Source organism: Streptomyces sp. NPDC047130 (assembly GCF_040643475.1).
Lineage (GTDB): Bacteria > Actinomycetota > Actinomycetes > Streptomycetales > Streptomycetaceae > Streptomyces.
In genome coordinates this window covers 1-114,342 of sequence record NZ_JBEYUK010000009.1, presented here as the reverse complement: position 1 = coordinate 114,342, position 114,342 = coordinate 1, and the positions used below count along the sequence as shown (strand labels likewise).

Annotated in this window: 102 protein-coding genes, 2 tRNA genes, 3 pseudogenes and 1 riboswitch; of the genes and pseudogenes, 90 read left to right on the top strand and 17 right to left on the bottom strand. The window is 73.2% G+C overall.

All coding sequences use genetic code 11. The features are described 5' to 3' along the window. Positions 1 to 38: 38 nt before the first annotated feature. From ABZ836_RS14115 to ABZ836_RS14105, 3 genes are read left to right on the top strand one after another with little or no spacing between them, the layout of a single operon-like run. On the top strand, positions 39 to 1,091 hold the full coding sequence (locus ABZ836_RS14115) for a chorismate-binding protein (RefSeq protein ID WP_361142000.1): 1,053 nt from the start codon (positions 39 to 41) through the stop codon (positions 1,089 to 1,091). After that, positions 1,088 to 1,912 carry an aminodeoxychorismate lyase gene (locus tag ABZ836_RS14110; protein ID WP_356133938.1) on the top strand — a complete coding sequence of 275 codons (825 nt, stop codon included), beginning with the start codon at positions 1,088 to 1,090 and terminating at the stop codon, positions 1,910 to 1,912. Before ABZ836_RS14115 ends, ABZ836_RS14110 begins: the two co-directional genes overlap by 4 nt. Positions 1,913 to 1,944: 32 nt before the next feature. Then, positions 1,945 to 2,775 carry a GNAT family N-acetyltransferase gene (locus tag ABZ836_RS14105; protein ID WP_361141998.1) on the top strand — a complete coding sequence of 277 codons (831 nt, stop codon included), beginning with the start codon at positions 1,945 to 1,947 and terminating at the stop codon, positions 2,773 to 2,775. A 42-nt stretch (positions 2,776 to 2,817) separates the two neighbouring features. Here ABZ836_RS14105 and ABZ836_RS14100 read toward each other — a convergent pair whose 3' ends face one another. After that, complete coding sequence (locus ABZ836_RS14100; protein WP_356133942.1) at positions 2,818 to 3,336, bottom strand: DsbA family protein; 519 nt, start codon at positions 3,334 to 3,336, stop codon at positions 2,818 to 2,820. A gap of 192 nt (positions 3,337 to 3,528) precedes the next feature. On the opposite strand from ABZ836_RS14100, the gene ABZ836_RS14095 reads away from it, so the two are divergent. Continuing rightward, the gene (locus tag ABZ836_RS14095; RefSeq protein WP_356133944.1) at positions 3,529 to 3,957 is read left to right on the top strand and encodes a hypothetical protein; all 429 of its coding nucleotides are present in this window, start codon (positions 3,529 to 3,531) and stop codon (positions 3,955 to 3,957) included. 268 nt (positions 3,958 to 4,225) lie between these two features. Continuing rightward, positions 4,226 to 4,390 (top strand): hypothetical protein, encoded by a 165-nt coding sequence (locus ABZ836_RS14090; protein WP_356133946.1) that lies wholly within the window; start codon positions 4,226 to 4,228, stop codon positions 4,388 to 4,390. A 69-nt stretch (positions 4,391 to 4,459) separates the two neighbouring features. Here ABZ836_RS14090 and ABZ836_RS14085 read toward each other — a convergent pair whose 3' ends face one another. Both ABZ836_RS14085 and ABZ836_RS14080 read right to left on the bottom strand, forming a co-directional pair. Then, a complete protein-coding gene (locus tag ABZ836_RS14085; protein WP_356133948.1) occupies positions 4,460 to 5,017 on the bottom strand; it encodes a CGNR zinc finger domain-containing protein in 558 nt (185 codons plus the stop codon). Positions 5,018 to 5,303: 286 nt separating this feature from the next. After that, positions 5,304 to 5,717, bottom strand: coding sequence for an SsgA family sporulation/cell division regulator (locus ABZ836_RS14080; RefSeq protein ID WP_004002642.1), 414 nt, complete (start codon positions 5,715 to 5,717; stop codon positions 5,304 to 5,306). A gap of 330 nt (positions 5,718 to 6,047) precedes the next feature. Here ABZ836_RS14080 and ABZ836_RS14075 point away from each other — a divergent pair, with 330 nt between their 5' ends. The 4 genes from ABZ836_RS14075 (at position 6,048) to ABZ836_RS14060 (ending at position 7,536) form a co-directional block, all read left to right on the top strand. Then, complete coding sequence (locus ABZ836_RS14075) at positions 6,048 to 6,476, top strand: TIGR02611 family protein (RefSeq protein ID WP_356134152.1); 429 nt, start codon at positions 6,048 to 6,050, stop codon at positions 6,474 to 6,476. 54 nt (positions 6,477 to 6,530) lie between these two features. After that, positions 6,531 to 6,602, top strand: a tRNA-Val gene (locus tag ABZ836_RS14070). A gap of 355 nt (positions 6,603 to 6,957) precedes the next feature. Beyond that, positions 6,958 to 7,425: an SRPBCC family protein gene (locus ABZ836_RS14065; protein WP_361141995.1), complete on the top strand. Its 468-nt coding sequence runs from the start codon at positions 6,958 to 6,960 to the stop codon at positions 7,423 to 7,425. Between the two features lie 39 nt (positions 7,426 to 7,464). After that, positions 7,465 to 7,536: transfer RNA gene (locus tag ABZ836_RS14060), tRNA-Val, on the top strand. 100 nt (positions 7,537 to 7,636) lie between these two features. Here ABZ836_RS14060 and ABZ836_RS14055 read toward each other — a convergent pair. After that, positions 7,637 to 8,362 (bottom strand): exonuclease domain-containing protein, encoded by a 726-nt coding sequence (locus ABZ836_RS14055; RefSeq protein WP_361141993.1) that lies wholly within the window; start codon positions 8,360 to 8,362, stop codon positions 7,637 to 7,639. Positions 8,363 to 8,540: 178 nt separating this feature from the next. Here ABZ836_RS14055 and ABZ836_RS14050 point away from each other — a divergent pair, with 178 nt between their 5' ends. The 3 genes from ABZ836_RS14050 to thrS all read left to right on the top strand — a co-directional run bounded on the left by ABZ836_RS14050 (position 8,541) and on the right by thrS (position 12,465). Next, a complete protein-coding gene (locus ABZ836_RS14050; RefSeq protein ID WP_356133954.1) occupies positions 8,541 to 9,107 on the top strand; it encodes a DUF4365 domain-containing protein in 567 nt (188 codons plus the stop codon). A gap of 50 nt (positions 9,108 to 9,157) precedes the next feature. Further along, positions 9,158 to 10,381: a hypothetical protein gene (locus tag ABZ836_RS14045; protein ID WP_361142120.1), complete on the top strand. Its 1,224-nt coding sequence runs from the start codon at positions 9,158 to 9,160 to the stop codon at positions 10,379 to 10,381. A gap of 107 nt (positions 10,382 to 10,488) precedes the next feature. Then, positions 10,489 to 12,465, top strand: coding sequence for a threonine--tRNA ligase (gene thrS, locus ABZ836_RS14040; protein WP_356133956.1), 1,977 nt, complete (start codon positions 10,489 to 10,491; stop codon positions 12,463 to 12,465). A gap of 26 nt (positions 12,466 to 12,491) precedes the next feature. Here thrS and ABZ836_RS14035 read toward each other — a convergent pair whose 3' ends face one another. Continuing rightward, positions 12,492 to 13,142: a potassium channel family protein gene (locus ABZ836_RS14035; RefSeq protein WP_356133958.1), complete on the bottom strand. Its 651-nt coding sequence runs from the start codon at positions 13,140 to 13,142 to the stop codon at positions 12,492 to 12,494. 66 nt (positions 13,143 to 13,208) lie between these two features. Here ABZ836_RS14035 and ABZ836_RS14030 point away from each other — a divergent pair, with 66 nt between their 5' ends. Then, a complete protein-coding gene (locus ABZ836_RS14030; protein WP_356133960.1) occupies positions 13,209 to 13,769 on the top strand; it encodes an HIT domain-containing protein in 561 nt (186 codons plus the stop codon). A 6-nt stretch (positions 13,770 to 13,775) separates the two neighbouring features. Here ABZ836_RS14030 and ABZ836_RS14025 read toward each other — a convergent pair whose 3' ends face one another. Both ABZ836_RS14025 and ABZ836_RS14020 read right to left on the bottom strand, forming a co-directional pair. Next, positions 13,776 to 15,395, bottom strand: coding sequence for a hypothetical protein (locus ABZ836_RS14025; protein WP_356134155.1), 1,620 nt, complete (start codon positions 15,393 to 15,395; stop codon positions 13,776 to 13,778). 249 nt (positions 15,396 to 15,644) lie between these two features. After that, a complete protein-coding gene (locus ABZ836_RS14020; protein WP_361141990.1) occupies positions 15,645 to 17,843 on the bottom strand; it encodes an elongation factor G-like protein EF-G2 in 2,199 nt (732 codons plus the stop codon). 292 nt (positions 17,844 to 18,135) lie between these two features. Between ABZ836_RS14020 and pgsA the strand changes: the two genes are divergently transcribed. From pgsA to ABZ836_RS13945, 15 genes and pseudogenes are all read left to right on the top strand, one after another. Then, a complete protein-coding gene (pgsA, locus tag ABZ836_RS14015; protein ID WP_356133964.1) occupies positions 18,136 to 18,780 on the top strand; it encodes a phosphatidylinositol phosphate synthase in 645 nt (214 codons plus the stop codon). Further along, positions 18,777 to 19,697: a phosphatidylinositol mannoside acyltransferase gene (locus tag ABZ836_RS14010; RefSeq protein ID WP_356133966.1), complete on the top strand. Its 921-nt coding sequence runs from the start codon at positions 18,777 to 18,779 to the stop codon at positions 19,695 to 19,697. The genes pgsA and ABZ836_RS14010 overlap by 4 nt, the downstream gene beginning before the upstream one ends. Beyond that, entirely contained in the window at positions 19,694 to 20,857 is a 1,164-nt protein-coding gene (locus ABZ836_RS14005) for a glycosyltransferase family 4 protein (RefSeq protein ID WP_361141987.1), read from the top strand. Before ABZ836_RS14010 ends, ABZ836_RS14005 begins: the two co-directional genes overlap by 4 nt. A 112-nt stretch (positions 20,858 to 20,969) precedes the next feature. Then, entirely contained in the window at positions 20,970 to 21,512 is a 543-nt protein-coding gene (locus ABZ836_RS14000; RefSeq protein WP_356133970.1) for a hypothetical protein, read from the top strand. A gap of 116 nt (positions 21,513 to 21,628) precedes the next feature. Next, the gene (gene pdxS / locus ABZ836_RS13995; RefSeq protein ID WP_361142118.1) at positions 21,629 to 22,540 is read left to right on the top strand and encodes a pyridoxal 5'-phosphate synthase lyase subunit PdxS; all 912 of its coding nucleotides are present in this window, start codon (positions 21,629 to 21,631) and stop codon (positions 22,538 to 22,540) included. 8 nt (positions 22,541 to 22,548) lie between these two features. Continuing rightward, positions 22,549 to 23,163 carry a pyridoxal 5'-phosphate synthase glutaminase subunit PdxT gene (pdxT, locus tag ABZ836_RS13990; protein WP_356133972.1) on the top strand — a complete coding sequence of 205 codons (615 nt, stop codon included), beginning with the start codon at positions 22,549 to 22,551 and terminating at the stop codon, positions 23,161 to 23,163. Between the two features lie 48 nt (positions 23,164 to 23,211). Beyond that, a complete protein-coding gene (locus tag ABZ836_RS13985; protein WP_356133974.1) occupies positions 23,212 to 23,964 on the top strand; it encodes a YebC/PmpR family DNA-binding transcriptional regulator in 753 nt (250 codons plus the stop codon). Positions 23,965 to 24,106: 142 nt separating this feature from the next. Continuing rightward, a pseudogene (gene ruvC / locus ABZ836_RS13980) lies at positions 24,107 to 24,604 on the top strand (crossover junction endodeoxyribonuclease RuvC); the annotation flags it as partial. A 359-nt stretch (positions 24,605 to 24,963) separates the two neighbouring features. Then, complete coding sequence (gene ruvA, locus ABZ836_RS13975) at positions 24,964 to 25,578, top strand: Holliday junction branch migration protein RuvA (RefSeq protein ID WP_356133976.1); 615 nt, start codon at positions 24,964 to 24,966, stop codon at positions 25,576 to 25,578. 9 nt (positions 25,579 to 25,587) lie between these two features. Then, the gene (ruvB, locus tag ABZ836_RS13970; RefSeq protein WP_356133978.1) at positions 25,588 to 26,694 is read left to right on the top strand and encodes a Holliday junction branch migration DNA helicase RuvB; all 1,107 of its coding nucleotides are present in this window, start codon (positions 25,588 to 25,590) and stop codon (positions 26,692 to 26,694) included. 179 nt (positions 26,695 to 26,873) lie between these two features. Continuing rightward, positions 26,874 to 27,308, top strand: coding sequence for a preprotein translocase subunit YajC (yajC, locus tag ABZ836_RS13965; protein WP_356133979.1), 435 nt, complete (start codon positions 26,874 to 26,876; stop codon positions 27,306 to 27,308). Positions 27,309 to 27,451: 143 nt separating this feature from the next. Next, positions 27,452 to 29,224, top strand: coding sequence for a protein translocase subunit SecD (gene secD / locus ABZ836_RS13960; protein WP_356133980.1), 1,773 nt, complete (start codon positions 27,452 to 27,454; stop codon positions 29,222 to 29,224). A 1-nt stretch (position 29,225) separates the two neighbouring features. Beyond that, positions 29,226 to 30,320 carry a protein translocase subunit SecF gene (gene secF / locus ABZ836_RS13955; protein ID WP_356133982.1) on the top strand — a complete coding sequence of 365 codons (1,095 nt, stop codon included), beginning with the start codon at positions 29,226 to 29,228 and terminating at the stop codon, positions 30,318 to 30,320. Between the two features lie 4 nt (positions 30,321 to 30,324). Then, positions 30,325 to 30,864 (top strand): adenine phosphoribosyltransferase, encoded by a 540-nt coding sequence (locus ABZ836_RS13950; protein ID WP_356133984.1) that lies wholly within the window; start codon positions 30,325 to 30,327, stop codon positions 30,862 to 30,864. A 240-nt stretch (positions 30,865 to 31,104) separates the two neighbouring features. Beyond that, on the top strand, positions 31,105 to 33,633 hold the full coding sequence (locus ABZ836_RS13945) for a bifunctional (p)ppGpp synthetase/guanosine-3',5'-bis(diphosphate) 3'-pyrophosphohydrolase (RefSeq protein ID WP_361141983.1): 2,529 nt from the start codon (positions 31,105 to 31,107) through the stop codon (positions 33,631 to 33,633). 118 nt (positions 33,634 to 33,751) lie between these two features. Here ABZ836_RS13945 and ABZ836_RS13940 read toward each other — a convergent pair whose 3' ends face one another. Both ABZ836_RS13940 and ABZ836_RS13935 read right to left on the bottom strand, forming a co-directional pair. Continuing rightward, positions 33,752 to 34,981, bottom strand: a complete 1,230-nt coding sequence (locus ABZ836_RS13940; RefSeq protein ID WP_361141981.1) for a DUF349 domain-containing protein — start codon at positions 34,979 to 34,981, stop codon at positions 33,752 to 33,754. Positions 34,982 to 35,127: 146 nt separating this feature from the next. Further along, positions 35,128 to 35,946 carry a peptidylprolyl isomerase gene (locus ABZ836_RS13935; protein ID WP_361141979.1) on the bottom strand — a complete coding sequence of 273 codons (819 nt, stop codon included), beginning with the start codon at positions 35,944 to 35,946 and terminating at the stop codon, positions 35,128 to 35,130. 179 nt (positions 35,947 to 36,125) lie between these two features. Between ABZ836_RS13935 and ABZ836_RS13930 the strand changes: the two genes are divergently transcribed. From ABZ836_RS13930 to nusB, 18 genes are all read left to right on the top strand, one after another. Further along, a complete protein-coding gene (locus tag ABZ836_RS13930; protein WP_361141977.1) occupies positions 36,126 to 36,833 on the top strand; it encodes an MBL fold metallo-hydrolase in 708 nt (235 codons plus the stop codon). Between the two features lie 13 nt (positions 36,834 to 36,846). After that, the gene (hisS, locus tag ABZ836_RS13925) at positions 36,847 to 38,109 is read left to right on the top strand and encodes a histidine--tRNA ligase (protein ID WP_356133994.1); all 1,263 of its coding nucleotides are present in this window, start codon (positions 36,847 to 36,849) and stop codon (positions 38,107 to 38,109) included. 216 nt (positions 38,110 to 38,325) lie between these two features. Further along, a complete protein-coding gene (locus ABZ836_RS13920; protein WP_361141975.1) occupies positions 38,326 to 38,964 on the top strand; it encodes a vitamin K epoxide reductase family protein in 639 nt (212 codons plus the stop codon). Positions 38,965 to 39,007: 43 nt separating this feature from the next. Next, positions 39,008 to 40,363, top strand: a complete 1,356-nt coding sequence (locus ABZ836_RS13915; RefSeq protein ID WP_356133998.1) for a replication-associated recombination protein A — start codon at positions 39,008 to 39,010, stop codon at positions 40,361 to 40,363. 359 nt (positions 40,364 to 40,722) lie between these two features. Then, a complete protein-coding gene (rpsD, locus tag ABZ836_RS13910; protein WP_066996810.1) occupies positions 40,723 to 41,337 on the top strand; it encodes a 30S ribosomal protein S4 in 615 nt (204 codons plus the stop codon). 325 nt (positions 41,338 to 41,662) lie between these two features. Further along, positions 41,663 to 42,109 carry a DUF948 domain-containing protein gene (locus tag ABZ836_RS13905; protein ID WP_356134000.1) on the top strand — a complete coding sequence of 149 codons (447 nt, stop codon included), beginning with the start codon at positions 41,663 to 41,665 and terminating at the stop codon, positions 42,107 to 42,109. A gap of 7 nt (positions 42,110 to 42,116) precedes the next feature. Further along, positions 42,117 to 42,476 carry a hypothetical protein gene (locus ABZ836_RS13900; RefSeq protein ID WP_356134002.1) on the top strand — a complete coding sequence of 120 codons (360 nt, stop codon included), beginning with the start codon at positions 42,117 to 42,119 and terminating at the stop codon, positions 42,474 to 42,476. Next, the gene (gene alaS, locus ABZ836_RS13895) at positions 42,476 to 45,148 is read left to right on the top strand and encodes an alanine--tRNA ligase (protein WP_361141972.1); all 2,673 of its coding nucleotides are present in this window, start codon (positions 42,476 to 42,478) and stop codon (positions 45,146 to 45,148) included. Before ABZ836_RS13900 ends, alaS begins: the two co-directional genes overlap by 1 nt. A 10-nt stretch (positions 45,149 to 45,158) precedes the next feature. Continuing rightward, entirely contained in the window at positions 45,159 to 45,623 is a 465-nt protein-coding gene (ruvX, locus tag ABZ836_RS13890; RefSeq protein ID WP_356134006.1) for a Holliday junction resolvase RuvX, read from the top strand. A 121-nt stretch (positions 45,624 to 45,744) separates the two neighbouring features. Continuing rightward, positions 45,745 to 47,421, top strand: coding sequence for an endolytic transglycosylase MltG (mltG, locus tag ABZ836_RS13885; protein ID WP_361141970.1), 1,677 nt, complete (start codon positions 45,745 to 45,747; stop codon positions 47,419 to 47,421). Beyond that, positions 47,418 to 48,245 carry a shikimate dehydrogenase gene (locus ABZ836_RS13880; RefSeq protein WP_361141968.1) on the top strand — a complete coding sequence of 276 codons (828 nt, stop codon included), beginning with the start codon at positions 47,418 to 47,420 and terminating at the stop codon, positions 48,243 to 48,245. The genes mltG and ABZ836_RS13880 overlap by 4 nt, the downstream gene beginning before the upstream one ends. A gap of 237 nt (positions 48,246 to 48,482) precedes the next feature. After that, positions 48,483 to 49,667, top strand: a complete 1,185-nt coding sequence (gene aroC, locus ABZ836_RS13875; RefSeq protein ID WP_356134012.1) for a chorismate synthase — start codon at positions 48,483 to 48,485, stop codon at positions 49,665 to 49,667. Further along, on the top strand, positions 49,664 to 50,182 hold the full coding sequence (locus ABZ836_RS13870) for a shikimate kinase (RefSeq protein WP_356134014.1): 519 nt from the start codon (positions 49,664 to 49,666) through the stop codon (positions 50,180 to 50,182). Before aroC ends, ABZ836_RS13870 begins: the two co-directional genes overlap by 4 nt. Then, positions 50,179 to 51,276, top strand: coding sequence for a 3-dehydroquinate synthase (gene aroB, locus ABZ836_RS13865; RefSeq protein WP_356134016.1), 1,098 nt, complete (start codon positions 50,179 to 50,181; stop codon positions 51,274 to 51,276). The genes ABZ836_RS13870 and aroB overlap by 4 nt, the downstream gene beginning before the upstream one ends. 117 nt (positions 51,277 to 51,393) lie before the next feature. Continuing rightward, positions 51,394 to 52,137, top strand: a complete 744-nt coding sequence (locus tag ABZ836_RS13860; protein WP_356134018.1) for an AAA family ATPase — start codon at positions 51,394 to 51,396, stop codon at positions 52,135 to 52,137. A 141-nt stretch (positions 52,138 to 52,278) separates the two neighbouring features. After that, positions 52,279 to 53,424 (top strand): aminopeptidase P family protein, encoded by a 1,146-nt coding sequence (locus tag ABZ836_RS13855; protein ID WP_356134020.1) that lies wholly within the window; start codon positions 52,279 to 52,281, stop codon positions 53,422 to 53,424. A 65-nt stretch (positions 53,425 to 53,489) separates the two neighbouring features. Further along, positions 53,490 to 54,056, top strand: coding sequence for an elongation factor P (gene efp / locus ABZ836_RS13850; RefSeq protein WP_356134022.1), 567 nt, complete (start codon positions 53,490 to 53,492; stop codon positions 54,054 to 54,056). Between the two features lie 2 nt (positions 54,057 to 54,058). Beyond that, the gene (nusB, locus tag ABZ836_RS13845; protein WP_356134024.1) at positions 54,059 to 54,493 is read left to right on the top strand and encodes a transcription antitermination factor NusB; all 435 of its coding nucleotides are present in this window, start codon (positions 54,059 to 54,061) and stop codon (positions 54,491 to 54,493) included. A gap of 78 nt (positions 54,494 to 54,571) precedes the next feature. Here the strand turns inward: nusB and bldD are convergent, their stop codons facing one another. Then, entirely contained in the window at positions 54,572 to 55,072 is a 501-nt protein-coding gene (bldD, locus tag ABZ836_RS13840; protein ID WP_108957078.1) for a transcriptional regulator BldD, read from the bottom strand. Positions 55,073 to 55,402: 330 nt separating this feature from the next. On the opposite strand from bldD, the gene pyrR reads away from it, so the two are divergent. From pyrR to ABZ836_RS13760, 16 genes and pseudogenes are all read left to right on the top strand, one after another. Then, the gene (gene pyrR, locus ABZ836_RS13835) at positions 55,403 to 55,996 is read left to right on the top strand and encodes a bifunctional pyr operon transcriptional regulator/uracil phosphoribosyltransferase PyrR (RefSeq protein ID WP_356134026.1); all 594 of its coding nucleotides are present in this window, start codon (positions 55,403 to 55,405) and stop codon (positions 55,994 to 55,996) included. A gap of 90 nt (positions 55,997 to 56,086) precedes the next feature. Then, on the top strand, positions 56,087 to 57,052 hold the full coding sequence (locus ABZ836_RS13830) for an aspartate carbamoyltransferase catalytic subunit (protein WP_361141963.1): 966 nt from the start codon (positions 56,087 to 56,089) through the stop codon (positions 57,050 to 57,052). A gap of 26 nt (positions 57,053 to 57,078) precedes the next feature. After that, a complete protein-coding gene (locus ABZ836_RS13825) occupies positions 57,079 to 58,368 on the top strand; it encodes a dihydroorotase (protein ID WP_361141961.1) in 1,290 nt (429 codons plus the stop codon). Continuing rightward, positions 58,365 to 58,952: a hypothetical protein gene (locus tag ABZ836_RS13820; protein ID WP_356134032.1), complete on the top strand. Its 588-nt coding sequence runs from the start codon at positions 58,365 to 58,367 to the stop codon at positions 58,950 to 58,952. The genes ABZ836_RS13825 and ABZ836_RS13820 overlap by 4 nt, the downstream gene beginning before the upstream one ends. Next, positions 58,949 to 60,088, top strand: coding sequence for a glutamine-hydrolyzing carbamoyl-phosphate synthase small subunit (gene carA / locus ABZ836_RS13815; protein ID WP_361141959.1), 1,140 nt, complete (start codon positions 58,949 to 58,951; stop codon positions 60,086 to 60,088). Before ABZ836_RS13820 ends, carA begins: the two co-directional genes overlap by 4 nt. Beyond that, positions 60,081 to 63,392 (top strand): carbamoyl-phosphate synthase large subunit, encoded by a 3,312-nt coding sequence (gene carB / locus ABZ836_RS13810; protein ID WP_356134036.1) that lies wholly within the window; start codon positions 60,081 to 60,083, stop codon positions 63,390 to 63,392. The genes carA and carB overlap by 8 nt, the downstream gene beginning before the upstream one ends. A gap of 53 nt (positions 63,393 to 63,445) precedes the next feature. Further along, positions 63,446 to 64,549: pseudogene (locus tag ABZ836_RS13805) on the top strand (quinone-dependent dihydroorotate dehydrogenase); the annotation flags it as partial. A gap of 107 nt (positions 64,550 to 64,656) precedes the next feature. Further along, on the top strand, positions 64,657 to 65,499 hold the full coding sequence (gene pyrF, locus ABZ836_RS13800; protein ID WP_356134038.1) for an orotidine-5'-phosphate decarboxylase: 843 nt from the start codon (positions 64,657 to 64,659) through the stop codon (positions 65,497 to 65,499). A 301-nt stretch (positions 65,500 to 65,800) separates the two neighbouring features. Then, a complete protein-coding gene (locus tag ABZ836_RS13795) occupies positions 65,801 to 66,124 on the top strand; it encodes an integration host factor (protein ID WP_108957087.1) in 324 nt (107 codons plus the stop codon). Positions 66,125 to 66,161: 37 nt separating this feature from the next. Next, positions 66,162 to 66,758, top strand: a complete 597-nt coding sequence (gene gmk, locus ABZ836_RS13790) for a guanylate kinase (RefSeq protein WP_356134040.1) — start codon at positions 66,162 to 66,164, stop codon at positions 66,756 to 66,758. A 253-nt stretch (positions 66,759 to 67,011) separates the two neighbouring features. Then, the gene (gene rpoZ / locus ABZ836_RS13785) at positions 67,012 to 67,296 is read left to right on the top strand and encodes a DNA-directed RNA polymerase subunit omega (RefSeq protein ID WP_108957089.1); all 285 of its coding nucleotides are present in this window, start codon (positions 67,012 to 67,014) and stop codon (positions 67,294 to 67,296) included. A 221-nt stretch (positions 67,297 to 67,517) separates the two neighbouring features. Next, complete coding sequence (coaBC, locus tag ABZ836_RS13780) at positions 67,518 to 68,747, top strand: bifunctional phosphopantothenoylcysteine decarboxylase/phosphopantothenate--cysteine ligase CoaBC (protein WP_361141956.1); 1,230 nt, start codon at positions 67,518 to 67,520, stop codon at positions 68,745 to 68,747. 194 nt (positions 68,748 to 68,941) lie between these two features. Next, the gene (metK, locus tag ABZ836_RS13775; RefSeq protein WP_356134045.1) at positions 68,942 to 70,150 is read left to right on the top strand and encodes a methionine adenosyltransferase; all 1,209 of its coding nucleotides are present in this window, start codon (positions 68,942 to 68,944) and stop codon (positions 70,148 to 70,150) included. Between the two features lie 177 nt (positions 70,151 to 70,327). Further along, complete coding sequence (locus ABZ836_RS13770; protein WP_361141954.1) at positions 70,328 to 72,481, top strand: primosomal protein N'; 2,154 nt, start codon at positions 70,328 to 70,330, stop codon at positions 72,479 to 72,481. A gap of 168 nt (positions 72,482 to 72,649) precedes the next feature. Continuing rightward, positions 72,650 to 73,009 carry a PadR family transcriptional regulator gene (locus ABZ836_RS13765; RefSeq protein ID WP_361141952.1) on the top strand — a complete coding sequence of 120 codons (360 nt, stop codon included), beginning with the start codon at positions 72,650 to 72,652 and terminating at the stop codon, positions 73,007 to 73,009. Further along, positions 72,931 to 73,767 carry a hypothetical protein gene (locus tag ABZ836_RS13760; protein ID WP_361141950.1) on the top strand — a complete coding sequence of 279 codons (837 nt, stop codon included), beginning with the start codon at positions 72,931 to 72,933 and terminating at the stop codon, positions 73,765 to 73,767. The genes ABZ836_RS13765 and ABZ836_RS13760 overlap by 79 nt, the downstream gene beginning before the upstream one ends. Positions 73,768 to 73,844: 77 nt before the next feature. Here the strand turns inward: ABZ836_RS13760 and ABZ836_RS13755 are convergent, their stop codons facing one another. Next, the gene (locus ABZ836_RS13755; protein ID WP_361141948.1) at positions 73,845 to 74,333 is read right to left on the bottom strand and encodes a hypothetical protein; all 489 of its coding nucleotides are present in this window, start codon (positions 74,331 to 74,333) and stop codon (positions 73,845 to 73,847) included. A gap of 226 nt (positions 74,334 to 74,559) precedes the next feature. Here ABZ836_RS13755 and fmt point away from each other — a divergent pair, with 226 nt between their 5' ends. The 11 genes and pseudogenes from fmt (at position 74,560) to ABZ836_RS13700 (ending at position 89,395) form a co-directional block, all read left to right on the top strand. Continuing rightward, complete coding sequence (fmt, locus tag ABZ836_RS13750; RefSeq protein WP_361141946.1) at positions 74,560 to 75,492, top strand: methionyl-tRNA formyltransferase; 933 nt, start codon at positions 74,560 to 74,562, stop codon at positions 75,490 to 75,492. A 182-nt stretch (positions 75,493 to 75,674) separates the two neighbouring features. Beyond that, positions 75,675 to 77,105, top strand: a complete 1,431-nt coding sequence (locus ABZ836_RS13745; protein ID WP_361141944.1) for a transcription antitermination factor NusB — start codon at positions 75,675 to 75,677, stop codon at positions 77,103 to 77,105. Positions 77,106 to 77,248: 143 nt separating this feature from the next. Beyond that, a complete protein-coding gene (gene rpe, locus ABZ836_RS13740) occupies positions 77,249 to 77,935 on the top strand; it encodes a ribulose-phosphate 3-epimerase (protein ID WP_361141942.1) in 687 nt (228 codons plus the stop codon). Positions 77,936 to 78,052: 117 nt separating this feature from the next. Next, a complete protein-coding gene (locus ABZ836_RS13735; protein ID WP_356134060.1) occupies positions 78,053 to 79,096 on the top strand; it encodes a sugar-binding domain-containing protein in 1,044 nt (347 codons plus the stop codon). A gap of 326 nt (positions 79,097 to 79,422) precedes the next feature. Continuing rightward, positions 79,423 to 82,899 carry a S8 family serine peptidase gene (locus ABZ836_RS13730; RefSeq protein ID WP_361141940.1) on the top strand — a complete coding sequence of 1,159 codons (3,477 nt, stop codon included), beginning with the start codon at positions 79,423 to 79,425 and terminating at the stop codon, positions 82,897 to 82,899. Positions 82,900 to 83,019: 120 nt separating this feature from the next. Continuing rightward, a pseudogene (locus ABZ836_RS13725) lies at positions 83,020 to 83,259 on the top strand (helix-turn-helix domain-containing protein); the annotation flags it as partial. Between the two features lie 125 nt (positions 83,260 to 83,384). Further along, on the top strand, positions 83,385 to 84,827 hold the full coding sequence (locus ABZ836_RS13720; protein ID WP_361141938.1) for a GuaB1 family IMP dehydrogenase-related protein: 1,443 nt from the start codon (positions 83,385 to 83,387) through the stop codon (positions 84,825 to 84,827). Between the two features lie 47 nt (positions 84,828 to 84,874). After that, positions 84,875 to 85,339 carry an Lrp/AsnC family transcriptional regulator gene (locus ABZ836_RS13715; protein WP_361141936.1) on the top strand — a complete coding sequence of 155 codons (465 nt, stop codon included), beginning with the start codon at positions 84,875 to 84,877 and terminating at the stop codon, positions 85,337 to 85,339. 92 nt (positions 85,340 to 85,431) lie between these two features. After that, positions 85,432 to 86,601, top strand: coding sequence for an MFS transporter (locus ABZ836_RS13710; protein WP_361141934.1), 1,170 nt, complete (start codon positions 85,432 to 85,434; stop codon positions 86,599 to 86,601). Positions 86,602 to 86,798: 197 nt separating this feature from the next. Beyond that, on the top strand, positions 86,799 to 87,632 hold the full coding sequence (locus ABZ836_RS13705; RefSeq protein WP_361141932.1) for a carbon-nitrogen hydrolase family protein: 834 nt from the start codon (positions 86,799 to 86,801) through the stop codon (positions 87,630 to 87,632). A gap of 65 nt (positions 87,633 to 87,697) precedes the next feature. Continuing rightward, entirely contained in the window at positions 87,698 to 89,395 is a 1,698-nt protein-coding gene (locus ABZ836_RS13700; protein ID WP_356134071.1) for an FAD-dependent oxidoreductase, read from the top strand. Positions 89,396 to 89,479: 84 nt separating this feature from the next. Here ABZ836_RS13700 and ABZ836_RS13695 read toward each other — a convergent pair whose 3' ends face one another. Then, positions 89,480 to 90,115, bottom strand: a complete 636-nt coding sequence (locus tag ABZ836_RS13695; RefSeq protein WP_356134159.1) for a DUF5995 family protein — start codon at positions 90,113 to 90,115, stop codon at positions 89,480 to 89,482. A gap of 210 nt (positions 90,116 to 90,325) precedes the next feature. Here ABZ836_RS13695 and ABZ836_RS13690 point away from each other — a divergent pair, with 210 nt between their 5' ends. Then, positions 90,326 to 91,492, top strand: a complete 1,167-nt coding sequence (locus tag ABZ836_RS13690; protein ID WP_356134072.1) for a glycoside hydrolase family 6 protein — start codon at positions 90,326 to 90,328, stop codon at positions 91,490 to 91,492. Here ABZ836_RS13690 and ABZ836_RS13685 read toward each other — a convergent pair. Both ABZ836_RS13685 and ABZ836_RS13680 read right to left on the bottom strand, forming a co-directional pair. Next, positions 91,474 to 92,910 carry a solute carrier family 23 protein gene (locus ABZ836_RS13685; RefSeq protein ID WP_356134074.1) on the bottom strand — a complete coding sequence of 479 codons (1,437 nt, stop codon included), beginning with the start codon at positions 92,908 to 92,910 and terminating at the stop codon, positions 91,474 to 91,476. The genes ABZ836_RS13690 and ABZ836_RS13685 overlap by 19 nt on opposite strands. A 100-nt stretch (positions 92,911 to 93,010) precedes the next feature. Then, entirely contained in the window at positions 93,011 to 94,330 is a 1,320-nt protein-coding gene (locus ABZ836_RS13680; protein WP_361141930.1) for an MFS transporter, read from the bottom strand. 149 nt (positions 94,331 to 94,479) lie between these two features. Then, positions 94,480 to 94,610: riboswitch (FMN riboswitch) on the top strand. A 213-nt stretch (positions 94,611 to 94,823) separates the two neighbouring features. Between ABZ836_RS13680 and ABZ836_RS13675 the strand changes: the two genes are divergently transcribed. From ABZ836_RS13675 to ABZ836_RS13635, 9 genes are all read left to right on the top strand, one after another. Further along, positions 94,824 to 95,432 (top strand): riboflavin synthase, encoded by a 609-nt coding sequence (locus ABZ836_RS13675; protein WP_356134078.1) that lies wholly within the window; start codon positions 94,824 to 94,826, stop codon positions 95,430 to 95,432. Then, complete coding sequence (locus tag ABZ836_RS13670) at positions 95,429 to 96,073, top strand: nicotinamide mononucleotide transporter family protein (protein ID WP_356134080.1); 645 nt, start codon at positions 95,429 to 95,431, stop codon at positions 96,071 to 96,073. Before ABZ836_RS13675 ends, ABZ836_RS13670 begins: the two co-directional genes overlap by 4 nt. Positions 96,074 to 96,126: 53 nt before the next feature. After that, a complete protein-coding gene (locus ABZ836_RS13665; RefSeq protein ID WP_361142116.1) occupies positions 96,127 to 97,383 on the top strand; it encodes a bifunctional 3,4-dihydroxy-2-butanone-4-phosphate synthase/GTP cyclohydrolase II in 1,257 nt (418 codons plus the stop codon). A gap of 61 nt (positions 97,384 to 97,444) precedes the next feature. After that, entirely contained in the window at positions 97,445 to 97,930 is a 486-nt protein-coding gene (gene ribH / locus ABZ836_RS13660; protein ID WP_356134082.1) for a 6,7-dimethyl-8-ribityllumazine synthase, read from the top strand. Between the two features lie 32 nt (positions 97,931 to 97,962). Continuing rightward, on the top strand, positions 97,963 to 98,235 hold the full coding sequence (locus tag ABZ836_RS13655; RefSeq protein WP_356134084.1) for a phosphoribosyl-ATP diphosphatase: 273 nt from the start codon (positions 97,963 to 97,965) through the stop codon (positions 98,233 to 98,235). A 106-nt stretch (positions 98,236 to 98,341) separates the two neighbouring features. Continuing rightward, positions 98,342 to 99,190 carry an ATP phosphoribosyltransferase gene (gene hisG, locus ABZ836_RS13650; protein ID WP_356134086.1) on the top strand — a complete coding sequence of 283 codons (849 nt, stop codon included), beginning with the start codon at positions 98,342 to 98,344 and terminating at the stop codon, positions 99,188 to 99,190. A 34-nt stretch (positions 99,191 to 99,224) separates the two neighbouring features. Further along, positions 99,225 to 99,674 carry a PH domain-containing protein gene (locus tag ABZ836_RS13645; protein ID WP_356134088.1) on the top strand — a complete coding sequence of 150 codons (450 nt, stop codon included), beginning with the start codon at positions 99,225 to 99,227 and terminating at the stop codon, positions 99,672 to 99,674. Between the two features lie 279 nt (positions 99,675 to 99,953). Then, a complete protein-coding gene (locus ABZ836_RS13640; protein ID WP_361141927.1) occupies positions 99,954 to 101,396 on the top strand; it encodes a hemolysin family protein in 1,443 nt (480 codons plus the stop codon). Next, complete coding sequence (locus ABZ836_RS13635) at positions 101,393 to 102,427, top strand: hemolysin family protein (protein WP_361141925.1); 1,035 nt, start codon at positions 101,393 to 101,395, stop codon at positions 102,425 to 102,427. Before ABZ836_RS13640 ends, ABZ836_RS13635 begins: the two co-directional genes overlap by 4 nt. A gap of 193 nt (positions 102,428 to 102,620) precedes the next feature. Here ABZ836_RS13635 and ABZ836_RS13630 read toward each other — a convergent pair whose 3' ends face one another. Both ABZ836_RS13630 and ABZ836_RS13625 read right to left on the bottom strand, forming a co-directional pair. Beyond that, entirely contained in the window at positions 102,621 to 104,492 is a 1,872-nt protein-coding gene (locus ABZ836_RS13630; protein ID WP_356134094.1) for an AAA family ATPase, read from the bottom strand. Between the two features lie 396 nt (positions 104,493 to 104,888). After that, positions 104,889 to 105,551, bottom strand: a complete 663-nt coding sequence (locus tag ABZ836_RS13625; protein ID WP_356134096.1) for a hypothetical protein — start codon at positions 105,549 to 105,551, stop codon at positions 104,889 to 104,891. Between the two features lie 301 nt (positions 105,552 to 105,852). On the opposite strand from ABZ836_RS13625, the gene ABZ836_RS13620 reads away from it, so the two are divergent. The 3 genes from ABZ836_RS13620 to ABZ836_RS13610 all read left to right on the top strand — a co-directional run bounded on the left by ABZ836_RS13620 (position 105,853) and on the right by ABZ836_RS13610 (position 109,055). Next, positions 105,853 to 107,235, top strand: a complete 1,383-nt coding sequence (locus tag ABZ836_RS13620) for a peptidase C39 family protein (RefSeq protein ID WP_361141922.1) — start codon at positions 105,853 to 105,855, stop codon at positions 107,233 to 107,235. Positions 107,236 to 107,428: 193 nt separating this feature from the next. Then, positions 107,429 to 107,572 (top strand): SCO1431 family membrane protein, encoded by a 144-nt coding sequence (locus tag ABZ836_RS13615; protein ID WP_356134100.1) that lies wholly within the window; start codon positions 107,429 to 107,431, stop codon positions 107,570 to 107,572. Positions 107,573 to 107,873: 301 nt separating this feature from the next. Further along, on the top strand, positions 107,874 to 109,055 hold the full coding sequence (locus ABZ836_RS13610) for an acyl-CoA dehydrogenase family protein (protein WP_361141920.1): 1,182 nt from the start codon (positions 107,874 to 107,876) through the stop codon (positions 109,053 to 109,055). 278 nt (positions 109,056 to 109,333) lie between these two features. On the opposite strand, the gene ABZ836_RS13605 is transcribed toward ABZ836_RS13610, so the two are convergent. Continuing rightward, positions 109,334 to 109,774 carry a hypothetical protein gene (locus ABZ836_RS13605; RefSeq protein WP_356134103.1) on the bottom strand — a complete coding sequence of 147 codons (441 nt, stop codon included), beginning with the start codon at positions 109,772 to 109,774 and terminating at the stop codon, positions 109,334 to 109,336. A gap of 232 nt (positions 109,775 to 110,006) precedes the next feature. On the opposite strand from ABZ836_RS13605, the gene ABZ836_RS13600 reads away from it, so the two are divergent. The 4 genes from ABZ836_RS13600 to fxsA all read left to right on the top strand — a co-directional run bounded on the left by ABZ836_RS13600 (position 110,007) and on the right by fxsA (position 114,193). Next, a complete protein-coding gene (locus ABZ836_RS13600; RefSeq protein ID WP_356134105.1) occupies positions 110,007 to 110,447 on the top strand; it encodes an Lrp/AsnC family transcriptional regulator in 441 nt (146 codons plus the stop codon). 63 nt (positions 110,448 to 110,510) lie between these two features. Next, positions 110,511 to 112,130: an amidohydrolase gene (locus ABZ836_RS13595; protein ID WP_361141917.1), complete on the top strand. Its 1,620-nt coding sequence runs from the start codon at positions 110,511 to 110,513 to the stop codon at positions 112,128 to 112,130. A gap of 630 nt (positions 112,131 to 112,760) precedes the next feature. Continuing rightward, positions 112,761 to 113,555, top strand: a complete 795-nt coding sequence (locus ABZ836_RS13590) for a polyprenol monophosphomannose synthase (RefSeq protein WP_356134109.1) — start codon at positions 112,761 to 112,763, stop codon at positions 113,553 to 113,555. A 26-nt stretch (positions 113,556 to 113,581) separates the two neighbouring features. After that, the gene (gene fxsA, locus ABZ836_RS13585) at positions 113,582 to 114,193 is read left to right on the top strand and encodes an FxsA family membrane protein (protein WP_361141915.1); all 612 of its coding nucleotides are present in this window, start codon (positions 113,582 to 113,584) and stop codon (positions 114,191 to 114,193) included. Positions 114,194 to 114,342 lie beyond the last annotated feature (149 nt).

The following is a 114,342-nucleotide window of genomic DNA, read 5'->3' as shown; positions in this document are numbered from 1 at the left end:
CCGGAGGGCCGCCCCGGCGCCGACCTACACTCGGCGGAGTGCAGCACCTCCCACCCCTCGCCCGGTTCGGCGACCTGGTCGCCACCGGTCTGCTAGACGTCACCGACGACCCCGCCGCGCTCGACTCCAGCGGCTTCTGGGCCGTGGCCGCGGACTACGAGGGCCGGCTGACCTGCGCGCGCTTCGCCGACGTCCGCCGCGAGCCGGTCCCCGCGCCCGTCCCCGGCCGCTGGCCCGCCCCCGCCACGGACGACTGGACGTCCTCGCTGGACCGCGCCGCGTACACCGCGGGCGTACGGCGGATCCACCGGCGCATCGCGGCCGGCGAGGTCTACCAGGCCAACCTCTGCCGCGTCCTCACCGCCCCGGTCGCCCCGCACGCCGACGTGGACGACCTCACGGCCCTGCTGGCCCGCGGCAACCCGGCGCCCTATGCCGGAACGATTCGCCTCCCCGGACACGGGGTGGAGATCGCCACCGCCTCCCCGGAGCTCTTCCTCGGCCGCCACGGGAGCGTGGTCGAGTCCGGCCCGATCAAGGGCACCGGCCGGACCGAGGCCGACCTGCTGCCCAAGGACACCGCCGAGAACGTGATGATCGTCGACCTGGTCCGCAACGACCTGGGCCGCGTCTGCCGCACCGGCAGCGTCACCGTTCCCGACCTGTGCGCGGTGGAGAAGCACCCCGGCCTGGTCCACCTGGTCTCCACGGTCCGCGGCGAGCTGCTGCCGGGGGCCGGCTGGCCCGAGCTGCTGGCCGCCGCCTTCCCGCCCGGCTCGGTCACCGGCACCCCCAAGGAGAGCGCGCTGACCGTCCTGGCCGCCCTGGAGACGGCGCCGCGCGGCCCCTACTGCGGCGGCGTGGGCTGGGTGGACGCCGACCGGGGCCGGGGCGAGCTGGCGGTCGGCATCCGCACCTTCTGGATCGACCGCGAGCCTCCCGGGTCCGCCGTGCTCCGCTTCGGCACCGGCGCCGGGATCACCTGGGACTCCGACCCCGAGCGCGAGTGGGCGGAGACCGAGCTCAAGGCGTCCCGGCTGCTCGCGGTAGCGTCGGGGACGTACGACACCAGTGGAGGGACCCTTTCGTGAAGATATGGCTCGACGGCGGGCTGAAGGACATCGAGTCCGCCCGCGTCTCCGTCCTGGACCACGGCCTGACCGTGGGGGACGGCATCTTCGAGACGGTGAAGACGGTCGAGGGGAAGCCCTTCGCGCTCACCCGCCACCTGGACCGGCTCGCCCGTTCCGCCCGGGGCCTCGGCCTGCCCGCCCCGGACGCCGACGAGGTCCGCCGCGCCTGCGCCGCGGTCATCGAGGCCAACCCCGGCGTCCCGCTCGGCCGGCTGCGGATCACCCTGACCGGCGGCCAGGGCCCGCTCGGGTCCGACCGCGGACACCAGGGCACCACCCTGGTGGTGGCGCTCGGCGAGGCCCGGCCCCGCCCGGACTCCACGGCCGTGGTCACCGTGCCCTGGACCCGCAACGAACGCAGCGCGGTCACCGGCCTGAAGACCACCTCCTACGCGGAGAACGTGGTCGCGCTGGCCCGCGCCCACGAACACGGCGCCTCCGAGGCCCTGTTCGGCAACACCGCCGGGCAGCTGTGCGAGGGCACCGGCTCCAACGTCTTCGTCGTGGTGGACGGCGAGATCCTCACCCCGCCGCTCGCCTCCGGCTGCCTGGCCGGCATCACCCGCGAGCTGGTCGTCGAGTGGACCGGCGCACGGGAGACCGACCTGCCGCTGGACGTCCTGCGCCGCGCCGAGGAGGTCTTCCTGACCTCCTCGCTCCGCGACGTGCAGGCGGTGCACCGCGTCGACGACCGTGAACTCCCCGGCGTGGAGGGCCCGTCGACGGCCAAGGTCATGCGGATCTTCGCCGAGCGCTCCGGCGACGACCTCGACCCGTAGTCGCGGGCGCCCGGGTGGGGTAGAACGACCGCATGACCACCACCCTGCGGCCCATCGAGCCGTTGCAGCAGGAGGCCGACGGGACCGTCTCACGCCGCTTCCAGGTGTGCGTGAACAGCCGTCCCGTCGGCGCCGTGCACCTGGGCACGTCGGAGGTGTTCGGCGCGGCGGTGGCGCGGGTGCTGGACCTCCGGATCGACGAGGCGGACCGCCGGCGGGGCCGCGGCACGGTGGCCGCGCTCGCCGCCGAGGAGGTCGCCCGGGTCTGGGGCTGCCGGCGGATCGAGGTGACCGTGCCGGCCGGCGCGGAGGCCGCGCTGCGGCTGGCGCAGGCGCTCGGCTACACCCCGCGCAGCCGGATCATGGAGAAGCGGCTCGACACGACCGCCCCCGCGCTGCCCGCCGGGAGCAGCGCGCGGCCCATGACCGCCGAGGAGTTCGCGGACTGGCGCGTGGCCGAGGTGGAGGCCTTCGCCCGCGAGTGGATCGACCGCGGCGTGCCCGAGGAGGAGGCGCTGGCCGCCTCACGCTGGGGCCAGGTGCGGCTCCTGCCCGACGGCCTCGACACCGCGGGCATGGAGTTCCACGTCCTGGAGCACGAGGGCGAGCGGGCCGGCATGCTCTGGCTCCGGCTGGGCGGGGACCCGGAGCCGCCCTACGTCTACAAGGTGGAGACGGAGGAGTCCCGGCGCGGACAGGGGCACGGCCGCACCCTGATGCTGCTGGCCGAGGCCAGGGCCCTCGCCGCCGGACGGCGCGCCCTCGGCCTCAACGTCTTCGCCGGCAACACCCCGGCGGAGCGCCTCTACGCCTCCCTGGGCTACCGGCCGACCCTGCACCACCTGGGAAAACCGCTGCTCTGACCCGCCCTGCGGGCCCCGCGGGCCCGCAGGCCGGCCCGGGGGTCAGTCCTGGCCGAGGAGGCGGTCGGCCACCGCCTCGATCCGGGCGCGCAGGCCCTCCTGGCTCCTGCCGCCGTCGAACCGCTCACCGTCGATCACATAGGTGGGCGTCCCGGTGACCCCGATGGCCTTGCCCTCGGCCTGGTCGGCGTCGACGATCAGGATGTGCCGGCCGTCCACCAGTGCCGTGTCGAACTCCTCGGCGTCCAGGCCCAGTTCGCGGGCCGCCTCGACCAGCAGCGGCTCGCCGCGCCGGTCCAGCTCCTCGACCCGCCCGAGCACCGCCTCGACGTACTCCCAGCCCTTGCCCTGCTCCAGCGCCTCCTCGGCGGCCTGCGCGGCGGCGAAGGCGTGCTTGTGCTTCTCCAGCGGGAAGTGCCGCAGCCGCACCTCCAGCCGGTCGCCGTAGCGGGCGCGCAGCGCGCGGACGTCGTCCAGGGCGGTGCGGCAGTCGGGGCACTGCAGCTCGCACCAGACGTCGAGCACGAGGGGGGCGGGGGTGCTGGAGGAGGTGTCGCTCATGGCACCAGTCTCCCAGCCGCGCCGGGTCCGCCGCCCCCAGGGGGGAGATCCCGGACCCCAGGGGGAGATCCCGGAGATCTCCCTGATTCCCGCCTCGCGTCGTGGCGCCGCCGCGTCCGGCGGGGGCACGATGGAGGGGGAGCGCGTACCCGAGCGGCACCCGGCCGCCGGCCCGTCCGTCTGGAGGACCTGATGCTCGCCGAGACCATCTGCAGCGCGGTGTCCGTGGCCGGCCTGGGCATCGCCGCGATCACGGCGTTCCGGCGCCGCTACCTGACCGCCGCCCGGATCGCCGCCTACGCCCTGATCCCGGTCGGTCTCGTGATGATCGGCGCCGTCGCCTGGGTGGCGGAGACCGCCTTCAGCCCGACGGCCTGGGCGGGCTTCGGCCTGCTGGGCGCGGCCTGGCTGCTGTTCCTGCTCACCCGCTTCGTCGAGCGCCGCCGCCTGCGCCGGTCCGGGGCGGCCCCGGCCGAGGGGCGCCCGGCCGCCACCGGTGCCGCACAGCCCCGGGCGGTCGGCACGGCCCCGCAGCAGGCCCGCGGCAGGCCCGCGGCCGGCTCCGGCGACCAGGACGACTTCAGCGACATCGAGGCGATCCTGAAGAAGCACGGCATCTGAACCGCCGCACCGCCGCACCGCCCAACCGCTGCACCGCCGGGGCCGGTGCCCGGCGTGGCCCGCCGGGAGCGGCAACCGGGAGCTCCCCGCGTCGCCGGTGGTGGGCGGCATGATGATCCGACTGTTTTCGCCGATGATCCCGGTGGGCCCCCGGACCGGTCCGATCCGGTCGGGAAGCGCGCCGGTCGGCATACGGTGGGCGCACTACCGTGCAGGGCGGGCCGCTTGATCGACTCCGGCTCGCGCGCTGCCCCATGATGGCCGCGAGATGCTGGACACGACTCGGAGCGGGGCCGAAGCACCTCCGGAGGGAGACGAGCCCGAGCCCCGCGGGTGCCTCTTCGCCCTCTCCCAGCCACCGCTGATGATCTTCCTGGCGGTGATCGGGACCCTGTTCCTCATGGCAGCGCTGCACGACCTGCTGCTGCTGTGAGCCGGCCGCGCGCGTCCCCGGCGACACCCGTCGGGGGCGGCGCTCTCAGGCCCTCCGCGCCGGGTGTGCTCAGCCCGCCGCCTCCTTGCGCCGGGCCCGGTAGGCCGCTACGTGGAGCCGGTTCCCGCAGGTGCGGCTGTCGCAGTACCGCCGTGAACGGTTCCGCGACAGGTCCACGAAGGCCCGCCTGCAGTCCGGGGCGTCGCAGCGCCGCAGCCGCTCCCGTTCCCCGGCGACCACGAAGAAGGCCAGCGCCATCCCGCAGTCCGCCGCCAGGTGGTCCGCGACCGAGGCCCCCGGGGCGAAGTAGTGGACGTGCCAGTCGTAGCCGTCGTGGTCGGTCAGCCGCGGAGTGGTGCCCGCCGCCGCGACCAGCTCGTTGATCAGACCCGCCGCGATGCGGCCGTCCGGGGCGGCGAAGACCGCCGCGAAGCGGCCGCGCAGCCGCCGGACCGCCGAGAGGTCCAGCTCGGTCAGCGTTCCGACGTCGCTGATCCGGTGTCGCGCGACGAACGCCTCGAGCGCGCCGAGGTCCGCCAACCCGTCCGCCACGCCGTCCTCCGGCGAGGTGTTCACCAGGTCCACGACGGCGTCGAGGGCACACCTGGTGTCATGGGTGATCAGCACGTATCGCTCCCTGCCTGGGCATCCGCGGGCCGCCCGCCGATGGTGGCCGATCGTAATGGCTTTTCGGCCGGGGGGAAGGGCCGAGCGCCCGTCGGAACACGGCGGCCGGAACGCGACGGCGCCGTCGCCGCGGACGAATCCGCGGCGACGGCGCCGCTGCGTGCGTATGAGGTTGTGCCGGCCCGTATGAGGTTGTGCCGACCCCGGCCGTCTCCCCGAGTGGACGGCCGAGGCTCTTCGAGCTGCGGTGCGGCCGGGGCCGGAGGCGCCCCGGGGGTCTTCCGCCCTAGCTCTCCGCCAGGATGTGCGAGAGTTCCTGGTCGAGATCGAAGTGCCGGTGCTCCGTGCCGGGTGGCACGGCCGCGTCCGTACGCTTCAGGAAGGACTCCAGGGCCCGCGCCGGGGCCTCGAGCAGGGCCTCGCCCTCGGGTGAGCTCAGGGCGATGCAGACGACCCCCTGACCGTGACTGCGGGACGGCCAGACACGGACGTCGCCCGTGCCGGTGGGCCGGTGCAGCCCCTCGGCGAGGAGATCACGGGCGAACACCCACTCGACCGTCTCCTCGGCTCCGGTGTGGAAGGTGGCGTGCACGGCGTAGGGGTCGGCCGTGTCGTACCGCAGGCCTGCGGGGACAGGCAGTGAGGACTCGCTCGATACAACGAGGCGCAGGTGCAGCTCGCAGCTGACCGTGGTGTTCATAAGCGCCAGGGCCTTTCGCTCAGTGTGCGCTCGGGGATTCGCACGTCGGCGAAATCGACATGCCACACACGATGCCGTTGTAAACCCCTCTGAGGGTTTTGCGTGCGTTTATGTACCTCTTCTGGCCGAGGGTACTTCCTGTGAGGCGACCATTCCGGTGATCACTTTCCCTCGGGTAGGGTTTCTCGTGTGAATACGGGGAGTGACGAACCTGGGGGGACACGGGGGATGCGCACGACAGCGGGCGAGGTGGAGACCGACGTGACACAGGACGATCGTGGAACCCCGGCCGACGCCAAGGAAGGCGGCGCGCCGGGCGCCGGTGCCACCATGAGCGAGGTGGCGGACACGGAGGCCGCCGGACCGGCGGGCGGGAGGCACGAGCGGGCCCTGGGCTCGCGGGCGCCGGGCTTCATCCGGCGGAGCCGGGCGCTCCACCTGAGCTGGCAGGTCGGCGTCTTCCTGGTCGGCCTCGCGGTGATCGCGGCCGGCGTGGTGATGCTGGTCGTGCCCGGCCCCGGCTGGGTGGTGATCTTCGCCGGCATGGCGATCTGGGCCACCGAGTTCGTGTGGGCCCAGCTGGTGCTGCGCTGGACGAAGCGCAAGGTCACCGAGGCGGCGCAGAAGGCCCTGGACCCCAAGGTGCGGCGGCGCAACCTGATCCTGACGTCGATCGCCCTGGTGATCGCCGCCGCCCTGTGCGGCTTCTACCTGTGGAAGTTCGGGCTGGTGCTGCCCTGGAACATCGCGTCCCGGTGACCGGGGGGTGGTGCGGAGCACCCCGTGACATGGGGTAATGTTCTTCCTGCGCCCGGGCGATTAGCTCAGCGGGAGAGCGCTTCGTTCACACCGAAGAGGTCACTGGTTCGAACCCAGTATCGCCCACCGACGAGGAGGGCCCGGCTCCGCGGGAACGCGGTGGCGGGCCCTCCTTCCGTTGCCCCCTCAGGGGGCGCGTGGCGCCCGTCCCGGCCGCGCCGGCGTAATTCGATCCGGAATTCGCCGGATTGTTTTCGATGGAACACCGCGTATTTCTCCGCGCGTTCGCGGACCCTCTTCCTCCGTTTATCCGGCGGGTCGTCAAGTCGCACCCGTGAGCCGGTAATTCGGTGTTCCCGCGCGAATGTGGAAATAGGAGCGGGTTCCTCCGCGGAGCTCATCCGGCAACTCCCCGCGACCCCCGGCGGGTTCGCCGCCCGCCCGGCGGGCCCGGGCCGAACGGGTCGTGGACACTGGGCCCATGAGACCGCACGAACTCGCCCGCTACCGCTTCTCGGGGCGCTGGACCCTCTCCGCCCCCTGCGGAGCCGTCTACCGCGCGCTGGAGCGCGTCGACGACTACCCCCGCTGGTGGCCCGAGGTGAGGGAGGCCCGGCGGACCGGGGAGGCCTCCGGCCGGGTGCTCGTGCGCTCCTTCCTCCCGTACGACCTGCGCATGGAGATCCGCGCGGTCCGGCGTGAGCCGGAGACCGGCGTGCTGGAGGCCGCGCTCTCCGGGGACCTCGAGGGCTGGATGCGGTGGACCGTCCGCCCGGCCGGCCGCGGAACCCTGGTGCTCCACGAGCAGGAGACCGACCTCACCAAGCCGCTGCTGCGCCTGCTGGGCGTGCCCGGCAGGCCGCTGCTGCGGGCCAACCACGCCCTGATGATGTGCGGAGGGCGCCGCGGGCTCGAGACCTTCCTGGCGGGCGGCGGGGAAGCGGTTTGAACCGAGGGCCGTCGGACCTGTATGGTTCAGTGCGTTCCCGGGCGATTAGCTCAGCGGGAGAGCGCTTCGTTCACACCGAAGAGGTCACTGGTTCGAACCCAGTATCGCCCACAGCACCGGAGGCGATCCGAGACCGCGACACAGCGGCCGGGTCGCCTCCGTCGTTCTGTCCTGCTGTCCTGCTGTCCTGCCGTTCGGGCGGCCGGTCGCCTCAGGCCGCGGCCGTCAGGCCCGGACGCAGCGGCCAGGAGCGGTCCACCGTCTCCGGCGTCCCGCTGCGCGCGAACCACGCCTCCAGGCCCTTCGCCTGCGCCGCGTGCCAGGTCTGCTGCAGTGTGTGCAGCTCCGCGGGGGACAGGCGCTCCAGTCGGGACGCGAACCGCCGCCCGACCGCCCGCGTGACCTCCAGGGCCGCCAGCGCGTCCGCCCCCGCGTCGTGCGCCTCGGCCAGCTCCACGCCGTAGAAGTGGGCCAGGTCGGCCAGGGTCCGGCGCCCCTTGCGGTAGCGGTCGAAGTGCTTGTCCAGCACCCGCGGGTCGATCACCCGCAGCGGCGCCGAACGGAACCAGCGGTCCAGCGACGACGCCCGGTGCCGGCGCAGCTCCCGGTCCAGCAGCGTCAGGTCGAACGGCGCGTTCATCACCACCAGCGGCCGCCCCGCCGCGGCCTGCTCGCCCAGCGTCCGGCCTATCTCGTACATCACCGGGGCGGGCCACCGGCCGTTGCGCTCCAGGTGATCCTGCGTCAGCCCGTGCACCGCGGTCGCCTCGGCCGGCACCGGGACCCCCGGGTTCACCAGCCAGCGGGTCGTCCGCGGCCTGGTCCCCGGCGCGTCCTGCACCACCAGGGCGGCCGACACGATGCGGTCGTTCTCCACGTCAACACCGGTCGTCTCCGTGTCGAAGGCGGCCAGTGGGCCCTCGTACCAGCACGTCATGTCTCCGCAACCCCTCGCTCAACTCCCCGCACACGCAAGGCGGCAGACGGAACGTCCGCCGTGCACCGGTGATACCCGGGCCGTTTGCGCCGTACGCCGGGAGGAGACAACAGAGATACGGGTCGGCGCAGTTCAGCGGCCCGTTCCTCGACTCGTCCGGCCGGAGAGGCTGTTGGGCATGGCTACGGCGCAGCCCGAGCGCGGCGGGCTGCTGCCCGACGCCGCGGCGCACCCGCGCGGCACACTCGCCACCACCGCCTGCATGGAGACGCTCCAGGTGGGATACCTGCACGCCGTGGCGGCCGCCGCGGGCTGCTCGCTGTCCCAGCCGTTCCCCGACAACGGGATCGACTGGCACATCAGTCACAGCTCACCCGGCCACACGGTGGACGACGAGGTCACCATCAAGGTCCAGCTGAAGAGCACCTACCAGATACCGCCCCGCCCGCCGGGACGGCACTTCTCCTTCACGCTGGACAACGGCCACCTGGCCAAGCTGGCCCGCACCCCCGTCACCGTCCACAAGATCCTCGTGGTGATGCTGGTGCCCCGGGCCCGCGACCAGTGGCTGACCGCGGGGCACGACCGGCTCGACCTGAGGCACTGCTGCTACTGGGTCAACCTCGCCGGCCACCCGGTCACCGGCCGCACCCGCACCACCGTGCGGGTGCCGACCTCGCGCATCTTCGACGACCGGGCGCTCTGCGACATCATGAACCGGGTCGGAAGGGGAGGCATACCGTGACGCACCGCCCGATCGACGACCCCGGCCGCGCGGGGGAGACCGTGCGTCCCCTGACGCCGCGCCGGCACGGGCCGCGGCGCGGCGAGGGGCCGCGGCCCGAGGAGGCCCTGCCCGACCCCGGACCGGTCGACCCCGCCGTGCTCGCCGCCCTGCTCGCCCGGCACGGCTGGCGGCGGCGCGGCGGAGCCCCCGGCCGCTACGGCCGCTGGACGCCGCCCGGACCGCGCGGCGAGCGGACCAGCCTGCTGGTGCCGGAGCACCGCGGCTTCCCCGACAGCGCCGACCTGCTCGGCGAGGCCCTGGACGCCCTCGCCCGCCTGGGCGACCCCGCCGCCCGGGAGATCCTCCTCGCCCTCACCGTGCCCAGCGACGAGATCCGCTGGCGGCGCGACGTCCCCGCCGGTCACGGCGCGGGGCCCGCCGCCGCGCCCTGGACCGCGGAGGAGGGCCTGCGGCAGGCCGCCCGCCACACCCTGCTCGCCGCCGCGCTGGCCGGGCGTGCCCGCACCGGCTACCACGGCGCCCGCCACCGCCGCGCCGCCGCGGCCGCGCTGGACGACGTGCTGCTGCTCGGGGCCGCCTCCGGCGGACGCGTGCTCACCGCCTTCGCCCCGGTCGCCGCCGCCCGCCCGCTGGCCGTCCGGCTGCACCACGCGCTGCACGCCACGCGGGAGGCGATCGACCACCGGCGGGCCACCGGGGGCATGGACGCCTTCGACGCGGCCGTCGCCGCGGGCGTCAGCCGCGAGCTCACCGAGGCGCTGATCGCCCTGGTGCGCGGCACCGAGGGAGCCGGCGTAGCCGTCGCCTGGGCCCCCGCGGCCGGGATCCCCGAGGGCTGCGGCCCCGACGCGGAACCGGTCGAGTTCTCGCCCGGCGACCTGCCCGCCCTCCGCGAGGCCGGCGCCCGCTACCGGCGCGCCGAGCCCTCCGTCTCCGTGCGGCTCACCGGCACCGTGGACCGGCTGCGCCGCACCGGGGCGGACCGCGGCGGCACGGTGCGGCTGCGGGTGCTCGCCGGGGCGGAGGTGCCGCACGTACGGATCCCGCTCGACGAGGAGTCGTACCGCATCGTCGGCCAGGCCCACCTGGTCGGCCTGCCGGTCCGCGTCGACGGCCGCCTCGACAGCCGGGCCGGATTCCGCCGCCTCGTGGGCGCCTGCGGCGTCACCCCCGTCGCCGTCGACGAGGCGGAACGCGACCGGCTGATGAAGTCCCTCCAGGAGAACCTCGACTTCTTCGACGAGGCCTGCGGCGGCGACTGCGAGGGTTAACCGCTTCGCGCCCGGCCTGCGCGGCTCGGTAGGATTCGCGTGTCACGTCGCCTGTGACGTGTCGAGACTTCCTCAGTCTCAGCGAGGCCTTCAGTCAGGAGAGACCGGTGTCAGACGTCCGTGTGATCATCCAACGCGATTCCGAGCGGGAAGAACGCGTGGTGACGACGGGCACTACGGCCGCCGACCTCTTCGCCGGTGAGCGCTCGGTCATCGCCGCCCGTGTCGGGGGCGAGCTCAAGGACCTCTCCTACGAGCCGCAGGACGGCGAGACCGTCGAGGCCGTGGAGATCTCCTCCGAGGACGGGCTCGACATCCTGCGGCACTCCACCGCGCACGTCATGGCCCAGGCCGTCCAGGAGCTCTTCCCGGAGGCCAAGCTGGGCATCGGCCCGCCGGTCAAGGACGGCTTCTACTACGACTTCGACGTCGAGAAGCCGTTCACCCCCGAGGATCTCAAGGCCATCGAGAAGAAGATGCAGGAGATCCAGAAGCGCGGGCAGAAGTTCGCCCGCCGTGTGGTGACCGACGAGGCCGCCCGCGAGGAGCTGGCCGACGAGCCGTACAAGCTGGAGCTGATCGGCCTCAAGGGCTCCGCGTCCTCGGACGACGGCGCGGACGTCGAGGTGGGCGCCGGCGAGCTGACCATCTACGACAACCTGGACGCCAAGACCGGCGAGCTGTGCTGGAAGGACCTCTGCCGCGGTCCCCACCTGCCCTCCACCCGGCTGATCCCCGCGTTCAAGCTGATGCGCAACGCCGCCGCGTACTGGCGGGGCAGCGAGAAGAACCCCATGCTGCAGCGCATCTACGGCACCGCCTGGCCGTCCAAGGACGAGCTGAAGCAGTACCTGGACTTCCTCGCCGAGGCAGAGAAGCGCGACCACCGCAAGCTGGGCAACGAGCTCGACCTGTTCTCCGTCCCGGAGCAGATCGGGTCCGGCCTCGCCGTCTTCCACCCCAAGGGCGGCATCGTCCGCCGGGTCATGGAGGACTACTCGCGCCGCCGCCACGAGGAGGAGGGCTACGAGTTCGTCTACACCCCGCACGCGACGAAGGGGAAGCTCTTCGAGACCTCTGGCCACCTGGACTGGTACGCCGACGGCATGTACCCGCCCATGCAGCTCGACGAGGGCGTGGACTACTACCTCAAGCCCATGAACTGCCCGATGCACAACCTGATCTTCGACGCGCGCGGCCGGTCCTACCGCGAACTGCCGCTGCGTCTCTTCGAGTTCGGGACGGTGTACCGGTACGAGAAGTCCGGCGTGGTGCACGGCCTGACCCGCGCCCGCGGCTTCACCCAGGACGACGCGCACATCTACTGCACCAAGGAGCAGATGGCGGAGGAGCTCGACAAGACGCTCACCTTCGTGCTGAACCTGCTGCGCGACTACGGCCTCACCGACTTCTACCTGGAGCTCTCCACCAAGGACCCGGAGAAGTTCGTCGGCTCCGACGAGGTGTGGGAGGAGGCCACTGAGACGCTGCGGCAGGTGGCCGAGAAGCAGGGCCTGCCCCTCGTCCCCGACCCGGGCGGCGCCGCGTTCTACGGCCCGAAGATCTCCGTCCAGGCCAAGGACGCGATCGGCCGGACCTGGCAGATGTCGACCGTCCAGCTCGACTTCAACCTGCCCGAGCGGTTCAACCTCGAGTACACCGCCGCCGACGGCACCAAGCAGCGGCCGGTGATGATCCACCGCGCCCTGTTCGGCTCCATCGAGCGGTTCTTCGCGGTGCTGCTGGAGCACTACGCGGGCGCCTTCCCGGCCTGGCTCGCGCCGGTGCAGGCCGTCGGCATCCCGGTCGGCGACGCCCATGTGGAGTACCTGCAGGACTTCGCCGCCGAGGCGAGGAAGAAGGGCCTGCGGGTGGAGGTCGACGCCTCCTCCGACCGGATGCAGAAGAAGATCCGCAACGCGCAGAAGCAGAAGGTGCCGTTCATGATCATCGTCGGGGACGACGACATGAACGCCGGCACGGTCTCCTTCCGCCACCGCGACGGTTCCCAGGAGAACGGCATCCCGCGCGACGAGGCCATCGCCAAGCTGGTCGACGTGGTGCAGCGCCGCGCCGAGGTGTGACGTCCTGACGGAAGGCCCCCGGGAGCTCAGGCCCCCGGGGGCCTTCCGCGTTCCTCCTCCGTGGCGAAGACGGTCATCAGCCAGGAGGCGAAGGAGCCCGTGACCGCGCCGAGGAGGGCGAGGCCGCAGGCCATCAGCCCGGCCGCGATCACCCGGCCGAGCGGCGTCACCGGGGCGACGTCGCCGTAGCCGACGGTGGCCAGGGTGGCGCACGCCCACCACACCGAGTCCCCGAAGGTGCGGATGGTGGCGCCGGGCGCGCCCCGTTCCTGCTGGTAGACGGCGAGCGCCCCGGCCAGGCCGAGCAGCGTCACGGAGACCCCCGCGTAGGCCATCACCCGCGCCTGCAGCGACAGCCTCGGGCGGCCCCGGCGGCGCAGCACCGCCTCGTAGAACCGCACGATCCGCAGCGGGCGGAGCAGGGGGAGCAGCAGCACCAGGGTGTCCAGCCAGTGGGTGCGCACGAACCGCGGGCCCTGGCCGCTGCGGCGCCAGCGGGCCGCGTAGTCCAGGGCCAGGACGAGCCAGGCCCCGGCGATCACCGCGAGGGCCAGGCGCCGCCACCCGGCGGGCAGCCCGTGGCCCAGGACCAGGAGGGCGTAGGCGGCGAGGAAGAGCAGGGAGGCGACGGCGAGCGGGATCTCCGCACGGTCTTCGCGGGGGTCGCGGGTGTCCATGCGGTCAGCCTGTCGGCCCGGGCGGGCGGCCGCACCCGGCGACACGTTCCGTACGGGCGACGCCATATGCTGCGTGGTATGACGAGTGAGCCGGAGCTGCAGATCGGGGTGGGTTCGCCGGACGCCTTCCAGCGGCTGTGGACCCCCCACCGGATGGCGTACGTCCAGGGCGAGAACAAGCCCACCGGCCCGGAGGCCGGCGAGGGGTGCCCGTTCTGCTCGATCCCCGGCAAGTCGGACGAGGACGGGCTGGTCGTCCGGCGCGGTGCGCACGTGTACGGGGTGCTGAACCTGTACCCGTACACCGGTGGACACCTGATGGTGGTGCCCTACCGGCACGTCGCGGACTACACGGAGCTGACCGCCGAGGAGACGGCGGAGCTGGGGGAGCTCACCAAGCAGGCGATGGTCGCGCTGCGCCGCTGCTCGGGGGCGCACGGCTTCAACATCGGCATGAACCAGGGCACGGTCGCGGGGGCCGGCATCGCCGCCCACCTGCACCAGCACGTGGTGCCCCGCTGGGGCGGGGACACCAACTTCATGCCGGTGGTGGGCCACACCAGGATCCTCCCGCAGCTCCTGGCCGACACCCGGGCGATGATCGCCGCCGCCTGGCCCTCCGGCTGACGGGCCCTAGGCGTCGTAGGTGTCGGCCTTGCGCGGGGTGGGGTCCTGGACGGCACCGCTGACGGCGGAGGAGCGGGCGCCGAACTTGTCGGTGGCGACGCCGTGCTCGTCCAGCAGGCCGATGACCGCCTGGTGGACGGCGCGCAGCACCGGCGTGGCCACGCGCATGGCGTCGTCGGCCATGAAGCGGTGCCGCCAGGGCTGCTCGGCCCAGGAGTGGCGCAGGCCGAACGGTTCGGGCAGGGTCAGGCTGCCGCCCAGCCAGTTGAGCGGCTTGTGGAACCAGGTCAGCGGGGCGCGGGCGGCGAGGCGGACCACCTCGTCGGGGTCGACCAGCGGCAGGGCGACGGTCCGCTTCTCCCAGGGCTTGAAGGCCTTCTCGACGGACTTCTCCTTGGCGGCGGGCTTGGAGTTGAACAGCCCGTGCACGGGGCCGAGCGCGTGCCCGGTGACCTCGATGCGCAGCGTCTGGTAGAGCACGGTGACCGTGACCAGCATGGTGAGGACCAACTGGCCCTCCCACAGCACCCACTGGACGCCCAGGTAGTGGCGGTCGCCGCTGCCGAACTGCTGCCGGTTGCAGATCTGCTGTATGGCGTGCGGCTTGTAGCGGAAGGCGTCGACGTCGGCGCCCTCCGGCCGGGCGACGGAGTCCGCGCCCTCCGGGACGGGGGAGACGATCCAGTGCTCGACGGAGGGCTTGGGGATGCCCTCGGTGGGGACGGGGGTGCGCTCCATCAGGGAGAGCTTGGCGTGGATGGCGCGGACCACGTCCCAGCTGCGGAAGGCGTAGATCTCCTTGCCCTCCTCCGCCGGCACCAGGTCCTCGGCCATCTGCCAGCTGCCCCAGCGGGTGCCCATGCCGAGGATGCCCTTGGGGCCCGCGTAGAAGACGACGTTGGACTGCTGCTCCGCGCCGAGGCGGTTGAGCGACTGGCGGAGCCGTTCGGCGGACTCGTCGGGGTTGGAGGGGACGGCCTCGGGGACCTTGGCGCCGATGCTGCTGCCGGAGAGCAGGCTGGCCCACCGGTCGCGCAGGTCCCGGGCGGTGGACTCGCAGATCCGCTTGGCGACGATCCAGCCGATCACCGGGGCGATCACGGCGCCGCGCGAGTACCAGGCCCAGATGCCGCCGAAGGGCATCTGGACGAAGAACACCACCGCGAGCAGGCCGAAGGCGGCCAGCAGCAGGGTGCCCATCCCGGAGGTGCGGCGGTTCTCCGCCTTGGCGAGGGTGGCGCGGATGGTGAAGACCAGCAGCCAGGCCAGCAGGCCGGGCAGGAAGACGACGCCGCACAGCAGCATCACGGCGGTGAGCCGCAGGTCACGGGTGCGGCGCAGGCCGTTGGCGGCCAGGCAGTGGACGACCACGGTCTGCGGGTCCATGCCGAAGGACTGGACGACGGGCTTGCGGCCGGGGTCGGCCAGCCGGTCGATCACCGCGCGGGAGAAGGCCTCGCCGAGGTTGGGGCGGAAGATCCTGGCCCAGGACTTGCCGGGGTTGACCTTCGACCGGTGCCACTCGTTGTCGGCGTCGAGAATCTTCTCGACCGGGTCGTCCCGGTACGCCGCGGAGGCCAGCGCGAAGGTGGCCTTCTGCCCCTCGCCGCCGGCCGCCGGCACCATCGGCCCGAATGCGTCGCTCGACACGGTTGTTTCCGCCCCCCTGCCGCGGTGTTCCGCGGCGGTGTGTCCTGGCCTGCCCGCACGACCGTCGATCGGTTCGTCAGCCTATCGGCCCGGTGTCGGGCCGGGTGGCCCCAGGCGGAATCGTCCGCCCGGGACCGGCCCGTCCGGCTCCGGTCGCGCACTACACAGACTGCCCAGGACGGGGGCCGGGTCAACCCCCGTTCCCGGGCGCACTGTTGCGGGAGGTCAGGCGGGCGCGGCCGCCTTCTCGCGCAGCCGCCGCACCGCGTGCTCCGGGACCGGCTCGTGCCGCAGGTAGCGGCGGTGGAAATCGGCGGTGCCGTGGGAGAGGGAGCGCAGTTCCACGGCGTAGCGGTCGATCTCCAGCTCGGGGATCTCGGCGCGGACCAGGACGCGGCCGCCCTCGGTCTGCTCGGTGCCCAGCACCCGGCCGCGGCGGGAGGACAGGTCGCTCAGCACGGCGCCCACGTAGGCGTCGCCGATCAGCACGGTCACCTCGGCCACCGGCTCCAGGACGTGCAGCCGGGCCTCGGCGGCGGCCTCGCGCAGGGCGAGTGCCCCGGCGGTCTGGAAGGCGGCGTCGGAGGAGTCCACCGAGTGGGCCTTGCCGTCGAGCAGGGTGACCCGGACGTCGGTGAGCGGGTGCCCGGAGCCGAGACCCCTGGCGGCCTGGGCGCGGATGCCCTTCTCCACGGAGGGGACGAACTGGCGCGGGACCGCCCCGCCCACCACCTCGTCGGCGAACTCGACGCCGGAGCCGGCCGGCAGCGGCTCCACCCGGATCTCGCAGATGGCGAACTGCCCGTGCCCTCCGGACTGCTTGACGTGCCGGCCGCGTCCGGGGGCCGGCTCCGCGAAGGTCTCGCGCAACGCCACCCGGTGCGGGACGACGTCGACCCGCACGCCGTAGCGGGTGCGCAGGCGCTCCAGGGCGACCTCGGCGTGGGCCTCGCCGAGGCACCACAGGACGACCTGGTGGGTGTCGCGGTTGTGCTCCAGCCGCATGGTGGGGTCCTCGGCGGCCAGGCGGGACAGGCCCTCGGAGAGCCGGTCCTCGTCGGCCTTGGAGTGCGCCTCGACGGCGAGCGGGAGCAGCGGGTCGGGCAGGGCCCAGGGCCGCATCAGCAGCGGATCCTCGCGGGCGGAGAGGGTGTCGCCGGTCTCCGCGCGGGAGAGCTTGGCGACGCATACCAGGTCGCCGGCCACGGCGTGGGTGACCGGGTGCTGCTGCTTGCCGAACGGGCTGGTCAGCGCGGAGATCCGTTCGTCGACGTCGTGGTCCTCGTGCCCCCGGTCGGTGAGTCCGTGGCCGGCGACGTGGACGACGGTGTCGGGGCGCAGGGTGCCGGAGAAGACGCGGACCAGCGACATCCGGCCCACGTACGGGTCGGAGGCGGTCTTCACCACCTCGGCGAGCAGCGGTCCGCCGGGGTCACCGAGCCGCACCTCGCGGGGGGTGCCGTCGAGGGTGGTGACGGCGGGCGCGTGGCGTTCGGGCGGGGTGGGGCAGCCGCGGGTGATCAGGTCGAGGAGTTCGACGGTGCCCAGCCCCTGGCGGGCGCCGGGCGGCGCGGGGGCGGCGCACAGGACGGGGTGGAAGGAGCCGCGGGAGACGGCCTTCTCCAGGTCCTCGATCAGCGTGGCGGTGTCGACGTCCTCGCCGCCGACGTAGCGGTCCATGAGGGTCTCGTCCTCGCTCCCGGCGATGATCCCCTCGATGAGCCGGGTGCGGGCCTCCTCGATCAGCGGGACGCGGTCGGCGTCGGGCTCGTGCTCGGCGCGTTCGCCGCCGGAGTAGTCGAGGAGCTTCTTGGTGAGCAGGCCGACCAGCCCGGTCACCGGGGCCTGCCCGTCGGGGCCGGCGGGGCCGCGCAGCGGCAGGCAGGGGGGGAGGACGGCGTCGGGGTCGTCTCCGCCGAAGGCCTCGGCGCACAGCCGGGTCATCTCCTCGACGCCGGTGCGGGCGGACTCGAGGTGGGTGACCACGATGGCGCGGGGCATGTCGACCGCCGCGCACTCGTCCCAGAGGGCGCGGGTCGCGCCGTCCACCCCGTCCGAGGCGGAGACGACGAAGAGGGCCGCGTCCGCGGCGCGCAGACCGGCCCTGAGCTCGCCGAGGAAGTCGGCGTAGCCGGGGGTGTCCAGCAGGTTGATCTTGAAGCCGTCCCAGGCGACGGGCACCAGCGAGAGCTGCACCGAGCGGTGCCGGCGCTGCTCGATCTCGTCGTGGTCGGAGACGGTGCCGCCGTCCTCGACCCGGCCCGCCCGGTTGACCGCTCCGGCGGTCCGGGCGAGCGCCTCGACCAACGTGGTCTTGCCCGACCCGGTGGGGCCGACCAGCACCACGTTCCGGATGGAGGCGGGCCGGTCGGCCGCCCGCGCCCCTCCGGCGGCCCCGGGGTGGTCCTTGTTCCTGTCGCCCATGGTCCTGCCCTCCCGTGCACGGTGAGGTGGCTGTCGCCGGACGGAGCCGGCGCGGGACGGGCGGTGCGGGGGCCGCTGCGGCGGCTCCCGGCGCGCCCGCGGTTCCCTTCGAGCTTCGCACCGTCGCCGGGACTCGTCCATACGAGCGACGGCCGCCCTCCGCGGGGAGGCCGTGTCCGGGCCGTGACCCGGCGCGGTGGGTGCCCCGACCTCGGCGCCCCGGCCGCGTGGCTACGATGGGCCGGGCCGGTGGCCAGCAGGGGCGCCGGCCGCCACGACCCTCGGGAAGGCCATGCTGAACAAGTACGCGCGTGCTTTCTTCACGCGTGTTCTCACACCGTTCGCCGCGTTTCTCATCCGCCGGGGCGTCAGCCCCGACACGGTCACCGTGCTGGGGACCGCCGGAGTGGTCGTTGGTGCGCTGGCCCTCTTCCCGCTGGGGGAGTTCTTCTGGGGCACGATCGTCATCACCCTGTTCGTGTTCTCGGACCTGGTCGACGGCAACATGGCCCGCCAGCTCGGCCGCTCCAGCCGGTGGGGCGCCTTCCTGGACTCCACGCTCGACCGGGTCGCGGACGGCGCGGTCTTCGGGGGCATCGCCCTGTGGTACGCGGGCGGCGGGGACAGCGTGACGCTGTGCGCGGTGGCGATCTTCTGCCTGGCCAGCGGTCAGGTGGTGTCCTACACCAAGGCGCGCGGCGAGTCGATCGGACTGCCGGTGGCGGTCAACGGGCTGGTGGAGCGGGCCGAGCGGCTGGTGATCACGCTGGTGGCGGCCGGCCTCGCCGGACTGCACGCGTTCGGCGTCCCGGGCGTCGACGTGCTGCTGCCCGTCGCGCTGTGGGTCGTCGCCGTGGGCAGCCTGGTCACGCTGGCCCAGCGGGTGGTCACGGTGCGCCGGGAGGCCGCCGAGGCCGACGCCGGGGCCGCCTCGTGAGCGGCCTGAAGCACCGCCTCGCCGACTCGCTGTACGGGCTCGGCTGGGCCACCGTGAAGAAGCTGCCCGAGCCGGTGGCCGCCGGACTGGGCCGGAGGATCGCCGACACCGCCTGGCGCCGGCGCGGCGCGGGGGTGCTGCGGCTGGAGCGGAACCTGGCGAGGGTGGTGCCCGACGCGACGCCCGAACGGCTCGCGGAGCTGTCCCGCGCGGGCATGCGCTCCTACCTGCGGTACTGGATGGAGTCGTTCCGGCTGCCCGCCTGGAGCAGGGAGCGCATCGCCTCCTCGGTGGAGGTCGAGGACCTCCACCTGCTCACCGACGCCCTGGCCGGCGACCGCGGCGTGATCATCGCGCTGCCGCACATGGCCAACTGGGACCTGGCCGGCGCCTGGGTCACCACCCACCTGGGCACCCCGTTCACCACCGTCGCCGAACGCCTCAGGCCCGAGACGCTCTACGACCGGTTCGTCGCCTACCGCGAGGGGCTGGGCATGGAGGTGCTGCCGCACACCGGCGGTTCCGCCTTCGGCGCCCTGGCCCGGCGGCTGCGCAAGGGCGGCCTGGTCTGCCTGGTCGCCGACCGCGACCTGTCCGCCTCCGGCGTCGAGGTCGACTTCTTCGGCGAGAAGGCCCGCATGCCGGCAGGTCCGGCGATACTCGCCCAGCAGACCGGGGCGCTGCTGTTCCCGGTCACCCTCTGGTACGACGGCACGCCGGTGATGAAGGGGCGCATCCACCGGCCGGTGGAGGTGCCGGAGAGCGGGACGCGCGCCGAGAGGTCGGCCGTGATGACGCAGGACCTCGCCGACGCCTTCGCGTCCGGCATCGCCGGGCACCCGCAGGACTGGCACATGCTCCAGCGGCTGTGGACCGGCGACCTCGACGAGCGGCCCGGCACGGGGGAGAACGCATGAGGATCGGCATCGTCTGCCCGTACTCCTGGGACGTCCCCGGCGGCGTCCAGTTCCACATCCGGGACCTGGCCGAGTACTTCGTCCGGCAGGGCCACGAGGTGTCCGTCCTGGCCCCCGCCGACGACGACACCCCGCTGCCGCCCTACGTGGTCTCCGCGGGACGCGCGGTGCCGGTGCCGTACAACGGCTCGGTGGCCCGGCTCAACTTCGGCTTCCTGTCCGCGGCGCGGGTCCGGCGCTGGCTGCACGACGGGGAGTTCGACGTCATCCACATCCACGAGCCGGCCTCGCCCTCGCTCGGCCTGCTCGCCTGCTGGGCGGCGTCGGGGCCGATCGTGGCGACCTTCCACACCTCCAACCCGCGCTCGCGGGCGATGATCGCCGCGTACTCCATCCTCCAGGCCGCCCTGGAGAAGATCAGCGCGCGGATCGCGGTCAGCGAGTACGCGCGGCGCACGCTGGTCGAGCACCTGGGCGGCGACGCGGTGGTCATCCCCAACGGCGTCGACGTCGACTTCTTCGCCGAGGCCGAGCCGAACCCCGAGTGGCAGGGCGGCACCATCGGCTTCATAGGCCGGATCGACGAGCCGCGCAAGGGACTGCCGGTCCTGATGCGGGCGCTGCCGCGGATCCTCGCGGCGCGGCCGGAGACCCGGCTGCTGGTCGCCGGACGCGGCGACGAGGAGGAGGCGGTGGCCTCGCTCCCCGCGGAGCTGCGGTCCCGGGTCGAGTTCCTCGGCATGGTCAGCGACGAGGACAAGGCGCGGCTCCTGCGGTCGGTCGACGTGTACGTGGCGCCCAACACGGGCGGGGAGAGCTTCGGGATCATCCTGGTCGAGGCGCTCTCGGCGGGGGCGCCGGTGCTGGCCTCCGACCTGGACGCCTTCGCGCAGGTCCTCAACCAAGGGGCGGCGGGGGAGCTGTTCGCCAACGAGGACGCGGACGCGCTGGCGGACGCGGCGGTCCGGCTGCTCGGGGACCCCGCGCGGCGGGAGGAGCTGCGGGAGCGGGGGCTGGCGCACGTCCGGCGGTTCGACTGGTCGACGGTCGGGGCGGACATCATGTCGGTCTACGAGACGGTCACGGCGGGGGCCGCGGCGGTCGCCGCGGACGACCGGGCCACGGGGCTGCGGGCGCGGTGGGGCCTCGCCCGCGACTGATCCCTCCCGCGCGGTGCCGTGCAGCCCCCCGGCAGGGGGCCGGAACCGCGGAGGGACCTCGTAGGCACGCCGCGGCTGCGAGGGTCACCGCGGCGGCGGATACCCTGCCGCGGTGACCGCAACGCTGATCTGGATCCTCGTCGCCCTCGTCGCGATCGGGCTGTACCTGAGCTGGACCGCCGGCCGCCTCGACCGCCTGCACGCCCGGATCGACGCCGCCCGCGCCGCCCTGGACGCCCAGTTGCTGCGCCGCGCCTCCGTCGCCCAGGAGCTGGCGACCGCCGGCGTCCTCGACCCCGCCGCCTCCATCGTCCTGTACGAGGCCGCGCACGAGGCCCGCCAGGCCGAGGAGGAGCACCGTGAGATCGCGGAGAGCGAGCTGAGCCAGGCCCTGCGCGCCGTCTTCGCCGAGGCGCAGCAGGTCGAGGGCGTCCGCGAGGCCCTCGGCGGCGAGGAGGCGGTGCGCGAACTCGCCGAGGCGGTGCGCCGCGTCCCGATGGCCCGCCGGTTCCACAACGACGCCGTCCGCGCCGCCCGCGCCCTGCGCCGGCACCGCAAGGTGCGCTGGTTCCGGCTGGCCGGCCACGCCCCGTTCCCGATGGCGTTCGAGATGGACGACGAGGCCCCCGCCGCCCTCGTCGAGCGCGTGAACTGACCCACGGCCCGCGTTCGGGGCAGGCCACGACCTGCGCATTGGCTCTTGTCCCAGCCCCGCCGCGCGGCGTTTCCTCACAGGGACAACACTCCTCCGCACCCTTGTGAGGCATGCCCATGTCCACCCTCAACGGCACCGAGTCCGCCCCCGTCACCGGCACCGCCCGCGTCAAGCGCGGCATGGCCGAGCAGCTCAAGGGCGGCGTGATCATGGACGTGGTGACCCCGGAGCAGGCGAAGATCGCCGAGGACGCCGGCGCGGTCGCCGTGATGGCGCTGGAGCGGGTGCCCGCCGACATCCGCAAGGACGGCGGCGTGGCCCGGATGTCCGACCCGGACATGATCGAGGGCATCATCGGCGCGGTCTCCATCCCGGTGATGGCCAAGTCCCGCATCGGCCACTTCGTCGAGGCGCAGGTCCTCCAGGCCCTCGGCGTCGACTACATCGACGAGTCCGAGGTGCTCACCCCGGCCGACGAGGTCAACCACTCCGACAAGTGGGGCTTCACCACCCCGTTCGTGTGCGGCGCCACCAACCTGGGCGAGGCGCTGCGCCGGATCTCCGAGGGCGCGGCGATGATCCGCTCCAAGGGCGAGGCGGGCACCGGCAACGTCGTCGAGGCGGTCCGTCACCTGCGGCAGATCAAGGGCGACATCGCGCGCCTGCGCGGCCTGGACGAGCACGAGCTGTACGCCGCCGCCAAGGAACTGCGCGCCCCCTACGAGCTGGTCCGCGAGGTCGCCGAGCTCGGCAAGCTGCCCGTGGTGCTGTTCTCGGCGGGCGGCGTCGCCACCCCGGCCGACGCCGCGCTGATGCGGCAGCTCGGCGCGGAGGGCGTCTTCGTCGGCTCCGGCATCTTCAAGTCCGGCGACCCGGCCAAGCGCGCCGCCGCCATCGTCAAGGCCACCACCTTCTACGACGACCCCAAGGTGATCGCGGACGCCTCCCGCAACCTCGGCGAGGCCATGGTCGGCATCAACTGCGACGCGCTTCCGGAGTCGGAGCGCTACGCCAACCGCGGCTGGTGACGAGGGAGATGACGGAGCAGCACCGGCCCGTGATCGGCGTCCTGGCCCTCCAGGGCGACGTCCGGGAGCACCTGACGGCGCTGGACCGGGCCGGTGCCACGCCGGTCACGGTCCGCCGCCCCGAGGAACTCGACGCCGTGGACGGACTGGTCCTGCCGGGCGGCGAGTCGACCGTGATCTCCAAGCTGGCCGAGACCTTCGGGCTCCTCGCCCCGCTGCGGGAGCGGGTGCGGGCCGGGATGCCGGTCTACGGGACCTGCGCGGGGATGATCCTGCTCGCCGACCGGATCGCCGACCCGCGCTCGGGCCAGCAGAGCGTCGGCGGCATCGACATGACCGTGCGCCGCAACGCCTTCGGGCGGCAGAACGAGTCCTTCGAGGCCGTGCTCGACGTCGCGGGCGTGCCGGGCGATCCTGTGGTGGGGGTGTTCATCCGCGCGCCCCTGGCCGAGTCGGTAGGGGAGGGCGTGGAGGTCCTCGCCCGGCACGAGGGCGCGGTGGTCGCCGTGCGCCAGGGGAACGCCCTGGCCACCGCCTTCCACCCGGAACTCACCGGCGACTGCCGGGTGCACGCGCTGTTCACCGGGATGGTGCGGGCGAAGCGGACAGCGGGAGCCTTGTAGGATCTCTGGCGTTCGTACGGAGATGGGTAACGCGAAGGAGACAGGCAGATGTCCGGCCACTCTAAATGGGCTACGACGAAGCACAAGAAGGCCGTGATCGACGCCAAGCGCGGCAAGCTCTTCGCGAAGCTGATCAAGAACATCGAGGTCGCTGCGCGGACCGGCGGCGCCGACCCGGACGGCAACCCGACGCTCTACGACGCCATCCAGAAGGCGAAGAAGTCGTCGGTTCCCAACAAGAACATCGACTCGGCCGTCAAGCGCGGCGGCGGCCTCGAGGCCGGCGGCGTCGACTACGAGACGATCATGTACGAGGGTTACGGCCCGAACGGCGTCGCGGTGCTCATCGAGTGCCTCACCGACAACCGCAACCGCGCCGCCTCGGACGTCCGGGTCGCGATGACCCGTAACGGCGGCTCGATGGCCGACCCCGGCTCGGTGTCGTACCTGTTCAACCGCAAGGGCGTGGTGATCGTCCCCAAGGGCGAGCTGACCGAGGACGACGTCCTGGCGGCCGTCCTGGACGCGGGCGCCGAGGAGGTCAACGACCTCGGCGAGACCTTCGAGGTCCTGAGCGAGGCCACCGACCTGGTCGCGGTCCGCACCGCGCTCCAGGACGCCGGCATCGACTACGACTCGGCCGACGCCAACTTCGTCCCGACCATGCAGGTCGAGCTGGACGAGGAGGGCGCGCGCAAGATCTTCAAGCTGATCGACGCGCTCGAGGACAGCGACGACGTGCAGAACGTCTACGCGAACTTCGACGTCTCCGACGAGGTCATGGAGAAGGTCGACGCCTGATCGCGCGTGCGGCGGGCCGGCGGGACGGACACGTTCCGCCGGCCCGCCGTCTGCTTCGGGGGTCCTGTCGGTGCGGCGCGATAGCCTTCCTGCCTGCGGGAACACGTGAACGAACGCGGAACGAGGCCGGGAGGCGAACGCGGTGCGGGTACTGGGGGTGGACCCGGGGCTGACCCGGTGCGGCGTCGGTGTGGTCGAGGGCGTGGCCGGACGGCCGCTGACCATGCGCGGCGTCGGCGTGGTCCGCACGCCGACGGACGCCGAGCCCGCGCTGCGCCTGGTCGCCCTGGAGGAAGGGCTGGAGCGGTGGCTCGACGAGTACCGCCCGGAGTTCGTCGCCGTCGAGCGGGTCTTCGCCCAGCACAACGTCCGCACGGTGATGGGCACCGCCCAGGCCAGCGCCGTCGCCATGGTGTGCGCCGCCCGTCGCGGCATCCCCGTCGCGCTGCACACCCCCAGTGAGGTCAAGGCCGCCGTCACCGGCAGCGGCCGGGCGGACAAGGCGCAGGTCGGCGCCATGGTCACGCGCCTGCTGCGGCTGGACGCCCCGCCGAAGCCGGCCGACGCGGCGGACGCGCTGGCCCTGGCCATCTGCCACATCTGGCGGGCCCCGGCGCAGAACCGCCTGCGGCTCGCGGTGGACCGGCAGGCGCTGAGGAACCAGCACACCGCGCGCACCCTCGGCAGCCCCCGCCCGGCCCGCGCCAGGCCCCCGCAGGCCGCGCCCGCCACCGGATCCACGCCGCCGGAAGCGCCTCGTCCCGGTGCCGCGCCCGCGCCTGATCCCGGTGCCGCGCCTGATCCCGGTCCCGGTGCCGCTCCCGACTCCGGAAGCCCCGCGCCCGGCCCCGGCCTCCGCGGGACCGGCGCCACCGGGCCGGAAGCCCCCGGCGCCCCCGCCGGCGCCTCCGCCCCCGCACCGGGGACCACCCCGGCCGCCGCGGACCCGCGGACCGCCCCCGCACCAGCCACCACCGCGCAACCGAAAGGCCGCCCCGCATGATCGCCTTCGTGAGCGGCCCCGTCGCCGCCCTCGCCCCGGACTCCGCCGTGGTCGAGGTGGGCGGCATCGGCATCGCCGTCCAGTGCACCCCCGGCACCCTCGCCGCCCTCCGTCAGGGGGAGAACGCCCGGCTGGCCACCTCCCTGGTGGTCCGCGAGGACTCGCTGACCCTCTACGGCTTCGCCGACGACGACGAACGCCAGGTTTTCGAACTGCTGCAGACCGCCAGCGGCGTCGGACCCCGGCTCGCCCAGGCCATGCTCGCCGTGCACAGCCCCGACGCGCTGCGCCGGGCGGTGGCCGCCGGGGACGAGAAGGCGCTGACCGCCGTCCCCGGCATCGGCAAGAAGGGCGCGCAGAAGCTGCTGCTGGAGCTCAAGGACCGCCTCGGCGCGCCCGTCGGCTCCGCCCCCCGCCCCGGCACCGCCGTCGCCGCCGGACCGGCCGGCTGGCGCGACCAGCTGCACGCCGCCCTGGTCGGCCTCGGCTACGCGGCCCGGGAGGCGGACGACGCCGTCGAGGCGGTGGCCCCCCAGGCAGAGGCGGAGACCGACCCGCAGATCGGACGCCTGCTGAAGGCGGCGCTGCAGACCCTCAACCGAGCCCGCTAGGAGACCGCGGTGAACTGGGACGACACGCCCGACGACACGGCCGGCGCCACCGGCCCCGCCTCCGAGCGGCTGGTCGGCGCGTCCGCGGACGGCGACGACCAGGCCGTCGAGGCCGCGCTGCGCCCCAAGGACCTGGACGAGTTCATCGGCCAGGAGAAGGTCCGCGAACAGCTCGACCTGGTGCTGCGGGCCGCCCGCGCCCGCGGCGCCACCGCCGACCACGTCCTGCTCTCCGGCGCGCCCGGCCTGGGCAAGACCACCCTCTCGATGATCATCGCCGCCGAGATGGGCGCCCCCATCCGCATCACCAGCGGTCCCGCCATCCAGCACGCCGGCGACCTCGCCGCGATCCTCTCCTCCCTCCAGGAGGGCGAGGTCCTCTTCCTCGACGAGATCCACCGCATGTCGCGGCCCGCCGAGGAGATGCTGTACATGGCGATGGAGGACTTCCGGGTCGACGTGGTCGTCGGCAAGGGGCCCGGCGCCACGGCCATCCCGCTCGAGCTGCCCCCGTTCACCCTGGTCGGCGCCACCACCCGGGCCGGTCTGCTGCCCCCGCCGCTGCGGGACCGCTTCGGCTTCACCGCCCACATGGAGTTCTACTCCCCCCACGAGCTGGAGCGGGTCATCCACCGCTCGGCCCGGCTGCTCGACGTGGAGATCGACGCCGAGGGCGCCGCCGAGATCGCCGGACGCTCCCGCGGCACGCCCCGCATCGCCAACCGGCTGCTCCGCCGGGTCCGCGACTACGCCCAGGTCAAGGCGGACGGCGTGATCACCCGTGAGGTGGCATCCGCGGCGCTCCAGGTTTACGAGGTCGACTCCCGCGGACTGGACCGGCTGGACCGGGGGGTGCTGGAGGCGCTGCTCAAGCTGTTCGGCGGCGGCCCGGTGGGCCTGTCCACGCTGGCCGTGGCGGTGGGGGAGGAGCGCGAGACGGTCGAGGAGGTGGCCGAGCCGTTCCTGGTCCGCGAAGGACTGCTCGCCCGCACGCCCCGGGGCCGGATCGCCACGCCCGCCGCGTGGGCCCACCTCGGGCTGACTCCGCCGCAGGCCTCCGCGCCCGGCGCGGGGCGGGCCAGCCAAGCGGGACAAGGCGACCTGTTCGGGGCGTGACGACGTGTGACGGCAGGTAAAGCTCGCTACGGAAGGAACCCCGGTGACATGCTGGGCGTTGTTCCATCTGCGCGGGCTCGCTTAGACTCCGCCGATGCCGCCCCTGTGGGGCGGCGCTCACCAAGCCCCCGTCAACAGGCCGCTCACCATCGCGGTCGTGCGAAGGAAATCTCCGTCCCGTGGATATCTTGACCCTTTTCCCGTTCATCATTCTTATCGGGGCCATGTTCCTGATGACCCGCTCGGCCAAGAAGAAGCAGCAGCAGGCGGCCGAGATGCGGAATCAGATGCAGCCCGGCACCGGCATCCGGACGATCGGGGGCATGTACGCCACGGTCAAGGAGGTCAGCGACGAGACCGTGCTGCTCGACGCCGGCCCGGGCGTCGAACTGCTCTTCGCGAAGAACGCCATCGCCGCGGTGCTCCCCGACGACGAGTACAACCGGATCGTGCACGGCATCGAGGCCGACCTGAAGGACGACGTCGTTCCCGACGACGCCTCCTCCCTCACCGAGGCGGACGCCGACACCGACGCCGGCGACAAGCCCGTCGACCTCGGCAAGAAGGCGGAGGACGAGCCGAAGAAGACCGACGGCGAGTCCGACGCCAAGTAGGCACGCTCCTGCGTGGGGGGTGACTGGTCGCGCCCCGCGCACCCCGGGGGGGAACGCCCGCGTTCCGTACGGGGTCCGAACTTGTCATGGCCGCCCGCCGGCCCCTCAGGGGCGCGCGGCGGCCCGAGAGGGAGTACGAGAAGGTGGCAGCACCTAAGAAGGGCCGCAGCGCGAACGCGCCGAGCAAGCCGGGACGCGCCCTCGCCCTGATCCTGATCGCCATGGTGGCGCTCACCGGCGGCATGTTCGCCTCCGGTCACACCACCCCGCGTCTCGGCATCGACCTGGCCGGCGGCACCAGCATCACGCTTCGCGCGGTGGCCGAGCAGGGCCAGGAATCGGCGATCAACCCGACGAACATGGCCACGGCGGTCGACATCATGGAGCGCCGGGTCAACGGCCTGGGCGTCTCCGAGGCCGAGGTCCAGACCCAGGGCGACCGCAACATCATCGTCAACATCCCCAAGGGCACGAACTCGCAGCAGGCCCGGGACCAGGTCGGCACCACCGCCAAGCTGTACTTCCGCCCCGTGCTGCAGACCGAGGTCTCCGGGGCCCAGCCCGTCCCGACGCCGGGCGCCACCGACGGGGCCTCCCCGTCGGCAGAGCCCTCCGGGAAGCCCAGCGGGAAGGCGAGCGACTCGCCCTCCGCGCCCGCCGCCTCGGACCCGTCCGCGGACGCCTCGCCGCAGGGCCGTGCGCTGACCGAGGGCCTCAAGGCCGCCACCGCCTCCCCCTCGCCGGACGCCTCCGGCGCCTCCGAGGCCCCGGCCGAGACCCCCGCCCCCGCGGCCACCACGCCCGTGGACGACAAGGTCCAGGCCCAGTACGCCACGCTCGACTGCACCGACGCCAAGCAGCGCTCCGAGGCCGGCGAGGGCAGCAAGCCCTCCGACTCCATGGTCGCCTGCGGCCAGAACGCCCAGGGCCAGTGGCAGAAGTACGTGCTCGGCCCCGCCGCGGTCGACGGCACCGACGTCGACGACGCCCAGGCGGTCTACAACACGCAGACCGGTGCCGGCTGGACCGTCACCATGGAGTTCACGGACAAGGGCGCCGACAAGTTCGCCGACATCACCGGCAAGCTGGCCACCCAGCCCAGCCCGCAGAACCAGTTCGCCATCGTCCTCGACAACGAGGTCATCTCCGACCCGTACGTGAGCCAGGCGCTGACCGGCGGCAACGCCGAGATCTCCGGCAGCTTCGGGCAGGAGGAGGCGCAGTCGCTGGCCAACATGCTGTCCTACGGCGCCCTGCCGCTCTCCTTCGAGGAGGACAGCGTCACCACGGTCACCCCGGCGCTCGGCAGCGAGCAGCTCGAGGGCGGCCTGATCGCCGGCGCCATCGGCCTCGCGCTGGTCGTGATCTACCTGCTGACCTACTACCGCGGTCTCGGCTTCGTCGCGCTCCTGTCGCTGGGCGTCTCCGCGGTGCTGACCTACACGATCATGTCGCTGCTCGGCCCGGCCATCGGCTTCGCGCTGAACCTGCCGGCCGTCTGCGGCGCCATCGTCGCCATCGGCATCACGGCGGACTCGTTCATCGTGTACTTCGAACGCATCCGCGACGAGATCCGTGACGGACGCACGCTGCGTCCCGCCGTCGAGCGGGCCTGGCCGCGTGCGCGGCGCACGGTCCTGGTCTCCGACTTCGTGTCGTTCCTCGCCGCCGCCGTCCTCTTCGTGGTGACCGTCGGCAAGGTGCAGGGCTTCGCGTTCACCCTCGGTCTGACCACCCTGCTCGACGTGGTCGTGGTGTTCTTCTTCACCAAGCCGCTGATGACGCTGCTGGCCCGCACCAAGTTCTTCTCCAGCGGCCACCCGTGGTCCGGCCTGGACCCGAAGCGTCTGGGTGTGCAGCCGCCGCTGCGCCGCACCCGTCGTTCCTCCGCCCTCGTCGAACCGAAGGAGGCCTGAGATGTCGAAACTCGGCAACCTCGGCGCCCGGCTCCACCGCGGCGAGGTCGGCTACGACTTCGTCGGCAAGCGCTTCGTCTGGTACGGCGTCTCGATCGCGATCACGGTCGTCGCCATCCTCGGCCTGACCTTCAAGGGTCTCCACATGGGCATCGAGTTCCAGGGCGGCGCCGTCTTCACCACCCCGAAGACCAGCCTCTCGGTCACCCAGACCGAGGAGATCGCGGAGGAGGCGTCCGGCCAGGACGCCATCGTCCAGGGCCTCGGCACCGGCGGCATGCGCGTCCAGGTCGCCGGCATCGACACCGACAAGTCCGACGTCATCAAGGCCGAACTCGCCGAGCGGCTCGACGTCGACCCCGAGCAGATCAACGCCGAGCTGGTCGGCCCCAGCTGGGGCGAGCAGATCGCCGACAAGGCCTGGCAGGGCCTGGCGATCTTCATGGTCCTGGTCGTGATCTACCTGGCCATCGCCTTCGAATGGCGCATGGCGGTGGCCGCCCTGGTGGCCCTGATCCACGACATCACCATCACCGTCGGCATCTACGCCCTGGTGGGCTTCGAGGTCACGCCGGGCACGGTGATCGGTCTGCTGACCATCCTCGGTTACTCCCTCTACGACACGGTCGTCGTCTTCGACAGCCTCAAGGAGGGCACGCAGGGGATCACCAAGCAGACCCGCTGGACCTACCGGGACGTCGCCAACCGCTCCATCAACGGCACGCTCGTCCGGTCCATCAACACCACCGTGGTGGCGCTGCTGCCGGTGGCGGGCCTGCTGTTCATCGGCGGTGGCGTCCTGGGCGCCGGCATGCTGAACGACATCTCCCTGTCGATCTTCGTGGGCCTCGCGGCCGGCGCCTACTCGTCGATCTTCATCGCCACCCCGCTCGTCGCCGACCTCAAGGAGCGCGAGCCGGAGATGAAGGCCCTGCGCAAGCGGGTGCTCGCCAAGCGCGCGCAGGCCGGTGAGGGCGCCACGGCCGTGGCCGACGGGGACGCCGCCGAGACGGACGCGGACGCGCAGGAGACCGGGCCCGCCGTGGTGGGCCCGCGCACCGGTCGCAGCGGCCGGGCCTCCGGAAGGAGGCGGTGACGCCGTGACGGACATCCAGGAGCTGCTGCTCAGCCGCATCCGCGAGGTCGCGGACTACCCCGAGCCCGGCGTGAAGTTCAAGGACATCACGCCGCTGCTGGCCGACCCGGCGGCGTTCGCGGCGCTCACCGACGCGCTCGCCGACATCGCGGTGCACACCGGGGCGACGAAGATCGTGGGCCTGGAGGCCCGCGGCTTCATCCTGGGCGCGCCCGCGGCAGTGCGGGCCGGGATCGGGTTCGTCCCCGTCCGCAAGGCCGGCAAGCTGCCGGGGGCCACGCTGAGCCAGGCCTACGACCTGGAGTACGGATCGGCCGAGATCGAGGTGCACGCGGAGGACCTGTCCGCCGAGGACCGGATCCTGGTCGTCGACGACGTCCTCGCCACCGGCGGCACGGCGGAGGCGTCCCTCCAGCTCGTCCGCCGGGCGGGCGCCGAGGTCGCGGGCCTCGCCGTGCTGATGGAGCTCGGCTTCCTCGGCGGACGCGCCCGCCTGGAGCCCGCCCTCGCCGGCGCGCCCCTGGCGGCCCTGCTGGTCGTCTGACCCTTCCTCGCCCCACCGTGCCGGGCCCGGCGGATCCCCGCCGGGCCCGATGCCGTCTCCGCCCGCCGCCTCCGCCTCCGCCTCGGTCCCCGCTTCGATCTCCGGTCCGCTCTCCGCCTCGGTCCCGGCCCCGGAAAACGGGCCCCTCGTCAGGCTGACGGGCGTCGGACGGGGAACGCTCGCTACCATGGGATCTCCGGGGCCCGACCGGGTGACCCGGAACGCGCCCGAGGAGTCCTCTTGCCAGACGAGGCCCAGTCACTGACCGCCGCCCAGCCCGAGCGGGCGAGGGGCGACGCGGCGAGCCCCGCGCCGGACACGGACGCCCAGGACATCCGCGAGGAGCCCGCGGTCCGGGAGCGCGCGCAGGACCGGGCCGCCGCTCCCGCCGAGGAGGCCCGCCCGAGGCCCTCGTCCCGCACCACCGGCCCCGCCGGCGCCAGCGGCACGGGCGTGGCCCCCCGCTCCGGCTCCTCCAGCCGTGTCCGGGCCCGCCTCGCCCGCCTCGGCGTGCAGCGCTCCAGCGCGTACAACCCCGTCCTGGAGCCCCTGCTGCGGATAGTGCGCGGCAACGACCCCAAGATCGAGACCGCCACGCTCCGCCAGATCGAGAAGGCCTACCAGGTCGCCGAACGCTGGCACCGCGGGCAGAAGCGCAAGAGCGGCGACCCGTACATCACCCACCCGCTCGCGGTCACCACCATCCTCGCCGAGCTCGGCATGGACCCGGCGACGCTGATGGCCGGCCTGCTCCACGACACCGTCGAGGACACCGAGTACGGCCTCGAGCAGCTCCGCCAGGACTTCGGGGACACGGTGGCCCTGCTGGTCGACGGCGTGACCAAGCTGGACAAGGTCAAGTTCGGCGAGGCCGCGCAGGCCGAGACCGTGCGCAAGATGGTCGTCGCCATGGCCAAGGACCCGCGGGTCCTGGTGATCAAGCTGGCGGACCGCCTGCACAACATGCGCACCATGCGCTACCTCAAGCGGGAGAAGCAGGAGAAGAAGGCCCGCGAGACCCTGGAGATCTACGCCCCGCTGGCCCACCGGCTGGGCATGAACACCATCAAGTGGGAGCTGGAGGACCTCGCCTTCGCGATCCTCTACCCCAAGATGTACGACGAGATCGTCCGCCTGGTCGCCGAGCGCGCGCCCAAGCGCGACGAGTACCTCGCCACGGTCATCGACGAGGTCCAGGCCGACCTGCGCGCCGCCCGCATCAAGGCGACCGTCACCGGCCGCCCCAAGCACTACTACAGCGTCTACCAGAAGATGATCGTCCGCGGCCGAGACTTCGCGGAGATCTACGACCTGGTGGGCATCCGCGTCCTCGTGGACACCGTCCGCGACTGCTACGCGGCCCTCGGCACGGTGCACGCGCGATGGAACCCGGTCCCCGGCCGGTTCAAGGACTACATCGCGATGCCCAAGTTCAACATGTACCAGTCGCTGCACACGACGGTCATCGGCCCCGGCGGCAAGCCGGTCGAGCTGCAGATCCGCACCTTCGACATGCACCGCCGCGCCGAGTACGGCATCGCCGCGCACTGGAAGTACAAGCAGGAGGCCGTGGCCGGCGCCTCCAAGGTCCGCACCGACTCCCCGCGCTCCTCCGGCTCCGGCAAGGACAAGGACGCGGTCAACGACATGGCGTGGCTGCGCCAGCTCCTCGACTGGCAGAAGGAGACCGAGGACCCCGGCGAGTTCCTGGACTCCCTGCGCTTCGACCTGTCGCGCAACGAGGTCTTCGTCTTCACCCCCAAGGGCGACGTCATAGCGCTGCCCGCCGGGGCCACGCCGGTGGACTTCGCCTACGCGGTCCACACCGAGGTCGGCCACCGCACCATAGGCGCCCGGGTCAACGGCCGCCTGGTGCCGCTGGAGTCCACCCTGGACAACGGCGACACCGTCGAGGTCTTCACCTCCAAGGCCGACAACGCGGGCCCCTCCCGCGACTGGCTCGGCTTCGTCAAGTCGCCCCGGGCCCGCAACAAGATCCGCGCCTGGTTCTCGAAGGAGCGCCGGGACGAGGCCATCGAGCAGGGCAAGGACGCCATCGCGCGGGCCATGCGCAAGCAGAACCTGCCGATCCAGCGGATCCTCACCGGCGACTCCCTGGTCACCATCGCCCACGAGATGCGCTACCCGGACATCTCCTCCCTGTACGCCGCGATCGGCGAGGGCCACGTGGCCGCGCAGAACGTCGTGCAGAAGCTGGTCCAGGCGCTCGGCGGCGAGGAGGCCGCCAGCGAGGAGATCGACGAGAGCGTGCCGCCGGCGCGCACCCGCAAGCGCCGCTCCAGCGCCGACCCGGGCGTGGTCGTCAAGGGCGTCGACGACGTGTGGGTCAAGCTGGCCCGCTGCTGCACCCCGGTGCCGGGGGACCCGATCATCGGCTTCGTCACCCGGGGCAGCGGCGTCTCCGTGCACCGGACCGACTGCGTCAACGTGGACTCGCTCTCCCGGGAACCCGAGCGGATGCTCGAGGTCGAGTGGGCGCCCACCCAGTCCTCGGTGTTCCTGGTCGCCATCCAGGTCGAGGCGCTGGACCGGTCCCGGCTGCTCTCCGACGTCACCCGGGTCCTGTCGGACCAGCACGTCAACATCCTGTCGGCGGCGGTGCAGACCTCCCGCGACCGGGTGGCGACCTCGCGGTTCACCTTCGAGATGGGCGACCCCAAGCACCTGGGACACGTCCTGAAGGCCGTCCGCGGCGTGGAGGGCGTCTACGACGTCTACCGGGTGACCTCCGCCCGGCAGACCCGCTGACCGCGCGGATCCGCTGACCGCGCGGATCCGCCGACCGCGCGGCCCGCACCCCCGCGCCCGCACACGAACGACGCCCCCGGCCGCAGAGGCGGCCGGGGGCGTCGGTGCGGGAGGGGCGTCAGCCGCCGAACTCCTGGAGACCCTTGAGGGCCTGGTCCAGCAGGGCCTGACGGCCCGCCAGCTCACGCTCGAGCTTCTCCGCCCGCGCGGTGTTGCCCTGCGCGCGGGCCTGCTCGATCTGGCGCTCGAGCTTGTCCACCGCGGCCTGCAGCTGACCGGTCAGACCGGCCGCCCGCGCCCGCGCCTCCGGGTTGGTGCGCTTCCACTCGGCCTCCTCGGCCTCCTGGATCGCCCGCTCCACCGCGTGCATCCGGCCCTCGACCTTCGGCCGGGCGTCCCGCGGAACGTGACCGACGGCCTCCCACCGCTCGTTGATCGCACGGAAGGCGGCGCGCGCGGCCTTGAGGTCGGTGACGGGCAGGAGCTTCTCGGCCTCCCCGGCCAGCTCCTCCTTCAGCTTCAGGTTCTCCGCCTGCTCCGCGTCCCGCTCGGCGAAGACCGAGCTGCGGGCGGCGAAGAAGACGTCCTGGGCGCCGCGGAAGCGGTTCCACAGCTCGTCCTCGTGCTCGCGCTGGGCGCGGCCCGCCGCCTTCCACTCGCTCATCAGCTCGCGGTAACGGGCGGCCGTCGGACCCCAGTCCGTCGAGCCGGAGAGCGACTCCGCCTCGGCGACCAGCCGCTCCTTGACCTTGCGGGCGTCCTCGCGCTGCTGGTCGAGCTGCGCGAAGTGCGCCTTGCGGCGCTTGGAGAACGCGCTGCGGGCGTGCGAGAAGCGGTGCCACAGCTCGTCGTCGGACTTGCGGTCCAGCCGCGGCAGCCCCTTCCAGGTGTCCACCAGCGCGCGCAGCCGCTCGCCGGCCGACCGCCACTGCTCGGACCGGGCCAGCTCCTCGGCCTCGGCGACCAGCGCCTCCTTGGCCTGACGGGCCTCCTCCGACTGCTTCGCCCGCTGCGCCTTGCGCTCCTCGCGACGGGAATCGACCGTCTCCACGAGCTTGTCCAGACGCTTGCGCAGCGCGTCCAGGTCGCCCACCGCGTGATGGGCGTCGACCTGCTCACGCAGGTGCTCGACAGCGGCCAGGGCGTCCTTGGCGGCGAGGTCGGTGGTCCGCACCCTCCGCTCGAGGAGGCCGATCTCGACAACCAGGCCCTCGTACTTGCGCTCGAAGTAGGCCAACGCCTCGTCGGGGGAGCCGGCCTGCCAGGAACCGACGACCTTCTCGCCGTCGGCCGTACGCACGTACACGGTCCCCGTCTCGTCGACGCGGCCCCACGGGTCGCTGCTCACAGCGCCTCCTCCACATGATGCCGCGGGGGGTTTCGTGGCCCCGGGCATCCTCCACAGTTTCGTCACCGGTCAACATAGGCGACCGGCGGGTGGCCTGTCCGCATCCCGCGCGACCGAATATCGGCCCGCGGGAAGGCGTCCACGGCTCAGGACTTGGTGACGGTCGCCTTGTTGATGACCACCGTCGCGTTGGGGGCGCCGTCCCCCATGCCGGTGCTCTCGCCGGCCTTGGCGATCTTCTCCAGGACCGCCAGTCCCTTCTTGTCCAGCTTGCCGAACGGCGTGTAGTTCGGCGGCAGCGGGCTGTCCTGGTAGACCAGGAAGAACTGGCTGCCGTTGGTGTTCGGACCGGCGTTGGCCATCGCGACCGTGCCCGTCGGGTAGACGTCCTTCTTCAGGGCGTCGGACTTGAGGTTCTCGTCCTTGATCTCGTAGCCGGGACCGCCGGAGCCCTGGGCCGTCGGGTCGCCGCACTGGAGCACGTAGATGCCCTGGGTGGTCAGGCGGTGGCACCTGGTGTGGTCGAAGTAGCCCTTGCCCGCCAGGAACTCGAAGGAGTTCACGGTGTGCGGCGCGCCCTTGGCGTCCAGCTCGACCGACATCTCCCCGCAGGTGGTGTCCAGCGTCATCGTGTACTGCGCGGACGTGTCGATCTTGAGCGCCGGCTCCTTGTCGAACGTCATCTTCTCGATCTTCCCCGCGGCCGGCTTCTCGCACGGGTCCGGGGCCTTCTTGGCCGGCTCGGCGCTCGGGGACGCCTCCGCGCTCTTGGCCACGCTGTCGTCGTCGCCCCGCAGCGTCCCCGTGGTGTACAGCGCGAGGCTGCCGACCAGGACCACGCCGAGGACCGACGCGATCACCGCGTTCCGCATGCGCGCCTTGCGGCGGGCGTCGGTGCGCCGCTGCTGCTGGCGCAAGAACTTCTCCCGGGCGAGCTGACGCCGCCGCTGTTCCTGGGTGACCACCGGGTCTCACTCCTCGTGCGAATCGTGCGTCGACCGGGCCGCTTGGGCCTCCTGAGCCGACCGCGTGCGTGTGCCCCGTACCGTATATGGGTTCGCCGATGATTCGGCAGCGCCGGTAGGCTGCTGACGCCAGGGTGGCCGGAACGCCGCCCGCCCGTATCGACATATGAGGGACGATCGTGCTCATTGCCGGGTTCCCGGCCGGTGCCTGGGGGACGAACTGTTATCTCGTCGCCCCCGGCGCAGGCGAGGAATGCGTGATCATCGACCCCGGCCACCAGGCCGCCGCGGGAGTCGAGGAGACGCTCAGGAAGCATCGGCTCAAGCCCGTCGCGGTCGTCCTCACCCATGGACACATCGACCACGTCGCCTCGGTGGTCCCGGTGTGCGGCGCGCACGACGTGCCCGCCTGGATCCACCCGTCGGACCGGTACATGATGAGCGACCCCGAGAAGGCGCTCGGCCGGTCCATCGGCATGCCGCTCATGGGTGAGCTGGCCGTGGGCGAGCCCGACGACGTCCGGGAGCTCACCGACGGCTCGCGGCTGGAGCTCGCCGGCCTCGAGTTCTCCGTGGCGCACGCTCCCGGCCATACCAAGGGGTCGGTGACCTTCCGGATGCCCGAGAACGCGGACGTGCCGTCCGTCTTCTTCTCCGGGGATCTGCTGTTCGCCGGCTCCGTCGGACGGACCGACCTGCCGGGCGGCGACATGGACGACATGCTCGCGTCGCTGGCCCGGGTCTGCCTGCCGCTGGACGACTCCACCGTCGTCCTGTCCGGCCACGGCCCCCAGACGACCATCGGCCAGGAGCGCGCCACCAACCCCTATCTGCGGCAGGTGGCCGCCGGCCCGGAGGGCTTCCAGGCCCCCCGACGAGGAATGTGACGAGAGAACACCCGTGAGCACTTTCAAGGCCCCCAAGGGCACGTACGACCTGATCCCGCCGAGCTCCGCCCGCTACCTGGCGGTGCGCGAGGCGATCGCCGCCCCGCTGCGCAACTCCGGCTACGGCTACATCGAGACCCCCGGCTTCGAGAACGTCGAGCTGTTCGCCCGCGGCGTCGGCGAGTCCACCGACATCGTCACCAAGGAGATGTACGCCTTCGAGACCAAGGGCGGCGACCGGCTCGCCCTGCGCCCCGAGGGCACCGCCTCCGTGCTCCGCGCCGCGCTGGAGGCCAACCTCCACAAGGCCGGCAACCTGCCCGTCAAGCTCTGGTACTCGGGCTCCTACTACCGCTACGAGCGCCCGCAGAAGGGCCGTTACCGCCACTTCTCGCAGGTGGGCGCCGAGGCGATCGGCGCCGAGGACCCGGCGCTGGACGCCGAGCTGATCATCCTGGCCGACCAGGCCTACCGCTCGCTGGGCCTGCGGAACTTCCGCATCCTGCTCAACAGCCTCGGCGACAAGGAGTGCCGCCCCGCCTACCGGGCCGCCCTCCAGGACTTCCTGCGCGGCCTGGACCTCGATGAGGAGACGCTGCGCCGGGCCGAGATCAACCCGCTGCGCGTCCTCGACGACAAGCGGGCCGACGTGCAGCAGCAGCTCGTCGGCGCGCCGCTGCTCCAGGACCACCTCTGCGAGGCGTGCAAGGCCTACCACGAAGAGGTCCGCGAGCTGATCACCGCGGCGGGCGTCTCCTTCGAGGACGACCCGAAGCTGGTCCGCGGCCTGGACTACTACACCCGCACCACCTTCGAGTTCGTCCACGACGGCCTCGGCTCGCAGTCCGCGGTGGGCGGCGGCGGCCGGTACGACGGCCTGTCCGAGATGATCGGCGGCCCGGCGCTGCCCTCCGTGGGCTGGGCGCTCGGCGTCGACCGCACGGTGCTGGCCCTGGAGGCGGAGGGCGTCGAGCTGGACCTGCCCGCCACCACCAGCGTCTTCGCCGTCCCGCTGGGCGAGGAGGCACGGCGGCTGCTGTTCGCCAAGGTCACCGAGCTGCGCAAGGTGGGCATCGCCGCGGACTTCGGGTACGGGAACAAGGGGCTCAAGGCGGCCATGAAGGCCGCCAACCGCTCCGGCGCCCGGTTCACCCTGGTGGCCGGTGAGCGGGACCTCGCCGAGGGCGTCGTCCAGCTCAAGGACATGGAGTCCGGCGAGCAGACGGCCATCGGCGTCGGCGAGATCGTCGCGGAACTCGAGTCCCGCCTCGGCTGACGTCCGCCGCCCGGGTCAGGGGCGCCCCCTCCGCGAGGAGGCGGGCGCCCTTCGCGCTCCCACCCGTACGCGTGCGCGCCCGGGGAACGGGCGTTCCCCGCCGGAGGGCCCTTCGGGGCAGCCGTGGGGACCCTTTTACGTCCATCGAACGGCGGACGTGTCAGAGTGCGGCACAATGGCCGTGCCCAGCCCCTTCGATGCCAGGGAATCGGTGTGATGAGCAGCATGACGACAGTGCACGACGTGCCGGCACCCCGGACCGGGGACGACGGTCCGCGCCGGGCGGGCGGCAGCCGGGCCTTCGGCGTGCTGCTGGTGATCACCGGCCTGCTCGGTGTGTTCGCCTCGGGCATCATCACGATGGACAAGTTCCACCTGCTCGAGGACCCGTCCTACAAGCCGGCCTGCAGCCTGAACCCGATCTTCTCCTGCGTGAGCATCATGCAGAGCGACCAGGCATCGGTCTTCGGCTTCCCGAACCCGCTGCTGGGCCTGGTCACCTACGGCATCGTCGTCTGCGTGGGCATGAGCGTGATCGCGGGCGCCCGGTTCCCCCGCTGGTACTGGCTCACCTTCAACGCCGGCACGCTCTTCGGCGTGGGATTCTGCACCTGGCTGATGGTCCAGTCCCTGTACGAGATCAACCGCCTCTGCCTGTGGTGCATGCTCGCCTGGACCGTCACCATCCTGATGTTCTGGTACGTGACCTCGTTCAACGTCCGCAACGGCTTCCTGCCCGCGCCCAAGGGGCTGCGGAACTTCTTCGCCGAGTTCACCTGGGCGCTCCCGGTGCTGCACCTGGGCATCGTCGCCATCCTGATCTTCACCCGCTGGGGCGCCAACCTCTGGGCCTGACCGGCCCCGGCCGGTTGTCGGCGCCGTGGCTTAGGGTTTCGGTGTGGAGCCCGACCTGTTCACCGCCGCAGCCGAAGAACGCCAGGAGAAGGACCCGGCCGCCAGTCCGCTGGCGGTGCGGATGCGCCCCCGTACCCTCGACGAGGTCGTGGGCCAGGGTCACCTGCTCAAGCCCGGCTCCCCGCTGCGCCGCCTGGTCGGCGAAGGCGCCTCCGGCCCCGCCGGACCTTCCTCGGTGATCCTCTGGGGGCCTCCGGGGACGGGCAAGACGACCCTCGCGTACGTCATCTCCAAGGCCACCGACAAGCGGTTCGTGGAGCTCTCCGCGATCACCGCCGGCGTCAAGGAGGTCCGGGCCGTCATCGACGGCGCCCGCCGTGCCACCGGCGGCTTCGGCAAGGAGACCGTCCTCTTCCTCGACGAGATCCACCGCTTCAGCAAGGCCCAGCAGGACTCCCTGCTCCCGGCGGTGGAGAACCGCTGGGTCACCCTGATCGCCGCCACCACCGAGAACCCGTACTTCTCGGTGATCTCCCCGCTGCTCTCGCGCTCGCTGCTGCTGACCCTGGAACCGCTGACCGACGAGGACCTGCGCGGCCTGCTGCACCGCGCGGTGACGGACGAGCGAGGGCTCGGCGGCTCGGTGGAACTGCCCGAGGACGCCGAGGAGCACCTGCTGCGGGTCGCCGGCGGTGACGCCCGCCGCGCGCTGACGGCCCTGGAGGCGGGCGCCGGCTCGGCCCTGGCCAAGGGTGAGACCGCGATCACGCTGGAGACGCTGGAGGACTCCGTCGCCCGCGCCGCCGTGCGCTACGACAAGGACGGCGACCAGCACTACGACGTGGCCAGCGCGCTGATCAAGTCGATCAGGGGCTCCGACGTGGACGCCGCCCTGCACTACCTGGCCCGCATGATCGACGCGGGGGAGGACCCCCGCTTCATCGCGCGGCGGCTGATGATCTCCGCCAGCGAGGACATCGGCCTCGCCGACCCGAACGCGCTCTCCACGGCCGTGGCCGCGGCGCAGGCCGTCGCCATGATCGGCTTCCCGGAGGCCGCGCTCACGCTGAGCCACGCCACCATCGCGCTGGCCCTCGCCCCCAAGTCCAACGCCGCGACCACGGCCATCGGCGCCGCGCTGGAGGACGTCCGCAAGGGGCTGGCCGGCCCGGTCCCGGCGCACCTGCGCGACGGGCACTACAAGGGCGCCGCCAAGCTGGGGCACGCCCAGGGGTACGTCTACCCGCACGACCTGCCCGAGGGCATCGCCGCCCAGCAGTACGCGCCGGACGCGATCAAGGACCGCGAGTACTACACCCCCACCCGGCACGGTGCCGAGGCCCGGTACGCCGACGCGGTGGAGTGGACCCGGAAGAACCTCGGTCGTCGCCGGTCCTGACCCGCGGTCCTCGCGGCCCGGCGCGGGCTGTACCATTGCCCGAAGTGCTGCGTCCCGTAGTCCGCTCCGGCGGACCGCACCAGGCGGGACATCCAGCCGGAACCCCGAGCCGCGAGGCCTCGGGGATCCAGGAGCGTCGCGCACCGTCGAAGGTGTCGCGGGCAGCCCACCACCGCCTCCGGTCCACGCGCCCGGGGTCACCGGTCGGTGGGCTACTCGCGTGCTGCACGTATGTGCCCAGACCTGGGAGCGGCTGCCCGCCGGGTTCCTCGGAACCGGACGGGTTTCCCGGGCTGCGGATGCGACCTCCCCTAACCCTGGTGAGCCGTATTCACACAGAAATATGAGGTGTTTGGTTCATGGCGAACCAGTCCCGCCCCAAGGTCAAGAAGTCGCGTGCCCTCGGCATCGCGCTGACCCCGAAGGCCGTCAAGTACTTCGAGGCCCGTCCCTACCCGCCGGGTGAGCACGGTCGCGGCCGCAAGCAGAACTCGGACTACAAGGTCCGTCTGCTCGAGAAGCAGCGTCTGCGCGCGCAGTACGACGTGTCCGAGCGCCAGCTCGTCCGCGCCTACGAGCGTGCCTCCAAGGTGCAGGGCAAGACCGGTGAGGCCCTGATCATCGAGCTCGAGCGCCGCCTCGACGCGCTGGTCCTGCGTTCGGGCATCGCCCGCACGATCTACCAGGCCCGCCAGATGGTCGTCCACGGCCACATCCAGGTCAACGGCCAGAAGGTCGACAAGCCGTCCTTCCGCGTCCGTCCGGACGACGTCGTGCAGGTCCGCGACCGCTCCAAGGACAAGACGCTCTTCCAGATCGCCCGCGAGGGTGGCTTCGCCCCCGACGGTGAGACCCCGCGCTACCTGCAGGTGAACCTCAAGGCCCTGGCGTTCCGCCTGGACCGCGAGCCGAACCGCAAGGAGATCCCGGTGATCTGCGACGAGCAGCTCGTCGTCGAGTACTACGCCCGCTGATCCCTTTTGGATTGGCGAGCTGCGCTCGCCTCCGGGGCGCCGGAGTCGGTGTCGGGACATCCGACGTGCTCGGTCCCTCCTTCGTCGGGGCCTCCGCGCGACGGACGTCCCGACACCGACGCGCCCCTTCGGCTCGCTTGCCGCGACGCGCGCTGCTCAACTCGGCCCGCCGCCGTGCCGGTTCTTCCGTGCACGGGGGCGGGCCGTCGCCGTTCCCCGGGCCGGGCGGGCCGCGTCGCCGCGCGGCGGAAACCGGTACAGGGCGCGCGCCCCGGCGCGATAGGCTCGGGGCACGACTTTTCCGATGTCAGGGAGCGGGTGCGCAGTGTCCGGTGGAGAGGTGGCCGGAATCCTGGTGGCCGTCTTCTGGGCCATCCTGGTGTCCTTCCTCGCCGTAGCCCTGGCGAGACTGGCCCAGACGCTCAGGGCGACGACCAGACTGGTGGCGGACGTGACCGAGCAGGCCGTCCCGCTGCTCTCCGACGCCTCCCAGGCCGTGCGCTCCGCGCAGACCCAGATCGACCGGGTCGACGCCATCGCATCGGACGTCCAGGAGGTCACGTCGAACGCCAACGCGCTGTCGACGACCGTCGCCTCCACCTTCGGCGGCCCCCTGGTCAAGGTCGCGGCCTTCGGTTACGGCGTGCGCCGCGCGCTGAGCCGCAGCGACGCCGCGGCCGGGGCGCCGCGCGAACCCCGGCGCACCGTGATCGTGGGCCGAACCCTCCCGGCCGAGGGCCGGGCCAGCCGGACGAAGCGGAAGAGGGACTGAACCACCGATGTTCCGTCGAGCCTTCTGGTTCTCCGCCGGCGCAGCCGCCGGCGTGTGGGCCACCACCAAGGTCAACCGCAAGCTGAAACAGCTCACCCCCGAGAGCCTCGCCGCGCAGGCGGCGAACAAGGCCGTCGAGGCGGGCCACCGGCTGAAGGACTTCGCGCTCGACGTGCGCGACAACATGGCCCGGCGCGAGGCCGAACTCGGCGAGGCGCTCGGCCTGAACGCGCCCGTCGACGCCGGACCCCGCGCCGCCGCCCTGGAGCCGGGGCGGACCACCGGGCGGCACATCGCCGCCGTAGACCACCGCAGCAACGAGAAGTACGCCCCGACGTACTCGTACAACCGGAATGAGGACCACTGATGGAGTCGGCCGAGATCCGCCGCCGCTGGCTGAGCTTCTTCGAGGAGCGCGGGCACACCGTCGTCCCTTCGGCGTCGCTCATCGCGGACGACCCGACTCTGCTCCTCGTCCCGGCCGGCATGGTGCCGTTCAAGCCCTACTTCCTGGGTGAGGTCAAGCCGCCGTACCCGCGCGCCACCAGCGTGCAGAAGTGCGTGCGCACGCCGGACATCGAGGAGGTCGGCAAGACCACCCGCCACGGCACCTTCTTCCAGATGTGCGGCAACTTCTCCTTCGGCGACTACTTCAAGGAAGGCGCCATCAAGCTCGCCTGGGAGCTGCTCACCAGCCCCCAGGACAAGGGCGGTTACGGCCTGGAGCCCGAGAAGCTCTGGATCACCGTCTACCAGGACGACGACGAGGCCGAGCAGATCTGGCGCGACGTCGTCGGCGTGCCCGCCGAGCGCATCCAGCGCCTGGGCAAGAAGGACAACTTCTGGTCCATGGGCGTCCCCGGCCCCTGCGGCCCGTGCTCCGAGATCAACTACGACCGCGGCCCCGAGTTCGGCGTCGAGGGCGGCCCGGCCGTCAACGACGAGCGGTACGTGGAGATCTGGAACCTCGTCTTCATGCAGTACGAGCGGGGCGAGGGCACCGGCAAGGACGACTTCGAGATCCTCGGCGACCTGCCCAGCAAGAACATCGACACCGGTCTCGGCCTCGAACGCCTCGCGATGATCCTGCAGGGCGTGCAGAACATGTACGAGATCGACACCTCGATGGCCGTCATCGAGAAGGCCACCGAGCTGACCGGTGTCCGCTACGGCGACGCCGCCCAGTCCGACGTCTCGCTGCGCGTCGTCACCGACCACATGCGCACGTCGGTGATGCTCATCGGCGACGGCGTCACCCCCGGCAACGAGGGCCGCGGCTACGTGCTGCGCCGCATCATGCGCCGCGCCATCCGCAACATGCGCCTGCTCGGCGCCACCGGCCCGGTCGTCAAGGACCTCATCGACGTCGTCATCGGCATGATGGGACAGCAGTACCCCGAGCTGGTCACCGACCGCGAGCGGATCGAGAAGGTCGCCCTCGCCGAGGAGAACGCCTTCCTCAAGACGCTGAAGGCCGGCACCAACATCCTCGACACCGCCGTCACCGAGACCAAGGCCGCCGGCGGCAAGGTCCTCGCCGGCGACAAGGCGTTCCTGCTCCACGACACCTGGGGCTTCCCCATCGACCTCACCCTCGAGATGGCCGCCGAGCAGGGCCTCTCCGTGGACGAGGACGGCTTCCGCCGCCTGATGAAGGAGCAGCGGGAGCGCGCCAAGGCCGACGCCCAGGCCAAGAAGACCGGCCACGCCTCGCTCGGCGCCTACCGCGAGATCGCCGACACCGCCGGCGAGACCGAGTTCATCGGCTACACCCACACCCAGGGCGAGTCCACGGTCGTCGGCATCCTGGTCGACGGCGTCTCCTCCCCGGCCGCCCGCGAGGGCGACGAGGTCGAGGTCGTCCTGGACCGCACCCCCTTCTACGCCGAGGGCGGCGGCCAGATCGGCGACACCGGCCGGATCAAGGCCGACTCCGGTGCCGTGATCGAGATCCGCGACTGCCAGAAGCCGGTCCCCGGGGTCTACGTCCACAAGGGCGTCGTCATGGTGGGCGAGGTGACCGTGGGCTCCAAGGCCGAGGCCTCCATCGACCACCGTCGCCGCACGGCCATCGCCCGCGCCCACTCGGCCACCCACCTCACCCACCAGGCCCTGCGCGACGCGCTCGGCCCGACGGCCGCCCAGGCCGGCTCGGAGAACCAGCCGGGCCGCTTCCGCTTCGACTTCGGCTCCCCGTCCGCCGTCCCGACGGCCGTGATGACCGACGTCGAGCAGAAGATCAACGAGGTGCTCTCCCGCGACCTCGACGTGCGCGCCGACGTGATGAGCATCGACGAGGCCAAGAAGCAGGGCGCCATCGCCGAGTTCGGCGAGAAGTACGGCGAACGGGTCCGCGTGGTCACCATCGGCGACTTCTCCAAGGAGCTGTGCGGCGGCACGCACGTCCACTCCACCGCCCAGCTCGGCCTGGTGAAGCTGCTGGGCGAGTCGTCCATCGGCTCCGGCGTGCGCCGCATCGAGGCCCTGGTCGGCGTCGACGCCTACAACTTCCTGGCCCGCGAGCACACGGTGGTGAACCAGCTCACCGAGCTCCTCAAGGGCCGCTCGGAGGAGCTGCCGGAGAAGGTCGCCGCCATGCTCGGCAAGCTGAAGGACGCCGAGAAGGAGATCGAGAAGTTCCGCGCCGAGAAGGTGCTGCAGGCCGCCGCCGGTCTCGCCGAGTCCGCGAAGGACGTCCGCGGCGTGGCCCTGGTCACCGGCCAGGTGCCGGACGGCACGACCGCCGACGACCTGCGCAAGCTGGTCCTCGACGTGCGCGGCCGCATCCAGGGCGGCCGGGCCGCCGTGGTGGCCCTGTTCACCACGGTCAACGGCAAGCCGCTCACGGTCATCGCCACCAACGACGCCGCCCGCGACCGCGGCCTCAAGGCCGGCGACCTGGTCCGCGTGGCCGCCAAGACCCTCGGCGGCGGCGGTGGCGGCAAGCCGGACGTCGCCCAGGGCGGCGGTCAGAACCCGGCCGCCATCGGCGAGGCCGTGGACGCCGTCGAGCGCCTCGTGGCCGACACGGCCAAGTGAGGTGGGCGACATGCGCAGAGGACGCCGGCTGGCCGTCGACGTCGGGGACGCCCGGATCGGGGTCGCCTCGTGCGACCCCGACGGGATCCTCGCCACACCGGTCGAGACGGTGCCGGGACGCGACGTCCCGGCGGCCCACCGGCGGCTCACGCAGCTCGTCGAGGAGTACGAGCCCATCGAGGTCGTCGTCGGCCTTCCCCGCTCCCTCAAGGGCGGGGAAGGCCCAGCGGCCGCCAAGGTGCGCGGCTTCACCCAGGAGCTGGCGGCACGGATCGCGCCGGTGCCGGTGCGGCTGGTCGACGAGCGGATGACCACGGTCACGGCGAGCCAGGGACTGCGCGCCTCGGGCGTGAAGTCCAGGAAGGGACGCTCCGTGATCGATCAGGCCGCGGCGGTGATCATCCTGCAGCAGGCACTGGAGTCCGAACGGGTGTCCGGGGCTGCTCCAGGGGAAGCAGTCGAGGTGGCCCGCTGATCGCGGTACGGTAACGTTCCGCGCGATGCGGCGCGTTCGAATGCCGTCGCACAACGAGAGGCGGCGCGGCTCCGAGCCGACCGGTGCCGGAAAGACACCGCCTCGCGGCTCTAGGGGATCGATGACTGAGTATGGCCGGGGCCAAGGCTCCGAACCGTGGCATCCCGGTGACCCGTACTACGGGGACGACGGATGGGGAGGGCAGCACCCTCAGGGGCAGCAGCAGTTCCCGTACGGCGGCCAGCCGCAGCAGTATCCGGAGCAGGACCCGTACGGCGGACAGGACCAGCAGCACTACGGGCAGCAGCCTCAGCAGCACCAGCAGCAGTACGGCGGTGACTGGGGCACCGGACAGCAGCCGCCGTACGGCGCGGGCCACGATCCCTACGCGCAGCAGCACCAGCAGCACCCCCACCAGCAGCACCAGCAGCCGTACGACGACGGCTACGGGACGCAGCAGGGCTACCAGGAGCAGGGCTACCAGGAGCAGGGTCACCAGGAGCAGGGCTACCGGCAGCAGGGCGACGGCCGGCCGGGCGGCGGCCAGGACCGCCCCGACTGGGACGCCGAGCCGGAGGAGGAGCGGCACCCGTTCTTCACCGGCGCGGACGACGACGAGGACGACGACCACGACGACCGCCCCGGTCGGCGCGCGCGCGGCGGCCGGTCGGACCGCCGGGGCCGGGACGAGGGCCGCAGAGGCCGCGGCGGCGACCGCGACGAGGGCCGCAAGGGCCGCGGGGGCTGCCTGATCGGCCTGCTGGTGGTCGGCGCGGTGGTGGTCGGCGGAGGCTACTACCTCTATCAGGAACGTTTCGCCGCGGCCCCGGACTTCTCGGGCGACGGCAACGGCACGGCCGTCTCGATCACCATCCCGCCCGGGTCCACCGGCGCGGAGGTCGGCCGGATCCTCAAGGAGAAGGGCATCGTCAAGAGCGTCGACGGCTTCGTCGCGGCGCTCACCGACAGCGGGGGCGACCTGCAGGCGGGCGCGTACCAGCTCGAGGAGGAGATGTCCGCGGAGACCGCGGTGGAGTGGCTCCTCGACCCGAGCAAGAGCGGCGCCAAGGGCCTCGTCGTCACCGAGGGCATGCGGAACGCCGACATCTACAAGGCCATCGACAAGAAGCTCAAGCTGGACGCCGGCACCACCAAGAAGATCGCCGAGGAGAAGTCCGACACGCTGGGCCTGCCCGAATGGGCCGCCGACAGCGACGACATAAAGGACCCCCTGGAGGGCTTCCTCTTCCCGGCGACCTACCCGGCCGCGGACGACACCAAGCCCGAGGACCTCCTCAAGGACATGGTGAAGCGGTCCACCGAGATCTACCAGAAGCACGAGGTCGACACCCAGTACAAGGAGTTCGGGCTCGACAGCCCGCTCGAGCTGGTCACGGTCGCCAGCCTGGTGCAGGCCGAGGGCATCAGCCACGACGACTTCAAGCAGATGGCCGAGGTCATCTACAACCGGCTGTCGCCGGACAACACCGAGACCTACGGCAAGCTCGAGTTCGACTCCAGCTACAACTACTTCAAGAACCAGCACGAGCTGGACATCTCCGCGCAGGATCTCCGGGGCATCGACAACCCCTACAACACGCACTACCACCGCGGTCTGCCGCCCGGCCCGATCGGCAACCCGGGCGAGGACGCCATCACCGGCGCCATGGCCCCCACCGACCAGGGCTGGTACTACTTCATCTCGCTCGACGGCAAGACCAGCAAGTTCAGCAAGACCTACGCCGAGCACGAGAAGCTGGTCCAGCAGTTCCAGAAGCAGCTGCGGGAGGAGCAGTGACGCGGCGGCACCGCGCCGCCGTGCTCGGCTCGCCGATCGCCCACTCCCTCTCCCCGGCGCTGCACCGGGCCGCCTACGCCGGGCTCGGCCTGGACGGCTGGACGTACGACCGGTTCGAGATCGACGAGAAGGCCCTGCCCGGCTTCGTCGAGGGGCTCGGTCCGGAGTGGGCAGGGCTCTCGCTGACCATGCCGCTGAAGCGGGCGGTCGTCCCGCTGCTCGACGCGGTCAGCGAGACCGCCGCCTCCGTCGAGGCCGTCAACACGGTGGTGTTCACGGAGGACGGCCGCCGCGTCGGGGACAACACCGACGTCCCCGGCATGGTCGCCGCCCTCCGCGAGCGGGGCATCGAGAAGGTGGAGTCGGCGGCGGTCCTCGGGGCCGGCGCCACCGCGTCGTCCGCGCTGGCCGCGCTGACCCGGATCTGCCCGGGCGGGATCACGGTGTACGTTCGCAGCGAGGCGCGCGCCGCCGAGATGCGGGAGTGGGGCGCCCGCCTCGAGGCCGACGTCCGGATCGCCGCCTGGGAGGACGCCGCCGAGGCCCTGCGGGCGCCGCTGGTGATCGCCACCACCCCCGCCGGCGCCACCGACGCCCTGGCCGGGGCGGTGCCGGAGCGGCCCGGCGCGCTGTTCGACGTGCTCTACGAGCCCTGGCCGACCCCGCTGGCGCACCGCTGGTCCGCGGCCGGGGGTGTGCTGCTCGGCGGCCTCGACCTGCTGGTGCACCAGGCGGTGCTCCAGGTCGAGCAGATGACCGGACGGGTCCCGGCGCCGCTGAAGGCCATGCGGGACGCGGGGGAGCGGGCACTCTCCGCCCGCTGAACCCCGGAGCCGAGCGGCTGGTGTGCCGGTGACCTCCGTCACGCCGCGTTCCCGCCCCGCCCCGCGTTCCCACCCCGCCCCGCGCTCCCGGACGTCCGGGGCGTGGGACGGCTGTCCGACCGGTGGACCGGTGGGCCGTGCGCCTCCCCGGGCATGGGAGGATCAGGGGCAAGGCGGGCCTGGCCAGGACCTGGGCGCGCCGTCGCCGTACCACTGGCGCGAGCAGGAGGAGCACCGTTGAGCAGGTTGCGCTGGCTGACCGCGGGGGAGTCCCACGGACCCGCACTCGTCGCGACGCTGGAAGGACTTCCGGCCGGCGTGCCGGTCACCACCGAGATGGTGGCCGACCACCTCGCCCGCCGCCGCCTCGGCTACGGCCGCGGCGCCCGGATGAAGTTCGAGCGCGACGAGGTCACCTTCCTCGGCGGCGTGCGCCACGGCCTCAGCCTCGGCTCCCCGATCGCGATCATGGTCGGCAACACCGAGTGGCCCAAGTGGGAGCAGGTCATGGCCGCCGACCCGGTCGACCCGGAGATCCTCGCCGGGCTCGCCCGCAACGCGCCGCTGACCCGGCCCCGTCCCGGCCACGCCGACCTCGCCGGCATGCAGAAGTACGGCTTCGACGAGGCCCGCCCGATCCTCGAGCGCGCCTCCGCCCGCGAGACCGCGGCCCGCGTCGCGCTCGGCGCCGTCGCCCGCTCCTACCTCAAGGAGACGGCCGGCATCGAGATCGTCTCCCACGTCGTCGAACTGGCCGCCGCCAAGGCCCCGTACGGCGTGTACCCGACGCCCGCGGACACCGAGAAGCTGGACGCCGACCCGGTCCGCTGCCTGGACGCCGACGCGTCGAAGCGGATGGTCGCCGAGATCGACCAGGCCCACAAGGACGGCGACACCCTCGGCGGCGTCGTCGAGGTGCTGGCCTACGGCGTGCCCGTCGGCCTCGGCTCGCACGTCCACTGGGACCGCCGCCTGGACGCCCGCCTGGCCGCCGCGCTGATGGGCATCCAGGCCATCAAGGGCGTCGAGGTCGGCGACGGCTTCGACCTGGCCCGCGTGCCCGGCTCGAAGGCGCACGACGAGATCGTCCCCACCGAGGACGGCATCCGCCGCGCCTCCGGCCGCGCCGGCGGCACCGAGGGCGGCCTCACCACCGGCGAGCTGCTGCGGGTGCGGGCCGCGATGAAGCCCATCGCCACCGTCCCGCGCGCCCTGCGCACGATCGACGTCACCACCGGCGAGCCCGCCCAGGCCCACCACCAGCGCTCCGACGTCTGCGCGGTCCCCGCGGCCGGCATCGTCGCCGAGGCCATGGTCGCCCTGGTCCTGGCCGACGCGGTGGCCGAGAAGTTCGGCGGCGACAGCGTCCCCGAGACCCGTCGCAACGTGCGGTCGTACCTCGACACCCTGACCGTCCGATGAACGCCGGACCTCGCCTGGTCCTGGTCGGCCCGATGGGCGTCGGCAAGTCCACCGTGGGCGCGCTGCTCGCCGAGCGCCTGGGCGTCGCCTACCGCGACACCGACGACGACATCGTCGCCGCCGAGGGCCGCGCCATCGCCGACATCTTCGTCGACGACGGGGAGGAGCGGTTCCGTGCCCTGGAGAAGGCGGCCGTGCACGCCGCGCTCGCCGGGCACGACGGCGTCCTCGCCCTCGGCGGCGGGGCGATCCTCGACGCCGACACCCGCGCGCTGCTGGCCGGCCACCGGGTCGTCTACCTCTCGATGGACGTCGAGGAGGCCGCCCGGCGCACCGGCCTCAACCAGGCCCGCCCGCTGCTCGCCGTCAACCCGCGCAAGCAGTGGCGGGAGCTGATGGAGGCCCGGCGCCACCTGTACACCGAGGTCGCCCGCGCGGTGGTCCCCACCGACGGGCGCACCCCCGAAGAGGTCGCCGAGGCGGTCCTCGACGCACTGGAGAAGAACGAAGCATGAGCACCCGTGAAGCCGTGACCCGGATCCAGGTCGCCGGCACCGCCGGAACCGACCCGTACGAGGTCCTGGTCGGGCGGCAGCTGCTCGGCGAGCTCGGCGCCCTGGTGGGCGACAAGGCCAAGCGGGTCGCCGTGATCCACCCCGAGGCGCTCGCCGAGACCGGGGACGCGCTCCGCGCCGACCTGGCCGAGCAGGGCTTCGAGGCCGTCGCCATCCAGGTGCCCAACGCGGAGGAGGCCAAGACCGCCGAGGTCGCCGCCTACTGCTGGAAGGCACTGGGCCAGACCGGCTTCACCCGCACCGACGTGATCGTCGGCGTCGGCGGCGGCGCCACCACCGACCTGGCCGGGTTCGTCGCCGCCACCTGGCTGCGCGGGGTGCGCTGGATCGCCGTCCCCACCACCGTGCTCGCCATGGTGGACGCGGCCGTCGGCGGCAAGACGGGCATCAACACCGCCGAGGGCAAGAACCTGGTCGGCGCCTTCCACCCGCCGGCCGGCGTCCTGTGCGACCTGGCCGCGCTGGACTCGCTGCCGGTGCACGACTACGTCTCCGGCCTCGCCGAGGTCGTCAAGGCCGGCTTCATCGCCGACCCGGTCATCCTCGACCTGATCGAGGGCGACCCCGAGGCCGCCCGGACCCCCGAGGGCCCGCACACCGCGGAGCTGATCGAGCGCGCCATCCGGGTCAAGGCCGAGGTGGTCTCCTCCGACCTCAAGGAGTCGGGCCTGCGGGAGATCCTCAACTACGGCCACACGCTGGCGCACGCCATCGAGAAGAACGAGCGCTACAAGTGGCGGCACGGCGCGGCCGTCGCCGTCGGCATGCGGTTCGCCGCCGAGCTGGGCCGGGTCGCCGGACGGCTCGACGACGCCACCGCCGACCGGCACACCGAGATCCTCCGCTCCCTCGGCCTGCCGCTGACCTACCGCTACGACCAGTGGCCCAAGCTGCTGGAGAACATGAAGGTCGACAAGAAGTCCCGCGGCGACCTGCTGCGCTTCATCGTCCTCGACGGCCTGGCCCGTCCCACCGTGCTGGAGGGCCCGGACCCGGCGGTGCTGCTCGCCGCCTACGGCGAGGTCGCCGAGTAACCCCTCGGCCCCCAGGGCACTTTCCCGCCGCCCCGCCCGTTCCCCACCAGACGGCGCGGGGCGGTACCGTTCCGACGGCCGGTACGACGGATGCGACCACGAGACGGAGTGGCAGGCATGCAGCACGCGGTGGGGTCCGAACTGCCGCCGCCCCACGGGCCCGGGCAGACCGCCTGGACGGGGCAGGCGCCCGAGGCGACCGGGCAGATGCCCTTGCCCCAGGGCGGTCCCGTGCACCCGCAGGCGGCCCCCCTGGCCCCGGGCGGTGTCCACGCGGTGGCGCCGCCGCCCCCGGACCCGCGGACGGCGACCCTCGCGGTGCTGCTCATCGGCCCCGCCGGAGCGGGCAAGACCAGCGTCGCCAAGTACTGGGCCGACCACCGCCGGGTGTCCACCGCCCACATCAGCCTGGACGACGTCCGCGAGTGGGTCCGCTCCGGCTTCGCCGACCCGCAGACCGGCTGGAACGAGCAGTCCGAGACCCAGTACCGCCTGGCCCGCCGCACCTGCGGCTTCGCCGCGCGCAACTTCCTCGCCAACGGCATCTCCTGCGTGATCGACGACGCCGTCTTCCCGGACCGGCCGGTCGTCGGGCTCGGCGGCTGGAAGCGGCACGTCGGCCCCGGGCTGCTGCCGGTGGTCCTGCTGCCGGGCCTGGAGGTCGTGCTGGAGCGCAACGCCCAGCGCTCGGGCAACCGGCGGCTCACCGACGAGGAGGTCGCCCGCATCCACGGGCGGATGGCCGGCTGGTACGGCTCGGGCCTGCCCATCATCGACAACTCCCAGATGGACGTCCCCACCACCGCCGCGCTCCTCGACGACGTCCTCGCCCGCTCCATCGCCGCGCCGCCGCAGTGGTGACGGCGGACGCCGCGGCCCCCACGGGCGGGCGCGGGCCCCGGACACGCGCTTGACGGTCCGCCGGACGGGCCCGGGCGCCCGCGCCCCCCGACCGGCGGCGTTCAGGACGCGCCCCCGCGCGCCGGAACATACGCTCGGGCCATGCCAGAGGTGTTCGCCGCCCGCCGGGCGCGGCTGAGGGAACGCTGCCACGCGGTCGGCAGCGCGGCCGCGCTGGTCACCCGTCCCGCCAACGTGCGCTACCTCGCCGGGGCCGCCCCACCGGGCGCCGTACTGCTCCTCGCTCCGCGTGACGGCGCGGAGGACGTGCTGCTGTGCCCCCATCCCCTGGAGGACCCGCAGCCCTCCGGCGCCCGCGAGGGCGGCCGCCCCGACGACCTGCTGCGGATCCGGCCGCTCGGCGGCAGCCTCTCCCCGGAGGGCGGCGACGCCGCGGTGGCCGCCGCCGGACTGGCCGCCGAGGAGGGCGGCGTGGACTCCCTCGCCGTGGAGGAGCACCACCTCACCGTCGCCCGCCACCGCGCCATCGGTTCCGTCGCCCCCCGCCTGCGGCTCACCGACCTGGGCGCGTCCGTGGAGCAGATGCGCGTGGTCAAGGACGAGGAGGAGATCTCCTGCCTGCGCGCCGGCGCCGAGATCGCCGACCAGGCGCTGGGGGAGCTGCTGGAGTCCATCCTGGTCGGCCGCACCGAGCGTCACCTCGCCCTGGAGCTGGAGCGCCGCCTGGTCGACCACGGGGCCGACGGTCCGGCGTTCCCCACCTCCGTGGCCACCGGCCCCCACGCGGGCCGGCCGGGCCACCGGCCCACCGACCGCCGGGTCGAGGAGGGCGACTTCCTCTCCGTCTGCATGGGCGCCACCTACCGCGGCTACCGGTGCGAGATCGGCCGGACCTTCGTCATCGGCACCACCCCCGCGGACTGGCAGATCGAGCTGTACGACGTGGTCTTCGCCGCCCAGCGGGCCGGCCGTGAGGCGCTCGCACCAGGCGTCGAACACCGAGAGGTGGACCGGGCCGCACGCCATGTGCTGTCGTCCGCGGGGTACGGCAGCGCCCTGCCGGCCCGCACCGGACACGGTGTGGGACTGGAAATCGCGGAGGACCCGCAGTTGGCCCCCGCGGCCATGGGTAAACTGGACGCTTGCGTGCCGGTCACCGTCGAGCCGGGGGTTCACCTCCCCGGTCGGGGCGGGGTCCGGATCGATGACACGCTCGTCGTACGCCCCGAGGCGGACGGCGGACCCGAGCTACTCACCATCACGACCAAGGAGCTGCTCGCGCTGTAGCCTCCGGGCCGCCGCGCACCTGCCGCCCCGGGGTCGTCCACGTCAGTCCAGGAGATTCCGCAACCGTGGCTTCCACGAACGACCTCAAGAACGGCATGGTGCTCAAGCTCGAAGGCGGCCAGCTCTGGTCCGTCGTCGAGTTCCAGCACGTCAAGCCCGGCAAGGGCCCGGCCTTCGTGCGCACCAAGCTCAAGAACGTGCTCTCCGGCAAGGTCGTCGACAAGACCTTCAACGCCGGCGTCAAGGTCGAGACGGCCACCGTTGACAAGCGCGACATGCAGTTCTCGTACATGGACGGCGAGTACTTCGTGTTCATGGACATGGACACCTACGACCAGCTGATGGTCGACCGCAAGGCCGTCGGCGACGCCGCCAACTTCCTGGTCGAGGGCTTCACCGCCGTCGTCGCCCAGCACGAGGGCGAGGTGCTCTTCGTCGAGCTGCCGGCCGCCGTCGAGCTGGTCGTCCAGGAGACCGAGCCGGGCGTCCAGGGCGACCGCTCCACCGGTGGGACCAAGCCCGCCACCCTGGAGACCGGTCACCAGATCCAGGTCCCGCTCTTCATCACCACGGGCGAGAAGATCAAGGTCGACACCCGCACGAGCGACTACCTCGGCCGGGTGAACAGCTAACCGTGGCTGCCCGTAACACGGCCCGCAAGCGCGCCTTCCAGATCCTCTTCGAGGCCGACCAGCGCGGCGTCGACGTGCTGTCCGTCCTCGCCGACTGGGTCCGGCACTCCCGGAACGATCCCCGGCAGCCGCCGGTGAGCGAGTACACGATGGAGCTGGTCGAGGGATACGCGGACCACATCCGCCGGATCGACGAGCTGATCGCCCAGTACGCCGTGGACTGGACCCTGGACCGGATGCCGGTCGTCGACCGCAACATCCTGCGGCTCGGCGCCTACGAGCTGATCTGGGTGGACGGCACGCCGGACGCCGTCGTGCTGGACGAGATGGTGCAGCTGGCCAAGGAATTCTCGACCGACGACTCGCCCGCGTTCGTGAACGGACTGCTGGGCCGGCTGAAGGACCTCAAGTCCTCGCTGCGGCGGGAAGAGGCCTGAGCCACGGCCTCGGCACGGAGCTCACGGCGAAGGGCCCCCAGCGTGACGCTGGGGGCCCTTCGGTGTTCCCGAGGGAGGTCAGCTCTCCTCGTGCGCGACCGCGCGGCGCGCGTCGGCGTCCAGGACGCCCCAGCTGATCAGCTGCTCGGTGAGGACCGAGGGGGACTGGTCGTAGATGACGGCCAGGGTGCGCAGGTCGTCCTGGCGGATGGAGAGCACCTTGCCGTTGTAGTCGCCGCGCTGGGACTGGATGGTCGCCGCGTAGCGCTGCAGCGGGCCGGCCTTCTCCACCGGGACGTGCTGGAGCCGCTCGAGGTCGAGGACCAGCTTCGGCGGGGGCTCGGCGGCGCCGCCCGGCGTGGTGCCGGGGAGCAGCTCCTGGACGGGGACACCGTAGAAGTCCGCCAGCTCGGCGAGGCGCTGCACGGTCACGGCGCGGTCGCCGCGCTCGTAGGAACCGACCACGACGGCCTTCCAGCGGCCCTGGGACTTCTCCTCCACACCGTGGAGGGAGAGCCCCTGCTGGGTGCGGATGGCCCGGAGCTTGGCCCCGAGCTGCTTTGCGTATTCGCTGGACATAAAGCTCCCGGACAGTCGGCGTCGCGTGCGGTGCGCGTACGGGGCGGGCGGTGGTGACGCGGTTCGCGCCCGGCGCCCGCCCGGCGTGCCGCACGGTTGGTAACTCACTGTAAGGTTACGCAGCGTTACGCTGCCCCGTCAAGCGGAATGGTCCGGACCGACGGTTCGATGATCGGTGCGCCTGATTACTCCGTGCGGGTGAGACGAGCGGGCGCGGGGCCGGTGGGAGGGGTGTCGCCGGGCGCGATCGGGGGCCTGTTAGGGTAGGGGCCGTAAACACGACGTCCTTTAAAGTCCGTCCCGTGAGGCGGAGAAGGAGGTCCTTTTCGTATGGACACGAACAGCTCCGCCTCGGCGGCGCAGGGGTCCGACGCACGTGCCGTGCTCGAGGCCCAGGACATCGCGCGGGTTCTGACCCGCATCGCGCACGAGATCGTCGAACGCGCCAAGGGCGCCGAGGACGTCGTGCTGCTCGGCATCCCGACCAGGGGCGTCTACCTCGCCCGGCGGATCGCCGACAAGCTCGAGGAGATCACCGGGCGGAAGATCCCCGTCGGCTCCCTCGACATCACCATGTACCGCGACGACCTGCGGCTCCAGCCCCCCAGAGCGCTCGCCCGCACCGAGATCCCCGGTGACGGCATCGACGGCCGCCTGGTCGTCCTCGTCGACGACGTGCTCTTCTCCGGCCGCTCGGTGCGCGCCGCCCTCGACGCGCTGAACGACATCGGCCGCCCGCGCGCCGTGCAGCTCGCGGTCCTCGTCGACCGGGGCCACCGCGAACTGCCGATCCGCGCCGACTACGTCGGCAAGAACCTCCCCACGTCGCTGCGGGAGACGGTCAAGGTGCTGCTCGCCGAGGAGGACGGTCGCGACACCGTGCTGCTCGGGACCAAGCAGGCCACCCAGGGCGAACGGCAGTAGACCCCCTCGCGTGCCCGCGCCACCCGGCGCCCACGCGCGTCCGCCCGCGCCCGAAATCTCCCAGATGATCCTTCCCACGGAGCCTGCCCGATGAAGCGCCACCTCATCTCGGCCGCCGACCTCACCCGCGACGACGCCGTCCACATCCTCGACACCGCCGAGGAGATGGCCCGGGTCGGGGACCGCACGGTCAAGAAGCTGCCCGCCCTGCGCGGCCGCACCGTCTGCAACCTCTTCTTCGAGGACTCGACCCGCACCCGGATCTCCTTCGAGGCCGCCGAGAAGCGGCTGTCCGCCGACGTCATCAACTTCGCCGCCAAGGGCTCCAGCGTCTCCAAGGGCGAGTCCCTCAAGGACACCGCCCAGACGCTGGCCGCGATGGGCGTGGACGCCGTGGTCATCCGCCACAGCGCCTCCGGTGCCCCCTACCGCCTGGCGACCTCCGGGTGGATCGACGCCCCGGTGATCAACGCCGGCGACGGCACCCACCAGCACCCCACCCAGGCCCTGCTGGACGCCTTCACCATGCGCCGCCGCCTGATCGGCCCGGACGCCGGCCTCGGCCAGGACCTGGCCGGCAAGCACGTCACCATCGTCGGCGACGTCCTGCACAGCAGGGTCGCCCGCTCCAACGTCGACCTGCTGCACACGCTCGGCGCGCACGTCACCCTGGTCGCCCCGCCGACCCTGCTGCCGGTCGGCGCCGGGACCTGGCCCTGCGAGATCTCCTACGACCTCGACTCCGCGCTCCCCAAGGCCGACGCCGTGATGATGCTCCGCGTCCAGCGCGAGCGGATGAACGCCGCCTTCTTCCCCACCGAGCGCGAGTACTCCCGCCGCTACGGCCTGGACGCCGACCGGATGGCGAAGATGCCCGACCACGCCATCGTGATGCACCCCGGCCCGATGGTCCGCGGCATGGAGATCACCGCCGAGGTCGCCGACTCCGACCGCTGCACCGTCACCGAGCAGGTCGCCAACGGCGTCTTCACCCGGATGGCGGTCCTCTACCTCCTGCTCGGCGGCAACGCCAACGAGCCCACGCCCGGCCAGTGAAGCCGTACCGAGGAAAGGCAGAACCCATGAGCAAGACCCTGATCCGCGGTGCGCGCGTGCTGGGCGGCGAGCCGCAGGACGTACTGATCGACGGCGCCACCGTCGCCGCGATCGGATCCGGCCTGGAGACCGAGGGCGTCGAGAACGTGGTCGAGGCGGACGGCAAGGTCCTCCTGCCGGGCCTGGTCGACCTCCACACCCACCTGCGGGAGCCCGGCCGCGAGGACTCCGAGACGGTCCTCACCGGCACCCGCGCCGCCGCCAAGGGCGGCTACACCCAGGTGTACGCGATGGCCAACACCTTCCCCGTCGCCGACACCGCCGGCGTGGTCGAGCAGGTGTACCGCCTCGGCCAGGAGCACGGCTACTGCGACGTCCAGCCCATCGGCGCCGTCACCGTCGGCCTGGAGGGCGAGAAGCTCGCCGAACTGGGCGCGATGCACGAGTCCGCGGCCGGCGTCACCGTCTTCTCCGACGACGGCAAGTGCGTCCACGACGCGGTGATCATGCGCCGCGCCCTGGAGTACGTGAAGGCCTTCGGCGGCGTCGTCGCCCAGCACGCCCAGGAGCCCCGGCTCACCGAGGGCGCCCAGATGAACGAGGGCGTGGTCTCCGCCGAGCTCGGCCTCGGCGGCTGGCCGGCGGTGGCCGAGGAGTCGATCATCGCCCGCGACGTCCTGCTCGCCGAGCACGTCGGCTCCCGCGTCCACATCTGCCACCTGTCCACGGCCGGCTCCGTCGAGATCGTCCGCTGGGCCAAGTCCCGCGGCATCGACGTCACCGCCGAGGTCACCCCCCACCACCTGCTGCTCACCGACGAGATGGTCCGCAGCTACAACCCCGTCTACAAGGTCAACCCGCCGCTGCGCACCGAGCGCGACGTGATGGCCCTGCGCGAGGCCCTGGCCGACGGCACGATCGACATCGTCGCCACCGACCACGCCCCGCACCCGCACGAGGACAAGGACTGCGAGTGGGCCGCGGCCGCCATGGGCATGGTCGGCCTGGAGACCGCCCTGTCCGTGGTGCAGGAGACCATGGTGGAGACCGGGCTGCTGGACTGGGCCGGCGTCGCCGACCGGATGTCCGCCGCGCCCGCCCGGATCGGCCGGGCCAGGGGCCACGGCCGGCCGGTGGCGGTCGGTGAGCCCGCGAACCTGACGCTGGTCGACACCGCATACCGTGGAGACGTGGACCCCGCGGGCTTCGCCTCCCGCAGCCGCAACACCCCGTACGAGGGCCGTGAGCTGCCGGGCCGTGTCACCCACACGTGGCTGCGGGGCAAGGCCACCTACTCCGACGGGAAGCTCGCGTGACGACCACCACCACCCTCCTCCACCTCGCCGCCGAGGCCGAACGCAAGTCGGCCGAGGTCACCAACTGGCCGGGCCGCATCGCCTGGGTGGTAGGTCTCGCCCTGTTCGTCGCGCTCCTCTACTGGCTGATGCGCGAGGGCTGGAAGTGGCGGGCCACCCTCCAGAGCGACCTCCCCGAGCTGCCCCAGGCCCCCGCCGAGCCGGGCGAGGCGAAGCTGACCCTGAGCGGCCGCTACCACGGCTCCACCCACGCCGGTCAGTGGCTCGACCGGATCGTCGCCCACGGCCTGGGCACCCGGAGCCGGGCCGAGCTCACCCTCACCGGCACCGGACTGGTCGTCGGGCGCCCCGGCGCGAACGACTTCTTCGTCCCCGCCGGGCAGCTCCGCGAGGCCCGGCTCGACAAGGGCATCGCCGGCAAGGTCCTCACCGAGGGCGGCCTGCTGGTGGTGACCTGGGAACTGGGCGACCGGCTGATCGACTCCGGCTTCCGCTCCGACCGTTCGGCCGAACACCCCGCGTGGGTCACCGCCCTCAACGACATGATCGAACAGCACAAGAAGCAGACGGAAGGCGCACGATGACGACCTCCACCAGGGGAGCCAAGGCTCCCGCAGTACTCGTCCTGGAGGACGGCCGGATCTTCCGCGGCCGCGCCTACGGGGCCGTGGGGGAGACCTTCGGCGAGGCCGTGTTCTCCACCGGCATGACCGGCTACCAGGAGACCCTCACCGACCCGTCGTACCACCGCCAGGTGGTCGTGATGACGGCGCCCCACGTCGGCAACACCGGCATCAACGACGAGGACCGCGAGTCCTGGAAGATCTGGGTCGCCGGCTACGTCGTCCGCGACCCCGCCCGGGTGCCCTCCAGCTGGCGCTCCCGCCGCACCCTCGACGACGAGCTCTCGGAGCAGGGCGTCGTCGGCATCAGCGGCATCGACACCCGCGCCCTCACCCGCCACCTGCGCGAGCGCGGCGCCATGCGCGTCGGCATCTTCTCCGGCGACGCCGTCGCCACCGAGGAGGCCATGCTCGCCAAGGTCCGCGAGGCCGCCCCGATGAAGGGCGCCAGCCTCTACGAGGAGGTCGCCACCACCGAGGCGTACGTCGTCCCGGCGCAGGGCGAGAAGAAGTACACCGTCGCCGCCGTCGACCTCGGCATCAAGGGCATGACCCCCTACCGGATGGCCGAGCGCGGCATCGAGGTGCACGTCCTGCCCGCCACCGCCACCCTCGACGAGATCTACGCCGTCGGCCCCGACGGCGTGTTCTTCTCCAACGGCCCCGGCGACCCCCAGGCCGCCGACCACCCCGTCGAGCTGATGCGGGGCGTGCTCGAGCGCTCCACCCCGCTCTTCGGCATCTGCTTCGGCAACCAGATCCTCGGCCGCGCCCTCGGCTTCGGCACCTACAAGCTGAAGTACGGCCACCGCGGCATCAACCAGCCGGTCCAGGACCGCACCACCGGCAAGGTCGAGGTCACCGCCCACAACCACGGATTCGCCGTCGACGCCCCGCTCGACACCGTCTCCGACACCCCCTTCGGCCGCGCCGAGGTCTCCCACGTCTGCCTCAACGACAACGTGGTCGAGGGCCTGCAGCTCCTCGACCGGCCGGCGTTCAGCGTCCAGTACCACCCCGAAGCGGCAGCGGGCCCCCACGACGCCGCCTACCTGTTCGACCGCTTCGTTTCCCTGATGGAGGGCCAGCGTGCCTAAGCGCACCGATATCCAGTCCGTCCTGGTCATCGGCTCCGGCCCGATCGTCATCGGCCAGGCCGCGGAGTTCGACTACTCCGGAACCCAGGCGTGCCGCGTCCTCAAGGCCGAGGGCCTGCGGGTCGTCCTGGTGAACTCCAACCCGGCGACGATCATGACCGACCCGGAGATCGCCGACGCCACCTACGTCGAGCCGATCACCCCCGAATTCGTCGAGAAGATCATCGCCAAGGAGCGCCCCGACGCGCTCCTGCCCACGCTCGGCGGCCAGACCGCGCTCAACACCGCGATCTCCCTCCACGAGAACGGCACGCTCGCCAAGTACGGCGTGGAGCTGATCGGCGCCAACGTCGAGGCCATCCACAAGGGCGAGGACCGCGAGCAGTTCAAGGTCGTCGTCGAGGAGGTCCGCAAGAAGATCGGCCACGGCGAGTCCGCCCGCTCGGTCATCTGCCACTCCATGGACGACGTCCTCGCCGGCGTCGAGACCCTCGGCGGCTACCCGGTCGTCGTGCGCCCCTCCTTCACCATGGGCGGCGCCGGCTCCGGCTTCGCCCACGACGAGGAGGAGCTGCGCCGCATCGCCGGCCAGGGCCTGACGCTCTCCCCGACCACCGAGGTGCTCCTGGAGGAGTCCATCCTCGGCTGGAAGGAGTACGAGCTGGAGCTGATGCGCGACAAGAACGACAACGTCGTGGTCGTCTGCTCCATCGAGAACTTCGACCCGATGGGCGTCCACACCGGCGACTCCATCACCGTCGCCCCGGCGATGACCCTCACCGACCGCGAGTACCAGATCCTGCGGGACATCGGCATCGCCGTGATCCGCGAGGTCGGCGTCGACACCGGCGGCTGCAACATCCAGTTCGCCGTCAACCCCGCCGACGGCCGGGTCATCGTCATCGAGATGAACCCCCGCGTCTCCCGCTCCTCCGCGCTCGCCTCCAAGGCCACCGGCTTCCCGATCGCCAAGATCGCCGCCAAGCTGGCCGTCGGCTACACGCTGGACGAGATCCCCAACGACATCACCGAGCAGACCCCGGCCTCCTTCGAGCCCACGCTCGACTACGTCGTGGTCAAGGCGCCCCGCTTCGCCTTCGAGAAGTTCCCCTCCGCCGACTCCACCCTCACCACCACCATGAAGTCGGTGGGCGAGGCCATGGCGATCGGCCGCAACTTCACCGAGGCCCTCCAGAAGGCCCTGCGCTCCCTGGAGAAGAAGGGCAGCCAGTTCGCCTTCACCGGCGAGCCGGGCGACAAGGACGAGCTGCTGCGGGAGGCCGTGCGGCCCACCGACGGCCGCATCAACACCGTGATGCAGGCCATCCGGGCCGGCGCCACCCCCGAGGAGGTCTTCGCGTCCACGAGGATCGACCCGTGGTTCGTGGACCAGCTCTTCCTGATCAAGGAGCTCGCCGACGAGCTCGCCGCCGCCCCCGAGCTCACCCCCGACCTGCTCGCCGAGGCCAAGCGCCACGGCTTCTCCGACCAGCAGATCGGCGAGATCCGCGGCCTGCGCGAGGACGTCGTCCGCCAGGTCCGCCACGCCCTCGGCGTCCGCCCGGTCTACAAGACGGTCGACACCTGCGCCGCCGAGTTCGCCGCGAGGACCCCGTACTTCTACTCCTCCTACGACGAGGAGAGCGAGGTCGCCCCGCGCGAGCGCGCCGCGGTGATCATCCTGGGCTCCGGCCCCAACCGCATCGGCCAGGGCATCGAGTTCGACTACTCCTGCGTCCACGCCTCCTTCGCCCTCAGCGACGCCGGGTACGAGACCGTGATGGTCAACTGCAACCCGGAGACCGTCTCCACCGACTACGACACCTCCGACCGGCTCTACTTCGAGCCGCTCACCCTGGAGGACGTCCTGGAGATCGTCCACGCCGAGCAGCAGGCGGGCCCGGTCGCCGGTGTGGTCGTCCAGCTCGGCGGCCAGACCCCGCTGGGCCTGTCCCAGGCCCTCAAGGACAACGGCGTGCCCGTCGTCGGCACCTCCCCGGAGGCGATCCACGCCGCCGAGGACCGCGGCGCCTTCGGCCGCGTCCTCGCCGAGGCCGGCCTGCCCGCCCCCAAGCACGGCACCGCCACCACCTTCGCCGAGGCCAAGCGGATCGCCGACGAGATCGGCTACCCGGTCCTGGTCCGCCCGTCCTACGTGCTCGGCGGCCGCGGCATGGAGATCGTCTACGAGGAGTCCCGCCTCGAGGCGTACATCGCCGAGTCCACCGAGATCTCCCCGGACCGCCCGGTCCTGGTCGACCGCTTCCTCGACGACGCGGTGGAGATCGACGTCGACGCCCTCTACGACGGCACCGAGCTCTACCTCGGCGGCGTCATGGAGCACATCGAGGAGGCCGGCATCCACTCCGGCGACTCGGCGTGCGCCCTGCCCCCGATCACCCTCGGCGGCTACGACATCAAGCGGCTGCGCGCCTCCACCGAGGCCATCGCCAAGGGCGTCGGCGTCCGCGGCCTGATCAACATCCAGTTCGCGCTCTCGGGCGACATCCTCTACGTCCTCGAGGCCAACCCGCGCGCCTCGCGCACCGTGCCCTTCACCTCGAAGGCCACCGCGGTGCCCCTGGCCAAGGCCGCCGCCCGCATCTCGCTCGGCGCCACCATCGCCGAGCTGCGCGCCGAGGGCCTGCTCCCGGCGAACGGCGACGGCGGCGACCTGCCGCTGGACGCGCCGATCTCCGTCAAGGAGGCCGTGATGCCGTGGTCGCGCTTCCGCGACGTGCACGGCCGCGGCGTGGACACCGTCCTCGGCCCGGAGATGCGCTCCACCGGCGAGGTCATGGGCATCGACTCGGTCTTCGGCACCGCCTACGCCAAGTCGCAGGCCGGCGCCTACGGCCCGCTGCCCACCAAGGGCCGCGCCTTCATCTCGGTCGCCAACCGGGACAAGCGCTCGATGATCTTCCCCGCGCGGGAGCTCGTCCAGCACGGCTTCGAGCTGCTCGCCACCTCCGGCACCGCCGAGGTGCTGCGCCGCAACGGCATCCCCGCCACCGTGGTGCGCAAGCAGTCCGAGGGCGAGGGCCCTAACGGCGAGAAGACGATCGTCCAGCTGATCCACGACGGCCAGGTCGACCTCATCGTCAACACCCCGTTCGGCACCGGCGGCCGCCTCGACGGCTACGACATCCGCACCGCCTCCGTGGCCCGCGGCGTGCCCTGCCTCACCACCGTCCAGGCGCTCGCCGCCGCGGTGCAGGGCATCGACGCCCTCACCCAGGGCGACGTCTCGGTCCGCTCCCTGCAGGAACACGCGGAACAGCTGACCGCGTCGCGCGGACAGTGACCGACGAGGGGGACACCGGAAGGTGTCCCCCTCCTCATGAGGAGCCCCTTTCCATGTACAAGCTGTTCTTCCGCCTGGTGTTCTCCCGGATGGACCCGGAGAACGCCCACCACCTCGCCTTCCGCTGGATCCGCGTGGCCGCCCGGATCCCCGTGCTGCGCACCTTCCTCGCCGCCCGGCTCGCCCCGCGGTACACCGAGCTGCGCACCGAGGCGTTCGGCCTGCGGATGCACGGCCCGTTCGGCCTGGCCGCCGGCTTCGACAAGAACGCCGTCGCCATCGACGGCATGGCCATGCTCGGCTTCGACCACGTCGAGATCGGCACGGTCACCGGCGAGGCCCAGCCCGGCAACCCGAGGAGGCGCCTCTTCCGCCTGGTGGCGGACCGCGCGCTGATCAACCGGATGGGCTTCAACAACGACGGCTCCGCCGCCGTCGCCGCGCGCCTGGCCGCCCGGCAGCCGGTCTTCAAGCCGGTCGTCGGCGTCAACATCGGCAAGACCAAGGCCGTCCCCGAGGAGGAGGCCGCCGCCGACTACGTGAAGTCCGCCGAACGGCTGGCCCGCCACGCCGACTACCTGGTCGTCAACGTCTCCTCGCCCAACACCCCCGGCCTGCGCAACCTCCAGGCGACCGAGGCGCTGCGCCCGCTGCTCACCGCCGTCCGCGAGGCCGCCGACCGCACGGTCACCGAGCGGCACGTCCCGCTGCTGGTGAAGATCGCCCCCGACCTCGCCGACGAGGACGTCGACGCCGTCGCCGACCTGGCCGTCGAACTCGGGCTGGACGGCATCATCGCCACCAACACCACCATCGCCCGGGCCGGGCTGGGCCTCAGGTCCTCGCCCGCCGTGGTGCAGGAGACCGGCGGCCTGTCCGGCGCCCCGCTCAAGGAGCGCTCCCTGGAGGTCCTGCGCCGCCTGTACGCCCGCGTCGGCGACCGGATCACCCTGGTCGGCGTCGGCGGCGTCGAGACGGCCGAGGACGCCTGGAAGCGCATCCTGGCCGGCGCCACGCTCGTCCAGGGCTACAGCGCCTTCATCTACGAAGGGCCCCTGTGGGCCCGCTCGATCCACCTGGGCCTGGCCCGGCGCCTGCGCCAGAGCCCCTACGCCACGCTCGCCGAGGCGGTCGGCGCCGACGTCCGGACGACCGCGAACGACGCGAAGACCGCGAACGACGCGAAGACCGCGAACGACGCGAAGACCGCGAACGACGCGAAGGCCGCGAACGACGTGACGACCGTGAAGAAGGGGAACGCCGCATGAGCCACCTGGAACCCTTCGGCGCACGCCTGCGCCGCGCCATGGACGAGCGCGGCCCGCTCTGCGTCGGCATCGACCCGCACGCCTCGCTCCTCGGCTCCTGGGGCCTGGCGGACGACGTCGCCGGGCTCGAACGGTTCAGCCGCACCGTCGTGGAGGCGCTGGCCGACCGGGTCGCCGTCCTCAAGCCGCAGATCGCCTTCTTCGAGCGGTTCGGCTCCCGCGGGCTCGCGGTCCTGGAGAAGTCCGTCGAGGAGGCCCGCGCCGCGGGCGCCCTGGTGGTGATGGACGCCAAGCGCGGCGACATCGGCTCCACCATGGCCGCCTACGCGGAGTCGTTCCTGCGCAAGGACGCCCCGCTGTTCTCCGACGCCCTGACCGTCTCGCCCTACCTCGGCTACGGCTCCCTCGCGCCCGCCGTGGAGACGGCGAGGGAGAACGGCGCCGGGCTGTTCGTCCTGGCCCTCACCTCCAACCCCGAGGGCGGCGAGGTCCAGCACGCGGTCCGCGAGGACGGCCGCGGGGTCGGCGCGACCATGCTGGCCCACCTGGCCGAGGAGAACGCCGGCCAGGAGCCGCTGGGCTCGTTCGGCGCGGTGGTGGGCGCCACCCTCGGCGACCTGTCCTCCTACGACCTGGACGTCAACGGCCCCCTGCTGGCCCCCGGCATCGGCGCCCAGGGCGCGACCCCGGCCGACCTGCCGCGGGTCTTCGGGACCGCGGTGCGCAACGTCGTCCCCAACGTCAGCCGCGGCGTGCTGCGCGAGGGCCCGTCCACCGGGGCGCTGCGCGACGCCGCAGGACGGTTCGCGGACGAGATCCGCACGGCCGTGGCGGGCTGACGACACGCCGAGGAACACGCCTCCGCCGCGGGGAAGGCCCCCCGCGGCGGACGCGCCCGGTCCATATCCCCGCCTTCCGGCGCGCAAAACCGCTCCGGTTTGTCGCAAATGTCGGCCGCTTTGGGCCCGCTACTCAGTCTGACCAGGACTTTTCCGTCGTTCTCGCTGACTCTCGCGGCCCGGACCGCTAGTCTCCGAGCAGAGCCACAGGCCAACTGTGGTGTGTGGCTCACCGGGTGTGGGGCAAGCGAGTTCCTCACCGGTCCGTATCCGACAGTTCGACATCCGAGGTGACGTAGGCGTGGCTCTTCCGCCCCTTACCCCCGAACAGCGCGCAGCCGCGCTCGAAAAGGCCGCCGCGGCTCGCCGGGAGCGGGCCGAGGTCAAGAATCGACTCAAGCACTCCGGCGCCTCCCTGCACGAGGTGATCAAGCAGGGCCAGGAGAACGACGTCATCGGCAAGATGAAGGTCTCCGCCCTGCTCGAGTCGCTGCCCGGCGTGGGCAAGGTCCGCGCCAAGCAGATCATGGAGCGACTCGGCATCTCCGAGAGCCGCCGGGTGCGTGGCCTGGGTTCCAACCAGATCGCCTCCCTGGAGCGGGAGTTCGGCGGCAGCGCCTCCTGAGTCCCGGTCCGCCCGGGATTACTGGAATAATCGGCGCATGGCTGCAACACCCCGGGGGACGACCACCCCCGTCCCCCAGGACGTACGTCCGCGTCTGACCGTGCTCTCCGGCCCCTCCGGGGTCGGCAAGAGCACGGTCGTCGCCCATATGCGCAACGAACACCCCGACGTGTGGCTCTCCGTGTCGGCGACGACCCGCAAGCCCCGGCCGGGCGAGCAGGACGGTGTCCACTACTTCTTCGTCACCGACGAGGAGATGGACAAGATGATCGCCAACGGTGAGCTGCTGGAGTGGGCCGAGTTCGCCGGCAACCGCTACGGCACCCCGCGTGCCGCGGTGATGGAGCGGCTGGAGGCGGGCAAGCCGGTCCTCCTCGAGATCGACCTCCAGGGCGCGCGCCTGGTGCGCGCGTCCATGCCGCAGGCCCAGCTGGTGTTCCTCGCGCCGCCCTCCTGGGAGGAGCTGGTGCGCCGGCTGACCGGGCGCGGCACGGAGTCCGCCGAGGTGATCGAGCGCCGTCTCGACGCCGCCAAGGTGGAACTCGCGGCCGAGCCCGAGTTCGACGTCACCCTGGTCAACACCTCCGTGGACGCCGTGGCGCGGGAGCTGCTGGCCCTCATGGGCGCCGCCTGACGCACCCCGGCCGCCCCTCGCGCGAGGGGCGGGTCCGGGGTACGCTGCGCGGATCGCCCGCCCGCGAAGCTATACTCCGGGGTGTCGGCCGCACGCGCACGTCACGCGCAGGCCGGCACGCGGCAGGTCACGGACCTGTCCGGCGGTCGGGAGGACCGTCGTGGGACGGGCACCCGGTGCCCGCCAACCCCGCCGGAGTGATCCAGGCGGGAGAGCTTCCAGATCTCATTCACCCTTATCGGAAGGTCAGAGCGTGTCCTCTTCCATGACCGCGCCCGAGGGCATCATCAACCCGCCGATCGACGAGCTCCTCGAGGCCACCGACTCGAAGTACAGCCTGGTGATCTACGCGGCCAAGCGTGCCCGCCAGATCAACGCGTACTACTCGCAGCTCGGTGAGGGCCTCCTCGAGTACGTGGGCCCGCTCGTCGACACCCACGTCCACGAGAAGCCCCTCTCGATCGCCCTGCGCGAGATCAACGCCGGTCTGCTCACCTCCGAGGCCGTCGACGGCCCGGCGACGGACCCCACGCGCTGAGGCGCCGGCTCCGCCCCGCGGAGCCACCCCGCCTCCGGCGGAGAACAGCACCGGCCACAGGCCCGGCAGTCGCACTGCCGGGCCTGTGGTCTGCCCCGGTCCCCGCGGGGACGGCCCGGCGCCCCCGTAGGCTCGGACCACGCAGGCAGTCACTTCAGGGCACGCAGGCAGTCACTGCGCAGGCAGTCACTGCGCAGACAGTCACTTCAGGGAGAGACACGGTGGACACGACGGTGCACGAGACGGACGGCCGGCCCCGGATCGTCCTGGGCGTCAGTGGCGGCATCGCCGCCTACAAGGCGTGCGAACTGCTGCGGCGGTTCACCGAGTCCGGCCACGACGTCCGGGTGGTGCCCACCGCCTCCGCGCTGCAGTTCGTCGGCGCCCCCACCTGGTCGGCGCTCTCCGGCAACCCGGTCTCCGCCGAGGTGTGGGAGTCCGTCCACGAGGTGCCGCACGTGCGCATCGGGCAGCACGCCGACCTGGTCGTGGTCGCCCCCGCCACCGCGGACATGCTCGCCAAGGCCGCCCACGGCCTCGCCGACGACCTCCTCACCAACACCCTGCTGACCGCCCGCTGCCCGGTGGTCTTCGCCCCGGCCATGCACACCGAGATGTGGGAGCACCCGGCCACCCAGGAGAACGTGGCCACACTGCGCCGCCGCGGCGCCGTGGTGATCGAGCCGGCCGTGGGCCGGCTGACGGGCGTCGACACCGGCAAGGGACGCTTCCCCGACCCGGTGGAGATCTTCGAGGTCTGCCGCCGGGTCCTGGTCCGCGGCGCGGCCGCCGCCGACCTGGCCGGACGCCATGTGGTGATCAGCGCCGGCGGCACCCGTGAGCCGCTGGACCCGGTCCGGTTCCTCGGCAACCGCTCCTCCGGCAAGCAGGGCTACGCCCTCGCCAGGACCGCCGCCGCCCGCGGCGCCCGGGTCACCCTCGTCGCCGCCAACACCGCACTGCCCGACCCGGCGGGGGTGGACGTGGTCCGCGTCGGCACCGCCGTCGAGCTGCGGGAGGCCGTCCTGCGGGCCGCCGGGGACGCCGACGCGGTGGTGATGGCCGCCGCCGTCGCCGACTTCCGGCCCGCCGTCCACGCCGAGAGCAAGATCAAGAAGAAGGACGGCCAGGAGCCGGAGCCGGTCGCCCTGGTCCGCAACCCCGACGTGCTGGCGGAGATCTCCGCCGAGCGGGCCCGCCCCGGCCAGGTGGTCGTCGGCTTCGCCGCCGAGACCGACGACGTGGTGGCCAACGGCCGGGCCAAGCTGAAGCGCAAGGGCTGCGACTTCCTCGTCGTCAACCAGGTGGGGGAGAACCTCACCTTCGGCTCGGAGGAGAACGAGGCCCTGGTGCTCGGCGCGGACGGCGGCGAGACGCCCGTGCCGCACGGTCCCAAGGAGGACCTCGCGGACGTCGTCTGGGACCTGGTCGCCGGGCGGCTGGGCGGATGATCTACACCCGGGACCCTGGTGAGCGGCGGAATGTCCCGAACGTCACGGCTCGTCCGGCGCTCCGCCGCCCGTAGGGTGAGATCGGTGGCCCGCCAGTCGGGCGGAACCGACTAGACTGTGCCGGACGTCCGGGCAGCAGCCCCGTGCCGTCGCCAAGAATTCAGCCAGCAGCCGCTGCAAACCCAGGGAGCGTTGTGTCCCGTCGCCTGTTCACCTCGGAGTCCGTGACCGAAGGTCACCCCGACAAGATCGCTGACCAGATCAGCGACACGATTCTCGACGCGCTGCTGCGTGAGGACCCCACCTCCCGGGTCGCCGTCGAGACGCTGATCACCACCGGCCTGGTGCATGTCGCCGGCGAGGTCACCACCAAGGCCTACGCCCCGATCCCGCAGCTGGTGCGCGACAAGATCCTCGAGATCGGGTACGACTCCTCGAAGAAGGGCTTCGACGGGGCCTCCTGCGGCGTGTCGGTCTCCATCGGCGCGCAGTCCCCCGACATCGCCCAGGGTGTCGACGCCGCCTACGAGGCGCGCGTCGAGGGTGATGACGACGAGCTGGACAAGCAGGGCGCGGGCGACCAGGGCCTGATGTTCGGCTACGCCTCCGACGAGACGCCGACCCTCATGCCGCTGCCGGTCTTCCTGGCGCACCGCCTGTCGAAGCGTCTGTCGGACGTGCGCAAGAACGGGACCATCCCCTACCTGCGCCCGGACGGCAAGACCCAGGTCACCATCGAGTACGACGGCGACAAGGCGGTCCGCCTGGACACCGTGGTCGTCTCCTCGCAGCACGCCTCGGACATCGACCTGGACTCGCTGCTCACCCCGGACATCCGCGAGTACGTGGTGGAGCCGGAGCTGAAGGCGCTCTCCGACGACGGCATCAAGCTGGAGACCGAGGGCTACCGCCTGCTGGTCAACCCGACCGGGCGCTTCGAGATCGGCGGCCCCATGGGCGACGCCGGCCTCACCGGCCGCAAGATCATCATCGACACGTACGGCGGCATGGCCCGCCACGGCGGCGGCGCCTTCTCCGGCAAGGACCCGTCCAAGGTGGACCGCTCCGCCGCGTACGCGATGCGCTGGGTCGCCAAGAACGTCGTCGCGGCCGGTCTCGCCTCGCGGTGCGAGGTGCAGGTGGCGTACGCGATCGGCAAGGCCGAGCCGGTGGGTCTGTTCGTCGAGACCTTCGGCACCGAGAAGGTCGGCGTGGAGAAGATCCAGGCCGCCATCGGCGAGGTCTTCGACCTGCGTCCCGCCGCGATCATCCGCGACCTGGACCTGCTCCGTCCGATCTACGCCCAGACGGCGGCGTACGGCCACTTCGGCCGTGAGCTGCCCGACTTCACCTGGGAGCGCACGGACCGCGTGGACGCCCTGAAGAAGGCCGCCGGGGTGTAGTTTCCCGCCCTGCGCACCCGCCTTCGCGCGACCGAGGCCCGGTTCCCCGTCCGACGGGGGCCGGGCCTCGGCCGTGGGCGCGGCCGCCGAACGTGCCGGGGCACCGCGCCGTCGGCCGGCGGGGAGTCGGTCACCGTGCAGGGCGTCGTTGTCGGAGCCCGGTGGAAGAATGGCGGCGTGAGCAGCGAGAAGACCCCCCGGGAGGACGGCGCGGACGGCGCGCCGCCCGAGCAGCTCGCGCTCATCCGGGAGAGCGTCCGCGAAGGGAAGGCGAAGGCCCCCAAGGCCAAGCCCAGGACCTGGCGCGGCGCGCCCGTCGCGGAGCGGCTGCCCGTGGCCCGCGTCCTCGTCGACAAGGGCGTCCTGCACCTGGACCGCTACTTCGACTACGCCGTCCCCGCCGAGCTCGACGCCGACGCCCGGCCGGGCGTCCGGGTCCGGGTCCGGTTCGGCGCGGGCCGCAACCGGGTGCGCGGCGGCCGCAGGGAGGGCGGCGGCCTGGTCGACGGCTTCATCGTCGAGCGCCTCGCCGAGTCCGACTACAGCGGCCCCCTCGCCGCCCTCGCGCAGGTCGTGTCGCCCGAGCCGGTCCTCGGCCCCGAGCTGCTCACGCTCTGCCGGGCCGTCGCCGACCGCTACGCCGGCAGCCTCGCCGACGTCCTCCAGCTCGCCGTCCCGCCCCGCAACGCCACCGCGGAGCGCGACCCCTCGCCCGACCCGCTGCCGCCGCCCCCGGCCCCCGCCCCCGGCACCTGGAGCCGGTACGAGCAGGGGCCGGCGTTCCTGCGGAGCCTGGCGGCGGGCGGCTCCCCGCGCGCCGTGTGGAACGCCCTGCCGGGCCCCGCCTGGAGCGAGGAGACCGCCCGCGCGGTCGCCGCCACGCTCGCCTCCGGGCGGGGCGCGCTGGTCGTGGTCCCCGACGGGCGCGCCGCCGCCCGGGTCGACGCGGCGCTGACCGCACTGCTGGGCGAGGGCCGCCACGTGCTGCTGACCGCCGACGCCGGCCCCGAGAAGCGGTACCGGCAGTGGCTCGCGGTGCGGCGCGGTTCGGTGCGCGCGGTCGTGGGCACCCGCGCCGCCATGTTCGCGCCCGTCCGCGACCTCGGGCTGGTCGCGCTCTGGGACGACGGCGACGGCAGCCACAGCGAACCGCACGCCCCCCAGCCGCACGCCCGCGAGGTCCTGGAACTGCGCGCCGCGCTCCACCGCTGCGGCTTCCTGCTCGGGGCGTGGAGCACCACGGTGGAGGCCGCCCAGCTGGTCGAGAGCGGCTGGGCGCGGCCCCTGGTGGCCGACCGGTCCCTGGTGCGGGCCGCCGCGCCGCTGGTGCGGACCGTCGGGGACCAGGACCTGGCGCGCGACGAGGCGGCCCGGGCGGCCCGGCTGCCCACCCTGGCCTGGCAGACCGCCCGCGAGGGCCTGCGGCACGGCCCCGTGCTGGTGCAGGTGCCGCGGCGCGGTTACGTGCCGCGGCTCGCCTGCGCGAACTGCCGCACGCCCGCCCGCTGCCGGCACTGCGCCGGCCCCCTGGAGGGGCAGGACGAGACCCGCCTGGCCTGCGGCTGGTGCGGGCGGCCCGAGGCGGAGTGGCACTGCCCGGAGTGCGGCGCGTTCCGGCTGCGGGCCAGCGTGGTGGGCGCGCGGCGGACCGCGGAGGAGCTGGGGCGGGCGTTCCCCTCCGTGCCGGTGCGGACGTCGGGGCGTGAGCAGGTGCTCGACACCGTGCCGGGCACCCCGGCGCTGGTGGTGTCCACGCCCGGCGCCGAACCGGTCGCGGAGGGCGGCTACGCGGCGGCGCTGCTGCTCGACGGCTGGGCGATGCTGGGACGCCAGGACCTGCGCTCCGGCGAGGAGGCGCTGCGGCGGTGGATCGCCGCGGCGGCGCTGGTGCGGGGCCAGGAGGCCGGCGGCACGGTCGTGGTCATCGCCGAGCCGACGCTGCGGCCCGTGCAGGCGCTGGTGCGGTGGGACCCGGTGGGACACGCGCTGCGGGAGCTGTCCGAACGGGCGGAGCTCGGGTTTCCGCCGGTCTCCCGGATGGCTTCCGTGTCGGGTCCGCCGGAGGCCGTGGCGGAGTTCGTCGCCGCGGCGGAGCTGCCCGGGGAGGCGGAGGTGCTCGGGCCGGTGCCCCTGCCGGTGACGCCCGCGGGCCGCGCGGTGCGACGCGGGGCGCCGCCGCCGGGGGAGATCTGGGAGCGCGTCCTCGTGCGCGTGCCGCCCGGGCGGGGCTCGGCCCTGGCCGCCGCCCTCAAGTCCGCCCAGGCGACCCGCATGGCCCGCGGCGGCGCCGCACCGGTCCGCCTCCGCATCGACCCCCCGGACATCGGCTGACCCCACGGGGGAGGGGCGGCGCGGCCAGGGCGCACGCCGGACGTGCGGGCACTCACCGGGTGCGCGGGCACATGCCGGGGTGCGCGGGCATGCACCGGAAGAAGGGTGCCTCCCGTCGGCATCACTACCTAGGTTGCCATGCTGACTAGGTAGTGATGTCATATGGGCATGGCTGCGGACCGCAGAGCCAGTTGGCTCAAGGGAGTTCTCGATCTGCTCGTGCTGTCCTGCCTCGTCGACGGCGAGAGCTACGGCTACGAGATCGCCAAGAAGCTGGACGACGCCGGCCTGGGCCACATCCGGGGCGGCACCCTCTACCCGGTCCTCAACCGGCTGGAGACGGCGGGACTGGTGCGGGCGGAGTTCCGCGCCGCCGAGCGCGGCCCGGGACGGCGCTACTACGAGCTCACGCCGGAGGGGCGGACCTGCCTCGCGGAGGAGGGGGAGACATGGATGACCTTTCACACCACGGTGCGGAACGCGCTGACGGCCGCGGGGGTGACGGCGCCGACTGGTTCGGCGAGCTGACCCGCGCCCTGGCGGAGCGGGGCCTGCCCCGGGACCGCGCCGCCGCCCTGGTCGCCGAAGTGCGCGGATACGCCGAGGAATCGGGAACCGACGCGCGGGCCGAGTTCGGGCCGCCGGCCGAGTTCGCCCGCGAGCTGGCCCCGGCCCCGTCCGGCGGGCACGGCCCGCAGGCTCCGGAACCCGGCGTCCAGCGCTGGGTCTGGACCGTGGACGCCTACGCGGACCAGGACATGATGAACCGCTTCGGCGCCCAGGGCTGGGAGATCGAGAAGGTCGACCGGCTGGGCCGGTTCGTCAGCCACCGGGACGGGAACGCCGCCCAGCGCTGGGAGTACCGGCGTGACGTCGTCGACCGCCGCGACCGGTCGCGGCACGCGGCCTCGCTCGCACCCGACGGCTGGGAACCCTGCGGCCACTGGTCGTACCTCGCCTACTACAAACGGCCGATCGCCGTCACCGCCGGCCCCGCCGCCGTCGTGGACGACCCGCCCCGGCGACCCGCCCGCAGCGTCTACTTCACCCGGCGCCTCTACGCCTGGCCGGCGGCCGCGCTGCTCGCCGTCGCCGCCGCGGTGCTCCTGCTGCTGACGGCCCCGGAGGAGTCGGGGGCGCGCGGCGGCATGGTGACCGGCGCGATCGCGGGTGCGGCCGTGACGCTGCTCGCCCTCCCGTGGCTCATCGCCCGTCAACGGCAGGAGATGCGCGACGCCTCCCGCTTTCCGGGCCGGCCTCCCGCCCCGGAGTCCGAAGCGCACTGACATACGCCCCGGCCGGCCCCGCCCGGCCCCCTGCGGACTGCCTCGCAGGGGGCCGGACAGGGCCGGGGAGGGACCCGTCAGGTGCCGTTGCGAGGGGAGGGGAAGGGGGCCGGGCGGTCGGGCAGGGGCTGACGGGCCGGCGGGACGGTGGGCAGGTCGCCCGGGGGCGAGGGCTGCTGCCGGGCGGACCGCTCCGCCTCCGCGGCCGCCTGCTGCGCCGCCCTCCGCGCCCCGTAACGCCGGTGCACCGCCTGCTTGGTGACGCCCAGCGCGGACCCCACCGCGTCCCACGAGAAACCCAGCGACCGGTCGAAGTCCACCGCCGCCGTGACCAGCGTCTCGACACTGTCGCGCAGCTCCTGCGCGAGGCGGACCGTCGGCGCGGGCGCCCGTCCGTAGACGACGAAGCCGGCGGAGGAACCGGTGCGGCGCGGGCGGTAGACGTTCCCGAGCTGCGCGGTGAGCGTGCGCAGCGCGTCCACCTGCCGGCGGACCCGCTCGATGTCCCGTACCAGCAGGTGCAGGCTGGCCCGAGCCTGGGCGTCGTGGGTTGCGTGGTCGGCCATGAACAAGCCTCTCGAACCGGCGATGAAAGGATCGGCCGCGGCGAAGGCGGCCCGTTGTGGTCAACTCTCCTTTGACCAACGCGTCCGGCCCCCCGGGGTCACGGTCGCGGGGGCGCTCGGTGTCCGCCGCGCGCCCTGGCGGGGCCGCACGCGCGGGAGCCGCCCCCGGGCCTCCTAGACTGGTGCGCCGCCCGCACTTCCCGCCCCGAGAGGCCCCACGCCACCCATGAAGCTCGTCTTCGCAGGCACCCCCGAGGTCGCCCTTCCCGCCCTGGACGCACTCATCGCCTCCGGGCGGCACGAGGTGGCCGCCGTCGTCACCCGCCCCGACGCGCCCGCCGGACGGGGCCGCCGACTGGTGGCGAGCCCGGTCGCCCAGCGCGCCGAGGAAGCCGGCATCGAGGTGCTCAGGCCCGCCACCCCGCGCGACGAGGCCTTCCTCGCCCGGCTGCGCGAGATCGCCCCGGACTGCTGCCCGGTGGTGGCCTACGGCGCCCTGCTGCCCCGCGTCGCCCTCGACGTCCCGGCCCACGGCTGGGTCAACCTGCACTTCTCGCTGCTGCCCGCCTGGCGCGGCGCCGCCCCGGTGCAGCACGCGGTGATGGCGGGCGACGAGATCACCGGAGCGTCCACCTTCCTGATCGAGGAGGGCCTCGACTCCGGACCGGTCTACGGCACCGTCACCGAGCCGGTCCGCCCCACCGACACCGCCGGCGACCTGCTCACCCGCCTCTCGCTGGCCGGCGCCGGGCTGCTCGCCGCCACCATGGACGGGATCGAGGACGGCGCCCTCCAGCCGGTCCCGCAGCCCGCCGACGGCGTCAGCCTCGCCCCCAAGATCACGGTGGAGGACGCGCGGGTCGACTGGGCCGCCCCCGCCCTGCGGGTGGACCGGGTGGTGCGCGGCTGCAACCCCGCGCCCGGCGCCTGGACCAGCTTCCGCGGCGAGCGGCTGAAGCTCACCCAGGTCGCGGCGGTCCCCGACCGGACCGACCTGGCGCCCGGCGAGATCGCGGCGGGCAAGAACAACGTGTACGTCGGCACCGGGTCGCACGCCGTCGAGCTGGTGTGGGTGCGGCCGCAGGGCAAGAAGCCGATGCGCGCCGCCGACTGGGCCCGCGGCGTCCGGATCGCCGCCGGGGAGACCCTGGGCGCCTGAGCCGCCGCCCGGCCCGTGCCGGCCCGTGCCGGCCGGCCCGCCCGCGGCCCGTCGCCGTACCTCGGCCGGCCGCCGCACCTCGGCCGTCTGCCCCGACCGGCCGCCCCGTCGGCGGGGCGGCCGGGGGCCGTACCCTGGGGAGGCATTCCCCTTCTCGATTTCCGATCCGGAGCACCTTTTTCGTGAGCGACCCCTCCCGCCGGCCCCGCAAGCCCGCCAAGCCGTACCGCCGGCCCCAGAAGGACCCGGTCCGCATCCTCGCCTTCGAGGCGCTGCGCGCCGTCGACGAACGGGACGCGTACGCCAACCTGGTCCTGCCGCCGCTGCTGCGCAAGGCCCGGGAGAAGGAGGGCTTCGACGGCCGGGACGCCGCTCTCGCCACCGAGCTGGTCTACGGCACGCTGCGCCGCCAGGGCACCTACGACGCGATCGTCGCCGACTGCGTCGACCGCCCGCTGCGCGAGGTGGACCCGCCGGTGCTGGACGTGCTCTCGCTCGGCGCCCACCAGCTCCTCGGCACCCGGATCCCGCCCCACGCGGCGGTCTCCGCGACCGTCGAGCTGGCCCGGGTCGTCCTGGGTGACGGCCGGGCCAAGTTCGTGAACGCCGTGCTGCGCAAGATCGCCCGGCACGACCTGGACGGCTGGCTCGAGCGGGTCGCCCCGCCCTACGACGAGGACCCCGAGGACCACCTCGCGGTGGTCCACTCCCACCCGCGCTGGGTGGTCTCCTCGCTGTGGGACTCGCTGGGCGGCGGCCGGGCCGGCGTCGAGGAACTGCTGGCCGCGGACAACGAGCGCCCCGAGGTGACCCTGGTGGCGCGCCCCGGACGGGCCACGGCCGGGGAGCTGCTGGAGTCGCTGGGCGAGGAGGCGGCGGCGCCCGGGCGCTGGTCGCCGTACGCGGTCCGGCTCACCGAGGGCGGCGAGCCCGGCGCGGTGGAGGCGGTGCGTGAAGGCCGCGCGGGCGTGCAGGACGAGGGCAGCCAGCTGGTCGCCCTGGCCCTGGCCAACGCCCCGCTGGAGGGCCCCGACCGGGCCTGGCTGGACGGCTGCGCGGGCCCCGGCGGCAAGGCGGCGCTGCTCGCCGGACTGGCCGCCGAGCGCGGGGCGGTGCTGCTCGCCTCCGAGAAGCAGCCGCACCGCGCCGGACTGGTGGCGCGGGCGCTGGAGGGCAACCCCGGCCCCTACCAGGTGATCGCCGCCGACGGGACGCGTCCGCCGTGGCGCCCCGGATCGTTCGACCGCGTCCTGATGGACGTGCCCTGCACCGGCCTGGGGGCGCTGCGGCGCCGGCCCGAGGCGCGGTGGCGGCGCCGCCCCGAGGACCTGGACGGGTTCGCCCCGCTCCAGCGGGCGCTGCTGGGCACCGCGTTGGACTCGGTGCGGATCGGCGGCGTCGTCGGGTACGTGACCTGCTCGCCGCACCTGGCCGAGACCCGCGCGGTCGTCGACGACGTGCTCAAGCAGCGGGCCGGGGAGGCCGAACTCCTCGACGCGCGCCCCCTGCTGCCGGGTGTGCCGGAGCTCGGGGAGGGCCCCGACGTGCAGCTGTGGCCGCATCTGCACGGCACCGACGCCATGTACCTGGCGCTGTTCCGCCGCCTGGCCTGACGCCCGGCCGCGCGGCACGCCCCCGGCCGCCGCGCGTGCCGCGGGCCCGGCCGCCGCGCGCGGCGGGTCCGGGCGGAAATCCGAGCGGAAAAGAGAGGCACCCGGATGCCGCCCGGAGGCGCGCGGCATGGGAGGCTGGGGGCATGGCCGTGCAGATCAACCCGAGCATCCTGTCCGCGGACTTCGCGCGCCTCGCCGACGAGGCGAAGGCGGTGTCCGGAGCCGACTGGCTCCACGTCGACGTCATGGACAACCACTTCGTGCCGAACCTGACCCTCGGCGTGCCGGTGGTCGAGTCCCTGGCACGGGCGACCGACACCCCGCTGGACTGCCACCTGATGATCGAGCAGCCCGACCGCTGGGCCCCCCAGTACGTGGAGGCCGGCGCCGGGTCGGTCACCTTCCACGTGGAGGCCGCGGCCGCGCCGGTCCGGCTCGCCCGGGAGATCCGCGCCAAGGGCGCCCGCGCCTCCATGGCGCTGCGGCCGGCCACGCCGATCGAGCCGTACGAGGACCTGCTGCCCGAGCTCGACATGCTGCTGATCATGACGGTGGAGCCGGGCTTCGGCGGCCAGGCCTTCCTCGACATCATGCTGCCCAAGATCCGCCGCACCCGTGAGCTCATCTCCAAGCACGGCCTCGAACTCTGGCTGCAGGTGGACGGCGGTGTCTCGGCCTCCACCATCGAGCGCTGCGCGGAGGCCGGGGCGGACGTGTTCGTGGCCGGTTCCGCGGTCTACGGCGCCCAGGACCCGGCCGAGGCGGTCCGCGCGCTGCGGGCGAGCGCCGAGTCGGCCACCGCCGCCGCGTCCTGGGCGTGCGGCCACTGACACCGCCCGGCCGGGATGTGACGCACGGCGGATGCGGGGCCAACGGAACGTGAACGACGCCCACAGGGGGCGGATACGTCCTGCCACATCTGCAAGGATGGACGGCAGGTCCAAGATGTGAACAGCAGTGAGGAGAGCGCCGTGTCGGGTATGTCGGCGGGCCGGTCAGCCATGCGGATGGGTCCCGCTGAGCTGGTGCAGGCGGCGGCCATGGCCCGCCGCTTCTACCTCGAGGGCAAGTCCAAGATCCAGATCGCCGAGGAGTTCGGCGTGAGCCGCTTCAAGGTGGCGCGGGTCCTGGAGACCGCCCTCGAGAGGGACCTTGTGCGGATCGAGATCCGTGTCCCGGCCGAACTGGACGCGGAGCGCTCCGACGCGCTCCGGGCCCGGTACGGCCTGCGGCACGCCGTCGTGGTCGAGTCCCCTCCGGAGGCCCAGGACTCCCCGGACCCGGAGGGCCTGGGCGAGGTCGCCGCGGACCTCCTCGGCGAACTGGTCGACGAGGGGGACGTCCTGGGGCTGGCCTGGGGACGGTCCACCATCCACATGTCGGTGGCGCTCAACAAGCTGCCGCAGTGCACGGTGGTCCAGCTCACCGGTGTCTACGACGCCGGAACCGCCGAGCGCGGCTCGGTGGAGGCGGTGCGGCGCGCCGCCCAGGTGTCGGGCGGCGACGCCCACCCCATCTACGCGCCGATGCTGCTGCCGGACGCGGCCACCGCGGCGGCGCTGCGCAACCAGACGGGCATCGCCCGGGCCTTCGAGTACTTCGACAAGGTCACCGTCGCCTGCGTCTCCATCGGGTCGTGGGAACCGGGCGTCTCCACGGTGCACGACATGCTGAGCGACGAGGAGCGGGAGCACTACGCCTCGCTGGGCGTCGCCGCGGAGATGTCCGCGCACCTCTTCGACGCGCAGGGCCGGCGGGTCGGCCGCGACCTGGGCGAGCGGTGCATCACGGTGAAGGCGGAGCAGCTGCGCCGCATCCCCGAGGTGGTCGCGATCGCCGGAGGGGCGCGCAAGGGCGCCGCGATCGACGCGGTGCTGCGGTCGGGTCTGGTCACCAGCCTGGTGACCGACACCTCGGCCGCCGACTACCTGCTCACGGCGGGCCAGGCGCCCGCCCCCGCCCTCAACCGGGCGGACCCCGACGGCGTCTGACGTAGCGTCACCGGACGGCCCGCGCCCCAGGCGCGGGCCGTCCGGCGTTCTCCGGCCGTGCCGCGCGCCGTTACCCCGGTGCGCGGCGGTCCATGCCTTCGCCGGACCGGTTGGCGAGTTTGGGCCAGCCCGGCGTGGAAGGCGCATTCCGTTCTTGTGAAGTCATGCACATGATCGAAGAATGGGCCGGTCGCCGGGCCCATGACGGCCCGGCCTCAGCGTTCCACCACTCAGCACGACTGCAGCAAGTCGGGGCGGGAGATCCCCGCCGCTCGTGGGATGGAGACCTGTTGAGACCGAACCGGAGACCGGTCAGAGCCGCGCTCGTGGCTCTGACGTCCATGGCGCTGCTACCGCTCGGCGCCCTCGGCGCCACCGCCGCGCCGAACGCCGCCGAGGGCCTGCCCGCCAAGGCCGAGAAGCGCGTCCTCGAGGAGTTCGAGGACGGGGGGAAGACGACGTTCTGGGTCAACCTCGCCCAGGACGCGGACCTGACCAGGGCCAACAGGCTCACCGACAAGACCGCCCGGGGCGCCGAGGTCCTGCGGTCCAAGAAGGAGACGGCCGAGGAGAGCCAGGCAGACGTCCTGGCGGTGGCCGAGAAGAACGGCGCGGAGGCGCGCTCCTTCTGGATCATCAACACCGTCCAGGTCACCGCGGGCAAGGCGGTGGCGGAGAAGATCGCGGCCCTCCCCGAGGTCGAGTCGATCCGCGCCGACCGGGGCATCAAGCTGGACGAGCCCGAGAAGGGCGAGCGCGAGAACCGCGTCTCCGGCGTCGAGTGGAACATCGACGCCGTCAACGCCCCCGACGTGTGGGAGGGCGACGGCGTCCGCGGCGAGGGCATCGTCGTCGCCAACGTCGACACCGGCGTGGACCACACCCACCCGGCCGTGGCCGCCTCCTACCGCGGCCGGAACGGCGACGGCACCTTCAGCCACGACTACAACTGGTTCGACCCGGCGTCGATATGCGCCGGCGGGAACCCCTGCGACAACAACGACCACGGGACCCACACCATGGGCACCATGGTGGGCGACGACGGCGGCGCCAACCAGATCGGCGTCGCCCCCGGCGCCACCTGGATCGCCGCCAAGGGCTGCGAGTCCAACTCCTGCTCGGACGCCTCCCTGCTGGCCTCCGGCGAGTGGATCCTCGCCCCGACCGACCGCGCCGGGAACAACCCGCGGCCGGAGATGGCGCCCGACGTCGTGAACAACTCATGGGGCGGCAGCGGCTTCGACCCCTGGTACCAGGAGATCGTCGACTCCTGGCGCGCGGCGGGCATCTTCCCCGCCTTCTCCAACGGGAACAGCGGTTCGTCGTGCAGCACCTCCGGCTCACCGGGCACGTACGTCTCCAGCTACTCCACCGGCGCCTTCGACGTGAACGGCGCCATCGCCTCCTTCTCGTCGCGCGGCCCGGGCGAGGCCGGCACGGTCAAGCCGAACATCGCCGCCCCCGGCGTCAACGTCCGGTCCTCCGTCCCCGGCGGCTACGACAGCTTCAACGGCACCTCCATGGCCTCCCCGCACACCGCTGCCGCCGTCGCCCTGATCTGGTCGGCGTCCCCGCAGTTGCAGGGCGACGTCGAGGCCACCGAGGAACTGCTCGACCAGACCGCCGTCGACACCGAGAACCTGCAGTGCGGCGGCACCGCGGCCCGCAACAACGTCTTCGGCGAGGGCAAGCTGGACGTGCGCGCCGCCGTGGACAACGCGCCGCGCGGCCCGGTCGGCTCGCTCGGCGGCACCGTCACCTCCGGCGGCGAGCCGCTCGCGGGCGTGCGGATCACCGTCGACGGCCCCATCGACCGCACCGTCACCTCCGGCGCCGACGGCGGCTGGACGCTGCCCGTCCTGTCGGTCGGCGAGTACACCCTCACCGCCTCCAAGTACGGCTACCTGAACGGCACCGCCCGGGCCACCGTCACCGAGGGCGCGACGGCGTCCGCTTCCATCGCGATGGAGCAGGCCCCGTCCTCCACCGTCTCCGGCACGGTGCGCTCCACCGAGGGCCCGGTCGGCGGCGCCACCGTCTCCTTCGCGGGCACCCCGGTCTCCACCACCACGGCCGCGAACGGCACCTATTCCGCCGTCGTCCCGAACGGCGACTACACCCTCGAAGCGGTCTCCTCCTCGCTGTGCCTGACCAAGGCGCAGAAGGAGATCAGCGTGAGCGCCGACCTCACGGCCGACCTCACCCTGCCCGCCCGGAAGGACTCCTTCGGCACGGCCTGCTCCACCGGCACCGCCGAGTGGATCGCCGGCGACACCCCGCTCGCCCTCACCGGCGACGACGCGGCCGCCCCGGTGAACCTGCCGTTCACCTTCCCGCTCTACGGCAACCAGTACGGCGCCGGTCACGTCAGCACCAACGGCGTGCTCACCTTCGGCGGCAGCTCCACCAGCTTCTCCAACGTCGCCATCCCGTCCACGGCGGCCCCCAACGCCGCCCTCTACCCGTTCTGGGACGACCTGACGGTCACCTCGCCCGGCCAGGTCACCACCAAGAGCTGGGGCGAGGCGCCGAACCGCAGGTTCCTGGTCGAGTGGCGCGACGTCATGCCGCGGGGAACCACCGTGCGCTTCTCCTTCTCGGTGGAGCTCACCGAGAGCGGCGGCGTCACCTACCGCTACAAGGACGTCCCGGCCGGCAACGCCCGCCTCCAGGGCAACAGCGCCACCGTCGGCGTCGAGAACGCCACCGGTACGGTCGCCCTCCAGTACGCGCTGAACCAGCCGGTGCTCGCGGACGGCATGAGCATCTCCTTCCGCGACACCAGCTCCCGGATCCGCGGCACGGTCACCGACGCCAACGACGGCAGGCCCGTCGAAGGGGCCGAGGTCACGGCCGGCGGCGCCACGGCGGTCACCGGCGCCGACGGCGGCTACACCCTGCGCGTGCCCGAGGGCGAGAACACGGTCGTCGTGCGGGCCCCGGCCTACCGCGGCTTCGAGAAGACCGTCCAGGTCGGCTCCGGGGAACTGGTCGAGGTCGGCGCTGCCCTGGCCACCGGCGCCGTCGCCGCCTCCGCGGAGAGCGTGCTCGCCGTCGTCCCGCCGGGCGAGGACCGGGAACGCGGCCTCACGCTGGCCAACTCCGGCTCCGAGACGGAGTTCACCGTCACCGAGAACGCGGACTGGCTGGCCCTGGACGGCGCCACCGGCACCCTCGCCAAGGGCGCCGAGGAGAAGCTGGGCCTGAGCCTGTCCACCGACGGGCTGACCGCCGGCCAGGTCTACACGACCGAGGTCACCGTCCGCTCCGCCTCCGGGCGCGCGCCCGAGTTCACCGTGCCGGTCACCCTGGTGGTGCCGGGCTACTCCCGGGCCGTCGACGTCGGCGCCACCACCGGCACCGCGGCCGACTCCGACGGCGCGGCCTGGAGCGCCGACCGCGCGTACACCAGCGGTTCGCACGGCTGGGTCGGCCGGTCCACCACCACCCGCGTCAGCGGCGGCATCGCGGGCACCGTGGACGACGCCCGCTTCGCCACCGCCCGCGAGGGCGCCCTCGAGTACCGCTTCGACGGCCTCGCCGACGGCGTCTACGACATCGAGGTGGACTTCGCGGAGATCGGCAACAAGGCCCCGGGCAAGCGCGTCTTCGACGTGATGGCCGAGGGCACGACCCGTGTCGACAACCTCGACATCGCCCTCGAGGCGGGCCAGCGGACGGCGCTCACCAAGACCTTCCGGGTCACGGTGACCGACGGACAGCTGAACCTGCGCCTCGTCGCCGGTGACGGGAAGACGCTCGTCAACGCCCTGAAGGTCACCGAGCGCCCCGACCTGGGCTGACGCGGCGCCCTGGGGCCCGTCCCGCCGCCTACGCCGCGGCCGGGCGGGCCTCAGGGCGTCCGTGGTGCGGAGAGGAGGGACAAGCGGATGGAAGCGCACAGGGCGGAGTCCGGGGGGCTCGACCTGCAGATCCTGCGCATGCTGCTCGACGGGTGCACCGACGCCACCGTCGCCGTGCGCCTGGGCATCGGGCGGCGGACCGTGCAGCGGCGGATCCGGCAGATGATGGACGCGGCGGGCGTCAACACCCGCATCCAGCTCGGCTGGCACGCCAGGGAACACTTCCCCCGCCTGAGCCCCCGCGCGTCGGCGCGGGACCTGCAGGACCTCGCGGATCTTAGGAGGAAAGTACAAAGCTGAAGATCGCGTTTGTGGATGATCCGTGTCTGGTTCCCCCGGCTTCGGCCGGGGGAAACTGAAGTACGTGCCTTTTTCCCTCGGCGGTCCACGCCGCAGGGCCGTATCTGTTCTTTCGGGATGTGCACGTGCGATTCCTCAACGACGTCCAGCCGACGTACGACCTCACCTACGACGACGTCTTCATGGTTCCGAGCCGCTCCTCCGTCGGCTCCCGCCAGGCCGTCGACCTCTCCTCGCCGGACGGCACCGGCACCACGGTCCCGCTGGTCGTCGCCAACATGACCGCCGTCGCGGGCCGCCGGATGGCCGAGACCGTCGCCCGCCGAGGCGGACTGGTCGTCATCCCGCAGGACATCCCGATCGAGGTCGTCACCGAGGTCGTCGGCTGGGTCAAGAGCCGCCACCTCGTGCTGGACACCCCCATCGTGCTCTCCCCGCACCAGACCGTCGCCGACGCGCTCGCCCTGCTGCCCAAGCGGGCCCACAACGCCGGCGTGGTCGTCGACGAGCACTACAAGCCGGTCGGCGTCGTCACCGACCAGGACCTCTCCGGCGTCGACCGGTTCACCCAGCTCTCGCAGGTCATGTCCCGCGACCTCTTCCTGCTGGACGCCGACGTCGACCCCCGCGAGGCGTTCGTCACCCTCGACGCCGCCAACCGCCGCTACGCCCCCGCCGTGGACGCCGAGGGCCGCCTGGCCGGCATCCTCACCCGCACGGGCGCGCTGCGCGCCACCCTCTACACCCCCGCCGTCGACGCGCAGGGCAGGCTCCGCATCGCCGCCGCCGTCGGCATCAACGGCGACGTGGCCGGCAAGGCCAAGCAGCTGCTGGACGCCGGCATCGACACCCTGGTGATCGACACCGCGCACGGCCACCAGGAGTCGATGATCAGCGCCGTCCGCACCGTCCGGGCGCTCGACCCGGCCGCGCCGATCGTCGCGGGCAACATCGTCTCCGCGCAGGGCGTGCGCGACCTGATCGAGGCGGGCGCCGACATCGTCAAGGTCGGCGTCGGCCCCGGCGCCATGTGCACCACCCGGATGATGACCGGCGTGGGCCGCCCGCAGTTCTCCGCCGTCCTGGAGTGCGCCGCCGAGGCGAAGAAGCACGGCAAGCACGTCTGGGCCGACGGCGGCGTCCGCCACCCGCGCGACGTGGCGATGGCCCTCGCGGCCGGCGCCTCCAACGTGATGATCGGTTCCTGGTTCGCCGGCACCTACGAGTCCCCGGGCGACCTCCAGCAGGCGCCCGACGGGCGGCTCTACAAGGAGTCCTTCGGCATGGCCTCGGCGCGCGCGGTGGCCAACCGGACCTCCGAGGAGTCCTCGTACGACCGTGCCCGCAAGGCGCTCTTCGAGGAGGGCATCTCCACCTCGCGGATGTTCCTCGACCCGGCCCGGCCGGGCGTCGAGGACCTCGTCGACTCGATCGTTGCGGGCGTCCGCTCCTCCTGCACCTACGCGGGCGCGGGCGACCTGGCGGAGTTCGCGGAGAAGGCCGTCGTCGGCATCCAGAGCGCGGCCGGCTACGCGGAGGGCAAGCCGCTGCACGCCAGCTGGAGCTGATCTGTTCTACTGCCCGTACAACCACGTACGGAAGTGATCCCCGCGCCTTGCTGAACGAGCTCGACGAACGCATCGTGCGCGCCCTCGCCGAGGACGCGCGCCGGTCCTACGCCGACATCGGCCAGATGGTCGGCCTGTCCGCGCCCGCCGTGAAACGGCGGGTGGACCGGCTGCGGGAGACCGGGGTGATCACCGGGTTCACGGTCCGCGTGGACCCGGCCGCCCTCGGCTGGTCCACCGAAGGGCTGGTCGAGGTGTACTGCCGCGGCAACACCTCGCCCGAGACCATCCGCCGCGGGCTGGAGCGCTATCCCGAGGTCGTGTCCGCCTCCACCGTCACCGGGGAGGCGGACGCGGTCGTCCAGGTCTTCGCCGAGGACATGCGGCACTTCGAACAGGTGCTGGAGAGGATCGCGGGGGAGCCGTTCGTCGAGCGCACCAAATCCGTTCTGGTCCTTTCCCCGCTTCTGCGGCGCTTCTCCGGCGGATCCGGACTACCCTCGACGGTATGAAGCGCCGACGACATTGACCTGATGCCCCGGGCCGCCTGACGGCGGCCCTGTACGCCTACTCCTTCCTGGGCGACTGCGTCGTCCTGTACCCGGTGTACGCGTTGCTGTTCGCCGACGCCGGGCTGTCCGTGGGGCAGATCTCCTCGCTGTTCGCGATCTGGTCCCTGACCGGTGTCGTCGCCGAGGCGCCCTCCGGGGCCCTGGCCGACCGGTACTCGCGGCGTTCCGCGCTGCGCGCCGGACCGCTGCTGTCGGCCGCCGGCTTCGCCCTGTGGGTCTGGGCGCCCTCCTACTGGTCGTTCGCGGCCGGTTTCGTGCTGTGGGGTGTGGGCGGCTCGCTGGCCTCCGGCGCGCTCGAGGCCCTCGTCCACGACGAACTGGAGCGGGCGGGCGCGGTCGCGCGCTACCCCGCGGTGATGGGGCGGGCCCGGACGGCGGAGACCCTGGGCGTCGTGGCCTCCATGGCGGTGGCCGGTCCCCTGCTCGAGGCCGGGGGACAGACGCTGATCGGCGTGGCCTCGGTCGCGGCGTGCCTGCTGGCGGCGGGGGCGGCCCACGCCATGCCGGAGCGGCGGGACGGCGGGGTGCCCGGCGGGCCCGGTGAGCCCGCCGAGACGGATGAGCCCGGCGTCCTCGGGGAGGACCCCGACGGGGCCGGCGTCTCCGGCGAGGACCGAGCGACCCGGGTGCGGCCCGTCCGGTGGCCGGTCGGGGCGATGCTGCTGGTCGCGGCGGTGTCCGGGGTGTGGGGCGCGCTCGACGAGTACACGCCGCTGCTGGTCCGGGAGACCGGGGCGGCGGACGGCGAGGTCTCCTGGTACCTGCTGGCGATCTGGGCGGGCGCGGCGGTGGGCGGTCTGCCGGCCGGGCCCGCGGAGCGGTGGTTCGCGGGGCGGAGGCTCGGTCCGCTGCTCGCCGGTTCGGCGGCGATGCTGGGGTGGGGAGCGCTGTGGGGGACGCCCGCCGGGACGGCGGTGCTCGCCGGACTGGCCTTCGCCGGGTTCCAGCTCGCCACGGTGCTGGCGGACGCGCGGCTGCAGCACGCGATCCGGGGGCCCGGGCGGGCGACGGTCACCTCCGTGGCGGGCATGGCCACGGACCTCACCGTGATAGCGACGTACACCGCGTACGGCGCGCTGGGCGAGCCCCACGGCGTGACCTTCGCGGTCCTGGCGTGCGCGTACGCCGTGCCGGCGGCGGTCCTGCTGCGGCGGGACGGTGGCCGCCGTGGCCGCGGGAGTCGTCACGGCAGCCGCGTCTGAGCGGCGGCGCCGACCCCGCACGCGCCCGCCCAGGGGGCACACGCAACGTTTCGACGGGGATGCCGCGGTACACGCAACGATTCGCGCGGTTGTCCGCAACGGATCCGTATTGTCCGCCCCGACGCACGGACCGTACTGTCGTGGGCGCGGTCGAAGCCGCAGCTCGACCCACCCGCCTTCCCGCCGGAGACCCCGCCATGCGCACCGCCCTGCTCCAGAGCTCCGGCCGTCCGGGCGACACCGGCGCGAACATCGCCGTCCTCGACGCGGCGGCCGCCCGCGCCGCCCGCGCGGGAGCGGAACTGATCGCCGCCCCGGAGATGTTCCTGACCGGCTACGCGATCGGGGACGCCGTCCCCCGGCTCGCCGAGCCCGCCGACGGACCGTCCGCCGAGGCCCTCTCCGCCGTCGCCGCCCGCCACGGCATCGCGATCGCCTACGGCTACCCCGAGAGCGACGGCGGGCACACGTACAACTCCGCCCGGCTGATCGGCGCGGACGGCGCCCCGCTCGCCAACTACCGCAAGACGCACCTCTACGGTGACTTCGAGCGGACCCACTTCACCCCGGGCGACACCCCCGTCGTCCAGGCCCGCCTCGGCTCCCTCACCGTCGGTCTGCTGATCTGCTACGACGTGGAGTTCCCGGAGAACACCCGGGCCCACGCCCTGGCCGGAACGGACCTGCTGCTGGTCCCCACCGCCCTGATGCACCCCTACCGGTTCGTCGCCGAATCGCTGGTACCGGTGCGGGCGTTCGAGAACCAGATGTACGTCGCGTACGTCAACCGCACCGGCACCGAAGGGGAGTTCGCCTTCACCGGCCTCACCCTGCTGGCAGGCCCCGACGGGGTCGTCGCCGCGCGGGCCGGCGAGGGGGAGGAGATCCTTCTGGCCGAGGTCGATCCCCGGCTGCCCGCCGCGTCCCGCGAGACCAACCCGTACCTCCAGGACCGGCGCCCCGGCCTCTACGGCGCCCTGGCCGAGTCCGCCCTCGCCGAGCCCGCCCGCGCCGCCGCCCGCACCGCCTGAACCGTCTCGACCCGTCAGCCAGCCGTCTCGACCCGTCGGTCAGTCACCCCAGGAGTCCGCACCCGATGACGTCCACCGTGCCCACCGCCGTCCCGCACGCCGGTGAGGGGCTTCCCCCGGTCACCATGTTCGGCCCGGACTTCCCCTACGCCTACGACGACTACCTGGCCCACCCGGCCGGTCTCGGCCAGGTGCCCGCCACCGAGCACGGCACCGAGGTCGCCGTCATCGGCGGCGGGCTGTCGGGCCTGGTCACGGCCTACGAGCTGATGAAGATGGGCCTCAAGCCCGTCGTGTACGAGGCGGACCAACTCGGCGGACGCCTGCGCACCGTCGGCTTCGACGGCTGCGACCCCGGCCTCACCGCCGAGCTCGGCGCGATGCGCTTCCCGCCCAGCTCGACCGCGCTCCAGCACTACATCGACCTGGTCGGCCTGGAGACGAGGCCGTTCCCCAACCCGCTCGCCCCGGTGACCCCCTCGACGGTGGTCGACCTCAAGGGCGAGAGCCACTACGCGGAGACCGCCGAGGACCTCCCCGAGGTCTACCGCCGGGTCGCCGACGCGTGGGCGCGCTGCCTCGAGGAGGGCGCGGACTTCTCCGACATGAACCGCGCCATCCGCGAGCGCGACGTGCCGCGCATCCGGGAGATGTGGGCCCGACTGGTCGAGAAGCTGGACAACCAGACCTTCTACGGCTTCCTCTGCGACTCCCCGGCCTTCGCCTCGTTCCGCGACCGCGAGATCTTCGGCCAGGTCGGCTTCGGCACCGGCGGCTGGGACACCGACTTCCCCAACTCCATCCTGGAGATCCTGCGGGTCGTCTACACCGAGGCGGACGACCACCACCGCGGCATCGTCGGCGGCTCCCAGCAGCTGCCGCTGCGGCTGTGGACCAGGGAGCCGGAGAAGATCGTCCACTGGCCCTACGGCACCTCGCTGAGCTCCCTGCACCCCGGCGGCGAGCCCCGCCCCGCCGTCACCCGCCTGCACCGGACGGCCGGCAACCGGATCACCGTCACCGACGCCGACGGCGACATCCGCACCTACCGGGCCGCGGTGTTCACCGCCCAGTCCTGGATGCTGCTCTCCAAGATCCAGTGCGACGACGCGCTGCTGCCCATCGACCACTGGACCGCGGTCGAGCGCACCCACTACATGGAGTCCAGCAAGCTGTTCGTGCCGGTGGACCGGCCGTTCTGGCGGGACAAGGACCCGGAGACGGGCCGCGACCTGATGTCGATGACCCTCACCGACCGGATGACGCGCGGCACCTACCTGCTGGACGACGGCCCGGACCGGCCGGCCGCCATCTGCCTCTCCTACACCTGGTGCGACGACAGCCTGAAGTGGCTGCCGCTGTCCGCCCACGAGCGGATGGAGGTGATGCTGAAGTCGCTGGGGGAGATCTACCCGGGCCTCGACATCCGCCGCCACATCATCGGCAACCCGGTCACCGTCTCCTGGGAGAACGAGCCCTACTTCATGGGCGCGTTCAAGGCCAACCTGCCCGGCCACTACCGCTACCAGCGCCGCCTGTTCACCCACTTCGTGCAGGACCGGCTGCCCGAGGACCGGCGCGGCCTCTTCCTGGCCGGCGACGACATCTCCTGGACGGCCGGCTGGGCCGAGGGCGCGGTGCAGACGGCGCTCAACGCGGTGTGGGGCGTGATGCACCACCTGGGCGGCTCCACCGACCCGACCAACCCCGGACCGGGCGACGTCTACGACGAGATCGCGCCGGTCGAACTCCCGGAGGACTGACGGGAACCGCGGCAGGCGCACGCGAAGGCGCAGACGCAGACGCCGGCGACAGTACAGCCACAGCCACGGGCCCCGGCGGCGGTCTCAGCGGTCGAGCGGGGTGAGGAGCATCCGGCTCACCACGCCCACGGCCGCGTCCAGCCGCTCGGTGAACTCGGACGCCAGGTCCGGCAGGCGCCGCAGCGCCCACAGGGCCCGGGCCATCGACCAGGTGGTGTCCCGGGCCCGCTCCAGGCTCCACGAGCCCGCCAGGTGGGTCAGGGGGTCGGCGACCTGGAACAGGTCCGGGCCGGGCATCAGCTCCTCGCGCACCCGCTCCTCCAGGGACGCCAGCAGGTCGCCGACCCGCTCGAACTCGTCCTCCAGGTCGGCCGGGCGGCAGTCGAGCGTCCGACACGCGTCCACCACGGCCAGCACCAGGTCGTGGCCGATGTGCGCGTTGACCCCCGCCAGCGCGAACTGCACCGGCCGCACGCCGGGATGGCCGCGCAGCCGGAACAGCGGGCGCCAGCAGGCGGGCGGCCGTCCGCCCCGGCCGTCCGCCTCGGCGACCGCCAGGTAACGCTCGGCGAAGACCACGCCCAGCGCCGAGGCCTGACCGCGGTCCGCGAAGCGGCCCCGGCCGAGCAGCTCGGCGAACTCCGCGGTGACGGTGAGATAGACCCGGTTGAAGACGGCCACCCCGTCCCGTCGGTGCAGCGAGGCGTCCAGCGCGCGCATCCGTTCGACCACGGCGTCAACCGCGCGTGCCGAGGTGCAGTCCACCGTGTCAACGGGGGGTGGGATTTCTCCGATCGTGGCCATGGGAGCAGCGTCGCAGTCCTACGCTGGCCGCGGTGTCGCCCCGGCATCCGTTCCCCCCTGCGGGGGATACGGGCGCCGGGGCCGATGACGCCGGAGCAGGGCAGGACCGTGAGGGGAGCACCACGCGTGGACCGACCGGAGCAGGCGGCGCCGGGACGACGGGCCGGACACGGTCGGAGGCTGCTCGCCGCGGCCGCGGGGGCGCTGGTGGCCGCGGCGCTGACGGCGGGCCTGGTGGCGCAGGCTCCCGACACGCAGGCATCGCGGCCCCCGGCTTCGGGGAACCCGGACGCGCGGACCGGGACCGAGGTGTCGCCCCCGGCCACCGGGTGGGACCCGGTCCCCTCGCCGCAGATCATGTCGACCTCCTCGCCGCGGCCCGGCCCGGAGTCCGGCGGGAATCCCGCCGGGCAGCGGGCGGCCGCCGGGGTCGGGCGGCTCTACCTGCACCCGGACTCGCAGGTGGGGGCGTGGGTGCGCGGCAACCGGGAGGACCGGCGCCGCCCCGTGATCGAGTCCCGGATCGCCTCCCGCCCCGCCGCGGTGTGGTTCGCCGACCCGGACGCCGGCACGGTCGCGGACCGGGTCGCGGCGGTCACCTCCCGGGCCGCCGCGGAGGGCCGGGTCCCGGTGCTGGTGGCGTACACGATCCCCCACCGGGACTGCGGCCAGTACTCCGCCGGCGGCGCCCACGACCTGCGCTCCTACGACCGGTGGGTCGACCGGTTCGCCGCCGGGGTCGGCGGCGGGGAGGCGATCGTGATCCTGGAGCCGGACGCGGTCGCCCAGTCGCACTGCCTCTCCGCCCGGGACCGGGACGCCCGCTTCGCCTCGCTGGCCCGCGCGGGACGGGTGATCAAGCGGGTCGCGCCGCGCGCCCGTGTCTACTTCGACGCCGGTCACTCCGGCTGGATCGACCCCCGCAAGCAGGCCGGTCTGCTGCGGCAGGCGGGCGCCGCCTCGCCGAGCGCCTCCGACGGCGTCTTCAGCAACGTCTCCAACTTCCGGAGCACCGGGGACGAGGTCCGGTACGTCCGCGAGGTTCTGGCCGCCCTGGACGCGCCCGCGAGCCACGGCGCGGTCATCGACACCAGCCGGAACGGCAACGGGCCTCCCGCCGGGGGGGAGTGGTGCGATCCGCCCGGCCGGAGGATCGGCCGGGCGCCCGCGCTCTTCCCGGGGGAGGCCCGTGTCGACGCGTACCTGTGGGTGAAGCTGCCGGGCGAGTTCGACGGCTGTCGGGGCAAGGCCGGCGTCTTCGACCCCGCCTACGCCTACGAACTGGCGCGCTGACCGCCGCCGTCGGCCGTGCCGCCGCCGTCGCCGGTGCCGTGGGCCGGACCGGAGTCGTAGCGGGAGGTGCCCTCGTCGAGCAGCGGCTCCTGGGCCTTCATGTGCGCCGGGGCGAACAGGCGCAGCGCGTGGTAGCCGGTGATGACCACCAGGGTGCCCAGCGCGATGCCGCTCAGGGTGAAGTTGTCGGTGATCTTCATCGAGACGTTGCCGACGCCGATGATGATGCCCGCCGCGGCCGGGACCAGGTTGAGCGGATTGCGCAGGTCCACCCGGCCGTTGAGCCAGATCTGGGCGCCGAGCAGGCCGATCATGCCGTAGAGGATCACGGTGATGCCGCCGAGCACCCCGCCCGGGATGGCCGCGACGACCGCGCCGAACTTGGGGCAGAGGCCGAAGAGGAGCGCGAAGCAGGCGGCGGCCCAGTACGCGGCCGTGGAGTAGACGCGGGTCGCCGCCATCACGCCGATGTTCTCGGAGTAGGTGGTGTTCGGCGGGCCGCCCACCGCGGTGGAGAGCATCGAGCCGATGCCGTCGGCGGAGATCGCCTTGCCCAGCTTGTCGTCCATCGGGTCGCCGGTCATCTCGCCGACGGCCTTGATGTGGCCGGTGTTCTCGGCGACGAGGGCGATCACCACGGGCAGCGCGACCAGGATGGCGGACCAGTCGAACGCCGGCCCGTGGAAGTCCGGCAGGCCGAACCAGGCGGCGTCCTGCACGCCGGAGAGGTCGAGCCGCCAGTGGTCCACGACCTTGCCGGTGGCGTCGGCCGAGTGGATCCGGCCGAAGACCACGTCGAACAGCCAGGAGATGCCGTAACCGAAGATCAGCCCGAGGAAGATCGCCACCCGGGACCAGAAACCGCGCAGGGCGATGACCGCGAAACCCGTGAACAGCATGGTCAGCAGGGCCACCCACTGGTCCTGGGGCCAGTAGGTGGTCGCGGTGACCGGGGCCAGGTTGAAGCCGATCAGCATCACCACGGCGCCGGTCACCACCGGGGGCATGGCCGCGTGGATGATCCGGGCGCCGAACCTCTGGACCGCGAGACCGACCAGGAAGAGCGCCACGCCGACGCAGAACACCGCGCCGGTGACGGTGGCGCTGGACCCGCCCTGGGCCCGGATGACCGCGGCGACGCCGACGAAGGAGAGCGAGCAGCCGAGGTAGCTCGGCACCCTGCCGCGGGTGACCAGCAGGAAGATGATCGTCGCGACGCCCGACATCATGATGGCGAGGTTCGGGTCGAGCCCCATCAGGATGGGGGCCACGAACGAGGCGCCGAACATCGCGACCACGTGCTGGGCGCCGAGCCCGGCGGTGCGCGGCCAGGAGAGTCGTTCGTCCGGGCGTACCACTGCTCCGGGTGCGGGCGTACGCCCGTCGCCGTGCAGTTTCCAGCGCACGCCGAGGTCCATAGGAGTTCTGCTTTCTCAGGTTCCGAGATCTCCGGTTCTGACCGATTCTGTTCAACCGGAGGATCGCTGTCCGCAACATTGTGGCGGATGGCGACAGGGGTCACCCGGCGGGATGCTCCGCCGTCCGCGAGGCGCCCTGCCTGTCCGACGTCCCGGGCGCCCGGGAGCCGCCGCCTTCCCCGTCGCCCTTTCCCTCGCCCTCTCCGCCGCCCTTTCCGTCGCTTCTCCCGGCGCCCGTCCCGGTGGTCCGCCCGCCCGGCCGCAGCACCCCGGCGAGTCCCGCCACGCCGAAGGCCAGCAGGGTCACCAGGGAGAAGGAGACGACCAGGCTGGTCGCCTCGGCCAGCGCGCCGATGGCTCCGGGGGCGATCAGGCCGGAGGTGTAGGTGATGGTGGCGACGCCCGCGATGGCCTGGCTCGGGTTGGGGCCGCTGCGCCCGGCGGCCGCGAAGCAGAGCGGAACCACCACGGCGATGCCCAGCCCCAGCAGGGCGAACCCGGTCATGGCGAGGGCCGGGTGCGGGGCCACGACCACCAGCACACCGCCCAGCGCCGCGAGCGTGCCGCCCGCCCGGACCGTGCGGACGGCGCCGAAGCGGTCGACGACCGGGTCGCCGGCGAACCGGGCCAGCGCCATGGTGAGGGTGAAACCGGTGGTGCAGGCGGCGGCCAGGGTCGCCGAGGACCCGAGCACGTCCCGCAGGTAGACCGCGGACCAGTCCAGGCTGGCGCCCTCGGCGAAGATGGCGCAGAAGCCGATCGCGCCGATCAGCAGCGACGACCTCGGCGGCAGCGCGAACCGCGGCGGCGGCTCCTCGTCGACCGCCGCGCGGATGTCCAGCACCCAGGAGCAGGCCGCCAGGCCGACCACGGTCAGCACCGCCGCCGCGACCGTGAAGTGCAGCCGGCCGTCCGCCTCCAGGTGGGCGGCCAGGGTGCCGCCCGCCGAGCCGAGCAGCGCCCCGGTGCTCCACATGCCGTGCAGGCCGGACATGATCGACCGGTCCAGACGGTTCTCCACCTCCACGCCGAGCGCGTTCATCACCACGTCGGCCATGCCCGAGGTGGCGCCGTAGACGAGGAGCGCGAGGCACAGGGTGAGCAGGTCCGGGGCGATCCCGGGAAGCACCAGGGAGAGCGTCCAGGCCGCCAGCAGCAGGCGCAGCGACGTCCGGCCGCCGAGCACGTGGGACATCCGGCCGGCCAGCGGCATGGCCAGCGAGGCGCCCAGGGCCGGCATCGCCAGCGCCAGACCCAGCCGGCCCGCGCTCACCGAGGCGTGGTCGGCGACCCACGGGACCCGGGAGGCGAACGACCCCGCCACCGCGCCGTGCACCGCGAACACCGTGGCCACGGCGTAGCGCGCCCGGCGGACCTGCGAGGGTCCGTGGGCCGGACCGGACGTCGACGTGTCGGACACCAAGGTCTCTCCCCCGGGCGGAGCAGGTGCACCGTGCACCGATCTGACCGTACACGCGAGCGAAGGGTCGTTGTGAGTCAGTCCACAGAGGCGGCCTGTCGACGGCCGTCGGCGGCATGGCACACTGGGCGTGTCAGATCAATGACCAACAGCGCACTCCGGGGTCGGTGAAAATCCGAACCGGCGGTTACAGTCCGCGACCCGGCCGCCTCCAGCGGTCGGCTGACCAGGTGAAATTCCTGGACCGACGGTTAAAGTCCGGATGGGAGGCAGTGCGCGGCGGGCAGGGCACATCCGTGTCGTCCGCCGGAACGGGCATGCGCCCGCAGGTCGTCCTGACCGCGTCCTCGGGCGCGGTCGTCAGGCGTACCCGCGGCCGGTACCCGCCGTCCGGCGCGACCTCGGTGCGGTGTGGGCCGTACGCCCGTTCATGTCCTGCCGTCCGTCACGGCAGCCCCGGAGTCCGTGCCTTCACGGCAGGAGGACCCGGGAAGTGTTCACCGGCATCGTCGAAGAGCTGGGTGAGGTGACGGCCGTCGAGCAGCTCGACGACGCCGCACGGTTCCGGCTGCGAGGCCCCGTCGTCACCGAGGGCGCCCGCCACGGCGACTCGATCGCCGTCAACGGCGTCTGCCTCACCGTGGTGGAGCACGAGGGCGACGAGTTCACCGCGGACGTCATGGCCGAGACCCTCAAGCGGTCCGGCCTGGGCGCGCTGGCCGTCGGCTCCCGCGTCAACCTCGAACGGCCCACCCCCGTGGGCGGCCGCCTGGGCGGGCACATCGTGCAGGGCCACGTCGACGGCACCGGCACCGTCCTGGACCGCCAGGCCTCCGAGCACTGGGAGGTCGTCCGCATCTCGCTCCCCGCCGAGCTGTCCCGCTACGTCGTCGCCAAGGGCTCGATCACCGTCGACGGCATCAGCCTCACCGTCGTCGAGGCCGGCCAGGACTTCTTCACGGTCAGCCTGATCCCCACGACGCTGGCGCTGACCACCCTCGGCATCAAGCGGACCGGCGACCCGGTCAACCTCGAGGTCGACGTCGTGGCCAAGTACGTGGAGCGGCTGCTCGGCGCGGACCGGACGGAGGCGGGCGAGTGAACTGGCTCACCACGGACGCGTTCACCGTCCTCGGGCAGAACATCATCTGGTCCGACCTGATCGGCAACACCCTCGGCCTCGCCGCGCTCGCCCTCGGCTGGCTGCGCAACGTCTGGACCTGGCCGCTCCAGCTCGTCTCCGGCCTGGTGCTGATCGCGGCGAACCTCGCCGTCCAGCAGGGCGGCGGCGTCGGCAAGCAGGTCGTGGTCATCGCCGTGGCCGTCTGGGGCTGGCGCGCCTGGACGCTGGGCCGCAAGGAGTCCCAGGACGGCACCCTCCAGGTCCGCTTCGCCACCTGGCGCGAGCGGGGCCTGCTGGTGGCGGGCGCCGTGGCGGGCACCCTGGCCGTCGGCGGCCTGTTCACCCTCTTCCCGTCCCTGTCCTGGAGCCCCTGGGCCGACGCCTACATATTCGTCGGCACCCTGGTCGCCATGTACGCGCAGGCCAAGGGCATGGTCGAGTTCTGGTTCGCCTGGCTCCTGGTCGACCTGGTCGGCGTCCCGCTGAACTTCGCGAGCGGTCTCGCCTTCTCCGGCCTCATCTATCTCGTCTACGGGGCACTCGTCCTGTGGGGCATGCGCGACTGGTGGCTCCGGTCCCGCGCCGCCCAGCGACCCGTCCTGGAAGGAACGCCGGCATGACGGCACCCGCCTGGAACCCCCGTCCCGGAACCCCCGAGGACCCGGACTCCCTGATGCTCGCCCTCGACCCCGTCGAACAGGCCGTCGCCGACATCGCGTCCGGCCGCCCCGTGGTGGTCGTCGACGACGAGAACCGCGAGAACGAGGGCGACCTGGTGGTCGCCGCCGAGGCGGCCACCCCCGAGATCGTCGCCTTCATGATGAGCGAGTGCCGCGGCCTGATCTGCGCCCCCATGGAGGCCGCCGAGCTCGACCGCCTGCGGCTGCCCCAGATGGTCCGGGACGAGGCGAACACCGAGTCCATGAGGACCGCGTTCACCGTCTCCGTGGACGCCACCGCCGCCCACGGGGTCAGCACCGGGATCTCCGCCGAGGACCGCGCCGCCACCCTGCGCCTGCTGGCCTCGGGCACCGCCGGCCCGGACGACTTCGTGCGCCCCGGACACGTCTTCCCGCTCCGCGCCCGCCCCGGCGGCGTGCTGGAGCGCCCCGGCCACACCGAGGCCGCCGTCGACCTGGCCCGGCTCGCCGGCCTGCGCCCGGCCGGCGTCATCGTGGAGATCGCGGGGGAGGACGGCCGGATGCTGCGCCTGCCCGAGCTGGTGCCCTTCGCGCGCAAGCACGGACTGACCATCGTCTCCATCGAGGACCTGATCGCCTACCGCCGTTCCGCCGAGCCCACCGTGCGGCGCGAGGCCGAGGTCCGCCTGCCCACCCGGTACGGCGACTTCACCGCCCACGGCTACCGCTCCACCGTCGACGGCGTGGAACACGTCGCCCTCGTCCACGGCGAGATCGGCGACGGCCGCGACCTGCTGGTCCGGCTGCATTCCGAGTGCCTCACCGGCGACGTCTTCCACTCGCTGCGCTGCGACTGCGGACCCCAGCTCGAGGCGTCCCTGGCACGCATCCACGAGGCCGGCCGCGGCGTCCTGGTCTACCTGCGCGGGCACGAGGGCCGCGGCATCGGCCTGATGTCCAAGCTGCGCGCCTACGAACTGCAGGAACGCGGCCACGACACCCTCGACGCCAACCTGGAGCTGGGGCTGCCCGCCGACGCCCGCGACTACGGCGCCGGCGCGCGGATCCTCGCCGACCTCGGCGTCCGCACCGTGCGGGTGATGACCAACAACCCCGACAAGACCGACGCGCTCGCCCGCCACGGCCTGGAGGTCCTCTCCCGGATCCCCATGCCCGTGCAGGCCGGCGAGCACAACGCGCGGTACCTGCGCACCAAGCGCGACCGGATGGGGCACGACCTCCCGTGGCTCGACCAGGACGGCCCGGTGGCCGGCTGCGCCGACCAGTGACCCCCTCGTCCCCGACCCCCCACCCCACCCCCGATCCCCACCCGAAGAACCAGGAGCGAACGTGAGCGGCAAGGGCGCACCCGAACTGACCGTCGAGAACTGCGGGGACCTGCGGGTCGCCGTCGTGGCGGCGCAGTGGCACGAGAAGATCATGGACGGCCTGGTCGACGGCGCGCTGCGCGCCCTGACCGATCTCGGGATCACCGAGCCCACCCTGCTGCGGGTCCCCGGCAGCTTCGAGCTTCCCGTGGTGGCCAAGGCGCTGGCCGACCGCGGTTACGACGCGGTGGTCGCCCTCGGGGTGGTCGTCCGCGGCGGCACCCCGCACTTCGACTACGTGTGCGAGGGCGTCACCCGGGGACTGGTCCAGGTCTCGGTGGAGACCGGCGTCCCGGTCGGCTTCGGCGTGCTCACCTGCGACACCGAGGAACAGGCCCTCGACCGGGCCGGACTGCCCGGCTCCCACGAGGACAAGGGCCACGAGGCCGTCACCGCCGCCGTGGCCACCGCCACCACCCTGCGTTCAGTATCCGAACCGTGGCGGTGACTCCTCGCGGGGGCGCGTAGGGTAGGACCACCATGTCCAAGAAGACTTTCGAGGAGCTCTTCTCCGAGCTCCAGCACAAGGCCGCGCACGGCGACCCCGCCACCTCCCGCACTGCCGAACTGGTGGACAAGGGCGTCCATGCCATCGGCAAGAAGGTGGTCGAGGAGGCGGCCGAGGTCTGGATGGCGGCCGAGCACGAGAGCAAGGAAGCCGCCGCCGAGGAGATCTCGCAGCTGCTGTACCACGTTCAGGTGATGATGGTCGCCCGCGGCATCAGCCTGGACGACGTGTACGCCCACCTGTAGGCCGCCCCCGCCCCGCGCGACCCCACGCGCCGCCCCGGCGGCCGCTCCCGCCTGCGTCCGCCCCGTGCGCGACACCCCACCCGAGTCGAACGAAGGAAGCCGTTTCATGCTGCGCATCGCCGTCCCCAACAAGGGTTCCCTCTCCGGCCCTGCGGCGGCCATGCTGCATGAGGCCGGCTACCAGCAGCGCCGGGAGTCCAAGGAACTGCGGATCGTCGACCCGGTCAACGAGGTGGAGTTCTTCTACCTCCGCCCCCGCGACATCGCGATCTACGTCTCCTCCGGCCGCCTCGACATCGGGGTGACCGGCCGCGACCTGCTCATCGACTCCGGCGCCGACGCCGAGGAGATCCTCCCGCTCGGCTTCGCCCGCTCCACCTTCCGCTTCGCCGCCCGGCCCGGCGCCGTCGGGGACCTCGCGGACCTGGCCGGCAAGACCGTCGCGACCTCCTACGAGGGCATCGTCGACAAGTACCTCGCCGAGCAGGGCGTCGACGCCTCCGTGGTCCACCTGGACGGCGCGGTGGAGACCGCCATCGAGCTGGGCGTCGCCGAGGTCATCGCCGACGTCGTGGAGACCGGCACCTCGCTGCGCAACGCGGGCCTGGAGGTCTTCGGCGACCCGATCATGAAGTCCGAGGCCGTGGTGGTGCGCCGCACCGGCGCCGGGACCGACGACCCCAAGGTGCAGCAGTTCCTGCGCCGCCTGCAGGGCGTCCTGGTCGCCCGGACCTACGTGATGATGGACTACGACTGCCGGGTCGAGCAGCTCGAGAAGGCCGTCGCCCTCACGCCCGGCCTGGAGTCCCCGACCGTGTCCCCGCTGCACAACGAGGGCTGGGTCGCCGTCCGCGCCATGGTCCCCTCCGCCGACGCGCAGAAGATCATGGACGACCTGTACGACATCGGCGCCCGCGCCATCCTGACCACCGCCATCCACGCCTGCCGCCTCTGACCGCGCGGCCGGCACTGCCCCGAGGAAGTCCCGCATGACCACGACGGACCGGCCCGAGCTCCCCGTCACCTTCCGGCCCGGCCGCACCCGCACGGTGCTGCTGTCGTTGGGCGCCGCGATGTTCGTGGTCCTCTCCGGCGTCGCCCTGCTGCTGCCCAGGCTCGGGCCGGGGGAGCAGCTGACCTTCGTCCTCTCCGGAGCCCTGGTGTTCGGCGTGCTCTGGGTGCTCGCACGGCCCCGGGTGGAGGCCGACGACACCGGGGTCACGGTGGTGAACATCGCCTCCGGCCGGCGGCTGGAATGGGCGCAGATCGTCCAGGTCCGGCTGCGGCCCGGCGACCCGTGGGTCTTCCTCGACCTCTCCGACGGCACCAGCCTGCCCGCCCTCGGCATCCAGCCCGGCATGGCCCGGGAACAGGCGCTGCGCGACGCCCGCGCCCTGCGCGCCCTGGTGGAGGCCAGGAGCGCGGCCGACCCCGCCTGAGCCACCCCGAGGGGGCGCGCGACACCCCCCGGCGCCCCCCCCGCACGGCGGAGTCGCCCCTGCCGCGGACCGCCCTCCGTTGACTAACCTGTCGGCTGGGGCGTCACGGTGACGCCTCCGCCCCCGAGCCCTGCCCGGCCCGCCGGCCGGACCCCGGGGGCTCCTGCGATCCGAGGAGTGACGAACTCCGGCGATGGACGGACCGTCCTGCAGTACCTGCGCCGCCCCTGCCCGACCTGCCGCGGACCTGTTCCGCGGCATCGCGGAGGCGGCGGCCACATGACCCTCCCCCTGCTGCTCCTGGCAGCCGCCCTCCTGCTGATCCTGGCCAACGGATTCTTCGTGGCCGCCGAGTTCGGCCTGGTGACCGTCGACCGCCCCGAGGCGGAACGCGCGGCCGCCGCGGGCGACCGGCGCGCCCGCCGCGTGGCCGACTCCCTCAAGGAACTCTCGTTCCAGCTCTCCGGGACCCAGCTCGGCATCACCCTCACCTCCCTGGTCGTCGGCATGCTCGCCGAGCCCGCGCTCGCCGGCCTGCTGCACGGCCCGTTCACCGCGCTGGGACTGCCCGCGGGCATCGTCCCCGGCGTCTGCGTGGCGGTGGGCATGCTGCTCGCCTCCGCGGTGCAGATGGTGATCGGCGAACTGGTGCCCAAGAACTGGGCGGTCTCCCGGCCGCTCCAGGTGGCCCGCTTCGTGGCCGGACCCCAGCACCTCTTCGCCCGCCTCTTCCGGCCGGTGATCGCCGGACTCAACGCGGTCGCCAACCGGCTGGTGCGGGCCCTCGGCTTCGAGCCCGCCGAGGAGCTGGCCTCCGCCCGCACACCCGGCGAACTGGTCTCGCTGGCCCGGCACTCCGCCCGCGCCGGCACCCTCGAACAGGACACCGCCGACCTGTTCGTCCGGACCCTGTCCACCCTCTCCCTGGGCGACCTGGCCGCCCACCACGTGATGACCCCCCGCGTGCGGGTCGCCGCCCTGCAGGCCTCGGCCACCGCCGAGGACGTGATCAACCTGACCCGGGCCACCGGCCTGTCCCGCTTCCCCGTCTACCGGGAGCGGATCGACGAGATCGTCGGCATGGCCCACCTCAAGGACGCGCTCGCCGTGCCCGCGGCGGACCGGCTGCGCACCCCGGTGACCCGGATGTGCCGCCCCGCGCTCCTGGTCCCCGAGACCCTCCCGGTCCGGCCCCTGCTGACCCGGCTGCGCAGCGAGCAGCCGATCGCGGTGGTGGTCGACGAGTACGGCGGCACGGCCGGCGTGGTCACCCTGGAGGACATCGTCGAGGAACTGGTCGGCGAGGTCCGCGACGAGCACGACGGCCTCGACCTGCCCGAACTGGCCCCGGCGCCCGCCGAGGACGGCGCCCCCGCCTGGGACGCCGACGGCGGCTGCCGCACCGACCTGCTGGAGCGGGCCGGACTCCGGCCGCCGGACGGGCCCTACGAGACGGTGGCCGGGCTCGTCGCCGACCTGCTGGGACGCATCCCCGCGGCGGGCGACACCGTCGAGCTGCCCGGCTGGCGGCTGCGGGTCCTGCGCGTCGGGCACAACCGGGCCGAACGGGTCCGGCTGCTCAAGGTGGGCGCCGTCACGGCGTCCGCCGTGCCCGGGACGGCCCCCGTACCCGCCGTGCTCACGGCGGTCCAGGCCCCCGCGGCCGAGACCTCCGCGGCCCAGGCCCCCGCGGCCCAGCACCTTGCGGAGGCCGCCCGGTGAGCGCGCTGCAACTGCTCCTCGCGGCCCTGCTGGTGCTCGGCAACGGCTTCTTCGTCGGGGCCGAGTTCGCGCTGGTCTCCGTGCGGCGCAGCCAGATCGAGCCGCTGGGCACCGCCCGTGCCCGGCAGGTCCTGTACGGACTCGAGCACCTGCCGCGGATGATGGCCGCCGCCCAGTTCGGCATCACCGTCTGCTCGCTCACCCTCGGCGCCGTCGCCGAACCCACGGTGGCGCACCTGCTGGAACCTGTCTTCACGGCGGTCCGGCTGCCGGAGGCCATGGTCCACCCGCTGGGCTACGCCATCGCCCTCGCCGTGGTGGTCTTCTTCCACCTGGTGATCGGCGAGATGGTGCCGAAGAACCTGGCGATGGCCGCGCCCGAGAAGGCCGCGCTGTGGCTGGGACCCGGGCTGGTCGCCTTCGCCCGGCTGTGCGGCCCCGTCACCTCCGCCCTGGGCGCCTGTGCCGGGGCGGTGCTGCGGCTGTTCCGGGTCGAGCCGAAGGACGAGGTCGAGGCGGTGTTCACCAGCGAGCAGCTCAACCGGCTGGTCGAGGACGCCGGCCAGGCCGGTCTCCTCGACCCGGAGGACGCGGAGCGGCTGGAGGACGCGCTCGAGCTGGGCTCCCGCCCGGTGACGGACGTGCTGCTGCCGCTGGAGTCCCTCGTCACCGTCGGGCCCTCCGTCACCCCCGGCGAGGTGGTCGCCCTCACCGCGCGCACCGGGTACTCCCGGTTCCCGGTGGTGGGGGAGGGCGACGTCTTCCTGGGCTACCTGCACGTCAAGGACGTGCTGGACCTGGACGACGCGGACGGGCCGGTGCCGCCGAGGACGCGGCGCCGGATGACCGAGCTGCCGGCGGGGCTGCCGCTGGACGACGCGCTCACGGTGATGCGGCGGGCCGCCGCGCACCTCGCGGCGGTCACCGACACGGCGGGGCGGGCGGTGGGGCTCGTGGCCCTCGAGGACGTCCTCGAACTCCTCGTCGGCGAGGTCCGCGACCCGGCCCACCGGGTACCCGCCCCTGGTTGATCCCTCGCCGCCCGTGCCGCCGGGGCGGCACGGGCGGCGGGCACGGGCCCGCGCGCACGCACGCCGCCCGCGCGGGACGGCGCGTACGCACTCCGGGTCCGGAGCCGGGTCCGCCCCGCCGAAGCCGAAGCCGAAGCCGGAGCCGAAGCCGGAGCCGGAGCCGGAGCCGGAGCCGGACCCGACCCGGCAACCGTCACGCGTCCGGCCCCTCCGGTTCGCGCCCCGCGAGGACCTCCCCGTACGCCTGCATCAGGTCCGGCAGCCGCAGCGTCGACAGGTCCTCCCGTGACAGCTCCGCCTCCCCGGGCACGGAGGAGAGCCGCACGTCCCGGTAGGCGCAGCTCTTCTCGTACAGCGTCCGCAGGAACCGCCCGTTGCCCAGCTCGTCGATCCACCCCTGCTCGACCACGTGCGTGCTGATGGACAGCAGCTCCTCCAGCGCCTCCTCGTCCCAGACGTCCTTGTTCTCCTCCGCCAGCACCGTGCCGATCGCGCACAGCTCGTCCGGCCGGTAGGAGGGGAAGTCCACCCGTGTGGTGAAGCGGGAGGACAGCCCGGGGTTGGCGGCCAGCAGCCGGTCCATGCCCTCGGGGTATCCGGCGAGGATCACCACCAGCTGGTCGCGGTTGTCCTCCGCCCGCTTCAGCAGCACCTGGAGCGCCTCCTCGCCGTAGGCGTCGCCCTTGCCGTACCCGGTGTTGACCAGCGCGTACGCCTCGTCGACGAAGAGCACCCCGCCGAGCGCCGAGTCGATCAGCTCGTTCGCCTTCACCGCCGTCTGGCCGAGGAACTCGCCCACCAGGTCCGCCCGTTGCGCCTCGACCAGGTGGTCACCGCCGAGCAGCCCCAGCGCGTAGAAGACCCGCCCGAGTATCCGGGCCACCGTGGTCTTGCCGGTGCCGGAGGGGCCGGAGAAGACGAAGTGCCGCTGGGGCGGCCGTACCGGCAGCCCCTGGTCCGCGCGCAGCCGCGCCATGTTCAGCTGCGCGGACAGCGCCTTCACCTGCCGCTTGACCGGCTCCAGGCCGACCATCCGCTCCAGCTCGGCGAGCGCCTCCTCCAGCAGCGCGGGATCCGCGGGCCCCGGCGGGAACGGCCGCATCGGCCCGAACGCCTTCTCCCGCACCGTGTCCGGGGAGGACAGGGGAGAGGCGCCCGGGGCCGGTTCGGAGACCTTCACGCCCACGTCACGTCCGGCCGTGCCGACGAGCGGGTCGAGGCCCTCCGTGCCCTCGCCGCCGGGGGAGAGGGGGAAGCCCGCGTAGCCGTCGATGCCCAGTTCGGCGTCCTCGTCCCAGCCGTCGCCCTCGGAGATCGCCGCCAGCCGCGCGGCGGTGTCCATGAAGGACGGGTCGGCATGGTGCACGGCGCGGTACAGCGGCAGCGCGGCGGCGGTCCGGCCGGTGCCCTCGTGGGCGCGGGCCAGCCAGTACCGCAGCTCCTTGCGCTGCGGCTGCTCGCTGCGGCACCGCATCAGCGCGGTCGACAGCAGCGGCTCCGCCTGCCCGTACATCTCCAGCCGGACCCGGGCCATCCCGCCGAACAGCCGGGCCTCTGTCCCCAGCGCGGGATCGTCGAGCAACGGATCGGTGCACCGGACGAGTTGGTCCCAGTCCTTCACCAGGTAGGCACGGCAGGCGTGCAGGAAGCGGACCTGGGGGTCGGTCCCGGCCGGAGGTAACGCGGCCATGGCGCGGTCGAGTTCGGGAACGTGACGGCCGTCCAGCCAGTGCGAGGCGTACGCCAGCAGCAGGTCGCGCCGGCTCTCGAGCACCGGCTGCACCCACCAGCCGAGCCAGTACCAGGAGTTGAGCGGCCGTCCGTGCCGGGTGCGCTGCTCGCCGAAGCGGTCGCCGTGCTGGTGCATCCGCAGCAGCGCCGTCGTCGTGTCGACCCGCAGCGCGTGCAGGCCGAGCCAGGCGTCCGCCATCGCGGGGTCGAGCCGTACCGCGGCGCGGAACTCCTCCTCCGCCTGGGGATAGGCGCCCATGGTGTAGGCGTCCACGCCTCGGAGCCAGGCCAGGTCGGCAGGGGCGCCGGGGCCCCGCGTGCCGCATTCCCTCACGTCGTCGTCCCCCACAAAACCGTGCCCCCGTCCCCTTGCCGCCGGGCCGGCCCCGGCTGCCGCCTCGGCCCAACCGCCCCGCCACCGGCCCCGGTCGGCCCCGCGGCGGCGGGCCGACGGACGCACCGAGGGCATCGTACCCATGGGGTCGCCGCGGTCCGAAGGGTGCGGGAAGGGCGCTCGGGGCATGACCGGCGCACCGCACCGGCCGCCGTCCCGGCCGGACGGTCGCGCGGTCACCCAGGGTGAGGAAAGCGGCCCCGCCGGGAGCGGTGGGAGGCCGGCCGGGGGCAGGACGAAGCCCCCGGTCACGGGGGAACAACCGGGGGCTTCGCGTCGGCGGACGACCCGCGAGGGGTCGTGCAGGGAGAACGTAAGACCTGCGCCGCCCCGTGGTCAAGCGGTGCCGGCGTCCCCGTCCGAGGTTCCGCGCGGCCCCGGGCCGAGGGGTTCGCGGGGTGCCGACGGACCGTCACCAGGAGTCAGGAAAGCGGAGGCCGGACCCTCCGAAAACCCGTAACCCGACGGCAGTCGACGGACCATCAGGTGCGCGTGGGGACGCGAGGGATCGCGCGCGAAGTGCGCGCGCTCGGCCTCCTCCCACGCGTCCCAGAACGCGCGCTGCTCCTCGCCGTCCCGGCGGCGGCCCCACCGCCACGACTCCTCGGCGGGCAGGTCCATCCAGATCAGCCGGGCCAGAAAAGGCCGCAGCTCCCGGCGGCCGGCCCCGACCCCCTCCAGCAGCACCACCGGCGCGGGCGACAGCGCGCGGGGAGCGCCGAACCGGCGGGCGGTCCAGTCGTAGGGCGCGTACCGGGCCGTGCGGCCCTCCCGCAGCGGCTCCAGCACCTGGGAGGCCAGGCGCCCCGTCCAGGAGAACAACTCCCGGTGGGTGGCGATGTCGTCGAGATGGAGCACCGGGGCGCCCCCGAGGGCCTCCGCCAGGCGGGCGGTGAAGGTCGTTTTGCCCGAGCCGGCGTGCCCGTCGATCCCGACCAGCCGGACCGGCCCGCAGGACGGCGGCAGGCCGAGCAGGGAGGAGGCGAGGTCGGCGATCACGGTTCCACTGTAGGTCGCGCCGGTCGCGCCGGTCGCGCCGGTCGCGCCGGTCGCGGCGTCGGAGGGCGGCGGACGGCGTCCGAGGGCATCGGGCGGCGTCCCAGGCGTCCGCGGCGGCGTCGGGCGGCATCCGACGGTGTCGCGGACGCCGGCCGCCGGTGGTGCTATCAGAGGTCGATACCAATATTGCGCCCACCGGAACGGCCGAGGTACTGGATCAGCGGCGTACCGCTTGGTCATAGTGGGGGCCCGGAGCCGCGGACACCATCACCCGACTCGTACCCCAGGGGGCCGATCAGCCATGAACAGAGCACAGCAGCCGTCCCGCAGAAACGTTCTCGCGGCGGCGGTCGCCGTCGTCGCCGGGGCCACCGCCGTCACCGCGGCCCCCGCGGTCGCCGCCGCACCGGACCCGGACGCAGCGGAGGCCGGAGCGGCCGCGGCGGCGGCCAAGGGGCGGGTGGACAACCGCGCCTGGGTCACCTACGCCGACTGGCGCGAGGGCCGCGCCGACGGCGTGCGGACCCTGGCCGGCGCCCGTCCGGGCGTGGCCATCGGCGTCCCGGCCGGCGTCACCGACTACACCGACCCGCACACCGGGACGACCGCCGCCTGGGAGTACGCCACCTGGACCTCCCCGTCGCACCGCCTCAAGGTCCCGGCGACCGAGGTCATCCCCAGCTGGAACGCCGACACCCCGGACGGGACCTGGATCCAGATCGAGCTCCAGGGCCGGTACAACGACGGCACCGACACCCCCTGGTACGTGATGGGCCGTTGGGCCGCCGGCGACCGGGACATCCGCCGCACCTCGGTGGACGACCAGAGCGACGGCAGAAGCACCGTCTGGACCGACACCTTCTCGGTCGACGACGCCTCCACCGGCCTGCGCCTGGTCTCCTACCGCCTGCGCCTCACCCTCCACCGCCGCCCCGGCTCCACCGCCACCCCCACCGTCTGGCGGCTGGGCGCGATGGGCTCCGACGTCCCGGACCGCTTCACCGTCCCGGCCTCCACGCCGCGCGTCGCCCGCGAACTCCCGGTGCCGCGCTACTCGCAGAACACCCACGTCGGCCAGTACCCCGAGTACGACAACGGCGGCGAGGCCTGGTGCAGCCCGACCTCCTCGCAGATGATCGTCGAGTACTGGGGCCGGAAGCCCACCGCCGAGCAACTCGCCTGGGTCAACCCCGAGTTCGCCGACCCGCAGGTCTGCCACGCGGCGCGCTTCACCTACGACTACCAGTACGAGGGCTGCGGCAACTGGCCCTTCAACGCGGCCTACGCGGCCACCTACCCGGACCTCCAGGGCGTGGTGACCCGGCTGGAGTCGCTCGCCGACCTGGAGACCCTGGTCGCGGCCGGCATCCCCGCCATAACGTCGCAGTCCTTCCTCGCCACCGAGCTCACCGGGGCCGGCTACGGCACCTCGGGCCACCTGATGACCGTGATCGGCTTCACCGCCGAGGGCGACGTCATCGCCAACGACCCGGCCTCCCCGAGCAACGAGGCGGTCCGCCGGATCTACAAGCGCCGCGAGTGGGAGAACATCTGGCTCCGCACCAAGCGCTACAACGCCAGCGGCAAGGTCTCCTCCGGCACGGGCGGCGTCTGCTACCTGTACTTCCCCGCCCGCCCGACGCCCGCCCAGCGCAAGGCCCTCGAGGCGGTGGGCGTCCGCTGACCCCGTCGCCCCGCAGGCCCCCGTCGGCCTGCCGGCGCAGCTGACCCGTGGGCCTGCCGGGCCTGCTTGACCTGCGCTTCTGTGACGAAGCTCTCCGCCCCGCCGGGCCCGCGCGATGGCATGGTGGAGGAACGGGTCCGGCCGCGCGGCCGGGTCCGGGGGGATCCACCGCACGCGACCCGAGCGAGACACCATGAGCGCAGCGACTGCCACCCTGACCCGCACCCTCACCGGCGGCCCGAAGGACGACGACGACAGCAACCTCGTCGAACACATCGCCGGCTGGGTCCTGGTCGTGGTCGTGGCCATGCTGGTCACCCGGCTCGGCCTGGTCTGACCCGTACGACGCGGCGGCGGACACCGCGGAACACCACAGGACGACAGCAGTGGGGCCCGGCCGGACGGCCGGGCCCCACTGCTGTCCGCCGTCCGTCCGACCTGTGTCCCATCCGTTACGAGTAAGCGAGCGTTAACCGGTGACGCGGCGACGACTACCGGGCATACTCACAGCGCGCAGCCGCCGACCTGCCGTTTTCCTCCGCGACCCGGAGGGGCGTCGGCTCTGCTCGTGAGCCGGCGGGACCCGCACCATCCACGCGGTCTCCCGCCCCGGCCCGTACAGGGAGGAGAACACCGCCATGACCGATCATGGTGCCCCGCAGCCGGTCGACCGCGCGCTGCCCACCGAGGAGGCGAGGGACCTGCTCGCCCTCGTCCGCGACATCGCCCAGCGCGAGATCGCCCCCAAGGCGGCCGACGAGGAGGAGGCGGGAGTCTTCCCGCGCGACCTCTTCACCCTGCTGTCCGAAGCCGGTCTGCTCGGCCTGCCGTACGAGTCCGAGCACGGCGGCGGTGACCAGCCCTACGGGGTCTACCTCCAGGTGCTGGAGGAACTGGCCGCGGCCCGGCTCACCGTCGGCCTCGGGGTGAGCGTGCACACCCTCTCCTGCCACGCCCTGGCCCACTTCGGCACCAAGCAGCAGAAGCTGGAGCACCTGCCCGCCATGCTCGGCGGCGGCCTGCTGGGCGCCTACTGCCTCTCCGAACCCGCCTCCGGCTCCGACGCCGCCTCGCTGCGCACCCGCGCCGTCCGCGAGGGCGACGACGGCGACTGGGTGGTCGACGGCACCAAGGCGTGGATCACCCACGGCGGGGTCGCGGACTTCTACACGCTGATGGCCCGCACCGGCGCCGAGGGCCCCCGCGGCATCAGCGCCTTCCTCGTCCCGGGCGACGCCCCCGGTCTGAGCGCGGCCGTACCCGAGAAGAAGATGGGCATGAAGGGCTCGCCCACCGCCCAGGTCCACTTCGACGGCGTCCGGCTCGCGGACGACCGCCGGATCGGCGAGGAGGGCCAGGGTTTCGCCATCGCCCTGGCCGCCCTCGACTCCGGACGCCTCGGCATCGCCGCCTGCGCGATCGGCGTGGCCCAGGCCGCACTCGACGCCGCCACCGCCTACGCCGGCGAGAGGCGCCAGTTCGGACGGCCCATCGGCGACTTCCAGGGCCTGCGCTTCCTGCTCGCCGACATGGCCACCCAGGTCGAGGCGGGCCGCGCCCTCTACCTGGCCGCGGCCCGGCTGCGCGACGCCGGCCGGCCGTTCTCCCGGCAGGCGGCCATGGCGAAGCTGTTCTGCACCGACGCCGCGATGAAGGTCACCACCGACGCGGTCCAGGTCCTCGGCGGCTACGGATACACCGCGGACTTCCCGGTGGAACGCCACATGCGGGAGGCCAAGGTGCTGCAGATCGTCGAGGGCACCAATCAGATCCAGCGGATGGTCATCGGACGTCACCTGCTGGGCCCCGAGTCCCGCTGACCGGTCCACGCCGGCCCGGTGGGGTCGCCAGGCGGTTCCACTCCGGGTCGTGCCGGCCCGGAAGGGTCCGCCCTCCGTCCGCCCAGCTCCGCAGCAGGTCGCGGTAGATGGGAGGGTCCTCGGACGCGGGCGCCGGCACCGCCGGCGCCTCCACCGGGCCCGGGACGAACACGCGTCGCCGTCGGGCGACGGCCGAAGAGGTTGCGGTCATACCGGGAGAACGCCCGGGGCGGCGACACGTCACCCCGCCGGGCGTCAGCGCATCAGTTCGGGCGCCCTCAGGCGGCGCGGCGCATCTGGCGGCGGGTGATCGGGGCGCGCATGGGGCGCGAACCCGGACCGCCGACGTGCGAGAAGGGCTGCGTCCGCCAGTCCAGCCCGGCGGGCAGCGTGAGCAGCAGGCCCGTCTCCTGCTCCTGGGGGTCCGTGCCCGCGTCCGCCGGCTCGGCGTCCGCGGCGGCCCGGCCGGTCCCGGGGCACACGGTGAGCCCGAACGGGTTCCACGGCGAGGCGCACAGCGCGTGCTCCGGCAGGACGTCCTCGTCCGCCAGGAGGGCGATGGGCTGCGCGCAGTCCGGGCACACCACCCGGTACATCTCGAAGGTGTCGTAGGCGTCGAACTCGTCGCCGGCGTCCGGTTCGGCGCCCTCCGGCTCGGGCTCGACGACCTGCTGGAACTTCCTGGACGCGGAGCGGCCAGGGCGCTGAAGACTGTGCATCGGGTAACTCCCCCTCGGGCTGGGCCTGAGGCTCTGCGGCCTCGACCACAGCAAGCATTTCCCTGCACCCCGGGCAGGTAATCACGTGAACATCATGGAGCGGGGTCAGGAAGTGTGTCCTTCATCACATACTCATGCGCAAAGGCCCCATGCGCGCCGGTCGCGCCCCTCCGGGCGACCGACCCGTGGACGCGTATGGGCCGGACGATCTCCCGCCCTGTACGTTTTCCGCATGGAGGCGCTGGACCGAGAGATCGTGCGACTGCTCGTCGAGGACGGGCGGATGAGCTACACCGACCTGGGCAAGGCCACGGGCCTGTCCACCTCGGCGGTGCACCAGCGGGTGCGCCGGCTCGAGCAGCGCGGGGTCATCCGCGGCTACGCGGCGGTCGTCGACGCCGAGGCGGTGGGGCTGCCGCTGACCGCGTTCATCTCGGTGAAGCCCTTCGACCCCAGCGCCCCCGACGACATCGCCGACCGGCTGGCCGGCGTGCCGGAGATCGAGGCCTGCCACAGCGTGGCCGGGGACGAGAACTACATCCTCAAGGTGCGCGTGGCCACGCCGCACGAGCTGGAGGAACTGCTCGCCCGGGTGCGCGCCCTGGCCGGCGTCTCCACCCGCACCACCGTGGTCCTCTCCACGCCCTACGAGAGCCGCCCGCCCCGCCTCTGACCCCCTCCGCGCCCGCCGCACCCCCGTGCGCGGGGCGTCCCCGCGGGGCGAGACACTGGTGCCATGAGCAATGGCACCGCCCCGACCCCCCGCACCGTGCTGCTGCGCGGAGGTGAGGTCCACAGCCCCGCCGACCCCTTCGCCACCGCCATGGTCGTCGAGCACGGCCACGTCGCCTGGGTCGGCTCCGAGGGCGCCGCCGACGCCTTCGCGGACGGGGTCGACGAGGTCGTCGACCTGGAGGGCGCCCTCGTCACCCCGGCGTTCACCGACGCCCATGTGCACACCACCGGCACCGGGTACGCCCTCACCGGCCTGGACCTGTCCGGCTGCCCCTCCCTGGAGGAGGCGCTCGCCCGGATCCGCGCCTTCGCCGCCTCCCGTCCCGCCGACCGGGTGCTGCTCGGGCACGGCTGGGACGCCGCCCGCTGGCCCGGCGGCCGCCCGCCGGCCCGCGCCGAGCTGGACGAGGCCACCGGCGGCCGCCCGCTGTACCTCTCGCGGGTGGACGTCCACTCCGCCGTGGTGACCACCGCCCTGCTCGACCTGGTCCCCGGCGTCACCTCGGCGACCGGCTTCGCGGCGGACCGGCCGCTCACCGGCGACGCGCACCACGCCGTCCGCGCCGCCGCCTTCGACGCCGTCACCCCCGCCCAGCGCGCCGAGGCCCAGCGGGCCGCCCGGGCGTACGCCGCCTCCGTCGGCATCGGGACGATCCACGAGTGCGGCGGGCCGACCATCTCCTCCGAGGACGACTTCACCGGCCTCCTCCGCCTCGCCGCCGAGGAGCCCGGCCCCCGTGTGGTCGGCTACTGGGCGGAGCAGGACGTCGACAAGGCCCGCGAGCTCGGCGCCCACGGCGCGGCCGGCGACCTGTTCGCCGACGGCTCCCTCGGCTCCCACACCGCCTGCCTGCACGACGCCTATGCCGACGCCGGCCACAGCGGCACCCCCTACCTGGACGCCGTCGCCGTCGCCGCCCACGTGGCCGCCTGCACCGAGGCGGGCCTCCAGGCCGGTTTCCACGCCATCGGCGACGCCGCCGTTGCCGCCGTGGTCGAGGGCGTCCGCGCCGCCGCCGAGAAGGTCGGCCTGGCCCGGATCCGTGCCGCCCGGCACCGCGTCGAGCACGCCGAGATGATGACGGAGGCGACGATCGCCGCCTTCGCCGAACTCGGCCTCACCGCCTCCGTGCAGCCCGCCTTCGACGCCTTCTGGGGCGGCCGCGACGGCATGTACGCCCAGCGCCTCGGCGTGGAGCGGGCCCGCACCCTCAACCCGTTCGCCGCCATGCTGCGCGCGGGCGTGCCGCTGGCCTTCGGCTCCGACAGCCCGGTCACCCCCCTCGACCCGTGGGGCACCGTCCGGGCCGCCGCCTTCCACCGCACCCCCGAGCACCGCGTCTCGGTCCGCGCGGCCTTCACCGCCCACACCCGCGGCGGCTGGCGGGCCGTCGGCCGGGACGACGCCGGGGTGCTGGTCCCGGGCGCCCCCGCCGACTACGCGGTCTGGCGCACCGGGGAACTGATCGTCCAGGCCCCCGACGACCGGGTGGCCCGCTGGTCCACCGACCCGCGCTCCGGCACCCCCGGTCTGCCCGACCTCACGCCGGGCAGCGAACTCCCGGTCTGCCTGCGCACCGTGGTGGGGGGCGAGACGGTCTTCGTACGGCCGGGCGAGTGATCTCTGGCGCCGGGCGTCCCCCCGGACGCCCGGGCCGCCCGCGGTGCGGTGCGCGCGGGCGGACGGGAAGAACCGTTCTTCCGGACGCCCTCCGGCCTCCTCGGGCCCGGGTTTGACAGGGCGCGGCGGGCGGCGGGTAGGTTCGGCCGGGTCCACCACCGGACGCCCGACCGGGAGCCTCCGCGCACTCGCGGTGCCGTCGCTGGGTCGGGCCGGTGCGCCGGGGCGGCGCACCGGCCCGCTGTGCCAGGCCCAGCGGCCGTGACGCCCGAGGGAGGTCGTGGCCGGTCGGCAGGTGAGACCAGGGCGGGGTGCCGGCGCTCAACAGACAACGGCCTTCGGCGGATCCGCAGCCGGCGGATCCCGGGCCGGCCCGAAGGGCACCGGCCCCCGCCTGGCGGCTCCCCGCCCGCCGCCCCGCCGTCCGTCCTCCGTGTCCCCGCACCGGGTCCCCGCCACCGCGCTCCCGGGGCCCGCGCCCACCCGGTCGCGCCGCCGTCCGGACGGTGCCCGTCGCGTCGCCGTGTCCGCCGGGAGGCCTCCGCACTAAGGTGGTCCCCTGCGTACGGACTCGGCTGTGCACGGCGCCCGCCTCCGCGCGGACGACGGCGCGGAAACGGAAGGGCAGCAGTGAACGACGGCGTCGGGGCCCCCGCTGCGGGCGGCCAGGAAAGACGGTTCGGCCCGCTCGGCAAGGCCTTGGTGATCATCCCCACCTACAACGAGGCCGACAACGTCGCGCCCATCGTCCGCCGCGTCCGGGCCGCCGTCCCCGAGGCGTACGTCCTCGTCGCCGACGACAACAGCCCCGACGGGACCGGCAAGATCGCCGACGAGCTGGCGGCCGAGGACGGCCACGTGCAGGTCCTGCACCGCAAGGGCAAGGAAGGGCTGGGCGCCGCCTACCTGGCCGGCTTCCGCTGGGGCATGGAGCACGGGTTCGACGTGCTGATCGAGATGGACGCCGACGGCTCCCACCAGCCCGAGGAACTGCCCCGGCTGCTGACCGCCCTCAAGGGCGCCGACCTGGTGCTCGGCTCCCGCTGGGTGCCCGGCGGCCGGGTCGTCAACTGGCCGCGCAGCCGTGAGTTCATCTCCCGCGGCGGCAGCCTCTACTCCCGCGTCCTGCTGGACGTCCCGATCCGCGACGTCACCGGCGGCTTCCGTGCCTTCCGCAGGGCCACGCTGGAGGGGCTGGGCCTGGCCGACGTGGCCTCCCAGGGGTACTGCTTCCAGGTGGACCTGGCCCGGCGGGCCGTGAAGGCCGGCTACCACGTGGTCGAGGTGCCGATCACCTTCGTCGAGCGGGAGCACGGCGACTCCAAGATGAGCCGGGACATCCTGGTCGAGGCACTCTGGCGGGTCACCGCCTGGGGCGTGACGGAGCGGGCCGGCAGGGTCATCGGGCGGCCCCGGCGCGGCTGAGCGGGGTCACCAGGCACACTGGAGACATGACGACCGGCCCTCAGCGCTCCTTCCTTCCCCCCTCCGGCCCTTCCGGCTCCACCGACTCCTCCGGCCGGGCCCGCCGACCCCGCTCGCGGGCGCGGACCGCGGTGCCCCTCGGAGTGGCCGCGTGGCTGGTGCTGGAGATCTGGCTGCTGACGCTGGTCGCCGACGCGGCCGGCGGGTTCACGGTGTTCCTGCTGCTGGTCGCCGGTCTGCTGCTGGGCGGCGCGGTGGTGAAGCGGGCCGGACGGCGCGCCTTCCGCTCGCTGGACGCCGCGGTCCGCGGCCGCGGGACCGGTCAGGAGCCCGACCCCTCCGAGAACGAGGGCAACGGGTTCACCATGCTGGGCGGCATCCTGCTGATCGTCCCGGGCATGATCACCGACGTGCTGGGGCTGCTGCTCCTCGTGCCGCCGGTCCAGCGCAAGGTGCGGGGCGCCCTGGAGCGGACCGTCGAGCGCAGGCTGGCCCGGGCGGCCACCGACATGGAGGGCCTCTTCCAGCAGGCCCGCATCCACCGGCCCGACGGCAAGATCGTCCCCGGTGAGGTCGTCCGCGAGGAGTCCGCCGCCGACCGCGACGGCCAGGACCCCCGCCCGCCGCTGGTGCCCTGAGCCAGCCCCTTTCCACCCACGGTGCCCTGAGCCCCCTCCCGCCCGGGAACGCCCGGGAACGGAGCGGCCGACGGCCGCCGCCTGGGGCCGCGGCGGCGCCCCGGCGCCCGCACCCCGCACACGAACACGGCCGCGGGCGCCGTACGTGA

What these genes read in the sequence shown, in the direction of transcription:
- ABZ836_RS14105 (WP_361141998.1), top strand. Translation starts at nt 1,945, where the DNA reads ATGACCACCACCCTGCGGCCCATCGAGCCGTTGCAGCAGGAGGCCGAC.
- ABZ836_RS14100 (WP_356133942.1), bottom strand. Translation starts at nt 3,336, where the DNA reads ATGAGCGACACCTCCTCCAGCACCCCCGCCCCCCTCGTGCTCGACGTC.
- ABZ836_RS14095 (WP_356133944.1), top strand. Translation starts at nt 3,529, where the DNA reads ATGCTCGCCGAGACCATCTGCAGCGCGGTGTCCGTGGCCGGCCTGGGC.
- ABZ836_RS14090 (WP_356133946.1), top strand. Translation starts at nt 4,226, where the DNA reads ATGCTGGACACGACTCGGAGCGGGGCCGAAGCACCTCCGGAGGGAGAC.
- ABZ836_RS14080 (WP_004002642.1), bottom strand. Translation starts at nt 5,717, where the DNA reads ATGAACACCACGGTCAGCTGCGAGCTGCACCTGCGCCTCGTTGTATCG.
- ABZ836_RS14075 (WP_356134152.1), top strand. Translation starts at nt 6,048, where the DNA reads ATGAGCGAGGTGGCGGACACGGAGGCCGCCGGACCGGCGGGCGGGAGG.
- ABZ836_RS14065 (WP_361141995.1), top strand. Translation starts at nt 6,958, where the DNA reads ATGAGACCGCACGAACTCGCCCGCTACCGCTTCTCGGGGCGCTGGACC.
- ABZ836_RS14055 (WP_361141993.1), bottom strand. Translation starts at nt 8,362, where the DNA reads ATGACGTGCTGGTACGAGGGCCCACTGGCCGCCTTCGACACGGAGACG.
- ABZ836_RS14050 (WP_356133954.1), top strand. Translation starts at nt 8,541, where the DNA reads ATGGCTACGGCGCAGCCCGAGCGCGGCGGGCTGCTGCCCGACGCCGCG.
- ABZ836_RS14035 (WP_356133958.1), bottom strand. Translation starts at nt 13,142, where the DNA reads ATGGACACCCGCGACCCCCGCGAAGACCGTGCGGAGATCCCGCTCGCC.
- ABZ836_RS14030 (WP_356133960.1), top strand. Translation starts at nt 13,209, where the DNA reads ATGCTGCGTGGTATGACGAGTGAGCCGGAGCTGCAGATCGGGGTGGGT.
- ABZ836_RS14025 (WP_356134155.1), bottom strand. Translation starts at nt 15,395, where the DNA reads ATGGTGCCGGCGGCCGGCGGCGAGGGGCAGAAGGCCACCTTCGCGCTG.
- ABZ836_RS14020 (WP_361141990.1), bottom strand. Translation starts at nt 17,843, where the DNA reads ATGGGCGACAGGAACAAGGACCACCCCGGGGCCGCCGGAGGGGCGCGG.
- pgsA (WP_356133964.1), top strand. Translation starts at nt 18,136, where the DNA reads ATGCTGAACAAGTACGCGCGTGCTTTCTTCACGCGTGTTCTCACACCG.
- ABZ836_RS14005 (WP_361141987.1), top strand. Translation starts at nt 19,694, where the DNA reads ATGAGGATCGGCATCGTCTGCCCGTACTCCTGGGACGTCCCCGGCGGC.
- pdxS (WP_361142118.1), top strand. Translation starts at nt 21,629, where the DNA reads ATGTCCACCCTCAACGGCACCGAGTCCGCCCCCGTCACCGGCACCGCC.
- pdxT (WP_356133972.1), top strand. Translation starts at nt 22,549, where the DNA reads ATGACGGAGCAGCACCGGCCCGTGATCGGCGTCCTGGCCCTCCAGGGC.
- ABZ836_RS13985 (WP_356133974.1), top strand. Translation starts at nt 23,212, where the DNA reads ATGTCCGGCCACTCTAAATGGGCTACGACGAAGCACAAGAAGGCCGTG.
- ruvA (WP_356133976.1), top strand. Translation starts at nt 24,964, where the DNA reads ATGATCGCCTTCGTGAGCGGCCCCGTCGCCGCCCTCGCCCCGGACTCC.
- secF (WP_356133982.1), top strand. Translation starts at nt 29,226, where the DNA reads ATGTCGAAACTCGGCAACCTCGGCGCCCGGCTCCACCGCGGCGAGGTC.
- ABZ836_RS13920 (WP_361141975.1), top strand. Translation starts at nt 38,326, where the DNA reads ATGAGCAGCATGACGACAGTGCACGACGTGCCGGCACCCCGGACCGGG.
- rpsD (WP_066996810.1), top strand. Translation starts at nt 40,723, where the DNA reads ATGGCGAACCAGTCCCGCCCCAAGGTCAAGAAGTCGCGTGCCCTCGGC.
- ABZ836_RS13900 (WP_356134002.1), top strand. Translation starts at nt 42,117, where the DNA reads ATGTTCCGTCGAGCCTTCTGGTTCTCCGCCGGCGCAGCCGCCGGCGTG.
- alaS (WP_361141972.1), top strand. Translation starts at nt 42,476, where the DNA reads ATGGAGTCGGCCGAGATCCGCCGCCGCTGGCTGAGCTTCTTCGAGGAG.
- ruvX (WP_356134006.1), top strand. Translation starts at nt 45,159, where the DNA reads ATGCGCAGAGGACGCCGGCTGGCCGTCGACGTCGGGGACGCCCGGATC.
- mltG (WP_361141970.1), top strand. Translation starts at nt 45,745, where the DNA reads ATGACTGAGTATGGCCGGGGCCAAGGCTCCGAACCGTGGCATCCCGGT.
- ABZ836_RS13870 (WP_356134014.1), top strand. Translation starts at nt 49,664, where the DNA reads ATGAACGCCGGACCTCGCCTGGTCCTGGTCGGCCCGATGGGCGTCGGC.
- aroB (WP_356134016.1), top strand. Translation starts at nt 50,179, where the DNA reads ATGAGCACCCGTGAAGCCGTGACCCGGATCCAGGTCGCCGGCACCGCC.
- ABZ836_RS13860 (WP_356134018.1), top strand. Translation starts at nt 51,394, where the DNA reads ATGCAGCACGCGGTGGGGTCCGAACTGCCGCCGCCCCACGGGCCCGGG.
- ABZ836_RS13855 (WP_356134020.1), top strand. Translation starts at nt 52,279, where the DNA reads ATGCCAGAGGTGTTCGCCGCCCGCCGGGCGCGGCTGAGGGAACGCTGC.
- bldD (WP_108957078.1), bottom strand. Translation starts at nt 55,072, where the DNA reads ATGTCCAGCGAATACGCAAAGCAGCTCGGGGCCAAGCTCCGGGCCATC.
- pyrR (WP_356134026.1), top strand. Translation starts at nt 55,403, where the DNA reads ATGGACACGAACAGCTCCGCCTCGGCGGCGCAGGGGTCCGACGCACGT.
- ABZ836_RS13830 (WP_361141963.1), top strand. Translation starts at nt 56,087, where the DNA reads ATGAAGCGCCACCTCATCTCGGCCGCCGACCTCACCCGCGACGACGCC.
- ABZ836_RS13825 (WP_361141961.1), top strand. Translation starts at nt 57,079, where the DNA reads ATGAGCAAGACCCTGATCCGCGGTGCGCGCGTGCTGGGCGGCGAGCCG.
- carA (WP_361141959.1), top strand. Translation starts at nt 58,949, where the DNA reads ATGACGACCTCCACCAGGGGAGCCAAGGCTCCCGCAGTACTCGTCCTG.
- pyrF (WP_356134038.1), top strand. Translation starts at nt 64,657, where the DNA reads ATGAGCCACCTGGAACCCTTCGGCGCACGCCTGCGCCGCGCCATGGAC.
- gmk (WP_356134040.1), top strand. Translation starts at nt 66,162, where the DNA reads ATGGCTGCAACACCCCGGGGGACGACCACCCCCGTCCCCCAGGACGTA.
- ABZ836_RS13765 (WP_361141952.1), top strand. Translation starts at nt 72,650, where the DNA reads ATGGCTGCGGACCGCAGAGCCAGTTGGCTCAAGGGAGTTCTCGATCTG.
- ABZ836_RS13760 (WP_361141950.1), top strand. Translation starts at nt 72,931, where the DNA reads ATGGATGACCTTTCACACCACGGTGCGGAACGCGCTGACGGCCGCGGG.
- ABZ836_RS13755 (WP_361141948.1), bottom strand. Translation starts at nt 74,333, where the DNA reads ATGGCCGACCACGCAACCCACGACGCCCAGGCTCGGGCCAGCCTGCAC.
- fmt (WP_361141946.1), top strand. Translation starts at nt 74,560, where the DNA reads ATGAAGCTCGTCTTCGCAGGCACCCCCGAGGTCGCCCTTCCCGCCCTG.
- rpe (WP_361141942.1), top strand. Translation starts at nt 77,249, where the DNA reads ATGGCCGTGCAGATCAACCCGAGCATCCTGTCCGCGGACTTCGCGCGC.
- ABZ836_RS13705 (WP_361141932.1), top strand. Translation starts at nt 86,799, where the DNA reads ATGCGCACCGCCCTGCTCCAGAGCTCCGGCCGTCCGGGCGACACCGGC.
- ABZ836_RS13700 (WP_356134071.1), top strand. Translation starts at nt 87,698, where the DNA reads ATGACGTCCACCGTGCCCACCGCCGTCCCGCACGCCGGTGAGGGGCTT.
- ABZ836_RS13695 (WP_356134159.1), bottom strand. Translation starts at nt 90,115, where the DNA reads ATGCGCGCGCTGGACGCCTCGCTGCACCGACGGGACGGGGTGGCCGTC.
- ABZ836_RS13685 (WP_356134074.1), bottom strand. Translation starts at nt 92,910, where the DNA reads ATGGACCTCGGCGTGCGCTGGAAACTGCACGGCGACGGGCGTACGCCC.
- ABZ836_RS13665 (WP_361142116.1), top strand. Translation starts at nt 96,127, where the DNA reads ATGCTCGCCCTCGACCCCGTCGAACAGGCCGTCGCCGACATCGCGTCC.
- ABZ836_RS13655 (WP_356134084.1), top strand. Translation starts at nt 97,963, where the DNA reads ATGTCCAAGAAGACTTTCGAGGAGCTCTTCTCCGAGCTCCAGCACAAG.
- hisG (WP_356134086.1), top strand. Translation starts at nt 98,342, where the DNA reads ATGCTGCGCATCGCCGTCCCCAACAAGGGTTCCCTCTCCGGCCCTGCG.
- ABZ836_RS13645 (WP_356134088.1), top strand. Translation starts at nt 99,225, where the DNA reads ATGACCACGACGGACCGGCCCGAGCTCCCCGTCACCTTCCGGCCCGGC.
- ABZ836_RS13640 (WP_361141927.1), top strand. Translation starts at nt 99,954, where the DNA reads ATGACCCTCCCCCTGCTGCTCCTGGCAGCCGCCCTCCTGCTGATCCTG.
- ABZ836_RS13620 (WP_361141922.1), top strand. Translation starts at nt 105,853, where the DNA reads ATGAACAGAGCACAGCAGCCGTCCCGCAGAAACGTTCTCGCGGCGGCG.
- ABZ836_RS13615 (WP_356134100.1), top strand. Translation starts at nt 107,429, where the DNA reads ATGAGCGCAGCGACTGCCACCCTGACCCGCACCCTCACCGGCGGCCCG.
- ABZ836_RS13610 (WP_361141920.1), top strand. Translation starts at nt 107,874, where the DNA reads ATGACCGATCATGGTGCCCCGCAGCCGGTCGACCGCGCGCTGCCCACC.
- ABZ836_RS13605 (WP_356134103.1), bottom strand. Translation starts at nt 109,774, where the DNA reads ATGCACAGTCTTCAGCGCCCTGGCCGCTCCGCGTCCAGGAAGTTCCAG.
- ABZ836_RS13600 (WP_356134105.1), top strand. Translation starts at nt 110,007, where the DNA reads ATGGAGGCGCTGGACCGAGAGATCGTGCGACTGCTCGTCGAGGACGGG.
- ABZ836_RS13595 (WP_361141917.1), top strand. Translation starts at nt 110,511, where the DNA reads ATGAGCAATGGCACCGCCCCGACCCCCCGCACCGTGCTGCTGCGCGGA.
- fxsA (WP_361141915.1), top strand. Translation starts at nt 113,582, where the DNA reads ATGACGACCGGCCCTCAGCGCTCCTTCCTTCCCCCCTCCGGCCCTTCC.